General features: G+C 48.7%; 86 protein-coding genes (2 of these 86 cut by a window edge). 51 read left to right on the forward strand and 35 right to left on the reverse strand.

The window, feature by feature from the left end:
• Positions 1 to 164: the 5' portion of a hypothetical protein gene (locus AB8599_RS17445; protein WP_407334171.1), read on the reverse strand. It extends 616 nt beyond the left edge of the window; the window shows 164 of its 780 coding nt (coding positions 1-164); it begins with the start codon at positions 162 to 164; the stop codon falls past the left edge of the window.
• A 403-nt stretch (positions 165 to 567) separates the two neighbouring features.
• Between AB8599_RS17445 and AB8599_RS17450 the strand changes: the two genes are divergently transcribed.
• Entirely contained in the window at positions 568 to 1,488 is a 921-nt protein-coding gene (locus AB8599_RS17450) for a LysR family transcriptional regulator (RefSeq protein ID WP_407334172.1), read from the forward strand.
• Positions 1,489 to 1,590: 102 nt separating this feature from the next.
• Here the strand turns inward: AB8599_RS17450 and AB8599_RS17455 are convergent, their stop codons facing one another.
• The 4 genes from AB8599_RS17455 to AB8599_RS17470 all read right to left on the reverse strand — a co-directional run bounded on the left by AB8599_RS17455 (position 1,591) and on the right by AB8599_RS17470 (position 15,426).
• Positions 1,591 to 2,154, reverse strand: coding sequence for a hypothetical protein (locus AB8599_RS17455; RefSeq protein ID WP_407334173.1), 564 nt, complete (start codon positions 2,152 to 2,154; stop codon positions 1,591 to 1,593).
• A complete protein-coding gene (locus tag AB8599_RS17460; protein WP_407334174.1) occupies positions 2,145 to 2,420 on the reverse strand; it encodes a hypothetical protein in 276 nt (91 codons plus the stop codon). The genes AB8599_RS17455 and AB8599_RS17460 overlap by 10 nt, the downstream gene beginning before the upstream one ends.
• A gap of 536 nt (positions 2,421 to 2,956) precedes the next feature.
• Positions 2,957 to 3,322, reverse strand: coding sequence for a hypothetical protein (locus AB8599_RS17465; protein ID WP_407334175.1), 366 nt, complete (start codon positions 3,320 to 3,322; stop codon positions 2,957 to 2,959).
• 11 nt (positions 3,323 to 3,333) lie between these two features.
• Positions 3,334 to 15,426: a SpvB/TcaC N-terminal domain-containing protein gene (locus AB8599_RS17470; RefSeq protein WP_407334176.1), complete on the reverse strand. Its 12,093-nt coding sequence runs from the start codon at positions 15,424 to 15,426 to the stop codon at positions 3,334 to 3,336.
• 788 nt (positions 15,427 to 16,214) lie between these two features.
• On the opposite strand from AB8599_RS17470, the gene AB8599_RS17475 reads away from it, so the two are divergent.
• The 3 genes from AB8599_RS17475 to AB8599_RS17485 all read left to right on the forward strand — a co-directional run bounded on the left by AB8599_RS17475 (position 16,215) and on the right by AB8599_RS17485 (position 19,526).
• A complete protein-coding gene (locus tag AB8599_RS17475) occupies positions 16,215 to 17,447 on the forward strand; it encodes a DEAD/DEAH box helicase (protein WP_407334177.1) in 1,233 nt (410 codons plus the stop codon).
• Between the two features lie 124 nt (positions 17,448 to 17,571).
• Positions 17,572 to 18,447, forward strand: coding sequence for an AraC family transcriptional regulator (locus AB8599_RS17480; RefSeq protein WP_407334178.1), 876 nt, complete (start codon positions 17,572 to 17,574; stop codon positions 18,445 to 18,447).
• A gap of 263 nt (positions 18,448 to 18,710) precedes the next feature.
• On the forward strand, positions 18,711 to 19,526 hold the full coding sequence (locus AB8599_RS17485) for a hypothetical protein (RefSeq protein WP_407334422.1): 816 nt from the start codon (positions 18,711 to 18,713) through the stop codon (positions 19,524 to 19,526).
• A 145-nt stretch (positions 19,527 to 19,671) separates the two neighbouring features.
• On the opposite strand, the gene AB8599_RS17490 is transcribed toward AB8599_RS17485, so the two are convergent.
• The 5 genes from AB8599_RS17490 to AB8599_RS17510 form a co-directional block, all read right to left on the reverse strand.
• Entirely contained in the window at positions 19,672 to 21,657 is a 1,986-nt protein-coding gene (locus AB8599_RS17490; RefSeq protein ID WP_407334423.1) for an LTA synthase family protein, read from the reverse strand.
• Between the two features lie 125 nt (positions 21,658 to 21,782).
• Positions 21,783 to 23,426, reverse strand: a complete 1,644-nt coding sequence (locus AB8599_RS17495) for a phosphoethanolamine transferase (RefSeq protein WP_407334179.1) — start codon at positions 23,424 to 23,426, stop codon at positions 21,783 to 21,785.
• Entirely contained in the window at positions 23,427 to 23,783 is a 357-nt protein-coding gene (locus tag AB8599_RS17500) for a diacylglycerol kinase (RefSeq protein ID WP_407334180.1), read from the reverse strand.
• Between the two features lie 385 nt (positions 23,784 to 24,168).
• Complete coding sequence (locus tag AB8599_RS17505) at positions 24,169 to 24,762, reverse strand: mechanosensitive ion channel domain-containing protein (protein ID WP_407334181.1); 594 nt, start codon at positions 24,760 to 24,762, stop codon at positions 24,169 to 24,171.
• A complete protein-coding gene (locus tag AB8599_RS17510) occupies positions 24,762 to 25,697 on the reverse strand; it encodes a CorA family divalent cation transporter (protein WP_407334182.1) in 936 nt (311 codons plus the stop codon). Before AB8599_RS17510 ends, AB8599_RS17505 begins: the two co-directional genes overlap by 1 nt.
• Positions 25,698 to 25,830: 133 nt before the next feature.
• Here AB8599_RS17510 and AB8599_RS17515 point away from each other — a divergent pair, with 133 nt between their 5' ends.
• A complete protein-coding gene (locus tag AB8599_RS17515; RefSeq protein ID WP_407334183.1) occupies positions 25,831 to 27,180 on the forward strand; it encodes a magnesium transporter in 1,350 nt (449 codons plus the stop codon).
• A gap of 176 nt (positions 27,181 to 27,356) precedes the next feature.
• On the opposite strand, the gene AB8599_RS17520 is transcribed toward AB8599_RS17515, so the two are convergent.
• The 8 genes from AB8599_RS17520 to AB8599_RS17555 form a co-directional block, all read right to left on the reverse strand.
• Entirely contained in the window at positions 27,357 to 27,701 is a 345-nt protein-coding gene (locus AB8599_RS17520) for a metalloregulator ArsR/SmtB family transcription factor (RefSeq protein ID WP_407334424.1), read from the reverse strand.
• Positions 27,702 to 27,864: 163 nt separating this feature from the next.
• Positions 27,865 to 28,089, reverse strand: coding sequence for a glutaredoxin family protein (locus AB8599_RS17525; RefSeq protein ID WP_407334184.1), 225 nt, complete (start codon positions 28,087 to 28,089; stop codon positions 27,865 to 27,867).
• 129 nt (positions 28,090 to 28,218) lie between these two features.
• Complete coding sequence (locus tag AB8599_RS17530; RefSeq protein WP_407334185.1) at positions 28,219 to 29,013, reverse strand: electron transfer flavoprotein subunit beta; 795 nt, start codon at positions 29,011 to 29,013, stop codon at positions 28,219 to 28,221.
• On the reverse strand, positions 29,003 to 30,265 hold the full coding sequence (locus AB8599_RS17535; RefSeq protein WP_407334186.1) for an electron transfer flavoprotein subunit alpha/FixB family protein: 1,263 nt from the start codon (positions 30,263 to 30,265) through the stop codon (positions 29,003 to 29,005). Before AB8599_RS17535 ends, AB8599_RS17530 begins: the two co-directional genes overlap by 11 nt.
• On the reverse strand, positions 30,258 to 32,186 hold the full coding sequence (locus AB8599_RS17540) for a DUF3483 domain-containing protein (RefSeq protein WP_407334187.1): 1,929 nt from the start codon (positions 32,184 to 32,186) through the stop codon (positions 30,258 to 30,260). Before AB8599_RS17540 ends, AB8599_RS17535 begins: the two co-directional genes overlap by 8 nt.
• Positions 32,187 to 32,206: 20 nt before the next feature.
• On the reverse strand, positions 32,207 to 34,267 hold the full coding sequence (locus AB8599_RS17545) for an NAD(P)-binding protein (RefSeq protein ID WP_407334188.1): 2,061 nt from the start codon (positions 34,265 to 34,267) through the stop codon (positions 32,207 to 32,209).
• A 159-nt stretch (positions 34,268 to 34,426) separates the two neighbouring features.
• A complete protein-coding gene (locus AB8599_RS17550) occupies positions 34,427 to 34,957 on the reverse strand; it encodes a DUF5943 domain-containing protein (RefSeq protein ID WP_407334189.1) in 531 nt (176 codons plus the stop codon).
• A gap of 73 nt (positions 34,958 to 35,030) precedes the next feature.
• Positions 35,031 to 36,020: a dipeptidase gene (locus AB8599_RS17555; protein WP_407334190.1), complete on the reverse strand. Its 990-nt coding sequence runs from the start codon at positions 36,018 to 36,020 to the stop codon at positions 35,031 to 35,033.
• A gap of 207 nt (positions 36,021 to 36,227) precedes the next feature.
• Here AB8599_RS17555 and AB8599_RS17560 point away from each other — a divergent pair, with 207 nt between their 5' ends.
• Positions 36,228 to 37,352 carry a M14-type cytosolic carboxypeptidase gene (locus tag AB8599_RS17560; RefSeq protein WP_407334191.1) on the forward strand — a complete coding sequence of 375 codons (1,125 nt, stop codon included), beginning with the start codon at positions 36,228 to 36,230 and terminating at the stop codon, positions 37,350 to 37,352.
• A 110-nt stretch (positions 37,353 to 37,462) separates the two neighbouring features.
• On the opposite strand, the gene AB8599_RS17565 is transcribed toward AB8599_RS17560, so the two are convergent.
• Together AB8599_RS17565 and AB8599_RS17570 are read right to left on the reverse strand one after the other, a co-directional pair.
• Positions 37,463 to 38,614 (reverse strand): sterol desaturase family protein, encoded by a 1,152-nt coding sequence (locus tag AB8599_RS17565; protein ID WP_407334192.1) that lies wholly within the window; start codon positions 38,612 to 38,614, stop codon positions 37,463 to 37,465.
• A 183-nt stretch (positions 38,615 to 38,797) separates the two neighbouring features.
• Positions 38,798 to 40,528: a formate--tetrahydrofolate ligase gene (locus AB8599_RS17570; protein ID WP_407334193.1), complete on the reverse strand. Its 1,731-nt coding sequence runs from the start codon at positions 40,526 to 40,528 to the stop codon at positions 38,798 to 38,800.
• 363 nt (positions 40,529 to 40,891) lie between these two features.
• Between AB8599_RS17570 and AB8599_RS17575 the strand changes: the two genes are divergently transcribed.
• From AB8599_RS17575 to AB8599_RS17585, 3 genes are all read left to right on the forward strand, one after another.
• Entirely contained in the window at positions 40,892 to 41,533 is a 642-nt protein-coding gene (locus AB8599_RS17575; RefSeq protein WP_407334194.1) for an SGNH/GDSL hydrolase family protein, read from the forward strand.
• A gap of 67 nt (positions 41,534 to 41,600) precedes the next feature.
• Positions 41,601 to 42,119 carry a lipocalin family protein gene (locus tag AB8599_RS17580; RefSeq protein ID WP_407334195.1) on the forward strand — a complete coding sequence of 173 codons (519 nt, stop codon included), beginning with the start codon at positions 41,601 to 41,603 and terminating at the stop codon, positions 42,117 to 42,119.
• A gap of 158 nt (positions 42,120 to 42,277) precedes the next feature.
• Positions 42,278 to 42,481, forward strand: coding sequence for a hypothetical protein (locus AB8599_RS17585; RefSeq protein WP_017003819.1), 204 nt, complete (start codon positions 42,278 to 42,280; stop codon positions 42,479 to 42,481).
• Positions 42,482 to 42,590: 109 nt separating this feature from the next.
• On the opposite strand, the gene AB8599_RS17590 is transcribed toward AB8599_RS17585, so the two are convergent.
• Together AB8599_RS17590 and AB8599_RS17595 are read right to left on the reverse strand one after the other, a co-directional pair.
• Positions 42,591 to 42,842 (reverse strand): TIGR03643 family protein, encoded by a 252-nt coding sequence (locus AB8599_RS17590; protein ID WP_407334196.1) that lies wholly within the window; start codon positions 42,840 to 42,842, stop codon positions 42,591 to 42,593.
• 71 nt (positions 42,843 to 42,913) lie between these two features.
• On the reverse strand, positions 42,914 to 43,408 hold the full coding sequence (locus AB8599_RS17595; RefSeq protein WP_407334197.1) for a DUF1097 domain-containing protein: 495 nt from the start codon (positions 43,406 to 43,408) through the stop codon (positions 42,914 to 42,916).
• Between the two features lie 496 nt (positions 43,409 to 43,904).
• On the opposite strand from AB8599_RS17595, the gene AB8599_RS17600 reads away from it, so the two are divergent.
• From AB8599_RS17600 to AB8599_RS17645, 10 genes are all read left to right on the forward strand, one after another.
• A complete protein-coding gene (locus AB8599_RS17600) occupies positions 43,905 to 44,780 on the forward strand; it encodes a DMT family transporter (RefSeq protein ID WP_407334198.1) in 876 nt (291 codons plus the stop codon).
• Positions 44,781 to 44,874: 94 nt separating this feature from the next.
• Entirely contained in the window at positions 44,875 to 45,873 is a 999-nt protein-coding gene (locus tag AB8599_RS17605; protein WP_407334199.1) for a succinylglutamate desuccinylase/aspartoacylase family protein, read from the forward strand.
• 205 nt (positions 45,874 to 46,078) lie between these two features.
• Positions 46,079 to 47,563, forward strand: coding sequence for an O-antigen ligase family protein (locus AB8599_RS17610; RefSeq protein ID WP_407334200.1), 1,485 nt, complete (start codon positions 46,079 to 46,081; stop codon positions 47,561 to 47,563).
• Between the two features lie 385 nt (positions 47,564 to 47,948).
• Positions 47,949 to 48,272 (forward strand): STAS domain-containing protein, encoded by a 324-nt coding sequence (locus tag AB8599_RS17615; protein WP_407334201.1) that lies wholly within the window; start codon positions 47,949 to 47,951, stop codon positions 48,270 to 48,272.
• A 28-nt stretch (positions 48,273 to 48,300) separates the two neighbouring features.
• Complete coding sequence (locus tag AB8599_RS17620; RefSeq protein ID WP_407334202.1) at positions 48,301 to 49,110, forward strand: OmpA family protein; 810 nt, start codon at positions 48,301 to 48,303, stop codon at positions 49,108 to 49,110.
• A complete protein-coding gene (locus AB8599_RS17625; protein WP_407334203.1) occupies positions 49,107 to 51,209 on the forward strand; it encodes an SLBB domain-containing protein in 2,103 nt (700 codons plus the stop codon). Before AB8599_RS17620 ends, AB8599_RS17625 begins: the two co-directional genes overlap by 4 nt.
• Entirely contained in the window at positions 51,209 to 51,916 is a 708-nt protein-coding gene (locus AB8599_RS17630; protein ID WP_407334204.1) for a protein SypD, read from the forward strand. Before AB8599_RS17625 ends, AB8599_RS17630 begins: the two co-directional genes overlap by 1 nt.
• 14 nt (positions 51,917 to 51,930) lie before the next feature.
• On the forward strand, positions 51,931 to 53,460 hold the full coding sequence (locus AB8599_RS17635; protein WP_407334205.1) for a SpoIIE family protein phosphatase: 1,530 nt from the start codon (positions 51,931 to 51,933) through the stop codon (positions 53,458 to 53,460).
• Between the two features lie 108 nt (positions 53,461 to 53,568).
• A complete protein-coding gene (locus AB8599_RS17640) occupies positions 53,569 to 56,613 on the forward strand; it encodes a PAS domain S-box protein (protein WP_407334206.1) in 3,045 nt (1,014 codons plus the stop codon).
• Positions 56,614 to 56,717: 104 nt separating this feature from the next.
• Entirely contained in the window at positions 56,718 to 58,151 is a 1,434-nt protein-coding gene (locus AB8599_RS17645; protein ID WP_407334207.1) for a sigma-54-dependent transcriptional regulator, read from the forward strand.
• Positions 58,152 to 58,320: 169 nt separating this feature from the next.
• Here AB8599_RS17645 and AB8599_RS17650 read toward each other — a convergent pair whose 3' ends face one another.
• Complete coding sequence (locus AB8599_RS17650) at positions 58,321 to 59,265, reverse strand: NAD-dependent epimerase/dehydratase family protein (RefSeq protein WP_407334208.1); 945 nt, start codon at positions 59,263 to 59,265, stop codon at positions 58,321 to 58,323.
• Positions 59,266 to 59,691: 426 nt separating this feature from the next.
• Here AB8599_RS17650 and AB8599_RS17655 point away from each other — a divergent pair, with 426 nt between their 5' ends.
• The 11 genes from AB8599_RS17655 to AB8599_RS17705 all read left to right on the forward strand — a co-directional run bounded on the left by AB8599_RS17655 (position 59,692) and on the right by AB8599_RS17705 (position 73,814).
• Positions 59,692 to 60,708, forward strand: coding sequence for a glycosyltransferase family 4 protein (locus AB8599_RS17655; RefSeq protein ID WP_407334209.1), 1,017 nt, complete (start codon positions 59,692 to 59,694; stop codon positions 60,706 to 60,708).
• Between the two features lie 184 nt (positions 60,709 to 60,892).
• Entirely contained in the window at positions 60,893 to 62,149 is a 1,257-nt protein-coding gene (locus AB8599_RS17660; protein ID WP_407334210.1) for a glycosyltransferase family 4 protein, read from the forward strand.
• The gene (locus AB8599_RS17665; protein ID WP_407334211.1) at positions 62,146 to 63,288 is read left to right on the forward strand and encodes a glycosyltransferase family 4 protein; all 1,143 of its coding nucleotides are present in this window, start codon (positions 62,146 to 62,148) and stop codon (positions 63,286 to 63,288) included. Before AB8599_RS17660 ends, AB8599_RS17665 begins: the two co-directional genes overlap by 4 nt.
• Complete coding sequence (locus AB8599_RS17670) at positions 63,285 to 64,709, forward strand: lipopolysaccharide biosynthesis protein (protein ID WP_407334212.1); 1,425 nt, start codon at positions 63,285 to 63,287, stop codon at positions 64,707 to 64,709. The genes AB8599_RS17665 and AB8599_RS17670 overlap by 4 nt, the downstream gene beginning before the upstream one ends.
• 244 nt (positions 64,710 to 64,953) lie before the next feature.
• A complete protein-coding gene (locus AB8599_RS17675; protein ID WP_407334213.1) occupies positions 64,954 to 65,676 on the forward strand; it encodes an acyltransferase in 723 nt (240 codons plus the stop codon).
• Positions 65,673 to 66,800 carry a glycosyltransferase gene (locus tag AB8599_RS17680; RefSeq protein WP_407334214.1) on the forward strand — a complete coding sequence of 376 codons (1,128 nt, stop codon included), beginning with the start codon at positions 65,673 to 65,675 and terminating at the stop codon, positions 66,798 to 66,800. The genes AB8599_RS17675 and AB8599_RS17680 overlap by 4 nt, the downstream gene beginning before the upstream one ends.
• On the forward strand, positions 66,797 to 68,293 hold the full coding sequence (locus AB8599_RS17685) for a GumC family protein (protein ID WP_407334215.1): 1,497 nt from the start codon (positions 66,797 to 66,799) through the stop codon (positions 68,291 to 68,293). The genes AB8599_RS17680 and AB8599_RS17685 overlap by 4 nt, the downstream gene beginning before the upstream one ends.
• 49 nt (positions 68,294 to 68,342) lie before the next feature.
• Positions 68,343 to 70,703, forward strand: a complete 2,361-nt coding sequence (locus AB8599_RS17690) for a hypothetical protein (protein ID WP_407334216.1) — start codon at positions 68,343 to 68,345, stop codon at positions 70,701 to 70,703.
• Positions 70,704 to 70,853: 150 nt separating this feature from the next.
• Positions 70,854 to 71,924, forward strand: a complete 1,071-nt coding sequence (locus AB8599_RS17695; RefSeq protein WP_407334217.1) for a glycosyltransferase — start codon at positions 70,854 to 70,856, stop codon at positions 71,922 to 71,924.
• Between the two features lies 1 nt (position 71,925).
• Positions 71,926 to 73,158, forward strand: coding sequence for a glycosyltransferase family 2 protein (locus AB8599_RS17700; protein ID WP_407334218.1), 1,233 nt, complete (start codon positions 71,926 to 71,928; stop codon positions 73,156 to 73,158).
• Complete coding sequence (locus tag AB8599_RS17705) at positions 73,155 to 73,814, forward strand: sugar transferase (protein WP_407334219.1); 660 nt, start codon at positions 73,155 to 73,157, stop codon at positions 73,812 to 73,814. The genes AB8599_RS17700 and AB8599_RS17705 overlap by 4 nt, the downstream gene beginning before the upstream one ends.
• A gap of 135 nt (positions 73,815 to 73,949) precedes the next feature.
• Here the strand turns inward: AB8599_RS17705 and AB8599_RS17710 are convergent, their stop codons facing one another.
• Together AB8599_RS17710 and AB8599_RS17715 are read right to left on the reverse strand one after the other, a co-directional pair.
• A complete protein-coding gene (locus tag AB8599_RS17710; RefSeq protein ID WP_407334220.1) occupies positions 73,950 to 74,375 on the reverse strand; it encodes a DUF4399 domain-containing protein in 426 nt (141 codons plus the stop codon).
• A gap of 192 nt (positions 74,376 to 74,567) precedes the next feature.
• The gene (locus tag AB8599_RS17715) at positions 74,568 to 76,235 is read right to left on the reverse strand and encodes an FAD-dependent oxidoreductase (protein ID WP_407334221.1); all 1,668 of its coding nucleotides are present in this window, start codon (positions 76,233 to 76,235) and stop codon (positions 74,568 to 74,570) included.
• Between the two features lie 243 nt (positions 76,236 to 76,478).
• Between AB8599_RS17715 and AB8599_RS17720 the strand changes: the two genes are divergently transcribed.
• The 18 genes from AB8599_RS17720 to AB8599_RS17805 all read left to right on the forward strand — a co-directional run bounded on the left by AB8599_RS17720 (position 76,479) and on the right by AB8599_RS17805 (position 91,816).
• The gene (locus tag AB8599_RS17720) at positions 76,479 to 76,919 is read left to right on the forward strand and encodes a YeeE/YedE family protein (RefSeq protein WP_407334222.1); all 441 of its coding nucleotides are present in this window, start codon (positions 76,479 to 76,481) and stop codon (positions 76,917 to 76,919) included.
• Between the two features lie 9 nt (positions 76,920 to 76,928).
• Entirely contained in the window at positions 76,929 to 77,375 is a 447-nt protein-coding gene (locus tag AB8599_RS17725; RefSeq protein WP_407334223.1) for a DUF6691 family protein, read from the forward strand.
• 706 nt (positions 77,376 to 78,081) lie between these two features.
• On the forward strand, positions 78,082 to 78,279 hold the full coding sequence (locus AB8599_RS17730; RefSeq protein ID WP_407334224.1) for a Flp family type IVb pilin: 198 nt from the start codon (positions 78,082 to 78,084) through the stop codon (positions 78,277 to 78,279).
• A gap of 22 nt (positions 78,280 to 78,301) precedes the next feature.
• On the forward strand, positions 78,302 to 78,733 hold the full coding sequence (locus AB8599_RS17735) for a prepilin peptidase (RefSeq protein ID WP_407334225.1): 432 nt from the start codon (positions 78,302 to 78,304) through the stop codon (positions 78,731 to 78,733).
• A gap of 3 nt (positions 78,734 to 78,736) precedes the next feature.
• Positions 78,737 to 79,510: a Flp pilus assembly protein CpaB gene (cpaB, locus tag AB8599_RS17740; protein ID WP_407334226.1), complete on the forward strand. Its 774-nt coding sequence runs from the start codon at positions 78,737 to 78,739 to the stop codon at positions 79,508 to 79,510.
• An 11-nt stretch (positions 79,511 to 79,521) separates the two neighbouring features.
• Positions 79,522 to 80,874, forward strand: a complete 1,353-nt coding sequence (locus tag AB8599_RS17745) for a type II and III secretion system protein family protein (protein ID WP_407334227.1) — start codon at positions 79,522 to 79,524, stop codon at positions 80,872 to 80,874.
• A 2-nt stretch (positions 80,875 to 80,876) separates the two neighbouring features.
• Positions 80,877 to 81,425: a hypothetical protein gene (locus AB8599_RS17750; protein WP_407334228.1), complete on the forward strand. Its 549-nt coding sequence runs from the start codon at positions 80,877 to 80,879 to the stop codon at positions 81,423 to 81,425.
• Positions 81,426 to 81,437: 12 nt separating this feature from the next.
• Positions 81,438 to 82,697: a CpaE family protein gene (locus AB8599_RS17755; protein WP_407334229.1), complete on the forward strand. Its 1,260-nt coding sequence runs from the start codon at positions 81,438 to 81,440 to the stop codon at positions 82,695 to 82,697.
• 6 nt (positions 82,698 to 82,703) lie between these two features.
• The gene (locus tag AB8599_RS17760; RefSeq protein ID WP_407334230.1) at positions 82,704 to 83,981 is read left to right on the forward strand and encodes a CpaF family protein; all 1,278 of its coding nucleotides are present in this window, start codon (positions 82,704 to 82,706) and stop codon (positions 83,979 to 83,981) included.
• Positions 83,978 to 84,904 (forward strand): type II secretion system F family protein, encoded by a 927-nt coding sequence (locus tag AB8599_RS17765; protein ID WP_407334231.1) that lies wholly within the window; start codon positions 83,978 to 83,980, stop codon positions 84,902 to 84,904. Before AB8599_RS17760 ends, AB8599_RS17765 begins: the two co-directional genes overlap by 4 nt.
• Positions 84,904 to 85,770: a type II secretion system F family protein gene (locus AB8599_RS17770; protein ID WP_407334232.1), complete on the forward strand. Its 867-nt coding sequence runs from the start codon at positions 84,904 to 84,906 to the stop codon at positions 85,768 to 85,770. The genes AB8599_RS17765 and AB8599_RS17770 overlap by 1 nt, the downstream gene beginning before the upstream one ends.
• The gene (locus AB8599_RS17775; RefSeq protein ID WP_407334233.1) at positions 85,770 to 87,392 is read left to right on the forward strand and encodes a hypothetical protein; all 1,623 of its coding nucleotides are present in this window, start codon (positions 85,770 to 85,772) and stop codon (positions 87,390 to 87,392) included. The genes AB8599_RS17770 and AB8599_RS17775 overlap by 1 nt, the downstream gene beginning before the upstream one ends.
• A gap of 128 nt (positions 87,393 to 87,520) precedes the next feature.
• The gene (locus AB8599_RS17780; protein WP_407334234.1) at positions 87,521 to 87,928 is read left to right on the forward strand and encodes a pilus assembly protein; all 408 of its coding nucleotides are present in this window, start codon (positions 87,521 to 87,523) and stop codon (positions 87,926 to 87,928) included.
• Positions 87,912 to 88,463, forward strand: coding sequence for a tight adherence pilus pseudopilin TadF (tadF, locus tag AB8599_RS17785; protein WP_407334425.1), 552 nt, complete (start codon positions 87,912 to 87,914; stop codon positions 88,461 to 88,463). Before AB8599_RS17780 ends, tadF begins: the two co-directional genes overlap by 17 nt.
• A gap of 9 nt (positions 88,464 to 88,472) precedes the next feature.
• Positions 88,473 to 89,798, forward strand: coding sequence for a pilus assembly protein TadG (locus AB8599_RS17790; protein ID WP_407334235.1), 1,326 nt, complete (start codon positions 88,473 to 88,475; stop codon positions 89,796 to 89,798).
• Between the two features lie 45 nt (positions 89,799 to 89,843).
• Positions 89,844 to 90,530, forward strand: coding sequence for an OmpA family protein (locus tag AB8599_RS17795; protein ID WP_407334236.1), 687 nt, complete (start codon positions 89,844 to 89,846; stop codon positions 90,528 to 90,530).
• 49 nt (positions 90,531 to 90,579) lie between these two features.
• Entirely contained in the window at positions 90,580 to 90,828 is a 249-nt protein-coding gene (locus tag AB8599_RS17800) for a Rho-binding antiterminator (RefSeq protein ID WP_407334426.1), read from the forward strand.
• A 157-nt stretch (positions 90,829 to 90,985) separates the two neighbouring features.
• Positions 90,986 to 91,816 carry a MurR/RpiR family transcriptional regulator gene (locus AB8599_RS17805; protein WP_407334237.1) on the forward strand — a complete coding sequence of 277 codons (831 nt, stop codon included), beginning with the start codon at positions 90,986 to 90,988 and terminating at the stop codon, positions 91,814 to 91,816.
• Between the two features lie 9 nt (positions 91,817 to 91,825).
• Here the strand turns inward: AB8599_RS17805 and AB8599_RS17810 are convergent, their stop codons facing one another.
• The 4 genes from AB8599_RS17810 to AB8599_RS17825 all read right to left on the reverse strand — a co-directional run bounded on the left by AB8599_RS17810 (position 91,826) and on the right by AB8599_RS17825 (position 97,956).
• Entirely contained in the window at positions 91,826 to 92,593 is a 768-nt protein-coding gene (locus AB8599_RS17810) for a sulfite exporter TauE/SafE family protein (protein WP_407334238.1), read from the reverse strand.
• A 163-nt stretch (positions 92,594 to 92,756) separates the two neighbouring features.
• Positions 92,757 to 96,383, reverse strand: a complete 3,627-nt coding sequence (locus AB8599_RS17815; protein WP_407334239.1) for a sarcosine oxidase subunit alpha family protein — start codon at positions 96,381 to 96,383, stop codon at positions 92,757 to 92,759.
• A complete protein-coding gene (locus AB8599_RS17820; protein ID WP_407334240.1) occupies positions 96,380 to 96,676 on the reverse strand; it encodes a sarcosine oxidase subunit delta in 297 nt (98 codons plus the stop codon). Before AB8599_RS17820 ends, AB8599_RS17815 begins: the two co-directional genes overlap by 4 nt.
• A gap of 29 nt (positions 96,677 to 96,705) precedes the next feature.
• On the reverse strand, positions 96,706 to 97,956 hold the full coding sequence (locus AB8599_RS17825; RefSeq protein ID WP_407334241.1) for a sarcosine oxidase subunit beta family protein: 1,251 nt from the start codon (positions 97,954 to 97,956) through the stop codon (positions 96,706 to 96,708).
• A 330-nt stretch (positions 97,957 to 98,286) separates the two neighbouring features.
• Between AB8599_RS17825 and fdhD the strand changes: the two genes are divergently transcribed.
• Both fdhD and AB8599_RS17835 read left to right on the forward strand, forming a co-directional pair.
• A complete protein-coding gene (gene fdhD / locus AB8599_RS17830) occupies positions 98,287 to 99,123 on the forward strand; it encodes a formate dehydrogenase accessory sulfurtransferase FdhD (RefSeq protein WP_407334242.1) in 837 nt (278 codons plus the stop codon).
• Positions 99,124 to 99,766: 643 nt separating this feature from the next.
• A complete protein-coding gene (locus tag AB8599_RS17835) occupies positions 99,767 to 100,249 on the forward strand; it encodes a GNAT family N-acetyltransferase (RefSeq protein WP_407334243.1) in 483 nt (160 codons plus the stop codon).
• Positions 100,250 to 100,312: 63 nt separating this feature from the next.
• Here AB8599_RS17835 and AB8599_RS17840 read toward each other — a convergent pair whose 3' ends face one another.
• The 6 genes from AB8599_RS17840 to AB8599_RS17865 form a co-directional block, all read right to left on the reverse strand.
• Entirely contained in the window at positions 100,313 to 101,107 is a 795-nt protein-coding gene (locus AB8599_RS17840) for an ion transporter (RefSeq protein ID WP_407334244.1), read from the reverse strand.
• A 6-nt stretch (positions 101,108 to 101,113) separates the two neighbouring features.
• Positions 101,114 to 102,322, reverse strand: a complete 1,209-nt coding sequence (locus AB8599_RS17845; RefSeq protein WP_407334245.1) for a low temperature requirement protein A — start codon at positions 102,320 to 102,322, stop codon at positions 101,114 to 101,116.
• Positions 102,323 to 102,389: 67 nt separating this feature from the next.
• A complete protein-coding gene (locus AB8599_RS17850) occupies positions 102,390 to 103,034 on the reverse strand; it encodes a DsbA family oxidoreductase (RefSeq protein WP_407334246.1) in 645 nt (214 codons plus the stop codon).
• Positions 103,035 to 103,153: 119 nt separating this feature from the next.
• Positions 103,154 to 103,342 carry a hypothetical protein gene (locus AB8599_RS17855; protein WP_407334247.1) on the reverse strand — a complete coding sequence of 63 codons (189 nt, stop codon included), beginning with the start codon at positions 103,340 to 103,342 and terminating at the stop codon, positions 103,154 to 103,156.
• Between the two features lie 105 nt (positions 103,343 to 103,447).
• Positions 103,448 to 105,205, reverse strand: coding sequence for an EAL domain-containing protein (locus AB8599_RS17860; protein WP_407334248.1), 1,758 nt, complete (start codon positions 105,203 to 105,205; stop codon positions 103,448 to 103,450).
• Positions 105,195 to 107,885: a response regulator gene (locus AB8599_RS17865; RefSeq protein ID WP_407334249.1), complete on the reverse strand. Its 2,691-nt coding sequence runs from the start codon at positions 107,883 to 107,885 to the stop codon at positions 105,195 to 105,197. The genes AB8599_RS17860 and AB8599_RS17865 overlap by 11 nt, the downstream gene beginning before the upstream one ends.
• Positions 107,886 to 108,349: 464 nt before the next feature.
• On the opposite strand from AB8599_RS17865, the gene AB8599_RS17870 reads away from it, so the two are divergent.
• Positions 108,350 to 115,343, forward strand: partial view of a VCBS domain-containing protein gene (locus AB8599_RS17870; RefSeq protein ID WP_407334250.1) — the 5' portion only. Its footprint extends 3,275 nt past the window's final position; 6,994 of the gene's 10,269 nt are visible here — the first part of the coding sequence; the start codon lies at positions 108,350 to 108,352; its stop codon lies off the right edge, out of view.

Here is a 115,343-nt window from a genome sequence, read left to right on the forward strand (position 1 = left end):
GGGTAGTACATTTTCAATCCCAACGGCATCATCAGTTGCACGGTCGCGGGGATAAATATCTGGCCCAGTTGTTCTAAAAAACCATCCGTATCATCGTTGTACTTTTGGCTACGATAACCTTGCCACACGCGAATGCCTTTGGGCGTTAACAGTTTAGTTTGCATTCGACCCCCGGACAATCCGCAGTGCATGATGCTAATGATTGCCTCCATGTTGATAAGACACAGGAGGTAGTTAGCTGTCAGTATTACGCATCAAGTATTGTTAGCGCTTCTAAAAGAACGCAAATCCATTTTGTTATACCCCTTATAACATATGTATTAGGGCATGGCCGCAAAGCGGTCGCCAGCCCATCAAACCGTGCGGAAGATCCTCTCATCACTGCCCTCATGGTTGGGCTGGACAGAAATGTTGATTTTGTATCCAGTTAGCGACTACGAGTGTATCAATATCACACTACACTCTAGTGATACTTAATTGCGACACCACACGCGCTGCCTACTCGCGGTCAAGTAATCGAAATACGCAATGACAATCTCATCTTTGGCGAGCAAAAAGGAAGAGAATATGATGCATTTAGATCCCAAATTATTTCGGGCATTCAAAGCCGTTGCAGAATCTCGTAGTTTCAATGATGCCGCTGAAATTGCAGCAATGACTCAGGCTAATATCAGCAAACATATTCGAAGCCTTGAAGAGCAGGTAGGTTACGAGCTTTTTATTCGAACCCCGAAATGTCCCGTGATGACAGATGCAGGCAAAAAGCTTCTGCAACACATCAAAAACATTGAAGATCTCAACAGCGATTTTTCTTTAGAAGTGCAAAGTGATTTTCATCAAATCGAGGGCGTGGTGGCCTATGCCATGCCGCCGTCGTGCCTTTTGTCACCGCATTTTCCCATGTTGCTAGAACGGCGTTTGAACTACCCAAAGCTCGAAATTGATTTGACGCTTATCCACAACAGTCAGGTTTTCGACAAAGTGCTATCAAGTCAGGTTGATTTTGGTTTTGTCACCGAAAAAGTCGAGCACCCACGGCTAACCTATTTCAGTTTTTGTCAGGAAGAATATGCCATGGTGGCAGCGCCAAGTTGTAACGTGACAGAATTCAATAGCGAAAATCTTCTAGATTACAATTACATTGAATATCCTGGCATGGATGTGTATTTCAATTTCTGGCGACGACATTACTTTCCCAACCTTCATTCGGTCAGTGATTTATCCTTGCACTTTGCCGGGCGGATCAACAGCATTGAAGGCGCAATTTTGATGGTATTGGGTGGTCTGGGCGTTTCGGTATTTCCCCGCCATTGTGTACAAGAATATATTGATGCTCACCAACTGGTAGAGTGCCAACTTGATTCCACAGTTTCGACGCCGCTTTTTAACGATATTTACATCATCAAACTCAACACCTGTGTTCAGCCTAAACGCGTCGATGAAATCATTTCTTGGTTCATGGAGATTTCCAACGGGAAACATCATTGAATGAGAGTAGGGATTGCCCTTCAGTCACGATTATCTGCTTTTTTCAATTCATACAAAAAAGCCCGTCTAGGGGCGGGCTAGGATTCTTTTGAGTCACAACAACTACGTCTCTTTATCTGCTTTAATATCTTGGCACATATCCCACAGTTCTAGTTGGTGCACTTCAGAGTCAGGAAGTTCCACCAAGTCTTTCCCTTTCTTTTGGTAAACTACCATGTACTTATACGAGCGATTGTTTTTCTGCTCATAGGCAACTTTGTATGATTTTCCTTTCTCCGCATTAAACAGCAAGGTGCCGTAATAAGTCGGATTATTAAAACTTTCCATGTTGTATCTTACGAGCGTTGCGCCTTCTGGAATAACAACCGATTGTGACTCATCATCACCACTCGTACTGAATTCAACGATCGTTGCTTTTTCTATATCGACAACATCAGTCCATTGAGAGAATGAATAGTATTCATCACAACCTTCTTCAACTAGCTTTTCAAAGTCATATACCGTTACCTCCATGTCTTTGAAGCTATGGTCTTGAACGGAATACTGTGCCGAAAGGTAAGCGCCTTCTTCGATAGACTTGTGATCTTTCGAATAATTAACGGATGCGCAACCGGAAAGCGCAATACTACCCAATACAACAATTGATTTTAATTGATTTATTCGCATCGATACGCCCCCGCATACATTACCAAATGAACCCATTTCCCTGTGCTGTCATAAGAAGTAATAACCTCCTGATGTTCAACGACAATAGCATTAGCATTCAGATCCCTTGCCGCTATATGGCGCATGTAGTTGGTTAGGTACTGCTCGCTAACATCTGCATAGGTAAGAGATTCCCTTAGCTCACCAAGGTCTTTGCACCCTTTATAGGGCTCAACCAGCAAGGTCACTGTTTCGCCCAGAGGAGTCAGTGCTTCTCCATACTCCATAATATCCATATGTCTAGATATTGTGCACCCGGATACCAATGTCGCAGAGACTAGGACACATGATATATTTTTCGTTATTGAACCAAGTTTTATTTTGTTTAGTTTAATCACGTAATACTTCCTTTTACGACTAGAAAAACTTCAATTACCAAAAGCACTTAAGATGTAACCTGCTTACCGCTCAAACGCCTTGGCGTTGAACCACTCCTTTGGTTGAAAACCACATCCAACATCGAGGCCGATAAGGTTGTCGGTGCTGAAACCTCGATTAAGGCAGCCTTGCCTTTTCTTAAGCGTAGAAGAGCATCAGGCGTCCGTTTACCCGATAGCTAATCTACTCATTTCTTTATATTTTCTTGTTATCAGGCCATTGCCTGATGCTCGTGCTGCTTGAAACTCAAATAACGCTTCGGTTTCTTCGGATAATTCAAAACTCACCGATAAACACCAAACATTTAATTCGATCAGAAATTTAGCTAAGCGGTATAGACACTCTCCTATTTAGACTGTCCGTCCCTGTTATTTTTTGCATTCATCTACAAAGTAGGCAGAACACCTAGCATCAAGTTAGAATCAGAAACAAAAATAAAAAATCCTATCCCTTCTTTATCTTTAACCTGTAAAACATTCACTTCTTTAACTGTGCCCTTTACTGCCAATGCTTGTTCAAGAATTGTTCGAAATGCATCTAAGTATGTAATATCACTGTTTTTCATCACATCTCTTTGAATATGAAGCCGAGTCGAATAAATAGATTCAAACTTATCTATGGGTAATGCCGCTACACTTTTTAGTTCACTATCATCCTGATTCAACAGGGTGATGAGCCTACGGGCGTACTCCCGGTGAACCAACACGGCATCAGAAATTTCATCAATCAATGCACTTTTATCTACTGTCATTTTGATACTCATCAGTATGCACTGGGAGAACCAGGTCCCAGAGGCTCTTCCACTCTCGCTCCGGTAACTACTCCGGGAACAAGCACTTCTAGCTCCGCGAAACTATCGGGGGATGGCACCGTCTCGCCGGGAGCAAACTCTCTGGATAAGACTACACCTCCAGAGCCATCTTTACTCGCATGATAGTCCGCAACGGCTCGTGACATCGTCCAACTCGTAAAAACACTATCGTTGTCACCCGCATTGTGACGATCAGGATCATCATGTCCACCTTCAAGTCCAGAGGGAACCGCCATGCCATTTACCGCATTTGGGTAATCAGGGTGGCCGGCTGAAACGCCTCGATAAAGCGTCATTCCATTCGTCGACTCCGTGGTTGTAGCTGTTGCCGTTGCACGATCTTGAGTCGTTGACTGCCCAGTAGTATCACTCCGCATCCAGATTGCAACGCCAGCAATGGAGCCAGCGACCGCATATGCAGCCCATTTAGGCCAAGCGACATCACTTGGGTCTGGTATGGCAGTATCCGTAGCGATCCATGCCAGTGTCGCTTCAGCGACAGCCTCTCCGTTCGGGTCGATAAATACAGTTGGACGATTATGCGTATAGGTATAGAGCGCTAGGTTTTGCGGTGTATACACACCTCCCATTCCTGGTAGCATTTCCGGATCAACACCCAGATATGCACCTAATATCGGATCCGGGCTCTGCCACACACTCGTCCGCGGGTCATAGTAACGTGCACCGAAGTAGTAAAGCCCTGTGGCCTCATCGAGCTCTTTACCCGTGAAGTAGTAAGGCGTCAGCTGGGTATTGCTCTTCTCGTGAACCCAGGTTTCACCGAATGGGAAGTACTCAAGGTGCTCGTATACTTCACCGTCGATATCCGTGATGTAGCTCGAGCTGCCAAGGTGATCGCCATGGTAATAGAACTGTTTGGCTTCAAAGTTGATGGAGCCATTACCGCCACCGCCGGAGCCGCCACCTGAACCACCTCCGCCATTGCCATTACCACCCGGATCAAGGCCAGCGTCTACCATCGCTTGATAAAGCGCAGCTTCTGCAGCTTCCAGATTGCTTTGGGCGACTTTCAGTGCATTGTGTGCTGCTTTCTTCGCGTTACCTTTCGCTGCCTTGAACGCTTCAAGCGATTGGTCATAAGCCGCTTGCGCCGCTTCTACCGCCGCCTGTGCATCCAACACTTCTTGTGGCAGTTCTTCCGTTGTGGTGTCGGTTGTTGTGCCATCTGTTGAGGTATCTGTAGTGGTCTCCGTGGTGCTCGTTTCTGTCGAGGTAGTGGACGTACTGTCAGTACCCGTCACCAAGGTGGAGCTTTCATTTTCCATCACTCGGGTGTGAATGCGCTGGCTACCGGCATAGTAGTGCTTGGTGGCCACTTTGCCAGCACGTACCACCAAATACGCATTGATGTAGCGCGTTTCACCCTGACTGGTGGATTTGATCACCCGTTCTCCACCAGCATCATAGATGTAGGTACTGGTGTGTCCGTTATCGGTCACGGTGCGGATACGGTTTTCTTCATCCCACACGATGTCGCGGCGCGTACCATTGTCATCGTTTGTCCAGCCTGTCTGGTTACCGTTGGCGTCATAGCTGAAGGTGCGGTTACCAATATTGCTGGCGGCATGAGGTTGCGCAGAACCCGTGTATTCGTACTGCCAGTCGTAGCTGGTTCCTTGAAGGTCATTCCAGCCTGAGCCATCGAGCGGCAAGCGCTCATGCAACTGGTTCTTCGCCGTGATGTTATGGATGCTGTCATAGCTCATCGAGAGGCTGTAACGTTCCTGATGACCCTGACGGGATGTCCAGTCACCACTTGCACTGACGAGTTGATAGAGGTTGTCATAACCAAAGGTTTGGCTTGTTTCACCGCCAAACAAATTGCTGTCTACAGGCACTGATGCCACATTCGTCATGCTCAGAACATTGCTCATCGCTCCGTAGACGTAGCTGTTGTCCTGGAAGGTGCGGTTGCTGTTGGTCGCAGTCAACGCATCCAGTCGGCGACGTTCCGCTTCATAGCTGTACGTCATGACGGTGTCATTGCCGAACTGCATGTAGACACGTTGACCAAACTTGTCATACGTCAGCGCTTTGAGCGGCGCATAGGTGTATTCACCCTTAGTGCTGCTCATGGCTTTCATGCTGCCGCCACTGTCGTATTCGTGTACCAGTAACTCTCCATCTGGATACGTCAATTCACGCAGGCGGTTCCAGCTGTCGTAGCGGTAGCTGGTCTGATACGTCTTGGGTGCACTGCCCGTCAGCGTGGTGACGGTACGCTTGGTATTGATGATTTCACCCAATGCGCCGTACTGGTAGTACTCGGTGCCGGAAGCGTCACTCACACGCGCCAGACGGCCTGCAGTGTTGTCCGCCGCCCCTGACCCACCGTAGTAGTAGTTAACATTGTTGACGGCATTGATCGGGTAAGTGATGCCCGCTAAACGCTCGTAGTCATACGTATAGCTAACGGCTATTCCCTGCGCACGCAGGTTGGCTGTGATCTTCTGCACCACGTTACTGGCGTTGTCGTAAACGCTTTCGGTTAGGCCCATGTCAGGGCTGTCGATGTGAGTACGGCGGCCTGCCAAGTCATAAATCACACGGGTGATGTTGTTGAGATCATCAGCCACGTTCAACAGTTCATTCACCGCGCTGTATTGGTAGCTGGTGAGAATGTTGGCGTGTCCACCCATCGGGTTGTGCTGTGCCACAGTGGTGATGCGGCCGCGTACGTCTTTGTATGTTTCAGACTCGTTACCGTTGGCATCAATGCTTTGGTGCTCAAACTGCATCGCGCCGCTGCGGTCACTGCCAAAGCCGTAGGCGTTGGTCAGGGTGTTGCCATCCGGGAGGGTCGTCACCAACACACGGCTCAACACATCATAGGACTTACGGGTTGGGTTAACCGAGTCGTACAGGCTATTGAAGGTGCCAGATGTACCAACTGCTTCTTCAACGGGATACCACTGTGCAATGTCTCGGCCAAAGGCATCGAAATGCACGCGGCCGGACGCCACCATCATCGGCGTACCCTGTCCGGTCTGGCCGTTGTCGACTTCTATGTCTTTTTTGGTCTGGATAACGCGCATCAGACCATCGACGAAGGTCACGGTGTCGATGGTGTCAAACTTGCCTTCATCGAAGTGCGCAGTGGTCGCATACGGCACCGTGGCATCCGGGAAGTAGGCAAAATCAATGGTCGTTACACCGTTTTCAATCTCATACGGAGCAGCAACCGTCTCGATACGGCCTTTGGCATCAAGGGTGAAATTGATCTTCTGTGCGTTGGTGTCGGTGTTGCTCAGTACCGTACCAAAGCGATAGTCATAGGTGCTGGATGAGGCATAACCGAAGCTGTCAGTCACGCTTGCCACATAGGTTTGCACCGCATCGTCCATCACATAGCTCAGGACATAGCGCTCACCTTTGTAGTTTTCAGGGCGAGTGATGGTTTCAAGGTTACCGTAGATGTCGTAAGTGATATCGGTCGTCAGCGCAGTGGTTGCATCGGCGTAAACCCGCACCCTCTCCACACTGCCTTGCGCGTTGATGTCTGCTTCACGCTGGCGAAGCACATTACCCGCTGCATCACGCAGCACAATCGATCTCGGCGCAGACACAATCCAGTCACTGACGATCTCGTGGTAAACCACGGTGGCTGTCCAATCGTCAGATGTCCCGACATCACCATGATCGGTTTGCACCACCACGTTGCCGTAATCATCGTATTGGTAGTCGGTGCGGGTTTGCTTCTCTGCGGTGTCTGTCCCTTCATAGAAGAAGGTTTCTGTCGTCACCAGTTGCGGGAAGGCAGAAGTAAAGTCGTTTTCTTTGCCTGCCACATCCAGAATCGCACCACTGAATACGTCTTCGGTCTGGAAGCTGTTCACGGTCTCGGTATAGGTATTACCGCTGCCGTCTTTCATCACGCTGTAGCGTGCCAGCCCTTTTTCGTAGTAGTTGTCGTTGATGTAATCCGTCGACACATAACGGTAGAGCGCATCACCGTTGGTGGTATCCAGCTCCATGGTGGTGACATTGGCGAAGCCATAGAAATCACGCTCACGACGATCGTGATAACCGTTCGAATACACGAAACGCTGTTTCATGGTGTCCGCACCGTCGCCCGCAAAGCCATCATTGGTGATTACATTGCTCAACACCCAGCGGTTTTGCGGCATATCGAAGGTATTACCTTCGCGGTGGTAATCAACAGTGAAACTCGCACCCAACGGACGCTGAACAGATTTCAGCATGTTGGTGCGGCCAATGGTGCTCTTCTTCACACGAAGATCGGTTTCAGCACCCGATTGCAGTACGTCAGGGTAGCCATCGCCGTTGACGTCGTTAATCGAATAATTTTCCTGCGATTCCCCATCCGATGAATACGCACCGGCATTCATACATATTTTCATGACGAAGAGTGGTGGCACTAAAGGAATACAGACAGTGAATGAACCATTGATAGAGGTAGACTCACTGCTACTGACCTGAAGCTCATTCGCGCCAGTCCAGTTCGTCCAGCCTGCAAAACTGCCGCCTTTGTTGATACGGACCTGGATGTCTGAGCCAGTGAACTTGGCTTCATCCAGCAAACCATCGCCATTGACGTCATAGAGCGTATGCAGCTGATGAGTTTCACTGGCGTTTTTGCTGATACCCACTTTGATACTGGCGGCACCAATATTGATGCCCAAGCCACCACCGGCAGCCTCACTTTCACCTTCTTTTATCTGAGCAAATCCCCAGTTTTCAGGTGCAGCAAATGCGTAACCGAGATTGATTTGCGCCGTACCGTTTTCGTAAACACGGTCAGGCAAACCATCGGCATTGATGTCGCGCCAACTGACATTGGCATGGTCCTTGGTTTTACCACTGGTGCCGGAAATACCTGCTCCCGGCATGGAGGTGTTAGCTTCAACAAAGGCTTCTTTGAACGTTTTGGTGGTTTGGTTATTGGCCGCACCACTGCTGCCCATGCTGAAGTTTCCGCCAAGGGTGACACCCTGATTTTCAGACTGCGACGTACTTGGATGACCAAGGCCATTGTTCTTCGCACCAGATTCCAAAGCCCCAAGCATGTCGGTGTACTGCACTTGTGATTGACCGATGATGTCCGGATAACGGTCGCCGTTCATGTCACTGAAATCTGTCAGAATGCGGATATCCTGATCAGTTTCGCTGTAGCTGCCACTGGCACCAAAACCGCCCAGCGGTACACCGCCACCAATGGAGTAGCCACTGAAGGACACTTCCGTCAGCTTGTTAATTGCGCGGATAGCCTGGCTGCCATCAGAGCCTGCTGGAATAGCGCTCGATGGGGCATATTCATCCTCACCAAAGCGTGAGCTCGACATATTGGCGGCGTTAAGCAACGAAAGTTCGTCGTAGCCACGCCAGGCATCAACCTGCGCGATAGGCAGCATCATGATGAAAATGCTGTTGGTTGGGTCGTAGGCGTTGGCTGCCAGATTGTTCTGGTCGATATTGGTCAAATCTGGCGGTGAGTTGAGCGCGTCTGTCAGCGCATCATCCAGCTTAAGCTCAGATTCAATAATTGGCTGCTCAGCGCGAGCGCCATTACCGTTGTAGACGAACTGCCCCCAGCCTCGGTATTCAGGCCCGAAAATAAAGGTGTACGAGTAGGTGTAAATGCCGGCATTCCACGCCGTGACAACGCCTTGGTCATCAATTTCCACGCCCGCATCCAGCGCAAGCAAATCGGCAACCGCCGGCGTGTCAGTGTGGTATTCGATAAACAGCACATCACCCGTCAGCACATCGAGTGAGATATCTGCGGGTGCAGCGCTTAAGTTGCCGTTTGTCACCTCAAAGGTCTGTTTCGCCAGAAGCACATTTTCTTTTTTCACCGTAAAGGTGACAGTGCCTGATTCCGTGCCCAAAGGCGCAGTGATCATCGGCGTGATCAGCACGGTGCCGTCTGCATCGGCAATCCAGCGCTGTGTCACCCGGCTTGTTTCATTGAAGATGTTGAGTGACGCCACCGTTTTGAATGCAAGAACAGCAGACCCATCCTGAATTTGATCGTTAGTGGTTGGATCATCGGCAGCAATGTAGGTCGCTACTGGCTCCCAATCAAAGCCAGCCCAATCCACATTGGTATCCGCGTCTATTTCAAAGCGGTAAGTATCACCCGCAGAAACATCTAACGTTAGGCTGATATTCTGTTGCGCCGCAGCAAGACCGTAGTTGGTTTCCCACACCGTCGTGTTTGTGGTGTTGGTTCCATCAAAGGTCACTTTGGTGATTTTTGCAGTCACGTTATCGCTGGTAACAGGTTTGGTTAGCGTGCCGCTGATTTGCACGGTGCCATCAATGGGCACACCCAAATCACCTCCTGCAAGCACATAGTCATCGGTTGCTGAAACACTGTATACAGGTAGGCCGTTGGCATCGGTTTCTGCCACTTTGTCGGTATAGGTAATGACAGGCGCCCACGAAACCTCATCGTAGTTACCGTCGAAAATCGACTGAACACGGAAGTAGAGGCGGTCACCTTTATTGACACTCACTGCGTTCACACCGCTTGGTGTTTTTACGCTGTAGTCATCAGCATCGATGGTGGTTGCCCAAAGCTCCGAAGCCGCGAGCTGAATGGCAACGCGCACACCGTCTGCCTGAGTATAAGCCTGACGGTCTGCACTGGTATCCTCCACCAGACTGACCGGTGCGTTGATGCTAACCACACCGTCATAAGGTGCTTTCCACGTGCGCACCGTATCGTGCAACGGGTTCTCAGCAATAAAGTTCGCCAGTTCATTCGGGTCGGTTTCAAACCAACCGTCAGTGACCAGAGTGCCAGATTCATTGATGGGGTTTGGTGTGTTCGCGCTCGACAACACAAAGTGCGGTACCGTGGCATTGGTGCGTTGGTTATAAAGCACACGGCCATTCGCCACGATATCGGTCAGGCCATCGCCGTTAACATCACTGAAGTAGATGTCGTTGACGGTTGTGCCCCCGCCACTGGTAATCCCTAAATCGCCACTGAAGCTACATGCACCAAGAACAGCTTGGAAACCAAAATTCTTGTTCTTTCCTTTGTCGTGGTAGAAAGCGTCTGCTGAACCTGTAAAGGCCTGGAATGCGGCAAAGCTTTCGCCTTCACTCGGCCCTGACAGGTTTTTCTGGTAGCCCATCACACCGCCGCTGATCAGCACTTTGTCTGCGAGGCCATCGCCATCGATATCTGACATAGCCAGAATACCGTCGCTCTCTGATTTGCTGGAGCCACGCTGGAAGCCGATGGTCATGGATTTACAGGCAAGGTTTCCGTCAAAGATACCGAAGCTGACACCAAAGTGGGCTCCACTACTGTCAGACACAGTGCCACTCAAAGAACTTGCACCATTGCCTGCAAAAGAATCTGCCGCTGCGGTCGCAGCCAGACGTTCAACCGTGGCTTCTGGAGAAAGATCTTGATTCGCAAGCTGAGTATCGCTGCTCTGCGCAGACATAGCGGCATTCGCCAGTTTCGCATTCAGCGCGTCGATATCGCCTGATGAGGTTTGGGTTGAACCGTCCGCTGAGGCAATCGGCAGAGACGAATCCACATCTGCCACTGGCGTAAAGCCTGAATTTGCCAGCGTGTTGTTTGCCGCAGGTTTCAGGGCGGAGGCATCAATCAGGTCGCCCGGCAAGGATTGAGAGCTGTCGTAGAGGAAGTTACCCCACTGACGGTAAAGTTGTTTGTTGGCATCGTCACTATCGACATGCAGACCCGCTGTGGCATCTACGCCCAGTTCCACCACAGACACACTCGGCGTCCAGGTACTTAACACAGTTTGGTCAACATCCTGCGGGAGGTGGTATTCGAAATAGACGGGTTCGCCAGCGGTTACATCCAGCGCCACCGCATTGAAACTGTTGCCAGTGGAAAGATCCAAGGTTTCTTTTGCCAGCGTCTGGTTGTTGGCTTTTGCTGTAAAAGTCACGGTGCCGGAAGCTGACAGACCTGCTGGCAAGTTAGGCTGGAGCGTCACACTGCCGCTTTCGCTCGCCACCACACTGCTTTCTACTGCGTAGCCATACAGCCCCATGTCAGGGTTTAAGGCGTAATCAAAGCGCGGCGTACCATCGCTCAAGTAGAGCATGTCAGCGGTAATATCGCTGTCGTTGGCTGACACGTAATGGATATTCAGCTCACCCGACAGTCCCGCCCAATCCACGTTAGTGTCACTGCTAATCACCAAACGTAAATTATCGTTCGCTGTCACGGCAACGTTGCTAACGGCAAGGGTGCTGGCTGTCAGGCTATCGCCCGCCGCATAGCTTTGTTGCCACACCACAGACTCACTGCCGTCAGCCGCAGTTTTAACCACAGTTGCGGTGAGATTGTCGGACGTTGCTGGCTTGGTCAGCGTGCCGCTCACCGCGATTGTCCCGCTAAATGGCGCGACTAATTGGGTGCTGTTGGAAGAAACAAAATCTGCAGACGATTGGTAAACATTGAGCCTCAATGCGTTGGCATCTAGCTTGTCAGAAGCGCGATCGGTGTAGCGAATGTTTGGATCCCACACCACCTGATCGTTTGCGCCATCTTCCAGCGAGTTCACGCGGAACATCACCAGATCGCCTTCGTTAACCGCGATGGAATCTAGCGCTGTTGGCGATTTGGCGGTGTAATCATTCGCGGCGATTTGTGTTGCCCACAGCTCGCTGTTTTGATGCTGAACCGAAACGCGAACACCGTCGCTGCCGCTGTAATCACCTGATCCAGCCACCAGTGAAACCGGCGCATCAACCTTCACCGTGCCTGTGAATGGTGCTTTCCAAACGCGCACGCTGTCGAGATTGGCAAAGGCATCAGCCGCATTGCTGCTGTCGGTGAACACAAAGCCGTTTTGCGCATCACCCGAGCCGAGGAAAATCTTGTCGAGGTAAACCAGATCAGCAATGCCATCACCGTTGACGTCGGTGACTGACAGGCGCGCATTCTGACCTGCAATCATGTCAGGTGACGCTTTACACTCGCCGCTCGCGCTGTAAAACGCTTCCTGCGCAGAGACCATCAGTTGCGCTGCGCCATAACTCACTGATCCGTCAGCGCCGACAGAAGCCGCGCGATAGCTGATGCCATCTGAGTCGACACTTAGCTTATCAACCAAGCCGTCGCCGTTAATGTCAGCCATCGCCAAAAGGGTTGGCGCCGTGTTCACATAACACGCTTGGGTGCCATCGGCATTCAGAGTGGCTAATGACGGAGTAGTTTCCGTTGCGCCAGCATCAGCTTGTTGCAGGCTGGTTGATTCGACGGTGCGGGTGTTCAGACCATCTGCCATGTCATAGGCATCACTCATGGTCCACGCTTGCGTCGCAGTGAATGGCTGATAGTTGCCATTGGCGTCGCGCACATCGTCGTAGTAACTCAGTGAATGGGTATTGAACAGTTGTCCGTTGGCATCAAATTGTTGAATAGAAGCCAGCAAGGTTTTGTGGAATGCACCCTCGGTGTAGTTAAACGCGTAGGAACGAACAGACTGCCCTTGGAAGCTGACATCAATCTTTCGCAAAAGGTCGGCAGTGACGCGCTTGAAGCCGGTGCGCGCATCGATCATTACGTCCTGACGACGGCTTTCAGACAGATCGCGGTCGCGGGTAAAGTTGACAGAATAAGCCCCTGCCGCGCTGTTAAATCCGGTGTAGTTGATGGACTTGATATAGAGCTGTTGGCCCTGAACGCCACCTGTGCCGTTACCAATACCGGCATCGAACACTTTTTCGTAGTTGTAGGTGACAGTGTTGCCATAGGTGTCGATGGTTTTCACCAGCGCCCAATCAGAAATATTGCCGTCGGCTGTTGCCAGTGTGGCGGCCGTTAGCATGCTGGTACCGTCGCCACCGAAGAAATGGCGAGTACCGTTCTTGTTGGTCACTTCCCACCAGTAATTGGTCGGGCTGGTGCCGTGGCGAACAATGCGGTTGAAGCTACCTTCCACGCGTGGGTAAAAACGTTTTTCGCTGGTACGGACAACGGGCGTTGCACGGTGTGAAACAGGGGCTAACTGCTGCCCAGCAAACAAATACGTTTCGCTTTCGGTTGCGCTATCGTAGCGCGGTACACCCCAACGGGTATCAAGAGAAACCGTTGGCAGGCTGAGATTCCAACCCATGCCCATCCAGCCATTACCCGCGGCAGAGCTGTAACTCACCTGCAGTTGTGGCGCCATTCCCTGACGGCCGCCCGGCAATTCAATCGGGTAGCTGGTGCGGGCATCACCCATGGCATTGGCCTTGGGTGCCTGAATCAGATTGATCGACGCGCCCGGATTGGCCGCTTTCATGTCTTTGAGCTGGGTGGTACCGAACGCCTGTGTTTCCGGTGAATCTGGCGTTTGGATAACGGCGTTAATCATGTCAGTGAAGTGATCGGTTTTTGAGATGATCACACCATCTTTGGTGACCACTTCATTACGCGCCAACTGCACCCAACGGTTGGTTTCATCGTCATAGAAAAAGGTGTGAACATCGCTTTCGGAATAGCCTTCCGGGATCTTGCTCTTGTCGTAGCCGAGGGTGAGTTCGTTTTCCTGATTGAACTTGATGCCGTGAGGCAGGAATCGGTAAGCCGCTGCATCGCCACGAGTAACATTGACCATGCCTTGGTCAAGCGCCGGAATATCACGCGCTTCCAGCGTAAAGACTTCGATATCACGCGCCGCTGACAGCGAGGTTTTCAGTACATTGAGTGATGCATCTTCGAACCCGACAAGGGTGTCAGTTTCTGTGCTCGCAAGGTGTCGGGCATAACCACGTTCTGGCAAGGCATTGTTTCCTTGCATCGCTTTCACACCTGCCGCAGTGATCAACACACCCTCGTCACTCACACTTTCTTTTGGCGCAAAAGCCAGTGTTTGGCTCAGCGTTTCTCCGCTTTCGAGCACAGCGTCAACCTGTACGGTATCCCCTTCAACCGGCACCAGGGTTTCAAAGCTGCCATTGACGGTTTGCACCACCTTGTCGCCAATCTGGAAGGTCACCGAGTCGTTACCCTCGCCTTGCACAAATCCGCGCAGATAAGCGTGCCCTTGATAGCGGAGATCCGCTTGTGGCTCAAACACATGCAGTGAAGGCTCAGTGCTGGCTGCTTGATTGAGTTCAAACGAAATGCTCAGGTTTTCAACCTGATATTTGAGATGAGAATCAGAGTCAGCAAACGGGGTAAAACGAATCAGGTTTTTGCCCGCTTTCAGCGCGTCGACATCAATCGGTTCGCTAACAGACGCCACGCCAGCTTGATCCGCTTGGATGACTAAGCCGCCCTGAGAAAATTCGTCGTTGACCATCCGAATGGTACTGGCTGCGCCCGACAAGCCCTTCACGTCATAGCTCAGGGTGGCAGATTTCAATTGTTCCGGCTGGTAAGGCAAATACACGTCGAACTGGTTGTCATGTTTTGCATCGCGATATTTACCCGGTGCTGCGCCAAGTAATGCTTTCTGGTTGTCTGAATTTGCCACTTGCTCAGCAAAAGCGAGTTCGACAGGAGGCGTCAGCAAATGGGAAGTCAGGGGGGTATTTGGGTCGCTAAGAAAACGAATTTCACTTGCGGCTTTCGGGTTGGCATTTAATGCAACAAGTTGAATTCTGACAACCCCTGTTATCATTCCATCATCTAAATGTAATGTATTCCATTTCCCTTCAGGTAAATCTTTCAAATTCACGTCTAATAATGAAGGAACCTTTAACCACAGATTATTTATTTTTTGCTCAACAGAGAGCATATACTCTGCATTACCATAAACCTGCACAGCCTCAATAGCTGAAACCGTTTCAAAATAGCGCTCAACAAGCAGTGACGAAGGGGTATTAAAACCAGAGGAGACTGAGCCATCGAATAGTTTTTCTTGCTGAGGGTAGGCATGCTTAATGTCGCTGTCTATTTTCCTGTTTTTCAGAGAAGAAACATCAAAATAGTTTGGTGATACTTCATTGCTATTTCCAGACGAGGACAGCATAGCGATATTGTGTATTGCCAACGCACTGTTAGAAAACAACATCGAACCAATAACAACGGATGCAACAACCTTTGAGACTCGACAAAAAGAACGATCCATAGCCAACTTATCCCTTTGTTTTAATTCATCACTTAGCAAGCGACATCACACAGAATCTAGGTTCCGATTTCACTGCACTGAACACGTTTGAGACTAAAAAACCAGAATCAACCAAACGTTTTAATCGAATGCAGAAACACGATATCTAGAACGAATACACTTACTTTTGCAGATGTAAATTCAAAAAAAAGACCAATCAGCGATTAGAAATTAACTAAGTTGTCATGCATCTCACTTTAGGAGCGAAATGTTCGATGATTAAAATAATCGTGTTAATAAATTAAAAATGAACACAAAATTCGAGATTTATTATTCCATCAAAAAATCAATCATCATAAAAACAAGTCATCACTCTAAAAATTAAGAATGCAACCAAAGCCTGAAAATGAAAATCAATATACTAATAACTAATTTATTACTACTTATCTAAGCCGAAAGTTAAAAAGTACCAATCCATCAATTGTGTATTGGCAGGTTCTCAATGTTTCGGCGTATTGATGGCAGTTAGTGATATCAATCGAATAACGTAAGCGCCCTTACTCATCATCACTCATATCGAAGTTCCTATCATCTGATCGTGGTTTGTGGAGAGTTAGATGATTTAGAAAAAAATGTCATCTTCATTTCGATAAAGCGATAGCGCCAGTCCTGATATCAGTGCAATGCATCAATATAGATTTGTGCCCGAGCAACCTCGATACGCTAGAGGTGGGTTATGCAAAGGGCGCTGTATAAAACAAGGCAATCTGGTACACTCTCGCTCCATTTTCCATGTCGAAACTTTCATCATGTCTGACAACGCCTTTTCCCAACTTCACCCAACCTTGCAGCAAACACTCGCTGACCTTGGCTACACGCAGCCTACTGAGATCCAGCAGCAAGCCATTCCTCAGGTTTTAGCAGGGAATGACGTGATGGGCGCAGCGCAAACCGGCACAGGGAAAACCGCGGCTTTTACGCTGCCACTGATCCACCAGTTGCTCGAAAGCGGCGCAAAAGGCGCAACCCGAGTATTGGTGGTCACACCAACGCGCGAATTAGCACAGCAGGTGTATGACAAAGTTATCGAGTACAGCCAAAACACATCACTTAAATGTGTCGCCCTATATGGCGGTGCCAACATCAATCCGCAGAAAAGTCAGCTCCAAAAAGGTCCAGAAATCGTGGTGGGCACGCCTGGTCGTCTTTTAGACCATCTGCACATTGGCACGCTGAATCTTTCGAGCCTCGATACTTTGGTATTGGACGAAGCGGATCGCATGTTAGACATGGGCTTTATTTCAGACATCAAACGATTAATGAAGAAAATGCCAAAAGAGCGCCAAACGCTTTTCTTCTCTGCCACTTATCCGAAACAAGTATTGGATTTGGCGTACCGCCTGCTTAACCAACCTGTTCGAATAGAAGTCGCGACAGCAAACAGCACTGCTGACACCGTCAATCAGCTTGTTCATCCTGTCGATAAGAAGCGTAAGCGAGAGTTGCTGTCGTTTTTGATTGGTAGCCGTAACCTACAACAAGTGTTGGTGTTTGCTAAAACCCGCCAAACGACAGAAGCCTTGGCGAACGAGCTTAAACTCGATGGCTTAGCGGCCGAAGCCATTCATGGTGAGAAAACCCAAGGTGCACGAAACCGAGCACTGGAAGGCTTTAAAGAAGGGAAAATACGCGTATTAGTTGCTACCGATGTGGCAGCACGAGGCTTGGACATTCCTTCGCTTGATACAGTATTTAACTATGAGCTGCCACACGCAGCGGAAGATTACATTCACCGGATCGGACGCACCGGACGGGCAGGCAAAAGCGGAAATGCAATTTCGTTAGTGAGCCGAGAAGAGGAAGGCATGCTTGCCGCCATTGAAACCTTGATTGACCAACGTTTGCCACAAGAATGGCTGGCTGGATTTGAGCCCGATTTGAATGCGGAAATTGAGCACCGCGAGAAGCGTGGTGGCAGAGGGGGCGATAAGCGTCGACTCAAACATCAATTGCTAAAAAAATCAGGTGCGAAAAAGCGCTAATTAAAAATACACTTGGGCGCATTTGCGCCCTATGCCCTCTCGGGCTGTGCACACCGATGAATTACTCTCGTCTCAGATAATCCGCTACACTCTCAAGGAAAATTCAACAAGACGAACACGCCTTATGCACATCCCAAATATCCATTTTGACCATAATAAGACCAACCAAGCAGAACTTGAAATCATCGATCTTTCTGAGGTTAACCGCAGAAATTACACCACACACACTCCAAGCCAGCCACATCGCGTCAATTTCTTTATGCTGATATTCATTGAACAAGGCAGCGGCAATCATTGGGTCGATTTCAAGAAGTATTCGTTTCAAGCGGGTTCAATTATTTTCGTGCAGCGAGAACAAGTACACGCCTTTGACTTTTCCAATAACCCGCAAGGCAAAATACTGATGTTCACCCAAGCGTTCTTGGACAAAGTGCATCACAATATGCGATTACCAAGTTATACACCCACGCACCTCAACAATCTCTATTCACCGCTGTTGGCGCTTGATGGCAGCAACCAATCTAGAACCCGGTCCTTACTCAATGAAATGCAAACAGAGCTTCAATGCCACGACGCTGATCCTTTGATTGTCATGTATTTATTCTCTGCGCTTAGTTTGCTGCACCGTCGATTAAAGCTTGTTGCCGAAGTCGACAATCTTTCTCCTTCCCAAAGCCGCATGTTGTCGAAATTCATGGCACTGCTTCAAGTGAACTGTGAACACGTGCGTGATGCAAATTGGTACGCTAACCAACTCGCCACGACATACAAGACCCTCAATCGCGTGACCAAAATTGCCACATCTCTGACAGCCAAACAAATGATTGATAGTTACACCATCATCGAGATCAAGCGCCAACTGGTCGTCAATAAAGTCACTACCCAACAAATCGCTCTCGATTTTGGCTTTGATGACTCAAGTAACTTTGTTAAATACTTTAAGAAAGAAACCAACATGACCCCAAGCTTATTCAGAAATCACCATAGTCAAATAAGCTAGTCGCTCTGGCTCACAACGCCCATATACACATTAAGTCCTCATTTAATTCAACTAATCCCTGTTACCGCTTTCGCAGACGGCAATGAACAATCCGCATCCTCTCGTACATCGGGTTCGATATTCACCATTTTTCTGCCTAGATTCACTCTGCCCGCACTTGCGTTAACCCCCTATTCTTGCCTCAACGCCACGATTCATTAAAGGACGAGACAATGAACAACCAAAACAACAATATAATTCGCATGGCTGCTGCAGCGGGGGTCATGAGCATGGCGGCATGCAGCGCGACGACATCAGAAGTGACGCTTTCAAACAAAGATAAAGCTGTTGCACTCATCAGTAGCATCGAAACGGGTGACCATGGCCCAATCGCATATATCAATCCAGACAAATACGTCCAGCACAATTTAGCGGCTGCCGATGGTCTTCAAGGGTTTGGTGAGTTAATGGCGATGTTACCGGAGGGTAGCGCTAAAGCTGACGTTAAGCGCGCATTTCAAGATGGCGACTTTACCGTCACACACACAGAATATGATTTCTTTGGCCCAAAAGTTGGCTTTGATGTGTTCCGCTTCGAAAACGGTCAAATCGTCGAACATTGGGATAACCTTCAAGCCATTGCTCCTGCCAATCCAAGCGGACGCACGCAATTAGATGGCCCCACGCAAGTCACGGACCTCGACAAAACAGATGCGAACAAAGCGATTGTCGCAGACTTTGTGAAAACCATTTTGATGGAAGGCAATATGGCCCGAATCAATGATTTTATTGACAACGAAGACTCTGCGTACTTGCAACACAATCCGATGGTGGCAGACGGTCTTAGCGGCCTAGGCGAAGCATTAAAGCAATTGGCCGAACAAGGCATGCCGATGGTGTACAGCACCAATCATAAAATCTTAGGCGAAGGCAACTTCGTGCTGGCGATTAGCGAAGGGATTTTCCTGAAACAAGAAGTCGCTTTTTATGATCTTTTTCGTTTAGACAACGGCAAAATCGTGGAACATTGGGATGTAATTGAAAACATTCCACCCCGTAGTGAATGGAAAAACGACAACGGTAAGTTTGGTTTTCAGTAAGTCTGACTTTTACTGGTGAAAAGCACGCTAATCGACACAACAAAAAGCCGCAAAACTGAAGTGACCCCGTAAAGCTGGACATTTCTGTTATGCGGCTTTTTGCTATCCTTTTCTGATATTAATAGATGTGTGCGTAAGCATTATTCTATTGCTTACCGACACGATTTTTCTGGCTGGCGGTGTCGCTATTACTGGCAGAATAGTAGTTTTCTCGAAACGCTAAGCTCCCCCACAACGCATTTGCGTGAGCACGATTCACAATCGCTTGCCCAATATCTTGCTCCTGCAAAGTATCGGCATCAGGATCATATTGATAGGTTGAGATCCCCAATCCCGGCTGGATCACGACCACTTTATTGTCTTCCGTCATCCATGCAAAATTCTTATCTCGCTGCATCAATGCACGTTGCTTCTCTGCGGGCACGTCTTTGGTGAGATCGTGACCGATCATCGGGTTATCGCCACTGATCCCCGCCAGTGAAAGCAGTGTCGGCGCAAGATCGATTTGGCTAACCAAACGGTTATCTAGGCGTGGTTCAATGCCACCCCCGAAAATCACCGCTGGAATTTTGAAATGTCCAATGGGAACGGGCAAGTTACCGTAAGTACGCGCATCATGATCTGCCACTACCACAAACACGGTGTCATCCCAGTAGTTCGATTTTTTTGCCTTATCAATAAATTCTCCCAAGGCAAAATCTGCATATTTCACCGCATTTTCAACGGTTTTTGGGGGCTCGTTATAGGGCTCAATGACATTGTCAGGGTATTCAAAAGGACTGTGGTTAGAAGAACTAAATACCAAACTAAAGAAAGGTTTTCCTTCATTTTCTAACTGGCTGAACTGCTGATCAGCTTTATTATACAAATCCTGATCAGATGCCCCCCACGAACCCACAAACGTCGGTGAAGCAAAGGTTGGGAAATCTTGCATATCCACAAAACCGTTGCCCAAAAAGAAGCTTTTCATGTTGTCGAAGTGGCTCTCACCGCCATAGATAAACTGGGTGTGGTATTGATTTTCTTTCAGCAGATCTGCAATCGAAAAAAAGTTGGTCTGGCTTTTACCCAACTTCACTACCGAACGAGCAGGTGTCGGTGAAAAGCCTGTAGTGACTGCTTCAATACCTCGCACTGAGCGCGTACCGGTTGCGTACATGCGTGTAAATGCCCACCCTTCATCTATCAAGGCATCTAAATTGGGGGAAGCATTTATCCCACCAAGGCTTTTCACATAGCGAGCGCCGTGACTTTCCAGCAAAAGAATCACAATGTTTTTTGGCTTACCTTGATAGGCAGCTTCATGATTGGCAAGCGATGGCGCTTTGTCGGACAAGAATGCTGACGCAGGTACATTCATTGACGCTCTGACTTCAGAGATAACCTCTGCACTGTCCATCTTGGGATAGAAATCAAACGCACTCGCTTCCGACCCCATTTGTTTGGCAGCAAACAGCACTGAGTAAGAAGAATTCAGCGTGATGTCGTTAACTAGAGGATCACTGGAAAAGAACACCATTGCGGGGTTGAGTGGACGGTGGCCCAACGATGAACGCGCCCCCGTCACACCAATGACCACCACTAACACCGCAATCAACGGACGCCAATACCATTTTGGATAGCGCAGGTCGGAAACCAGAGATTGACTCCATTTCCATCCCAGCACTAAGGTCAGCAGCGAAACCACTAGGCCGATAAACAATTCCAGTTTGTAGCCGCTCCAGAGCATGCCAAATACCTCTTTCGGATAAACGAGATATTCCACAAACAGGCGATTTGGTCTCAGGTCGTATTCCATGATGAAAGGCGGTGTCGCCACTTCCATATAAACAACAAACCATAAACCTAGGGTTATCCATACCCGTAAAATCCAATGCCAAATTCGTCCAACAATATGATCACCAGATAGCAGTGAAGACAGTAAGGCGGGCAAAATTAACAAGTAACTGACTGAGGCGATATCAACACGCAACCCACTTAGAAATATCGCACTCCAACCTTGCGCGTCATTCACGCGATCAATCTGCCAAAGGGCAAGCCCTAGTCGTGACACCGTAAAAATAACAATCAAAGCGACACACGTACAAAAGATCGGATATAGCGGACCAAGAATGAGTTTTAAATTTCGCAACACTGTCACTCCATGTGATGACGATGAAAAACAAGGGTCTTCAAAAGCATTGGTTCTCAAAAGCAATGGCTCTCAAAAACAAATGGTTCTCAAAAAAATGGTTACCAAAATATTGGGTCGCAGTTTTAGTGCCCCGCACCGTATCGACAGCCCGCAAAAATATCGAGTGGCTGACTATAGGCTTCTGTTGATACGTCCATAATGCCAAGAAGAGTATGAGACACGTTGTCATGCGAGAAAGGTTGACTGGCCTTGTTTCTCAAACATGCCTCATCTATCTGTTTTTGATTCATGAAGTCATCTGATCCCCAGAACAACAGCGGAATTTTCTTTTGTGTTTCCGGCGCAAAGCTGTAAGGCAAGCCATGCAGAAAAACCCCACCCTCACCCAAAGATTCACCATGATCAGAGAGATACACCATCGCGGTGGCAAATTCATCCGAGCGCAATTTCAACTTTTCAATCAACTCAGAAAGAACAAAGTCGGTGTAGCGAATGGTATTGTCGTAAGTATTTACAATTTGCTCACTGGTGCAATTTTCAATATCCGACCGCTGACAATCAGGCTGAAAATAAGCCATTGATGCCGGATAGCGTTGATAGTAAGTCGGGCCATGGCTACCAATAAGATGCAAGAATACAATCCTGTTTCCGGTAAGCGCATCGATGTGAACATTAAGGCCATCCAACAATGCAGCATCAAAGCAGGTCGAACCATTACACGCATCTTTTGCGTCAGTGCCGTGCAATTCTGTTTTTGGAATATGTTTAGCGACGCCTTTGTCTCCGCCATCGTTGTCCTCCCAATTCATGCTAATGCCAGCTCGCTGCAGAACGTCTATCACATTGTCCTGATTTTCACCTGCGGCTGAGTTATAGCTGCCTCTATCTAACATTGAGAACATACAAGGCACAGACAGCGCGGTAGCTGTACCACATGAGGTCACGTCCGAAAAATAAATAGGCGAATATTTCTCAGTAAAAGCGTTCGTCGGCTTGTCATATCCTTGATATTGAAAATTTGCGGAACGTGCCGTTTCACCCACAACGAACACCATGAGAACAGGCTTCTTCCCGTCGCTTTCTGAATCAGGCACTTGCCGTGCATCGAGCCCAATGGATTTGTACTCACGAGGCTCACTGAAGTATTCCTCTTTGACGACTTTATAGCCGCTATAGACAACATGAGTCGGTATAATAACTTTTTTCAAGTACGAATTATTTCGTCCAACCGAGGAGTAATCTTTGTAATACAAAGACGCAATAAGCAGTATGCCGACCACAGAGAAAAGCATACTGGCTAATTTACCCAAAAGAATTCTTACCGCGCCGTCGTTGCTATCAAGCGGAAATAAGGCAATAAAAATGGCGGGGACAACCCCAAACAAAACCACCCAAGCTACGGAATGAGCACTCAAATATGAGGTAGACTCGCTTGTGTTAGTTTGAAGAATATTTATCAGCATATCTCTATCGAAAATGATCCCATAGTTAAAAGAGCCGTAGCTCACCATGCTAGATACAATGACAAGAGCGATAAATATCGGTTTGAAAAAGTAAGGCCAAGAAAAAATATTGAAAATGAAGTTCAGCGCGAGCGTAAAGAAAATCGGAATAGAAATGATAAACCCAATTTTCACATGTTCTAGATCGTGAAATATTTGATAGAGATTCTGATAAATAGGTAAATTTAAAACTAGTGAAAAATAGAGTGCGACCACAAAAGTCGCCATCCAGTAAGTTTTGATTGGCAATGAAATAAAGCGCATTTAGATAAGTATCCATGCCCAAGTAAATGTCGCAAATGCCAAAGAAACAAACACCGCCGCCGAGCCAATGTCTTTCGCTCTTCCGCTTAGTTCATTCCACTCTGACCCAACCCTATCCACAACCGCCTCAACCGCTGAATTCAGTAATTCGGTGATGATCACCAGCACCAATGATCCAATCATTAATAGCTGTTGAATTTTATCGACCGGTAACCAAAACGTTAAAATAATCAGGGGCACAGCCATAGACACTTCTTGTCGAAAAGCCGCTTCATGTTTCCACGCAGACAAAAATCCCCGCATGGAGAATTTAGTGGCATAGATAATCCGTAAAATACCGGTTTGGGAAGATTTCATTTACAACCGCTCTCAGAAAGTTCACTCAATATGTAGCCCAGTATTGCATACAGGTTGCATCGTCAATTCATGCTTGTTGTACCCATGCCGTTCGGCGCTTTTAGCACAAATATCGTGACGCACTATGAAGCTACTCTGCTAAGCAAAGCTTATTGGCGAAAACTTAAGAAACACTTAAGAAAAACGTAATAAATGATATGTCCAGACAAGCTCTAGATACGTATTCAACAAGACGTTGCTTGGGCATAAAGCTAAGAAACAGAAAGGAATGGAAAAACGGAGACGGAGAAAGAAAAAAAAGAAAAGAGAAGAGAAGAAGAGAGACGACAATGGCAGTGCATGCTGCATCATTGCCGTCTTGTTGCACCAACCTGCTGATAAACGCTTAAGGTGCTCGCGTTGGCGCGTTAGGCACCTGCGGTTCTTCCACCGCGGGTTCTTTTTCTTCTTTAATCTCTTCTTTGGGTTCAGCGATAATTTTCGTCACCCCTTTTTGCAGGATGAGGTTATTGGGGTACGTGATAATGTTTCCGCTCGCATGACGAAGAATGACGTGAAACATGGTGATATCAATAAGCACCCCACTCACGTCATCATCTTTGTCAGACACTTTAATTCTGTCACCAATGCGATAAGGAAAGACAAAGAAGATCAATACACTGGCAGTCAAATTACTCAGTATCGACCATTGGGCAAACAAAGCAACACCGAGTACCGCGAAGATCGACGAAAAGAATAATGAGATATCGCCAAATCCAAGACCAAGCAAAATGGTAAACAAGGCAATGAATAGCAAGAATGAGGCGGCATTGAACGACTTAATCACAAACTTGGTACGTTTCAGATCAACGCGCTTATTTTTTGCCAGTTTTTCTAACCACTTTCGGCCAAGACGTCTAATCGTCAAATAAACGATAATCAGCAATAAACCGAGGCCAATCTGCTTGAACAACATGTTGGATTGTAAAAACTCAATCATTAAATAAACCTTAACCTCTTCAAAATAATCACTTCAATGGCCACCACAGCAACCAACCCGATACAGAACAAGGTAAACGCCATCGGATTTTCCGTGCCTGGAATCCCGCCTATATTGACGCCAAGTAAGCCCGTAAAAAAGCCTGCAGGTAGAAATATTCCAGCAATAATCGAAAACATATAGGTATTTCGATTCATTTTCTCCGCTTGTTGTTGGCTTTGGTTCGCAAGAAACACATTAATCTGGTCAATATAGAATTCGATAGACTCATTAATTCGCAGCGTAGTGTCGAGGCTGTTTTTGAGATGGTTTTGCGCATCCAGTAGTGCTTTAGGCTGAATCTCGATGAGGTCTTCGAACACATATTTTTGCGGTTTTAGATAGCGTCTTAACCTCAACAAACGAGAGTGCAAAGCACTGAGCGCCTGAGTATCAGCATTATTGTTCCACTCTAATCCATCTAGTAAGGTTTCGACTGGCACCAAAAAATGAGAGATATGCTTATTGATACCCGCAACCATACCGATGATTACGTCAGACAACGATGTTGGCCCTTCGCCCTTTTCTAGCTGCGCAATCAAGCCTGAGACCGAGCGCGAAGGAACTTTACGCGTTGAAATGAGTGCGCCTTTGTACCAAAGAATACGCAGGCTCAGCATGTCGTCTGGCTGCGATCCCTCGTTGAGGTTAATACCGCGCAAGATCATCAAAAAACAATCGTCGTCAAAATGCTCAAAACGCGGACGCGTGTCATCCGCTAGCAGCGAATCAACAATCGCTTCAGGAATCGCATTGTCTTCCAGCCACCCTCGTAATCCGTCTGCATCACGCTGACAGTGATACCATACAGAAGGTTGCAATTTTCCCGATAACGCTGTGTTTTCATGTGCAATGCCAGACGAAAACTGCCAACTTGAAATGATAAAACCGTCCATATAGTTCTTCCTTAACCTACTAAGGTTCTTATTTAACATATAAAATTTCCTCTGTAGCAATCTTTTTGATTGCTACATTGAGTTTCTTTCCTTTACTCTCGCCAGATTGCTTATCTGCCGCTGAAGGGCACACATGGAAAATAATACGATTCAGGACGTAGTGAGTGAACTACTCACGGATGGTGGTGACGCCGACTCTCAGCATGCTTTCATCGAACAGTGGGAACAATTCAACTCTCCTGTTGATGTCGCGCTGCTACTTGAGTCACTTCCACTTACCGAGCGTTTAAGCACATGGGATCAACTTTCAGATACGATGAAAGTCCCTGTGCTGGTTGAAATGCGCGCAGACGCCAGCACATCGATCCTCAATAATCAGGAAGACGATAAATTACTGTCTCTGTTTACGGGGATAGATGCAGACACGCTGCTTGAGTTGCAAGACAGTATTCCTGACCATTTGCTTGAAAACGTGCTTGGGCGAATGGATGAAGAGCAGCAAAATCGCTACTCTGCTGCACAACAATTTGAAGATGACGAAGTTGGTCACTGGTGTGATCACCAACCTTTAGTTGTTCCTGCAAAAACCAAAATCAAAGTGGTGATGCGACTGTTGCGTCGCCATCTCCCACCACACAGCCACGTTATTTTCTTGGTAGACAGCCGAGGAAACTGGGATGGCACAGTGCGAATTAATCGCCTATTTGGCGTGGACCCTACTCTGCGCATTTCGGAATTTTCGGAAGAAGACTTTCCATCACTCAATGCCAAAGAAGACATTTATGCCGCCGCCAACAAAGTGGCTGCCAGTGGGGAATCATCGCTTCCTGTCGTCACAGAAAGCGGCTTACTGATCGGGCGTTTGGACATGGGCACGGCTTACGAACTTCAAAACGAAAAGGCCGAATCTCAGTTGATGGCAAAAGCCGGTCTGGATGAAGACGAGGATCTTTTTGCTTCCGTTCGCAAAAGCGCGCAGAACCGTGCCATTTGGTTGGGTATCAACCTAATGACGGCCTTTCTCGCATCTTGGTTTATTGGCTTGTTTGAAGCCACACTGCAACAAGTGGTTGCACTGGCGGTCTTGATGCCTGTTGTTGCTTCGATGGGTGGTATTGCAGGCAGTCAGACACTCACCTTGATTGTACGTGGCTTGGCGTTAGGGCAAATATCCAAAGCTAACCTTAAGCCCTTGCTTGCCAAAGAGGTGAAAGTTGGCGCTTTCAACGGCGTACTTTGGGCCATTGTGATTGGCTTTGTTGCAGGTTTCTGGTTTGACAGCCTTATGCTTGGCGTTGTCATTGGCATTGCGATTGTTGCCAATATCATTTGTGCTGCGATATCAGGCATTTTCATTCCTGTCATCCTCGACAAATTCAAAATCGACCCTGCGTTGTCTGGCTCAGTGATCTTAACCACGGTCACCGATATTGTCGGCTTTGTGGCGTTCTTGGGATTGGGCAGCGTCTTTTTGCTGAGCTAAACGAACTCTCCTTCTCGCACCGAGAGCGAAAGCATTTCAATTCGACAGCAAAGTCTCATTGCAGTAAAAAGGCCTCAGCTTGCGCTGGGGCCTTTTCTTTGGTGTTCACTTGTGAGCAGGTACTGGGCAGTGAATAACACGACAATTTTTTTGCACCAGTTTTTCAAACCGTCGATCTAGCAGCAGTTAGAAGCACGTTCAGGGCGATCGCCCATTCGACATAGCTTTTCCATGCTGTCTTGCAAGAAAACTTGGTTTGATTCAATAGTAAGCGTCAACACATCTTTCGCCCATGCAGGCAACGCATGATGAATGCGATAAAACACCCACTGCCCTTGTCGGCGATCACTGAGTAAACCCGATTTACGTAGATGCGCCAAATGGCGAGAGACTTTGGGCTGGCTTTCCTCTAACGCCGCCATCAACTCACACACACATAGCTCCCCTTCATGCTGCACAAGCATTAGCGTTTTCAAGCGTGTTTCATCTGCTAGGCATTTGTAGAAGGTAACGGGGAACATCGCATCGAAGAGCTTATTTTCTGGGGGCATGGATTCAGAGGGCTTCGGCGCTAGTGAAACAGGTTCAGTCGACATGGCTTTTTCGCGTTCTCGATAAATGATGCTTTGATAACGACCACTGTATATATGATTTTTCATATGTAAAGTGACGATTTTCTTTCAATCACTTTAACGCCTGCTCTACGGCTTTAACCGAAAAGCCGTGCAAGACGCGATCGCCAATCTTAATCACAGGCACACCGCGCGCCCCCAATGCTGCATGTTCTTTTCGGCCTCGAGGCGTGCCGATATCACACAGACGATAAGCAATTTTCTTAGTATCGAAGAACTGTTTTGCGGCTTGGCAGTGTGCACAGCTTTTGCTGGTGTATAGCGTGACTTTCTTCAATGTTGCCTCGTGCGATGTTGAAATTATTCGGGCTTGAACGCAGTCTAACGCATCTCGCCATCAGAGAGAAAATCTTGCCAAATACTTCACCCCGCTTTTTCGAAACACCATCTCAACCAAAAGGTGGTGTTACATCACTCCCTCTTTTTTCAGCAACACCAATATAGCCTCAGCCGCGTCTTGTGGGCTGGGGTTATTCATGACCTGACCGCCAGAAGACGCAGGTGCTGCCGTCGCGGCCAAAAAGCGATCGCGCCCTGACGCTGATGCGGCCACGGTTTTCACTCGCTTCGGTTTCTTCTTCGCTACCTGCCATTGCCAAGTCTGTGCGAATTCATCTTTATGCGCTGCCACTTCCAATACCTTTACGATACCATCACGTGCCTTGGTAAACGCACTCTGACGCGGCTCAGGCGCAGCGCGACTTGCCAATAGCACCGCAGGCAATGTGATGCGTAAACGACGACGCTGCCCGCCTGACAAGGCTTGCAGTACCTCGGCGTGTGTTTCTGTTTGAGTGAGCACATCCACCACGTCGGGCACAACCGTCGCGCTGAGGGATTGAGCAACCAGATAAGGCACCATTCCCGACGATTCGCCCCATTCGGCTCTTGCACCGCACAGTACCAGTTTAGGTTTTCGCGCCAAAACATGATCTGCCAAGGCGAGGCTTGCATCGGCGTCATGCGGCAGTTTGAGCACATCCAACTGCTTAATGCCCATGCCGAGATATTCTCTGATGGCAAGTGACTCAGGGTCGCCCGCGTAAACCACTGAAGGGGCTTGCCCAGAGCGCTCCGATTCGTCTTCTATACGCAGCGCCATTTCCAAGGCTTTGGCGTCACTTTCGGCCCGACGTTGACGACCAGACAACGGATGCTGACCGCAAGAAACCAACACCATTACATTGCTGCTAGCTTGCATTTTTTCTGTCTCCTAACTCGCCTTGTGTGGCATCAATCAAGGCCTGCATCACGGCTGCGCTGTTGGCGATGATGCTGAGGTCGGCGCGCTTCACCATGTCACAAGAGGCATCGGTATTAATGGCAATTACGGTGTCACAATGCGTCATCCCTTGAAGGTGCTGAATCGCGCCTGAGATGCCGACCGCAATATACACTTTGGCATTCACATACGTGCCCGATGCGCCTACTTGTGTCGGACGCGGCATGTGTCCGTTGTCGACGGCAACACGGCTTGCCCCTTCGGTGGCGCCCAGTGCGTCGGCACATTGATGAAACAAGGCCCAGTTACGCACGCCATTACCGCCCGACAAAATGAACTGGGTTTCGGGTAACGGGATATCTTTAGGATCAACCGCGACACGACCAAGATCGACAATCTTAGCCTGACCGTTTTCCACATCTGGACAAGCACAAGCCGATGCTTCACTGGCGAACCCTGAAATGGGGTCGGACACTTGCTCTTCCACCAGCAAGAAGCGCGACAGCTCTCGGGTCACAGACTGTTTCGCATCGCCGCTACCGCATTCAATCGAACCATTATTCGCAGCTTTCACACGGGTTGCAGGACGCTCGCCCAAAGACGCACTCAGCTTTCTTGCGAGATCGCCGCCGATTAATGTTTCATCGGCGAAAATCCAATGTTGAGGTGCTAGTTGGGTATGCAATACATGCAGCACCGCCAACCAATGATCCGGCGTGTAGGTCGCACTGTCACCCAGTGAAAGCACCCGATCCGCGCCGAACGCCGCCATGTCATCATCGCGGTGAAACAGAGTGAGAAACACAATTGCGGTGTTTGGAGCGACGGTCTGATCATCGAGGGTTGTCGCCAGCTGGTGCGCAAGGCCAAGCATGTCTTTATCAAGAGTGGTGAGCTTTTTGCTGTCAGCGTCAGACACCACCACGATGTAGCGTGTTGGCTCGGTGATCTGTCGACGCGGCAAAGATTGAGACTGTGATTTTTTCGCAACGCCTGAAAACGATGATGACATGCCACCAGAGCGATCAATGCGCTTCATGCCATCCGCAGAGGTAAAGCCAACTCCATGCGGATTCTTTCGGCGAATGCCATTCACCATCATGTTAGCCGTACCGCTCTCAACACCCCCATCAGAGCGACCATCAAACGTGGTGAGTTCCTCGTGCTTGGGGTGCAGACGATCACGCAGGATTCTCTCTTTTCTCGGATCACGCCGTTTTATCTCATCCATTGCGCCCCCCTGCGCTTTGCCCCGTATCAATCACCCGTTCAAGCAGCATGACAGCCACATCTTGAACGGCAGGGCGTGGCATCACCACGCCTTCTAGCATTACCGCACATTGCGGGCAAGCAACGGCTACCATGCTGGCCCCCGTTTCGCGGGCATCGTCCATTCGCATATCCGCGATACGTTGCTCGCCTTGAATATCCGTGATGGGCGCGCCCCCTCCACCGCCACAACAGCGAGAGCGAAAACCTGAGCGCTCCATTTCGTTGATCGTCATCCCCATGCGTTCCAACAAGAATCGCGGGGCATCATAACCACCGTTGTAACGCCCTAAATAACAGGGGTCGTGATAAGTGACGCTTTGCGCTTTGGCCGTATTCAAGGTCAGTGACTCGCGTTCGACACATTGGGCGAGAAATTCGGTGTGGTGCATGACTGAATAGTGACCGCCAAAGTCGGCGTATTCATTTTTCAAGACATGAAACGCGTGGGGATCGGGCGTCACAATGGTGTTGAAGATGTACTTATTCAGGGTTTTCACGTTGGCCTTGGCTAAGCGCTGAAAAGTGGCTTCATCGCCCAATCGACGCGCTAAATCGCCGCTGTCGAGTTCTTCATTGCCCAAAATGGCAAAGCTAACGTTTGCGTGTCGAAGCAGTGCCACTAGCGCTCTCAATGTGCGCTGATACGCCAAATCAAACGCGCCATCGCCTGCCCATAGCAACACATCCGTCTTGCCTACGTTTGCCATGGTATCGAGCTTAAGATCAACTGCCCAAATGGCGCGGTTTTGCGGTGACAAGCCATTCGGGTTATCCGTCGCAATCAAATTATTCAGGGTTTCTGCGCCTTTTCCTGCGGTTTCCCCTTTCGCCAGTGTCAGATGTCTGCGCATATCAACAATGGCATCAACATGCTCAATCATCATCGGACACTCTTCCACACATGCGCGACACGTGGTGCATGACCACACGGTATCGGCATCGAGCAAGCCTTCAAACAATGGCTTGTCCGGCGCACCGCATCTAGCGGCATCAGATTTACCTGCTTCTTTTCCAGGATAAGCGCTGCCTGCATATTGGCGGGTGTCTCCACCCACCATGCCGACCACCATATCCTGAATCAGTTTTTTGGGGTTAAGCGGCTGGCCCGCGGCAAATGCTGGGCATACTTTTTCGCAGCGCCCGCATTGCACACAGGCATCAAAACCGAGCAATTGATTCCAATGAAAATCCGTCGGCTTTTCCACGCCTAGCGTGTTTTCATTGAGATTTATGGGTTTTAAGCCCGTCGAACGCCCACCACCGAATCTGCCTTGCCGGCGATGAAACCCCAAGTGGAGTGCGCCAGCAAACGCATGTTTCATTGGGCCGCCCCACGTCATGCCAAAGATCAGTTCTGCTAAACCGAGCAGCACGCCACCAAGCAACAAAGCGGTGAGCACAATCGGCACATTACCGATACCAAGAAGCTGAATCAGTGAGATGCAAAGGCCTGACAATGAAAATGCTAACAAGCTATAGGGAAGACGATGCCAAACGCCTTTAGATAAATTTGCAGGCGGGTTATCTCGGCGTTTTTTCACCTGATAAGCGCCAATACTCATGACCGAGAATGTCACCGCCAACAAGCCATAGGTAAATGAAGAATCGCCGCCAAAAACATACACCACCAACATGGCAAGCACAGAGGCAACAAAGCCACCCGCGGTGGCGACATGGGTATTGGCAAATTTTTTGTCTCGCGCCACCACATCATGCAAATCGTGCAGGTAGCGAGGAAGAATAGCTGCAATGCCTTTAAAGAATGGAACAGCGTTAGGGTCAGGCTTACCCTGACGCCACATTTTGACTCTTCTCGCTGCACCTATGGCTGCAAGCAAGATCGCAAGGAGAAGAAGAGGACCAATTAGCGCTGTGGACATATCGCTTCCCTCGCTAATGGCTATAGGTCTTTACACAGACGAAGCGCATCATAAATGGCTGCATGAATATTGCGTGGAGCGTTGCAATCCCCGAGTCGATAGAGCAAATACCCCTCCCCTTGTTCGGCGAATATAGGTTGAGGTTTGGCAGCATAAAGCGCTTCAAGATCGACTTGACCGTGATTGCGCGATCCCTCTTTGAACGCGTAATACAGGGCTTCATCGGGTCTCACGCCGTTTTCAATGACGACCTGATCCACCACGCGCTCTTCGCGCACACCCGTGTATTCATTTTCAAATCGGGCAATCAGCTTCTCGCCTTCTCTGTAGACCTGCTCCAACACAAGATCCGACGACATCACTACGTCGCGCGCATACAGGCTGCGGTAATAAGTCGGGAAGCTGGTTCCCCCAACCGCGACACCCGGTTTAATGTCGTCCGTGACCATTTCAACTTGTGCGCCTTTGGCTGCCAGAAAATCTGCCACCGACATGCCACTGAATTCGCAAATGGTGTCATACACGACGACGTTTTTGCCCGGTGCAACCGCGCCACTGAGAATGTCCCAACTGCTTACCACCAAGCCATCTTCCGCCCCCCATTCTGGGCTTTGGTTGATAAAGGGCTGACCACCGACTGCGAGCAATACCACATCCGGATTTTCGGCCATGATCACGGCTTCATCGGCTGTCACGTCAAACACCAGATTGACGCCAAGGCGGCGAAGTTCGAGATCAAACCAACGGGTAATGCCCGCGATTTGTTCCCGCTGTGGTGCTTGAGATGCGAGTGAAATCTGCCCACCCAGCTCGCGGCTTTTCTCAAACAATGTGACCTGATGACCGCGCTCGGCGCATACCCGCGCCGCTTCCATCCCCGCAGGGCCGCCACCAACGACGACGACTTTACGAATTTGGCCATCGGTTTTAGTGATGATGTGCGGCATGGTTTGCTCGCGAGAGGTCGCAGCGTTTTGAATGCACAACACATCAATGCCTTGATACTGTCTGTCGATACAGTAATTAGCGCCAACACACTGACGAATTTGGTCTGTCTGTCCTAGCTTCACTTTGGTGATGAGATGCGGGTCGGCAATGTGTGCGCGAGTCATGCCGACAAAATCAATCAATCCGCTTTCCAATGCGCGCGCCGCTTGCACGGGATCTTTGATGTTTTGCGCATGCATCACTGGCACATTGACCACGCTGCGAATGCCTGCCGCCAAATGGATAAACGGCTCTGGCGGATAGGTCATGTTGGGGATCACGTTCGCCAAGGTATTGTGCGTGTCACAACCAGACCCAACGATACTGAAAAAATCGATAAGACCAAGGCTGTCGTAATAGGCCGCGATCTCTTTCATGTCATCTTGATCAAGGCCGTCTGGGTGGAACTCATCCCCTGTCATGCGAATGCCGACCGCGAAATCCGGCCCCACCTCTTCACGCACCGCTTTGAGCACTTCTACCCCGAAACGCATTCGGTTTTCAAAGCTGCCGCCCCATTCATCGGTGCGTCGGTTAACACGCGGGCTCCAAAATTGATCAACCAGATGCTGGTGCGCAAAAGAGAGTTCAACGCCATCCAAACCGCCGTCTTGGGCGCGTTTGGTCGCTTCGGCGAAATCACCAATGATGCGCCAGATTTCTTCTGGCTCGATGGTTTTGCAGGTAGCGCGGTGAACAGGTTCACGAATACCACTTGGGCTCATCAACGACGGCCAATTGCCGCCATCCCAACGAGAACGACGCCCCATGTGGGTAATTTGAATCATGATATGCGCGCCATGTTTGTGCATGGCATCGGCAAGATTTTGTAGATGCGGGATCACTTCGTCGGAGGCCATATTGACTGACTTCCACCAGCCTTGCGGGCTGTCAATTGAAACCGGGCTCGATCCACCACAAACACACAGCCCTATGCCGCCCTTGGCTTTTTCTTCGTAATACTGAATGTAGCGCTCAGTCGGCATGCCATTTTCGGTCGCATATACCTCGGCATGCGCCGTGCTGATCACGCGGTTTCTGATCATTAGCTTGTTAATCGCAAGCGGCTGAAAAATGGCATCGAACTGAGACATGATATTTCCTTATGTTCGTTTTAGATCCTGGGTCCTGCAAAAATTCAAAGCCCATGTTTGCTACGTCAAGCTCTTGCTTCCCTAGGATCTAGGGCCTTCTCTTCCTGCTCTTAACTCTTAACTCTTAACTCTTAACTCTTAACTCTCATCGCTTGACGCTTAAACAGGCTTCACGTCAAACAACCCAAAATCACAGCCCTCTTCCGAGCCACTTTGCAATTGGACTGCTTGCGTTTTCAATGGGAAGCCCACGCTTTCGGTGACTTGATCCATCGCGCCTGCAAACCACCCCGTGAACATGTAATCCACTTTGCGGTTTACCTTGCCGTAGTAATACACAAACGCGGAATTTTCGAGGCGCACTCGCGCTGTGCCTTGGGACACATCAAGGTGCTCGATAAAAAACTGCCCCCAACCACGTTGAGAAAGGCGTTTCATGTAATGATCAAACACTTCAGCGCCGGAAATGCCGTGGGTTTCACCTTCTTGCTCACACCAAAAGTAGGCCGATTTGTAGCCTGCTTTGTAGAGCAAATCAGCATAAACATCCGCACCTAACGCTTCTTCGACCGCTGCATGGTTATTGATGAAAAAATGGCGCGGCACGTACAACATGGGTAACCCATCTGTACGCCAAACGCCGGTTTCGTCGTCAACCTGAATCGGTAGTTCTGGTGGATGGTGGCTCATGAATGCTTCCTCAGCTTTCGCTATCAATCTCGATCAAATCACTTAGCAACTATCGAGCGCTTACACGCAGGTGCTATTCGCCCCACACGTCTTTCAATACATTGACCCAATTTCCGCCCATGATTTTCTGCACCTTGCTCGCAGGCCAGCCGTTATCAAGCAGCGCTTGGGTCAAGTTCGGGAAATCCCCGATGGTGCGCATACCTTTGGGGTTAATGATCTCGCCAAAGCGTGTCAGCCTTCGCGCATAGCCTTTGTCATGGGTGATCCATTCAAAAAATGCCTGATCGTGACCCTGCGTAAAATCCGTACCAATACCGACACTGTCTTCCCCCACAATGTTGACGATGTAATCAATCGCCTCGACATAATCTTCGATGGTGGAGTTGATGCCGTTTTTAAGGAAAGGCGCAAACATGGTGACGCCAACAAAGCCGCCGTGATCAGCAATGAATTTAAGCTCAGCGTCAGATTTATTGCGCGGGTGATCTTTTAGCCCTAAAGGCAAACAGTGGGAATAACAGACAGGTTTCTTAGATTCCAAAATCACTTCTTCAGAGGTTTTGGGGCCAACATGGGAAAGGTCACACATCACGCCGACGCGATTCATTTCCGCTACCACTTCGCGCCCATAACCCGACAAGCCGCCATCACGCTCATAGCAACCTGTACCAACGAGGTTTTGGGTGTTGTAGGCCATTTGCGCGATGCCAACGCCCAGCTTTTTGAAAATCTCGATGTAACCCAGTTGATCTTCAAACGCCTGCACATTTTGAAAGCCCAGCATGATGCCGGTTTTGCCTTCTTCTTTGGCACGTAAGATATCTTGTGTGGTGTGAACAGGCCGGATTAAATCATTGTTGTCGCGCAGCAGTTGATTGAATTCGACGATATTGTCGATGGTGGCTTGAAAATCTTCCCACACCGACACGGTGCAGTTTGCGGCGGTTAGCCCACCTTTTGCCATGTCCTCGAACAATGCCCTGTCCCACTTGGCAATAATCAGCCCGTCGATGATGATGGAATCGCGATGCAATGCGACAGCAGGGTGGTTATCAGACATGAAGGCTTCCTTGTGAGTATTCCCTTTTCTATGCCTTTCACGTTAACCAACAAGCCTCAAATTCGGCGATGCGAATGCGACAGCAAGTAGCGGGTTTGCGTCAGAGGAGAATTGCACTCACCGATACTCTGAATTGATTGCAGGTTTAGCACACCGGAAACTGTGATAATCTTGAAGCCTGTTTTCTCAAAAACGTCACATTCAAAAATGAAAATATTCAGCAACTTCGAAAGCGGAAATATTCACGTCGTTAGCGCCGATTCACCTAACGATATTCAGCTCACCATTCCTGCGGATAACCAAACCGAGATATCCCAGTGGTTCCACTTTCGACTAGAAAGTACGTCGCAAGAACAGCATGATTTCCAAATTCTGAACTTAGCAAAATCGGCTTACCCAGAAGGGTGGAAAGACTACGATGTTGTCGCGTCTTATGACCGCAATGAGTGGTTCCGTATTCCTGCCGAGTTTGATGGCGACACTCTGCGCTTTTCTGTTATCCCAGAAAGTGGCTCCATGTACTTTGCCTACTTCGCGCCATACTCTTACGACCGTCATCAAGACTTACTGCACAGTGCGCAATCTCACTATGCGTGCGAACTTGAAACCCTTGGCACAACGCTTGATGGCAACGACATCAGCCTGTTGACTATTGGTGAACCCGCAGAAGGTAAGAAGAACATTTGGGTGATTGGTCGTCAGCATCCGGGCGAAACCATGGCGGAATGGTTCATCGAAGGGCTACTGTTGCGCCTGCTTGATGAAACCGACACCGTGGGGAAAACCCTGATCGACAATGCCGTGATCCGCGTAGTACCCAACATGAACCCAGATGGCAGCATTCGCGGTCACCTGCGTCACAACGCGATTGGTGTAAACCTCAACCGCGAGTGGCAGACACCGTCAGTCGAGCGCAGTCCAGAAGTGTTTTACGTGCGCGAGCGCATGCTAGAAACGGGTGTTGATATGTTCTTGGACATTCACGGTGATGAAGCCATTCCGTATAACTTTGTCGCCGGCAGTGAAGGCATTCCTTCTTACAACGATGAATTGGCGGCGCTCGAAGATCACTTCAAGCAAGCCCTGCTGACCATCACCCCTGAGTTCCAAGACGAATTTGGTTACCCGAAAAGTGCACCTGGTACGGCCAACCTGACTGTGGGTTCAAACTGGGTAGCAGAACAATTCAAATGTTTGGCTTACACCGTTGAAATGCCATTTAAAGATCACATCAGCCACGCTGATGCGCTGTATGGCTGGTCTCCTGCCCGCAGTGCGGCATTCGGAAACGACATGCTGGCAGCGATTTTGGCAACACACAGCAAACTGTAATGTCAGTTGCTTTGGTGACTGACGGGTAGACTCGCACAGACTTCAAATCAAAAAGCCCAAACGCAGAGTTTGGGCTTTTTTTGACGCTTTGTGAATCAACGTGAATCTTGCTATTTGTTCTTTTTCCACGCTGAAATGGGATACAAGATCTGCCCCAGAATACTTTTCGGCAATGGCTTGGTCGTGCCGTAATTCGCCGGCCAGTGTTTACGCGGCATGTGCATGGTGCCGAACAGCCAATCAAACACCACCAAGTGCGCACCATAATTGGTATCAATCGCCGGCTTTTCTGAACTGTGGTGCCAATGGTGAAACTGTGGCGTGACGAAGATGTATTTCAATACACCAAAGTGCAGACGCGTATTGCAGTGGATCAACACTGCTTGCAGCGCAGCGAATGCAACGTAAGCATTCAAGGCGGTTTCCGATGGGCCAAGCAAATACAGCGGCACCATCACCATGGCGCGCTCTGAAAACACCTGCAGAAAATGACCACGTGAACCTGCCAACCAATCGAGATTTTCCACCGAGTGATGCACCGCATGCACAGGCCAAAGCACTTTCACTTCGTGAAACAGACGATGCTCCCAGTACAACACAAAATCAGCGGCAACCAGAATCAACACAAACTGAACAAACACAGGTAACGATTGGATGGTTTCTTGAAACGACGCACTCACCGCCCAGCTAAAGTGGCTCACATGGTAGTTGGCATAAATCAAAATGGCGGAAATCGCGAGATGGTTGAAGCAGAAATAGAGAAAATCCGTCTCCCACTCTTTGCGTAAAATCACCTGATTCTTGTATTTCGGATACAGCTTTTCCAGCGTGACAAACACCACCGCAGAGCCCAAAAACGCAAGGATTAACCAATCGACACCGAGCGATAACGCTTTCGGTTCAACGGGGCCAACCGGCACGGTGTAACCGCCCAATGCGAAAGCGATCAAGGTCAATGTGATCCCTAAACACCCTAGTCTGCGGCATTTTTTCAGTAGGTGCGTCATTGCCCCAAAGAACAACGAAAAGTACATGCCGTATTTCAGTATGTGTTGCAGGCTTTCGGCGTCATAGGTTTTGCGAAGTTCGGTGGTAGTGAGATAAGAAGGAAACAGATAAGCCAGCACCGCAAGCAATGACAATGCACCGAGCATGACTGACAAATAGCCGCTGATTTTGCCATCGCCAATACGTAACTGGCGATGTGCATCAAGCTCAACCTGTCGTTGCTGATAGTGATATGAAGGGTCCTGCTTGGCCATGTCTCTGTCCTTTTTTGTGTCTGTGCTCCGTGTGTGGAACCAAGACTACGACAGATCCCACCCGCCGTTAATACCGCTGTTCAAAGTAACAAAAAGCGCCACGAAAGGTGGCGCTATCTGTGACTTTTTTAGCGTGAGCTACTCAAATCGCAGCTTACAGGCTAAGTATTGGCGTTGGGCGCGCTAGAACAAACCCACAATTTCACCGTTATCATCCAAGGAAATACTCAGCGCAGCAGGTTGTTTGGGCAAGCCAGGCATGGTCATTACATCACCACAAATCGCGACCACAAAACCAGCCCCTGCCATCAAATGCAATTCACGCACAGGCAGAACATGATCCGTCGGTGCGCCCAGCATGTGAGGATCTGCGGTAAAGCTGTAAGGCGTTTTCGCGATACACACAGGCAGATAACCAAAGCCTTGTTGATGAATTTCATCCAACTGTTTTTGCGCGGCAATGTTGAATTGCACATCCGATGCGCCATATAAGCGCGTGGCAATGGTACGGATTTTCTCGTCAATCGGCATCGCATCTTCGTAGAGAAACTTAACCTCTGGCGAGCCGCTGTCCAAAATCGCTTTAACGCCTTGTGCGACGGCTTTGGCACCCGCACTGCCTTCCGCCCAGTGATGGGCTTCTTCCACTTTCGCACCTAATCCTAAACAAACTTCTTTAATCACCGTCAGTTCTTCGTCGGTGTCTGTTGGGAATCGGTTGATCGCCACCAGCGGGTTTAAGCCAAACTGCTGCATGTTTTCGATATGACGAACGAGGTTTCCCGCCCCCTTGGTAACAGCCTCAACATTTGGCGCATCAAGATCGCCTTTGCCGATTCCACCCTGCATTTTCAAAGCACGTACAGTACACACCAATACCGCAGCGTCGGGTTTTAGGCCTGACAATCGACACTTAATATCGATGAATTTTTCAGCCCCCAGATCCGCACCAAAGCCGGCTTCTGTGACCACGACATCGGTTAAACCGAGCGCGGTGCGTGTCGCCATCACCGAGTTGCAACCATGAGCAATATTGGCGAATGGACCGCCGTGAATAAGCGCTGGGTTATGCTCAAGGGTTTGGATTAAATTCGGTTGAATGGCTTCTTTAAGCAGCACCGTCATCGCACCATCAGCACCTAGTTCGCGTGCAGTCACTGTTTTGTTGTCACGGTTGCGCCCGATGATGATATTTCCAAGTCGGCGCTGGAGATCTTTTCTATCATCAGCAAGACAAAGGATCGCCATGATTTCTGACGCGACAGTAATATCAAAACCAGATTCACGGGGCTGACCATGAGCAGGCCCACCCAAACCAACCAAGGTATGGCGAAGTGCGCGATCATTCATGTCCATGACACGACGCCAAGAAATACGACGTGAATCCAGATTCAGCTCGTTGCCCCAGTGAATGTGGTTATCAATCAGCGCAGCCAGCAAGTTATGGGCAGATGTAATGGCGTGAAAATCCCCCGTGAAGTGCAAGTTCAAATCTTCCATTGGGATAGCTTGTGCACGCCCACCACCTGCCGCACCGCCTTTCACGCCAAAACATGGCCCAAGTGACGGTTCACGCAAACACACACTGGCGCTCACGCCGATGGCGTTTAATGCGTCGGTTAACCCAATACTGGTGGTTGTTTTCCCTTCACCAGCAGGGGTAGGCGTAATCGCGGTCACCAATACCAACTTGCCTTGCTTCTTTTTGGGATTGAGCTGCGCCAAATCCAGTTTGGCTTTGTAATGTCCATACGGAATGAGTGCATGTGCCGCGACGCCAAGTTTACGCTGAGCCACTTCAAAGATGGGCCAAGGTTTTACTGCTCGCGCGATTTCGATATCCGGTGCGCCCGGAGGAGGTAACACTGTCATAGTTAATTCTGCCAGTACTGCATTATTTTGATTATTGGTCATTTGTACTCGAACTGCTTGTGAGTATGGGCTGTTTGCCCGTACCCAATATTCTTCATTTGCGACACTTTCTAATCTTTTTGCTCACGGATATTGAACATTTCACGAGATCTATGGATTCAATCACGATAAATGTAGGTTTTTCTCTGGTGTTAATCACTGGGGGTCAAGTAGACAGTAAGCGACAAGTAATTGGCTTGATACGGGTCAAACCAATAGATAGAGAAGCGTGATTATTTAAACAAAAACCGTAGGTTGAGTATTGTCAGGCGGGGGTAATTGCACGTGAGATAGCGACGCTGCAATGATTCCGACATACAATGGTCACGGACATTAAGCGCGTATTTTTGATGGAGAAGACAGATTATGCAACGGATTCTATGCTTCGGTGATTCAAACACTTGGGGTTATAACCCTTCCAACGGCGAGCGATGGCCTGATGGCGTTCGCTGGACATCACGACTTCAACAACACCTCAATGAAGAATCGCAAAAGCCAACCGCTTGGTCTGTGATTGAAGAAGGCTTGAACGGACGCACCACCATGTGGAACGATGTGCTCAAACCGTACCGTGACGGCAGCGCGGCTTTGCCAATGGTTTTACTGACGCATCGCCCGCTGGATTGGGTTGTCATCATGCTTGGCACGAATGATCTCAAATCTCAATACCCTTCAGAGCCCGCATGGATTGCAGAAGGCGTTCGAAAGTTAGTAGGTCAGGTTCGCGAAACCGACAACGCAGGGCAAACCACACCACAGATCCTTATTGTCTCTCCTGCTCCCATTCATGACGCCAACAACTGGGCGTCTGGTTTTATCAATGGGAGAGAGAAATCGCTACAATTGGCGTCATTTTTCAGCGCTGTTGCCAAAGAAGAAGGCTGCCATTTCCTAGACGCAGGGCAAGTATGCGAAGCCTCACCGATAGACGGTTTACACATAGATGCGCAAGGCCACGCCGAATTAGCCGCACTTCTTTCGAAAACGCTGCTCGACATAACAGCATGATCTTAATAGATTTCGCCCACGTATGAAAAACAATCCTAAAGCATTCACAGCAATGAGAAGAAGAAAAATGATGATTCGGACCCTTTTCGCCGCACTGTCACTACTGGTACTTACTGCTTGCCAGTCCATTCCCGACGGCATCACGCCTGTGAAGGGGTTCGACGAACAACGCTATCTTGGCAAATGGTATGAAATTGCTCGTCTCGATCACAGCTTCGAGCGTGGTCTAAGCAATGTTACCGCCGAATACTCAGTGCGAGAAGATGGGGGGATTCGTGTGTTAAACCGTGGTTTTAACACAGAAGATCAAGAATGGTCTGATGCAGAAGGTCGAGCGTATTTCGTGGATGAGCGCGATACCGCGCATTTGGAAGTCTCTTTCTTTGGTCCTTTCTTTTCATCCTACGTGGTGTTTGAGCTGGGAGATGGCTACGACTATGCATTCGTATCTGGTTACAACAAAGAGTACCTTTGGCTTTTGGCGCGCACCCCCGTCGTTTCTGATGCTCTGTTGGCAGATTTTTTATCCATTGCAGAGGAAAAAGGCTTTAACATCAACGAGATTATCTTCCCCGTTCAAGAGTAATTTAAACCGAGCCTAATCTCCTTGTAATAAGAGATTGGGCTCAACTTCCCGCTTTTTGACTAAATATTCTGCAAACTCGGTTGCCTTGAAAACAAAGGACTAAACTTCATCCTTCCTTTCTGATTAAATAGCCAAATACTAACAAGATAATCAATAATATGCCGATAACGACTGATACCCCAGCAATGCGAGATACACTTGCTCGCCTAAACCAAGATGCCATTGCCTCCATTGACACCAACGGAGAATGCAAGATCAAGGTCAATGATCTGTCTACCCTGCTTTCTGCTTATAAAATTGAGCTAAACAAAAACCGAGGGTTAAAAAAAGCAATGGGAAACGCAGCCAAGGCTGACGCTTAATTATCGATTTCTGCCCGATTTCAATTTCAAATCACCACACTTCCCTTCACTTGGGCGCACAATAGTAGCGGTAAGTGGAGGAGCTGCTCACACAGCCAATTGAATGTTTTCACCTGTGCTTATATTGGGAAGGGCAATAGCCTCGACTGACCTCAGCGCCTCGTAACTTTAGGTGCTTGGTTTTGCGCCCTGAGACTCTCGAACGCCAAAGCCTAAAACTACTGAGTTTTAATTGCTGTCGCATAAAACGAATCACGTCCGATTCGTTCATCCCAAATTGCTGTTCAATCGCCTCAAAGGGTGTCCGATCTTCCCATGCCATCTCAATGATTCTGGACTGATTTTCGTGGCTTAATGTCATCGTGGAGCATCCCGTTAGAAATACATTTTCTACGTTGACACACCAATTTTGGTTCAGTAACTACAGCGAGATTACGCCTTCACTTGCTTAGAATGCTTATCAGCCACTTCCGAAGATTGGTTTGATTTGTCGTGAAGCCATCGTCCTGTTGCTTTCATCAAGTAGCCGAACACACCACCAAGCAACAAAGACGGCACGACAAGTTGCCAGTCACCACCCGCTGCGAATGTCGCGCAACAACCAATGAAGGTGCCCGGAATGTACCCCAGCCACGCTTTTTTCGCTTGGATACACATAAGGAAGGCCACAATAGCAGTAATCACATAGCCGACAATTTCTAACCCCACAAAAGTAGAGCTTTCGATAATGACCATCGCCCAAAATACGCCTGTCATGTTAGTCAACAAGCTACCTGCAAGTCCTTTCACGCCACCAGTTGGTGATGCAAAGTAACTGGTGCAACCCAAGAAACCCGCCCATGACAATAGGCCGAATGACATAGCAATCCAGCCCCATAGACCGGACAAAATGCCGGTTGTTAGTGAAATTGCGACTAATGTACTCATACTATTTCTAACACCTAACTGCGGAAGCTCCGCGATTGGTTTTAGCCTCACTTAAAATCAAGTAAGCATACTATGGGAGAACAGCCTTCCTCTTAATGACCTCCATCACATTAATGATGTATGAGAGCAAGCAGGAATCATTAAAAATTAATTTAAATCACAAAAGCAACAATAAAGGTTATTAATGAAAAGACACTTTAAAGCCCAAAATTTCCCATCATCATTATTTTTACCTCTCACTTAACATACTCAACTTGCTCGCCAATGAACCAACAACAAACCTAGCGTCGAACACCAAGCAAGATCACCAACACCAGTTATTGGTGCAAAGCCACTACGAGACAAAGCGATGCACACTCATCACCAAATCACACCCATCAGTTCAAGTTGTTGAATCTTTCTTGGGTTGTGGCACATCAAGAGATACGTTCTAATCAAGCTCTGTATCTTGCGTGTAGCATTCACGCTATTTGCCTTCGCCAAGGATTGCTAACTGATGTTGAAAAGCACTATCCCGTTTATTTTCGTGTTGCTGTGGAGTACGGGCTTTGTTGGCGCAAAATTTGGCCTGCTGGACTCGAACGCAGCTACATTCCTTTTGATTCGCATGGTGCTTAACGTGCTGGTGTTCTTGGTTATTCTGGCCGTAATGAAACCTGTCATGCCCAAGGGCAAGATGCTTGTTCATGCGCTGGTGTCCGGGTTCTTGATTCACGGATTTTACTTAGGCGGCGTATTTGGTGCGATTCAGTTGGGCATGCCTGCGGGCTTGTCATCTTTGCTGGTAGGGTTTCAGCCTATTCTCACCGCGGTGATTGTCGTGAATACCTCAGCGGAAAGGCTCAGCTTCTCGCAATGGCTAGGGCTTGTTGCGGGCATCATTGGAATTGCTTTTGTCGTACAAGGGAAAATGAGCTGGGGTATGGATGCGCAACCGCTTTATGCCTACATATTCATTGGCTCTGCACTGCTTGGTATTACTTTCGGCACCTTGTACCAGAAACGCTTTTGTCAGGGCATGAACTTGGTGGCCTCGGCCATGTGGCAATATGTCGCGGCAGCTATCGTATTCTTGCCTGTCGTTTGGTTCGTCCAAGGTTTTCATGTGACTTGGACACTCACTTTTACGCTGACGATGCTTTGGTCCGTGCTCGTGCTTTCCGTTGTGGCTGTCTTGTTGTATCTCTATATGGTCGGTCAAGGTGCGGCATCCAAAGTCACGTCATACATCTATCTTGTTCCACCGCTGGCAGCCATTCAAGGTTGGCTATTTTTCGATGAAGCCTTTTCAGCCGCAACATTGATCGGCTTTGCCTGTTGTGCGCTGGCGGTGTATTTGGTGATGAAAGCGCCAAAGCTTTCATTGGGCTAATGGCTTTCATTGCGTGAATTGCTTTTATTGGGTGAAATGATGGATGCTGTATCCATGACCTCTCACGCTTAACCGACTATAAAGACACGTATTTATGAAATTTATTGAAGGTAATCAAATCGACGGCCTGGCCGTGATCAGCTCGCTAGATGTGACTCAGCTAAATGCCGGACAACACAAATTCTGGTTCCGAGCCGCCACCGATGCACTAGGCCAATCCCAGCACCTGCCTGTGTGGGTGTTCAAAGGCGAAACAGCGGGCAAGAAGATGGTCATTACTGCGGGCGTTCATGGTGATGAATACAACGGCGTACTCGCTGCACAAGCCATTGCCCGTTTTTTGAAAGGCAAAGAGATCGCGGGTTGCATTACCATCGTTCCCACCGTGAATCTGTCTGGACTCATTAACCACAACCGCAATTTCTTCTCCTCAGATCCCGATCTTTCTGGTGGCAATCTCAATCGCCATTTCCCGGGCAATGCTAACGGCAATGAGCCGCAACGCTACGTCCACAATATTTGGCACAAGGTGTTAAAACCCAATGCCGATTTGGCCATTGACCTCCACACCCAAACCACAGGCTTAGCCTATCCGCTGTATGTGTTTGCAGATTTTCGCCTCAAGGACGCCCTTCAAATGGCGCGGCTGATGAATCCGGATGCGCTGTTGAACGACCCCGGTGACCCGGGCATTTTAGAAACCGTATGGAATGAAAATCATATTCCTAGCATCACGGTGGAGATTGGGGTGGGACGCTATACCGACTCGGCGATGATCACGCGTGCAGTCGATGGTGCCATCAACATCTTTAGATATTACCAATTACTTGATGACGCTCCTAAAACGATAAAACCGACCCTTGAGAGCACTCGTGTCACCAGTATTTCTGCGGTTCAAGGTGGGTTTATTTTGCCCCACGTTTCGCTCATGCAGCCTGTTGAAAAAGACCAACTCCTTGCCTTGCATTACGACAGCTTCGGCGAAGAGGTGCATGAGTACCGCGCACCTGAAGCCGGCGTGGTGCTCAGCCACAATGTCGAATCTCTTCGCGCAGCGGGCTCGTTAGTTATTCGTCTGATTCATCCAGAATAAGTGGCACTGACTGCGCCCATACGAAATCAAAGTGAGTGTGTCAGATTGAGAGTCAAAATCGGAAAGCCGCGCCTTTCGTGCGCGGTTTTCTCTTGTCACGTTCACTAAAAAAATTAATTGCATGATTTTTATGGTTTTTATTTCTCAGCAGTATTTGGCACATCCTTTGCTCTAACCATTGCATCAATCAACAAGAGCATGGGTGATGCAAATACTTGACTGGATAGGCACACAGCGAGAACTATTACTCACGCGAATGAAAACCCATTTTGTTCATGTCACTGCGATATTTGTCGCCTTAACGTGCGTGATCTGGTTACTCATTCCCCATCCTGTCATTCCATTGGTAGTTGGTCTTTTACCTCTCGCGCTTCTCATCACGTTATCTCAACCTGTGATGCTGGGGCTATTGTTCATCGCCTTTTCCTTCTTTCGTCTCCATGAAGCGTTCCCACAGTTGTATTCATTGAAAATCCCGCTGATGTTGTCGCTAGGCACGCTGACTACACTGGCGTGGCACATTGGGCTAAGTGGCAAAATTAAGATGTTCCATAGCAAGGAACTCAACGCCTTTTATGTGTTTCTCGCCCTCGTCACCATCGGAATCCCGCTTTCTGGCAATGCGGGGGAAGCGTTCGCGTACTACAAAGATACCTATGTCAAAATCGGTATCATGACGCCCGCACTGGCATGGTTGCTCTGTCATGCGAAACACTATCGCAACGCCTTGATTATGATTGTCGCCTCTGGCCTGTCGGTCGCAATGGTGACTCTTTTTAACAAGATGAACGGTATCGGCATGGTCGAAGAAACACGGGTGACGGTCGGTCGAGACATAGGCTCTGTGCTTGGCGATCCTAACGATTTGGCGCTGGTACTTTTATTCCCTTTCTCTTTCGCGGTGAGTATTGCTATCACCGACGGGTTATCCAAAAAAGCACGTTTGATAGGTTTACTGACTGCAATTGCCCTTTTTTCCGCCATTATCGCGACACAAAGCCGCGGAGGAATATTGGGTATTCTTTCCGCACTCGGCACCATTGCTTGGCGACGAGTGAAGTCCAAAGCCTTGCTGTTCTCTGTGGGTGGCCTATTGTGCTTGATCTTGTTTATGGTGGCGGGGATCAACGACCGTCAATCTGGTGGGGCAGCAGAAGATGGGTTAGATGAGTCAGCTAAAGGGCGTCTGTACGCGTGGGAAGCCGCCTTTTTTATGGCCGTGGACAACCCATTGTCAGGTGTTGGCCTGAATAACTTCTATTTCAATTATTTCTTCTACTCACCACATTGGGATGGACTGAATCATGCGGTTCACAGTACATGGTTCGGGGTGCTTGGCGAGACCGGATTTTTAGGCTTAGCAGCCTTCCTAACCATGACATTTATCGTGTTTAGATCAGCGCAAAAAACCGTCTACCTCGTGGTTCAAAAACCCGATGTTTACCCACCTGTCGTGCGTAGCATTTCCGAAGGGCTGTTTTCCGGCATGATCGCGTTCTGTGTGTCAGGCACATTCCTAACACAAGGTTTTACTTGGCCTATCTACATTCTGGTTGCGCTAACCGCCTCGGTTGCGCACTACGTGAAGAAAACGGAAGCGTCTTTGGCGGACGTACCGTTAGCAAAAACAACGCAACAAGAGAGTGAACTCAACACCGAATCAAACCAGCCAACGAAAAAACACTCATGACAGAGTGTTGATATACCCAAACAGCCTCAAGATGCTTGGGTATTCACGCTCTGTATACAGTGTGGCGAGGCGTGAAAACGTTTCAGTTTCAAGATCTAACATCCCCTTCTCGCGCCACGCAGTGTCACTTTCCGCAGTTTGAAACTATCTTTAAATATGGACAGGTGATCAATTTTGAAGACAGATTTTGAAATGACGAGTTTGTTAAGAAATGAACGAGAAACAAAGTGATGCCCAACAGGTATTTCCCAAATTCATTGTCAGAATGAGAAACCTCTTGTCCAACCATGACATAATCAGCCTATCTTATTGTTTAAAAACAATATAATTAATTGGCATGCATTTCGCTTAGTCAACAGTATTCATAACGGAGAGGCAACACATCATGCAAATCGAACGTATCCAACAACCAGACGATACCCTTTTGATCCTGATACAAGGGGACATGGATGCTCAAGGCTGTAGCGAGCTTCAACCTGAGCTTGATGCACTGGTTGGCAGCGATGATTTACCGGACATTACCTTGAACCTTGGTCAAGTAGACTTCTTGGACAGCTCCGGTATTGGCGCCATCGTCTTCCTGTTCAAGCGATTGAAAGCGTCCGGCAAAACCTTGGTACTGACCCATGTTCACGGGCAGCCCATGGAAATCATCCAGCTGTTGCGTATTAACAGCGCTATTTCCGTCGAAGCTGCTCCTGTCAGCTAATTGCTCGCAGACCGACAAAGGAAACGTCATGAGAAAATTTTTCGCTCTCGTCGTCTTCATCAGTTTGACATCGGGTTGCACCATGTTCCCCGATGACGGCCAAGGTGGCATGGCTGAGCGTCACTACTCTTCGCTCTCTCCCGTTTTAGCCGACCAACCATTGGGCCCTGAACATGGACTACGTTTTGAGTGGGAATTATCTGCTCGTCACTTAGATGTATTGGTATTAGAAGGTGCAGAATTGTGTTTCCCAGCAACTGTGCTGCAAGCTCGCCGCATGCAAGATCGCATTGTCCGAGAGCTCCATGGCGGCCTAGAATTCGATGCTGCTAACGATCTCATTATTCAACGCACGTCCCTTGAGCGCCTTGAAAAACAATTGGATGCAGTGAAACAAAGCGGTGCTTGCGTCCCCCAAGCTACCAATAACTATGCTTCTTCATCGCAACTCGCTGCCGACGTTGATGCCTTACTCAATGTCGATAATCAATTTGCTGTTAACTCTCCTGAAGTCAATCCAAAATACATGGGACAATTGGCCGAAGCCGCTCATCTTCTCCGAGATGCCCCTCAATACGCACTACACATTACGGGACATACCGACTCCGTCGGTAATGAAGCAGCAAACCAAGCGCTGTCGCTTGCCAGAGCCAATCAAGTCAGACGCTATCTTCAAATTTTCGGTATTGCGCCATCGCGCATCACCGTAGCAGCGGTTGGCGCTAACGATCCGCTGTTTAAGGGTAACGCCCCACAAGAGCGCCTCGTGAATCGTCGTGTTTCGATAGAACTCATTGAACGTACGCAGGCTGAAATCCATTCAGGAGCAACACAATGAAACGCTTCCTGACTTTTGTCCTGTTAACACTGCTGAGCAGCATGGTCGCCCATGCAGAAGAGTATAAAGTGCAGATTGGCGATTTGGTCGCCATCATGTTGCCGGGGGAAGTCACGCTAAATCAAGAGTTTCAAATTGACCGTCAAGGTCGCCTGACCTTGCCTGAGGTGGGCATGATTCAAGCCGAAGGGATGACAGAAGAAGTTCTGTCTGCCGCCGTACAAGAGACATTAGGCACAGTGATCCGTGATCTGTCTTCTCTGCAAGTGTTCGTGAGCAAACGACAGCTTCTCATCACTATTCAAGGCTATGTGGTCGAACCCGGTGAATTCACTCTGCAAGACAATGCATCAATTCAAATGGCGCTGTATGCGGCGGGTGGGCTTCGCCCCGGCGCACAACTCGACCGTTTTCAGCTTCGTCGCGGCGAAGACATCATGATCTTTGACTACAAACAATTCCTCGATTCGGGCGACGAAGAATTACTGCCAGAACTTAAATCACTGGATACCTTATTCATTCCAGCCTCTCCAATGACAGGTAACGTTGAGCAAAGCTTCGACCCTTCAAAACTGGCGGACTCTGGCGATGCTGCAGATGACAGAAAAGCGATCAAAGTATTTGGTGAAGTGATCCGCCCCGGCAGTTTTTCCGCCAAAGATGAAAACAATTTAGTGGATCTATTAATGCGTGCGGGCGGTGTAACACGCTTTGCAGCGGTTGAGCAGATTCGTGTCATATCCCAAAGCGAGCCGCGTATTTTCAACCTCAAACAATATCTAGACAGCGGTAACGAAGCCCTACTGCCCAACATTGTGGAAGGCTCCACCATCTTTGTGCCCAAACAAGAAGAAGAGATCAAAACCGGCTCAAACACCGTGTATGTGATGGGTGAAGTCGCCAAACCCGGCGCCTATGAAGGCAAAGAAGGGGCGACCTTTATCGATATTCTCGCCAATGCCGGTGGCCCGACTCGTTTTGCTGAAAGCCGCCAAATACGCATTATTAAAGCCAACGGCGACACAGTTCCCTTCGACCTCACCCTGTTTTCAGAAGGTAAACTAACAGGCCCGCTTCCTCTTGTTTCGCCCGGTGACGCAATATTCGTCCCCGAAAAACTCGACATGAATGAGAAATCTTGGCTCAAAGTCTCACCAGACCGAGCGGTGCGCGTGCTGGGTGAAGTGGTGCGACCTAGCCGTGTGGAATGGTCAAGCGAGATGTCATTGCTGGACTTACTCGCCCACGTGGGCGGCCCAACTTCACGCGCTGACACCAGTAAAATCGAAGTGGTAACGCCCTTATCAGCCACACAATCCAAACTTTACGTATTCAATCTTGACACCTTCATTCGAGACGGCCAATCAGACTCAGAGTTGCCCCCCATCAATGCCGGGTCGACCATACGCGTACATGATTTGCCTGATGATCCGACAGAAAACAAAGCCAAGTGGATTCGCCAAAGCTCAGACACGTCGATTTATGTATTTGGCCAAGTGGGTGCACCGGGGCGCTATAAGTTCACTGAAGAAATGCATTTTCTGGATATTCTGTCTGCTGCGGATGGCCCGACCGCCACGGCAGATATTCACAATATTCGCATCACGCATCTTGATGGCAAAATAGCCCGCGTCAGCAAACTGAACCTTGCCCTATTTTTCGAAACGGGCGATGCGTCACTGCTGCCCGAAGTGAACATTGGCGACACCATTTACATTCCAGAAAAAAATCGTCATTGGCTTGATCGCCCGAAAGAGCAAACCATCCGAGTGCTTGGCGCGGTGAGTCGCCCAGGGCGCTATGACTTTGATGATCATATGACCATTTTGGACTTGCTGGCAGAAGCAGGTGGCCCAAGCTCAAATGCTTATATTGAAAAAATCACGGTAGTGAATATGTCCTGCTGCCGTGATCAAGCACGAACTTTTGACCTGTCTGAATTTAGCCGTACTGCACGTTTCCAAGATTTGCCTGTTTTACGCGTTGGTGACACGGTTTATGTGCCAACTCAAGAAGAAAGTACCGCTGAAAAAATCCGTCAGGGTATTACGGACATCTTCCAACTTGTCGGCATCGCTGCACTAATAGGAGTTTTGTAATGATAATCCCTCCATGGAACGTTGAAGTTGAGCGGATCTATTTTCAGATTGTCCGCAATGATTACAAAACGCTGGCACTCACCGCGACAGAGTCAGGCGAAGGTGTGACCTCTTTGGCGAGTGCCATTGCACACCGATCACTACTGGCAGGAAAATCCACACTGGTGGTAGATTTGAATCTTTATCATCCGAGCCTTGAAAGCCAAGGGATGACTGTCACGACTTATGACAATCATCGCTTACCCAGCCCTGAATTGGTTGGCGTGTCAGGCGAAAACACCTTCTTCACAGGGATCATCGCCCCCTCTAAGCGTGAGACCATTATGGAATTGCGCCGTCCCGGTTCACTGGAAGACTATGTGAAGCAATGGCACAAAGATTTCGATTTGGTCATCTTCGATACCTCCCCTATTTCCCGAATGAATGCGAACAACATTCCTCCCGAGCGTGTTGCGGCAGCAGCAGATGGCACCATCATGGTGGTGATGACTGGGCAAACCACAGAAGCGCAAGCTGCGGAATCGGTGAAAAAGCTTAATGATGCTGGCGCGCATTTATTGGGTTGTGTACTCAACGACAAAAACAATCCGTCCCTTAAGGTTGAAATACTGCGCGAAATTGGGCGCATTACTAAACGCATGCCCAAACTGGCAGCGCGCTTAAGAAAAGCCATTTTAAGCAGCCATTTGTTGTCACTGGAGATTTAGTCATGGTGTCTATTGTGAGCATCCAATGTCGACCAGCAAGCCTTAAAACCGTCAGTAATGCCAGAAAGGTAATTGGCGAAACACTGAAAAAGCGCGGCGTGGGTGATCATCTGTCTAACAAAATCCAGTTGTGCTTTTCCGAAGCCGCAGCCAACTTGGTGAACCACGCCTCTCCATCACCCACATTTATTGGTGTTGAACTAGAATGCCAAAATGAATCATGGTTGCTGCATCTTTCCGATGATGGGCAAAGCTGGAACCCCACACTTCCAGACAGAGTACAAACCTTAGATACCTTCGAAGAAAAAGAAGGCGGTCGCGGATTGGCATTGCTCCAAAGCCTGACCGATGACCTTGAGTACACCAAGCGCAGCACCTTTGGTGCAAACCGCTTTACATTGAAATGGATGATCCAACAGATCACCACCAAGCCCAGCGTGCTAATTGTGGAAGATGATGACAGTCAGCGACGCCTCTACAGTGCTTATCTGTCAGAACATTACAGGATCTTTGAAGCGAATGACGGCGAGAAAGCCCTCGAATTCTTGAAGCACAATTCTGTCGATTTAGTCATCTCAGACATTCGCATGCCAGGCATGGATGGGTTGAGCCTCAAAAAGGCACTTCATGAACATACCAACACCCTGCTCACACCCTTTATCTTTTTGACCTTTTCCGACAACCCCGAAACACGAAACGATGCACTGGGATTAGGTATTGATGACTATATGCTCAAGCCAGTGTCCAAGACCTCGCTGATGCAAAGCGTACAACGCGTATTGAATCGATCAGACCAAATCTACCGCCAACTCACCGACAAGATAAATCAGCGCATTACCAACGCGCTCACCCCTTCTTTACCACGCTCCTCACACGGATGGGAAATGACGGTGGCGAGCAGAAATACCGGGATAGGTGGCGGGGATCTGGTGCTATACCGCGACACGAAAGATTTTCTCATGCTCAACGTGGCAGACGTCATGGGCCATGATGTAGCGGCCAAGTTTTTCTCCTACGCCTATGGTGGTTATCTGCGCGGCCTGATGTATCAGGTGGAAGCGGAAGAAGCACCTTGCGCAACCCTATTGAATCGTCTTTCGGACTGTGCCCTTGACGATAACTTGCTCTCTCAAGTTATCCTCACCTGCTGCTCTGTCGCATTGTTTGATGACGGCAAGATTCAGATGGCCAGCGCGGGGCATCCTGCTCCCTTTAAAGTCTGCACCAACTCAGTACAAACCTTAGACATAGGCGGTATTCTGCCCGGTGTTTTGTATGGCGCGGAGTACGACTTGCTGACACTCAACCTAAAGGAAGGTGAACGAATTGCGATTTATACTGATGGTCTTTTTGAATCAGCAGAAGATAACGCGGCACGACAAATACTCACTGACAAAGTGATGGAAACATTGCAGCAAACACTGAAACAGCCTCTTCAAGAAGCCACAGATTCGGTGATGCAGTCCTTTGAGCGCTATGGCGAAAGACACAAAGATGACGCAACGCTTATATTGATTCAACGCACCCCGTCGGAAAACCTATAAGCCCGCAAACTGTACTAAACTCTAAGGCGCAACCATTCATTATTGAGGCTGATGTTTCAATAACTAAACTTACTACAAGGGGGCGCTCTGAATATTAATCTTAAAACAGTGTTTATTACTGTTGTCACTAGCACCCTCATATTGATCACGTTCATTGTGATGTCTTTTATGCATCACCTTGAGACAGACGCCGACACCCCTGACAACCATATTCAGCAAATTGCCAATATTTCTGCGTTCGCGGCACATGATTATATTAATAACAAAGACCTCGAAGGACTGAAATCATTCACCGATCGTGTCGTCAAAGAGGAAAACTTTACCTTCCTAAGCGTCGAGCAAGAAGGCAACGTGATCGCTTACAGCCAACTTGAAAAAAGTGCTTCGGGCGAATTGAAAACAAAGAATGCGCCCATTGGAGACAAAAACGCCCCAATGGGATGGATAGTGATTGGTTTTTACAATACCGCGCCCTCCCCCGTCGCTGTGATTTCTGACCATTTACTTATTTGGGGAACCTTGTGTGTTGGGCTGCTTTCTATTGTATTGATTCACATAATGATGGTTGTCGTGACTCGCCCACTTCGCCAATTACATGACATCAATGAGACTTCTGACTCTCCCTCTCGTTTTCAGTTTTTCTATCAAAATGATGTCAGCGAAACCGTAAAGATGGTTAACGCCATGCGCGAAAAGCTGGATAGCAGCTATAACGAATTACACGCATCATTGAAGCATCAAAAATATTCTTACAGTGAAGCTCGCCAAATTGAGGAGAAAAACGAAGCCATTTATAACGCTTCTCACGATGCCATTATTGTGGCAAATGACAATGACATCATTATTGAATTTAGCCCCGTCGCGGAGCAAATATTTGGGTGGGAGCGCCACGAAATCGTGGGTAAATCGATGGCCGATACCATTGTCCCAAAAGTCATGCGTGAGGCGCATATTAAAGGGATGCGACATTTCCTTTCTACCGGTGAAGGGCCCGTATTAAATCAACGCATTGAGCTTTCGGCAATAAGACGCAGCGGGCGTGAATTTCCCATCGAAATTTCCATTTCCCCAGCGAAAACAGAGCAAGGACATATTTTTGTCTCTTACATTCGCGATATTACCCAGCAACTGAACGACCAAACTGAACTTAAAATTGCCGCCCATGCATTTGAATCATCCGAAGCCATGTTCATCTCAGACAGCAAAGGGCACATCATTCGTACCAACCCCGCCTTTACCAAAATAACGGGTTTTTCCGGGGCAGAGGTGAAGGGCGAAAAACCGCGTTCATTAACGTCCACTCCTCATGATGCCGCATTTCACAAAAGTATATGGCGCACTTTATTAGCAAATGGAAGTTGGCAAGGTGAGATAACGTTTTTGCACAAAGAAGGTCGCACCATACCCGTTCGTATGAGCATCACAGCGGTAAAAGATGAAAATGAGCAACTGACGCACTATGTGGCGCAATTTTTCGATTTAACAGAGCAAAAACACACAGAAACCATCCTATTAGAAGCGCAACAGGCGGCAGAAAACGCCAATCGCGCAAAGAGCCAATTTCTTGCCGCGATGAGCCATGAAATACGTACCCCTATGAACGGTGTGCTAGGCGTACTTGGTTTGTTAAAAGAAACCCCTCTAACAGATCAACAGCAAAAACTGGTTCAAACCGCGCGTGAATCTGGTGAGCTTCTTCTCGCCATTATTAACGACATTCTCGATTTTTCAAAAATGGAAGCGGGCAAGCTGTCTCTTGAGAACAACCCATTTGATATGTTCGATCTGTTCCATCAAACCATTGATATCATGCGCCCTCAAGCAGAGAAAAAGAACCTGCGGCTCACGGCGAGGATCTCTGACTCCGCGCCACAATGTTTGGTTGGCGACGGCGACAGAATCCGCCAAGTGTTACTTAACCTGCTATCCAATGCGATCAAGTACACCAAACACGGTTCCGTCACGGTATCGTTAACATCAAACCACCACGGCGCCACTTATAGCCAAATACAAATTGATGTTGTCGATACAGGTATCGGTATTGATAGCAGCCATATTCCCACCCTTTTCAATGAGTTCACCATGGCCGAAGGTAACTATGATCGCGGGCACGAAGGGAGCGGTTTGGGGTTAGCCATTTGCAAACAAATCGTCAACTTAATGGGGGGGGAGCTATCCGTTGTTTCAAGTGTTGGTAAAGGGTCAGTGTTCAGTTTTACGCTGGATTTAGATCTGGCTCAGCAAGGAGATTGCGCGGTTCGCTCGCCAGAGCCCATCAAAGCCGATGTGCCTATTGCAAAAGATATTCGTATTTTGATGGCGGAAGACAACCCCGCCAACCAGATCGTGCTGCGGACTATGCTGGAATTTTCGGGGCTTTCGGTCGATATCGTCAGCAATGGTCAAGAAGCCATCGAAGCGGTCTCCAGCATTCCCTACGATATCGTGTTAATGGATATTTCTATGCCCGAAATGGATGGAATGGAAGCCACAAGACGTATTCGAGCGCTCGATTCAGACGCCAAGAATGTCGTGATTATTGCGCTCACTGCCCACGCCATTCGTGGTGACAAAGAGCACTTTATCGATGTAGGTATGGACGATTTCGTTTCAAAGCCCTTTACTCGACAAGCCATTCTGGATTGCCTCGCTCGCTGGCAGCCCAAAGCCATCATTCCAAGTGATGCTGAAGTCGTGAACTTCGATGCGTCAGAGTTAGCGCCCCCAAAAACACAAGAACACGCCAGTTTTCCCCGTGAAGTCACTACCAGCCAAGAAGAAGTCAATGAAGAAACCTTGATGCAATTAGTGAAAGACACTTCCGCTGACGTGGTTCCCAGCTTGATTGCCTTCTATATCAACGACGCGCAAAAACGCATTGATAACATCAGGGAGGCGGCGGCGAAAAACGACTACTACATCCTCGAATTCGAAGCGCACACGTTAGGCAGTAGCGCTGCGTCTCATGGCAACAGCTTACTGTGCTGTCTTTGCCGGGAAATAGAAAAACACTGCATAAATCAAGACTATGACCAAGCATTGGATACAGCCTCTAAGTTAGACAATAAAGCCCAGGCGTCACTCAATGCATTGGAACAGAGAATGCTTCGCGGTTTCACGGAGCACACTGATTCGAAAAATAGTCGCGGGTAGAATGTTTTTATCCACACTGAATATACCGATTAACAATACGTTACGTCTCCTTTACCCAGACGTGGTAAGACGCAGGAAGACAGCGAAAAGGGGATTTTTTCAACATGAAGTCAACGTATCGCGTGCTCATCATTGAAGATTCGGAACCACTTGCGAACCTTTACATGCAGTACCTTGCCAATGAGCCCATTGAGCTCACTTGTCTCGGAACAGGTCAAGCTGCCCTTGACCATCTTCAGAATGCAACACCGCATTTGGTTCTGCTGGATCTCAAACTGCCCGACATGTCAGGCGAGAAAATCCTTCAATGGATCAACGAACAATCACTTCCTTGCGCGGTTATCGTGGTGACCAGTCATGGCTCGGTGAATACGGCGGTTGATCTCATGCGTCAGGGCGCGGTGGATTTTCTCGAAAAACCCGTCAGTGCAGAACGTCTGAAAACGACGATAAAGAACCAACTTGAACGCACACGACTTCAAGGGTTGGTAGAAGACATTCAAAGCAGTTTTGAACGCAATGCCTACCAAGGGTTCATTGGTTCAAGCTTACCGATGCAAAATGTATATCGCATTATTGATGCCGCTGCACCCAGCAAAGCCACGGTTTTCATCACAGGTGAAAGCGGCACAGGCAAAGAAGTCTGCGCAGAAGCCATACATCACCAGAGCCCTAGATCTAGCGCCCCTTTCATTGCACTGAATTGCGGCGCCATTCCTCATGACTTAATGGAAAGCGAAATATTCGGTCACGTAAAAGGGGCTTTTACAGGTGCGAGTAACGAACGAAAGGGCGCGGCAACACAGGCACAAGGCGGCACGCTTTTTCTCGATGAAATCTGCGAAATGGATTTAGAGCTGCAAAAGAAATTACTGCGGTTTATTCAAACCGGACGTTTCCAAAAAGTGGGCGGTAGTAAAGAAGAAAGCGTGGATATTCGCTTTTTGTGTGCGACCAATAGAGACCCGCTTCAAGAGGTGTCGGCCGGACGTTTTCGTGAGGATTTGTACTATCGACTTCATGTTGTGCCGCTAGCCATGCCGCCCTTGCGTGAGCGCGGCGATGATATTTTGTCTATCGCCACAAATTTTTTGATGACTTATGCCAAAGAAGAAGGAAAGAACTTCTCGCGCTTTACGCCCGAAGCCGAAGTGGTATTGCGCCACTATCCGTGGCCGGGCAATGTGCGTCAGCTACAAAACGTGATTCGCAATGTGGTGGTACTGCATGATGGCGAGGCGGTCAGCATTAAACAGCTTCCACCGCCTTTGAATGAAACCCTGACCGACCAAGAGATCAGAACGCTAGCGCATGTGGTGATCCCTGATCCCATCAGCCATGCCAATGCAGAGGATACTCCGAGTGCCTCATCCGATGCAGAGGGAGGCATTCGTCCACTCTGTGATTTGGAACGCGAAGCCATTCAAAAAGCCATCGCTCATTGTGATGGCAACGTACTCAAAGCGGCTGTTTTACTTCAAATCAGCCCATCAACGCTGTATCGAAAGAAACAAGCATGGGAAACCGACGAAGCCTGAGTCGCGCGGTTTGAAGCGTCACTTTGATTGTTGTTATCAAGGACGCTATTGATACCCAATCATATACTCAGCACATTGAAGTTGTTGGGGCATAAACACAAAAACGCCGCATCGATGCGGCGTTTTTTTTTGATGAAGATGATGAGCGCTTTGCCGATAAGGGAGGTGATTAGCTCGCAGAGCGCTGAGAATGACTGCCATTGGCTACGTAAGCCAACAATTCGCGAAGCCCTTGAGTCACTGATGTTTTAGCAAACACGCCTAGTTCTTTCGCCCCTCGCGCAGGGCTGCCAATTGAGGTTCGAATGTCACCACGGCGCGCGGGCAAATATTCCACATCTACCCTTGTTCCGGTTATCGACATCAATATTGTGGCCAATTGATTCACCGACAATGCATCCCCTCGGCACACATTGAACACTTCAGGGGTCACTGACACTTCTTTCATCGCGGCGCGTAAGAAACGCACCACGTCAGCGACGTAGATAAAATCACGGGTTTGCTCTCCATCACCAAAAATGGTGACAGGTTGACCATCGATGACTTTGTCAGCAAATATCGAGATCACGCCCGAGTATGGCGAGGAGGGATCTTGACGAGGGCCAAACACATTAAAGAAGCGCAGGCCTGTCGTTGGCACACCATGCACCATAGACGCAACACGCGCATGTAATTCAGACCCTAACTTGTCCGCACCATACGCGGTTAATGGGCGCAGCACTGCTCGTTCAGCTAAAGGCATGTCAGCGTTGTCGCCATATACCGCCGCCGAAGATGCATAGACCACGGGTGTTTTGGCCGCTCTCGCCGCCTCAAACACGCGAATGCTGCCCGTTAGGTTCACTTCGTGTGTTTCTATCCACTGTTGGTTTGAGCGTTCAACGGACGCAATAGCGGCAAGATGAAAGCACCCGTCCACTTCCTTCATTGCATCTTCAAGCACACCCGGCTGGCAGATGTCAGCAACGCGAAGCTCACAATGACGCGGGACATTGTCACGAGAGCCCGTAGAGAGATCGTCAATCACTCGGACGTGATGACCGTCAGCCAATAGCGACTCGACCAAATGTGAACCAATGAAGCCACAGCCTCCAGTAACTAAGTAACTTGCCATGCTCGCCTCTGTAAATAGTTAGGGAATCTACTTCGTGCATTGCAAAGGGTTTGCCAAGTTTCAGGTTTGTTATTGCGCCTGTCGCCAAAGCCACCTTGGGAAAAAGAGCACTAAATCCAAGCAATACCTCGCTTTCAGCGGTTTAAACCTTGTGCAGTTCCATCGAAAAATACAGGCTATTTTTCTAGAATTGTCCCTGTCATGTTTCTTTTACTTCTTTGTTTGAATCGAAATGGTTCTCTCTTTCGTCAATTTGACATGCGCTTTGACTGCTGCCTGTTTATCAATTGTCATTTTGATTGTTTAACCTGCGCCATTTCATCACTCATCGCCTTCTATATTAATCAATTCAATGAATTAGCATTCTGGCACTATCTTTGCTGAGTCTCTGTCGATGACTATTTCCCTAAGGTATAAGGTGGCGACATGGCAATAAGCAAAAAGAAAATCTGGTTAGTTTTAGATAGCCGAGGATTTGGAGGAATTGAATCGCATGTCGAGCAATTAGCATTGGGACTGAACAATGCCCGAACAGATGTCACCGTTGTCTTTCTCAATAATTATGGCGAGCATCCTGTTCACAAACGCCTCCTTTATTGTGGTTTGAAGTGCAACGTGCTTGATGGTCGCCTTGTGTCGTTATGGCAAGCCATCCGCAAAGGTAAACCTAATGTCATCCACACTCACGGCTACAAAGCGGGCATTCTGGTTCGCCCTATAGCCAAGATGATGGGGATCACCTGTGCAAGCACGTTTCACAGCGGCGAGGTAAAAGAAGGGAAACTCAAACTGTATGATTGGTTCGATCGTCACACCGCTTTTCTCGCCAACCAAGTTTACGCAGTCAGTACACCTGTGCTCGAAACCCTGCCTTGCGCTGCAAAGTTAGCAAATAACTTTGTTAACACACATAACACCCCGCCATCCGATGGCAACCAGATAGCGTTTGTGGGGCGTTTATGTAAGGAAAAAGCACCTGAACGTTTTGTTCATCTCGCAAAACGCTTTCCTCATCTTGATTTCCATGTCTATGGTGACGGGCCATTGCGCAAGCCGCTGGAACGAATTGCGCCACAAAACGTCACTTTCCACGGTGCACAAAGTGACATGCGAAAAGTCTGGACCCACATTGGCCTGCTTATCATTCCTTCTCGCGCAGAAGGGTTGCCAATGTCTTCTTTGGAGGCCATGGCACGAGGGATCCCTGTCGCGGCCTTTAATGTGGGTGCGCTAGATAAGCTCATTCAGCATAACCTAAACGGTTGGATATTAGAGCAAGGGGATGTTGATGGCTTGGTCAACGTGATCCATGTGTGGCGTAACAGTGATGCAGTTCAACGTGCGCAGTGGAAAATGCGAGCCATTCAAACCATCCAAAAAAGGTATTCTGCCGAAGCCATAGTTCCACAGTTACTTCAGGCCTACACCGCCGTCGCAAAGTGACCTTAGGGGTGATTCTCAAAATGACGAAAACCAGAAAAACCGCGATGCCAAGCATCGCGGTTTTCTTTTATATCAATAAAAATCAAACAGATAAAAACATGGATCGGTCTTTGCAATGGTAACGCTAACCCGCTTACGAAATACGTAAGCCACGAATTTACGTTAACGACCTGGAGGAAGGACAATGACATTAACACCTCAGGTTCTACCCAATCCTCAAAAAGTGCTGTTTGTTCACTACGGCGACAATTGGATCCGTGGCAGCGAACGTTGCTTAATTGACCTTATTACCCACCTCGACAGAACCTTGTTCGAGCCTGTGCTTTGGTGTAACAGCGAACTGCTAGCCCAAGAGGTCCTCAAGCTTGATGTGCCCGTGTATGTCAGCAACTTTACGCTGCTACTCGGCGAACGCACCCCTAAGTGGGATGTGCTGGGTTTCAGCAAATTGGTCAATCAAGGTTTACGCATTGTTGATGATCATCAGGTCGCCTTGATTCATTCCAACAGCGGCGCGCCATCCCAGTGGTTAAATTGGGTTTCCCGTGCTCGTAAGCTGCCTTTAGTGCTGCATCTGCATTCTCGCTATCCGCTGAGAGATCGCATCACCCTTGGTTTGCATCATGCCAGCATGGCAGTCGGCGTGAGCCAACCTGTGGTTGACCAGCTGTTAACCGACGGTGCGGTACCAAGCCGCTGTCAGGTCATTCCCAACGGCATAGACACCGAGACCTTGCTGAAGCAACCTGTTGAAGACATCCGTCGAACGCTAAACCTTCCGAGTGATGCTTTCGTTGCTATCAGTGTTTGCTCCCTGATCCACCGCAAAGGTGTCGATCTGCTGATTGAAGCATGTAAAAAACTGCGTGAGATGTGCCTCCCCATTCATTTAGTGGTGATCGGTGAAGGCCCAGAGAGAGAAACACTTGAAGCGCAAATCATCGCGGCTGGCCTCAGTAACTTCGTGCATCTTGTGGGTGAAAAACACAACGTGGTAGGCATGATGCGAGGCGGCGCAGACCTTTGTATTTCAGGCGCTCGTGAAGAGGTATTTGGCCTAACACTGGCAGAAGCGGGTTTAGCCGGGCTGCCTGTTATTGCACCGCGCGTCGGCGGTATTCCCAGTGTCATCAATCATCAAAAAACAGGTCTACTGGTTGAACCAGAAAACGCTCATGCACTGGCACAAGCCATTTACCATTTGTTCGTGAATCAAGACCAACGTTTAGAGATGGGCGTGAAAGGGCAACAACACGTTGCTGAACATTTCACCATCAGCACACATACGCGTGCATTCGAGCAACTTTACCAAGGCTTGATCACCAACCCTGCGATGACCACCAAATGGATGAGCCACTGGCAATTCATTCCGCCAGTGAAAGCGTCGTTGCGCTTTGTGAAAAACTACCGCAAACCACAGCCATTGGAGGCCGCAGTATGAGCAAGTTAAAACACATACTGATCCTTGATCCCATCGCTTTCGCTGGCGGTTCAAAGGTCTCCACCAAGCATGTACTGGCACAACTTGAAGACAAAGACGTTCGCGTATCCGTCCTCACGGCAGATGCTAAAAGCTGGCGTCAAACCCAAGCCTACGTGAGACATTTGGTGATGCCAGAGAAGCTCGAACGTGCTGAGCAAGGGTTAGCCTATTTTGCGCGCCACTTACTGATCGCCATGCAACTACTCTGGTTCAGACTGTTCATAGGCCGAATCGACACCGCCCTTGCCGCTTCAGGCCCTGGTGTTGATTTGGGGTTATACCTTGCTAAACCTTTGTTGGGTTATCGACTGGTGCAAATGGTTCATGGCCCTGTCGCTACATCACGTACCATTGGGCGATGCCTGCTGCATGCAAACCATGTTTTCTACCTCGAATCGACCCGTGATTCACTGTGCGCCGCATTAGAGGCCACAGGCAACACAGGCGAAGTATCGGCTTATCCACATTTTCAAACCTTCACTAACGGCTTACCAAAAAGTACGTGGCCAAGCGCGTGTCAGCACGATTATGCCGTCGTTTTCTGGGCAGCCTCGTTGCTGAAATGGAAAGGTTTAGACACCTTGATGCAAGCATTGAGCATGCTTCACCCTTCTCAACGTTCTGAAACACATGTTTGTTTTATTCGTCCTGAACAAACCACGCTTGCTGTGAGTCAGGCTCCGCAGCCCGTTAGCAAAGTGTTCTGGCATGAAGCGCCCGATGATCTGGATGCCATTCGGTCACGTGCCAACATTTTTGTGTCCACCAGCACCAAAGAACCTTTTGGGCTTTCTATTCTCGAAGCCATGGCGGCGGGCATGTGCGTCATCATTCCTCAAGATGGTGCCTATTGGGACACCCAGCTTACCCATGGTGTGAACTGCTTAAAGTATCCACCGAACGACATCGATGCGCTGGCTCATTCCCTGCTTGAAGCACAAGACGACATGCGATCACTCACACGTATTGGCAAAGCGGCGGGCGTGATCTCGCAGCAATATCGCGCTGAATTTTGCTTCGCCAATATTTGTGAGGCATTAGCTCCCCAAGTGGGTTCGCGCATTTCAGCGATGACCCGCAATGAGGTGCAAGGATGAAGGCATTATCCCCCGTGATGAAACAAACTCTGCTTTACGGCAGCAGTATGGCTTTGATGAAAGGGATTTCACTGCTCATGCTGCCCTTTATCACCCACCAACTGCCCCAAGCTGAATTTGGGATGCTAGAAATTATCAGCAGTATCGCAGCGCTTGGTAGCATTCTCGTGGGTTTAGGGCTTGAAGATGCGTTGTATCGTTTTGTGGGAGGCAGTAAAACCGAGCGCGAACGCCTCACCATGGCGGCGAGAATATTCACGCTTACCTTGATGATTTGCGCCGTGATGATCCCGCTAGGTTGGTTCGGGGCAGCGTTACTCGACAGTTATGTACCAGGCGGCCTAACCACTTATCAACTGCGTTTGGTGTTACTGATGCTGGCGTTGGAAGGCTGTATCGCGGTGCCATTAGGTTGGCTGAGAATGCAAAATCGCGCTGTCGCATTTTTCTCGGCAGCGGTGGGGCGCGCCTTTTTGCATGCCGGGTTAACCGTGGTCATGCTGCTTAGCGGCAGAGGCATTGATGGTGTGCTGGAAGCGGGCGTGATCGCCGCAATCACGCAAGCGGTGATCCTCACCATGGTGCAATTGAAAGACACCGGCTTTTCGTTTTCTCGCAAGGTGACGGGGCAATCGCTGGTTTACAGTCTGCCCATCATGGCAAGCGGTATGATGGCATTTACACTCAACGGCCTTGACCGCTGGGTACTCGCAGACGTGAGTTCGCTGGAGGAACTGGCACAATTTGGTGTGGCAGCCAAATTTGGCTTAGCCGTGGTGTTATTGCTGCAACCCTTTGGAATGTGGTGGATGCCAAAACGCTTTGATGTGCTTTACGGCATCAATGGCCGAGAGAAAGCCACGCAGTTTACCTGTTATGGTTTGGTGGCAGTGATGCTGATTGCCGTTGGCGTTGCCTTTGTTGCGCCTCTCGCCATTGTTTGGTTGCTGCCGGACAGCTACCTGCTCGCAGCACAATTTATCGCCTTTTTGGTTGCTGCTGCTTTATTTAAAGAAATGGCAGAACTGGTTAACTTAGGCAGTTTTGCGGGGGACACTACCTATGCCCAAATGGGGATCAATGCCGCAGCCGCAGTGGTCGCTGTGACCACACTGTGGTGGTGGGGGCATGAATACGGTGTGTTTGGCGTATTAATGGCACTGGCCTTCACGCAATGCCTGCGCTTTGTGCTGTTTTTTGTGGTCAGCCAATCTCTGTATCACCTGCCCTATCCCGTGTATTCGCTGCTTGTGCTTGGCTGTGTGTGTTTAGGTTGGCTGGCGGTGTCACAGTATGACTGGTCAGTCGCAGCACGCATTGTCTTGCTGGTTTTAGCCCCACTGAGCCTCATCCTAGTAGGCCAAAAGCTGCGATTACTACCCAAAGGGTCGTTCAAACGCTTTGCCGGGCAAACCGCTTGAACGCGTCACCGAGATCCGCTGACGGCGCTTCTGCCGTCAGCGGTTCTTTTCATTCCTCCACTTGCTTTGTCTGTTTGTCTGTTTGTCTGTTTGTCTATTTGACTGTCAAAATGACAAACGGGCTTTGAAACCTCTGCGAAATACACCTATCTAACTGATAATTAAGCAATCAATAAGTTGGCTCGCTTCGTGCTTTACCTTGACTACGACGGTGACAAATACCGCAATGGCAAGGAGAAAGGCGATGAACATGCAAGAGACACGACATTGGTTAAAACACAGCCCAAGCCCTGTGGCTCGTGGTGTGTTCCGCACGTTAAAAGCTATTCTTCACCTAAGCATTCCAGCGCCAAAACTCATCGTGTCTCCGCTTTACCATCTGACGCGAGTAATCCAAGCGCTGTGGGAAAACATGACACGCACCCTATGGTGGACCCCTCTATTTAAAGGCCGCTTACATCGCGTTGGGCAACGCCTCTATCTTTACGGCGGTATGCCATTTGTGAGCGGTCCGCTGTCCATTTCTATGGGTGATGATTGTCGTGTCTCAGGCCACACCACGTTTTCTGGACGCGCTTATGGTCATGAACAACCTCAGCTTTTGATCGGCAGCAACACAGACATCGGCTGGCAAACCACCATCGCCGTCGGACGAAAAGTCGTGATTGGCGACAACGTTCGCATTGCTGGACGTGCGTTTCTCGCTGGCTACCCCGGTCACCCTATCAATGCACACGATCGCGCCTCCGGCATGCCAGAGCTGGACAGCCAAGTTGGCGATATCATTTTAGAGCCCGATGTGTGGCTCGCCACCGGCGTGTCTGTCATGGCTGGCGTCACCATTGGCCATGGCACCATAGTGGCGGCGGGTAGTGTCGTGACGTCAGACCTACCCCCTAACGTGGTTGCTGGCGGCGTGCCCGCTAAAGTGCTGCGCACCCTGACCGATGAGGAGATGGCCAAATGAAACGCGACCTGATTGTATTTGGCGAAGACTGGGGCGGTTTACCTTCTAGCACACAGCATTTAATCCGCCGTCTTTCGCAAGACCGCAAAGTGATTTGGGTGAATTCGATTGGCTTACGTCGTCCAACGTTGACCATCAATGATTGCAAACGCGCTTGGCAGAAAATCACTACGCGCACCGTCGCTGATAAACATTCATCGAATAACGCGATCACCCCTGACAGCTTGACCGTGGTGAATCCTTCAACGTTACCTGCACCGCGCACCGCACTTGGACGCAAACTAGCCGCCGGAATGTTGCGTAATCAGCTTGCTCCTATCATTGCGCGAGCCAAGCTACACAACCCCATTATGTGGACATCGCTTCCTACCGCCGTTGATGTGTCAGACCAACTTGGCGCATCGTCATTAGTCTATTACTGTGGTGATGATTTTTCATCGCTGGCGGGTGTCGACCACCACACCGTGGCGAAACGCGAACAGGAGCTAGCGCAAAAAGCGGACTTGATACTGACTGCGAGCGAAACCTTGTATTCACGTTTTTCAGACAAATGCACCCGTTTGCTGCCACACGGCGTCGACTACGACTTATTTTCTACCCCAAGCCCTCGTGCCAAGGATTTACCTGACAATGGCCGCCCAACCGCCGGCTTTTATGGCTCATTGTCAGAATGGCTCGACTACAAGATGCTCGCCAAAACCATCACGCAGCTTCCCGATTGGAACTTCGTGTTCATCGGTAAACCTTGCGAAGCCGCGTTGTCACTCAAGCAATATAACAATGTCACACTGCTCGGCCCCAAACCGCATCATGAACTGCCTAGCTACAGCCAGCATTGGTCAGCCAGTTTGTTGCCGTTCGTGAATAACGCGCAGATCAAAGCGTGTAACCCGCTCAAACTTCGCGAATATCTTGCCACAGGACGCCCCGTGATCAGTACGCCTTTTCCTGCTGTTAATGAATACCGCAGCTATGTCTGTGTGGTGCAAACCGCAAATGAAATGGCGATTGCATTGAAAAACACTGCACGCCAAGCGTCCAATGTTCACCAGCAAACCGCTGTGAAAGCCCACACTTGGGATGCACGCGCAGAAAAACTTGCCAATTGGTTGGATGCCCTATGAATTCGTTAACCTACAAGCTTCTGATTTTGCTCGATGGCGCATGGCGTCGTCGCTATGTGATTGTGATGCCAATCATCATCTTTCCGTTAATGGGCACTGCGATTGGTATGCTAACGCCCAAAAAATACAACTCGCACACCACCATGCTGATACAAGAAACATCCAAGATGAACCCCTTCCTTGAAGACTTGTCCGTCTCTTCCCAGATGAAAGAGCGTTTCAGCGGTCTGCAAACCCTGCTGCACAGTCGTCATATTTTGGGCAAAGTGGCACTGGAACGCGGTTTAATTCAGGAAGATTCTGCGCCAGAAAAAGTGGATGAAACCATCGCTCTACTTTCCAACGGACTGACCATGTCTACCATCGGCAAAGACGTGATCCGCATTGAATTTCGCTCTTCAACGCCAAAAGGCATGAAAGATACGTTGCAGATCGTCAGTGACCATGTGATTGAAGAGCTGCTCGCCCCTGAGCGCTCTTCCATGAAAGACTCCAGCGACTTTCTTTCTGAGCACATTGATTTTCGCCGTGAAGAATTAGACAAAGCCGAGGCGGCATTGTCAGATTTTCGCAGCAAACATGCAGATGGCCTGCCTGAACTGCAACTCGCCAACTATGCGCGGATTGAAACGCTCAAACAGCGCCTGTCAGAGAAAGAAGCGGAGATGGCGGGCGCGAAACGCAGTCTTGGTGGGCTGGATCACCAACTTTCCAGCACCAACCCAGTTGTAGGTCGTATTGAAGATCAAATCGTTAAGCATCGCAGTGAACTTGCCATGCTTAAATCCCGCTATACCGATCAACACAGTTTGGTGCAGGGCGCGCTAAGAAACTTACGTCGCCTAGAAGAGCAGCGAACGGCACTGCTTTCTTCTACTCAACAACCGGTTGATACCGGCAAACTTTGGGACATGGCCAGCAGCGCGACCATTGATTCCTCTACCGAATCTCAACCTTTGTTGATTTCGCAATTGGAAAACCTGCAACTGGCCCGAAGCAAAGTCGAAACCCTCGATGAAGAAACCGTTAGCCTGCGCAAAATGATCCTGACATTGGAAAACAAAACGAGTCAATCTGGCGAAAAAGAACAGAAGATCCGCAAACTTGAACGCGATCTAGAAGTGAAACGTCAGTTGTTCCAAGAGTTGCTTGAGCGCCATGAAATGGCAAGGCTTACTAGCTCTCTTGGTGTGTTTGAACAAGACAAGCGCATCAAAATCATTGACCGCCCATACTCCCCCGGCGTACCGAGCAATCTGCCATTGATCGTCTTTACCATTGCAGGATTGATCGGCGGCTTTTTACTTGGCTGTGGCATGGCGATATTGCTCGAACTCACCGACACCACCATTCGTCGCATTTCGACCTTAGAAGCCATCACAGGGACGCCTGTTCTGACGCGAGTTCCCAAAGTGATTGCTGAGTTTCCATCGCCTTCAGTCGCATCAGACACACCGCCTCATGGCGGCAGGAAGATCATTGACGTGAACTAAAGCAGATTGGGTTACGCCTAGCTTGGGTGAGATTAAGGAGCACAACATCATGAAACATTGGCTAATTGCACTCGCAATGATCGTTGGCACACCGGCACTCGCCGATTTACGGCTCGATAACGCTGACTTAACCGACATTTCACCAACCAGCATGCTCTTGATTGTCGGCAATAACTTAAGCGCTTCTGATGTGATTGTCGTGGTACGCGCCGATGACACGTCGAATCCCAGTTATTCCGATCGCGCAAACATCGAACGGGTTATTCCCAAAGGCAAGTTTGAATTGCAAATCCCCTTTGCCAGCTTGCGTACGCCCGGCGGGCGCCAATTGGATCTCACGGCATTGCAACAAATCATGGCGTTTTCTGCCAACAATGAACGCGGATTTGCGCTGTCCACAATGCGCGTTGAAACCCCAAAACCGCTCGGGAAAAATGTCTATGCATGGGATCTCGGCCCTGAAGGCAGTGCGATTTGGCCGGGTTTTCAGCCACTCACCGTCACGTCGGGGTTGCTCGCGGGTGCGGGGCTCAACGCGATTGATCGCGGGGCACGTGCTCAAGCGGCTGATGCGCTGACCATTGATGGTATACGAGGCATTGATTCAGCAGCATTGCCCCTGCCCGCGGGGGATTGGCAAATAACACTCTGGCTTCGTGATGCGGGCGAGTGGGAATATCTTCCTCATCCTCTTCAGCGCACAATCACCGCAAACGGAAAGCGCGTTTTCTCGCAAAACCTGTCAGCAACAGAATGGATTGAATCCGTCTATCTCGGCCGACGCAATGAGGAGATTTCGCCTAAAAGTAGCAGTTGGACACATTACGGCGAACGAAAAAGTGACCGCGTCACTTTCAATGTCTCCAGCGACGGCAACCCTGTGATCTTGCGTTTGAGTGGTGATTCGACCGATGCCCAATTTGTCAGTGGTATTCTTGCTGTGCCGCAAAGCAATCAGCTCATTTTGGAGATGCTTACACGTCAACGCAAAGCGTGGTGGGAGAAAAACTGGCCCATCGCCAACTGGAAAAAATGGCCTACGGGACAACCTAGCCTGCGGGTAACCAACCACGAAACCTCCGCCGCTCCAGGCACCTCTGCCGTGGTCGAATTTGCGTTTGAGCAAGGCAACCTGCCCGGCGCACCCATGGTGATGTTGCGACAACCCCGTTTAAGTGGGGTGGAGATCCCTACCCGTTGGCATTGGAGCCAATGGCAGCTAACGCGAACACACCTCTCTTCCACTTTATTAGCAGCCAATGACGATTTTCTCCGACATGGCTTATTGCCCGAAAACCATGGCGTTGCAATGCCGCGTCGCATGGTCGTGCGTGTTGATGTACCCAAAGCAACACCGCCTGGCACCTACCTCGGCGAACTAGTTGTGATGATGCAAGGAAAAAGCCTGAAAGCCCCCTTTTCCATCCACGTGGTCAATGCCTTTTTGCCTGACATGGTCAAGCCTGTCGGCATCTATTTGGAAAAGCCTGTGCACTTCGGATGGTTTACTGAGCTGGCGGGCGCAGGGCATCAAGCCATGATCTGTGATTTGACCTTCTTGAGAAAACTCGGTCTCACGGGTATTTCGCCGCCATACCCCACGCCTCAAAACGATGAAGAGCGTCAAGCGTTTGAAGAAATGTCTCTCATGCTCAATAAAATGGGGTTTGGTACGCCCATGGCTTACACCCCCGCCAAACGACTGGTGCAATCACTTGGGGCAGGCAATGCCGCCAACGTGATTGCTGACATTGAACGACAGCACCAAACGCGGCTGCAAAGCTCCCCTTATTGGTCGATCGCTGATGAGCCAAGTAATCCCGGCAATTTAGATTTGTTCAAAGACATGCATCGCCAGTTTTCAATGTTTGCCCCGTCCGCAAAATTGGCAGGACATCTCAATCACGACGAAGACAGAAAATACCTCCCTCTGTTCGATTTAGTGCTAATTAACGACGGCTTTGGCATAGACAGAGACGATATCAAGCAGGCGCAGCACGATGATCGCAAAGTGTGGTTGTACAACTTACCTAACCCTCGTGCTGCGGCTGGCTTTTATCTTTGGCAATCTGATGCAGACGGTTTTCTCAAATGGCATGGGCGCATGCCAACCGCCGACCCTTTCGACCCCACAGATGGCCGCGAATACGATGTGCAGTTTCTCTATCCATCAGACAAACCTTGTCCTGAAGAACCAGATATCGATATCGCGCTCTACGACATCATGCAAGGGATCACGGATTATCGCTGGGTGTTATGGCTGCAAGATAAAGCCCAAACCAATCCCGACGCCAAACGGCTTTTAGCGCAATTAAAACGTGATGTACCACACACATGGGACGCCATGTTGACGGTGACACCCCAACAAATGGAAACATGGCGACAGCAAATCATTCAACTCGCGCTGTGACTGTCAAGGCGACTCTCATAATGAGAAACATGTCATGCCAATGAAAAGACCTAAAATTTACGCTTTTAAATCAACGCATTAAAAATAGTGTGAAGTGGCACGCCTTCTGCATTGTTAATCTCAGTGATTAGATTCTTACTCGAGGTTGTCATGAAAACCATTGTTCAAGTCGTGCAACATCTCAGACCCGGCGGATTAGAAGTGATGGCGCTGGAACTAATGAAGTTCTCCCATCACGGTCACGCAATGAAGATTGTCAGCCTAGAAGGTGATGCCAAATCCGCCATTGCGGCTTGGCCCCGCCTTCGTGAGTTTGAAGACCAATTAGTGTTTTTAAACAAAACACCGGGGTTATCACCTTCTACGCTCATCGACCTTAAGCGCTTACTCACATCGTTGAATGCAGACCTTATTCACACTCACCACATAGGCCCTTATTTTTACGGCGGTCTCGCAGCCTTTCTCAGTCGCACCCCTCATATCCACACTGAACACGATGCATGGCATTACAGCAACAAGCGCCACCAACTGCTGCATCGAATCGTTTCCATGTTTGGCAACCCTGTTCGCGTTGCCGATGCCGATGTGGTCGCCCATGCCCTTTCTTCTATTTCAGGAATGAATGACATTCGCGTGATTAAAAATGGCGTCGACACCGCCAAGTACGTCCCAGGCGATAAATTAGCCGCACGCGATGCCATGCAACTGCCAAGCAATGTAAAAATAGTAGGCGCCAGCGGGCGTCTTGAAGAAGTTAAAGGCCACGGTGTGCTGATTTCCGCCATGACCGAATTACCCAGCCATGTACACCTTGCCATTGCGGGTTCAGGTTCAATGGAAATACAACTGAAAGACAAAGCCAAGTCCTTGAACCTTTCTGATCGCATCCACTTTCTCGGTCATGTCGAAAACATGACGCAGTTCTACCAATCACTCGATGTGTTCTGTCTACCGTCTTTCAATGAAGGGTTTCCCCTTGCGCCATTAGAAGCGCAAGCATGTGGCATTCCCACTGCCGTGACCAACGTTGGCGGAGCGGTAGAAACCCTTTGTCCAGAAACAGGGCTGATACTGAGAGCGGGTGACGCGAAAGACATGGCGGAGAAAATTATCGCTTGTATTCATGATCATACGGCTTCAGACCCGCGCGCATTTATTGCCAAACATGCCGACATACGTGCGATGGCCAGCGCTTACGATTCTTTGGCTGAGGGTCTGTAACATGGCAAATGAACTGATTTTCTGGCTCACCGCCACCAGCATATTTTTGGTGATATACCATCACCTCGGCTATCCCCTTTTGCTTAAGTTGCTGGTGCGCCACCCTTCTTCTCGCGAAGAAAACACACACAAAGTAACACCTGCTCGTGGCTACCACGACAGTGTTGCAGATTGCGACTTGCCAACCATTAGCGTGCTGATGCCCGCATACAACGAGGCAAATTGGATCGCGGATAAAATCCGCAACCTCGCCACACTGGATTACCCCAGCGACAAATTACACGTTGTGCTGGCTTGCGATGGATGCAGTGACAACACCGCTTCTATCGCCCGCCACACTGCCGTTGAACCACTGTGTGCGCATCTGAATGTCACTGTGATTGAATACGCCGATAACGCAGGCAAAGTCTCGGTGATCAACAAAACAATGCCGCTTATCACTTCTGACATTGTGGCGATGAGTGATATCTCCGCGCTGATTTCTATCGACGCGTTCTACATCGCAGCTCGTCACTTTCAAGAGCCAACAGTCGGCGTGTTGAACAGCCGTTACTGCCTGCTTAACCCCGCCGAAGGTGAACAAAAGTATTGGGATTATCAAAGCAGAATTCAGAGCAATGAAGCCCAGTTGGGTTCGTCGCTAGGTGCCCATGGCGCGTTGTATTTCATTCGTCGCCCTCTGTTTACGCCACTCGCACCCGACACCATCAATGATGATTTCGTGTTGCCAATGCAAATCGTGGAAAAAGGCTTTCGCGCAGATGTTCATGACGCGATCCAAGCGGTCGAGCTTGAGCCCACCAATGCCCATCAAGACTTTCGCCGTCGCCTGCGTATTGGCGCGGGTAACTGCCAACAACTTTTGCGCTTGTTTCGCTTACTCAATCCAACTCGTGGTGGTATTGCTTTCACGTTCGCATCAGGGAAAGGGTTACGCGTACTGATGCCATTTTTCATGCTAACCGCGTTGCTGGGCAGCGTAATGCTTGCACCCGCATATGGGTTCTTTGCCTTTGCAGCGATGGGGCAGCTGTCTCTCTATCTCGCGGTGGGCATTTGGCGCATGGCGGGCTATCAACCACGTGGTGGCATCGCAAAATCGCTGGTGTATTTAGTAACAGGACACACCGCCAATTTTATCGGTACTTTACGTTATATCTCAGGTTTAGAGACAGGGAAATGGACCCGCGTTTCTGACGTGTCGAACAAGACTAACAAGGAAGCATCAAAATGAATCTCACCATGAATCTAAACATGAAAAGCGACATCAACCCAATCACGGCGAAAGCAAAACGTGGCTTTGATATTTTCTTTGCTTTGGTTGGACTTGGGCTAACCCTTCCTCTGTTCCCTTTGATTGCGCTGGCCATCAAACTCGACAGTCGCGGGCCCGTTTTTTTTAGCCAAATGCGTATCGGTCGTGCATTACCAGACAGAAGCTTGATTTTTGAAATGCTGAAATTTCGCACCATGCGTACCGATGCTGAAAGCCTTTCTGGTGCAACATGGGCGACCAAAACTGATCCCCGCGTCACACGCGTTGGTCGTTTTCTGAGAAAAACCCGCTTGGATGAATTGCCACAATTTATCAATGTATTGGTCGGCGATATGTCGCTCATCGGCCCTAGACCTGAACGCCCAGGGTTTTATCAAAAGCTAGAAAACGCGATTCCATACTTTGCAGAACGCACTTACGGCGTCACACCAGGCATCACGGGTTTGGCGCAAGTGAACCAAGGCTACGACACCTGTATTGACGATGTGCGTTCAAAAGTAGGGTACGACCACTCATACGCGCTTGCATTGTCATCACCTGTGACGTGGCTAAAAATGGATTGCTATATCATGGTTCGCACTGTCGTGGTCATGGTGTGTGGTCGAGGTCAGTAAAAACTATCGATACCCCCTAATTCCTAAGTGAAAACGAAAACGCCGCTTCCCTTCTCGACAACACGAGCTGGAAACGGCGTTTTTTATTTGTGCTAGCCACGGACTCGTGGTTCATGACAAACAACATGGTGCAGTTTACTGAACGTTAATCGTGATTTTCTGTGAAATCACGGGCGTATCATGGGGAATGTGCAAGTAATCTGCTAGCAACAGCTGAAGTGTGTGCTTACCTTTTGGCAGCGTCAGCATGGTTTCAGTTTGCCCGCCGCCAAAGTGCTTAACATTGTCATTCGCAGGCAAAGGCAATGAAAAATCCACCAAGGAGTCCACATCAATCAGCAAGTGGTGGTGACCCGAATTAGGTTGATTATCCCCTGCGGGCGCAATATCCATTCCTTTTAAACCAAACACCACTTTGAAGGTTTCTGGAACGGTTTCACCGTCTTTCGGTTGGATGAAAAACACTTCAGCATCTGCCGCTGACGGGGTGGCAGCAAGTAACGATGAAGGCAAAAACAAGGCGGTCACAAGCCATAGTGAAGAGATCAGTGCGTGTTTCATAGTGTTCCCTTAACAATCTGTTTTACTGTTATCAGCATGACTGATGTTCGAGCGGCAGAAGTGTCAGGAAATGGGACTTTGATAAAAAAATGCCGCCCTATCATAGGGCGGCATGGTGAATCATTATTCATCTGTCAGTTGACGCGATGTCTTCGGCATGAAGACGCAACATTCCATCGTTCGCGTAAAACGTTAGCATTGAGACGTTTTCCATGTGCGATAACCGCCAAGTAGGTTTTTCACTTTAAACCCGTTATTCGCCAATTGGCGATACGCCACGTTACCGCGCAAGCCCACCTGACAAGCCACAATGATTTCTTTGTCTTTCGGCAGTTCATTCATACGCCCGCGAAGTTGATCAACGGGGATATTCATAGCGCCGGGGAATGTACCCACTGATTCCAGCTCCCCTGGATTGCGCACATCCAGCAATATTTGGTCGTCAGTTAAGTTCGCCAACTGATCATAATGAATGCCATTAACATCGCCTTTCATCACATTGGTTGCCACAAACGCCGCCTGATTAATCACATCTTTCGCGCTGCCATAAGGGGGCGCATACGTCAGCTCTACATGTTGTAGCTGTTCAATGGTCATACCCGCGCGCTGTGCAACCGCCAAGATATCAATGCGTTTATCAACACCGTCTTTACCGATCGCTTGCGCACCAAGAATTTTGCCCGATTCTGGCGAGAACAAAAGCTTCAGTGAGACCACTTCCGCACCAGGGTAATAGCTAGCATGACTGGCCGTGTGCACGTAGACCTTCTCATACGCGATTTCATCGCGCTTGAGTTGCTTCTCGTTTTTCCCCGTCGACGCCACCGCCAAATCGAACACTTTACAAATCGCCGTGCCCTGCGTGCCTTGATAGGTTTCTTGTGCACCTAACATGTTATCTGCCGCCATACGACCTTGACGGTTGGCTGGCCCAGCTAATGGCACCACGGTTTGCTGGCCCGTAACGAAATCTTTTTCTTCAATGGCATCACCAACCGCGTAGATTGAGGGATCACTGGTTTGCATCTGCTCATTGACCCAAATACCACCCAATTCGCCGATGGTCAGGCCTGCGGCGCGTGCCAGTGTGATTTCTGGGCGAACGCCAATCGCCATGATCAATAACTCGGTATTCAAGCGCTCACCGTTACTCAATTGCAGTGTGAGTGCGCCACGTTCTGCGTCATCGGCTGCTGCCTGAAACTCTGCCGATTGCAACGCAACCCCCAAACGTAAATCAATACCTTTGGCGCGAATTTCTTGATGAACAAATCCAGCCATTTCTTTGTCTACTGGCGTCATGACCTGATCAGCCATTTCAACCAATGCAGTTTCAATGCCTAATTGATGAAACGCTTCCATCATCTCCAAACCAATAAAGCCACCACCAATCACTGTCGCATGCTTAGGCTGGTTATGTTTGATAGAAGCAAGGATTTTGTCCATATCTGGAATATTGCGAAGGGAGAAGGTCAGCGGGTTGTCAATGCCTGGAATAGGCGGGACAACAGGGCTCGCGCCAGGGCTAAGAAGCAAAAAGTCATAGTTTTCGCTGTACTCTGTGCCGTCTAGTACGTTTCTGACCGTCACGGTTTTCGCGTCGCGTTGAATACTGACGACTTCGCTCATGACGCGAACATCAACATTGAATCGAGAGAGAAAGCTTTCAGGCGTTTGTAGCAGCAATTTCGCACGATCTTTAATGTCACCACCAATGTGATAAGGCAAGCCACAGTTGGCAAACGACACAAAGGGGCCACGCTCAAACATGATGATCTCGGCCGTTTCACTCAATCGACGGGCGCGTGCTGCTGCAGATGCTCCCCCTGCAACACCACCAATGATAAGGATCTTAGGCATAACTCACTCCTGTGTTTCTCTGCGTTCAAGTGCACCTTCATAGCAAAAATGATGCACAAAAAAATTGCTCACTCGTTGGCGTGATGCCCTTTAGATGAGCCAATGACGAACACTTTATATTAGATTTAACTCATACACAATAAGCTACATTAGCATTGACTTAAATAAAGATACCCGTATTATTCATGTCATTGTTGTTGCACATGCGTTTAATGATTGAAAGAAAACGTAAGAGGAGTCGGTATGTTGTTTCAAATCCCTTGGGATGCGTCGATGTTGAAAGCATTGCTTGGTGGAATGCTGTTGGGTGTTTCAGGATTGGTCTTATTAGCCTTCAATGGTCGCATAGCAGGCATTAGCGGTATTTTAGGCGGGCTTCTCAAGCCACGTAAATCTGAGTTTTCATGGCGCTTATTGTTTATCAGCGGCATGGTTATCGCTGGCTTAATCGCGCCCAAAATGGGTTTTGCGTACCCGGATTTTGCAACTCTTTCACCCGCTATTTCGCCAATTATGGCGATTATTGCAGGTTTATTGGTCGGCATCGGGACTCGCCTTGCGAATGGTTGCACCAGTGGTCATGGCATTTGCGGCATGGGCCGCTTGTCTAAACGGTCTATCGTCGCCACGCTGATCTTTATGGGCGCGGCATTTGTGACTGTGTTTATCCGTCTTCACGCTTAGGAGGTTTCCATGTTGTTTCGCGCTATCGCATTACTGGCGGGTGTATTGTTTGGCTTAGGCATGATGATTTCTGGCATGGTTAACCCCGCCAATGTGATCGGTTTTCTCGACATTTTCGGCCAATGGAACCCAAGCTTGGCATTTGTCATGGGCGGTGCACTGCTTGTGTTTACGCCGGGCTACTTCTTTCTTATTCGCAAGCAAGCGAAGCCAATGTTGAGTGAGACATTTTGCGTCAGTGAAAACCCATCCATCGATCAGCGACTGATCACAGGTTCTGCGCTGTTTGGCATTGGCTGGGGCTTGGCGGGGATCTGCCCAGGGCCAGCAGTGACTGCGTTGGGTTCAGGTTCTGGCACCGTGGCGCTGTTTTTCCTCAGCATGATTGTCGGGATGTACCTCGTTAATACGATCACTGAGAAGAGAGCATCATTCACCACAAGCCCACAGGGCTAAATGACATTCCCGTAAAGTAAAGAAAAGCGGATTAGCCGCTTTTCTTTTTCTTCTTTCCACTTCTCTTCCTTTCTTTTCCTTCCACTTCCCTTCCCTTCCCTTATAAAGGTAAACACAAAAAAACGTTAGAACACGCTAAAAAGCAATATGCATACTGCTGTAGTAAAATTATCTTTAAATAATATAAACCAGCCCAGATCTGTCTAATTATCATTAAAATTAATATAAGCACAATTTCAGCCTGTCTATATATATTTCAATACTGCATACCTATAAAGACAATCAACATCAATAACTCAAAAACATAACAACTTGAAAGCTAAACATCGGTTTCAATTGATTAATTTTATGTGACAAAAATCAAAATATTAAAATATTAAATTCTGTCTCATTGAGTCTCAGAAATTAAAAGCAAACTTTTATGCATATAGTAAAACGGGACAAGCATCACACGAAACAAACAAGAATATTCAACAAAACATCTATCAAAACAAGCGAGCGAAAATTTGCCTGTCTTAAAAAAAATTCAAATGATCACCTGTGAGATAGAAACGAACAAGGTAGGCAGTAGATAAAAATGGATTTCAGATATATCTTATTCGCCAGCATGAACTTACATATTCTTTAAGGGATACACCGCAAAGAGTTGTTATGCAAGATCATGCTTTCTCTCAGTGAAATCACCTTTTAAAATGGAGTTTATCCCATGTCATTTTCTCAAATCGCGAAGCGCTTTATTAACGACGAACGCGGCGTAACTGCTGTTGAATATGCAATTCTTGGTGTTGCCATTTCAGCAATTATCTTGGCCGCTGTAGCAAATGATTCAACGCTTGGCACGGCTATCAGTGACGCAATGACCCAGATTGCTGCCAACATTGGTACTGCCAACACTGGTGGTTAATTCTCTCTAACGGGCTAACTCGTTGAGTGTTTTAGAACTGCTTTTAATCTCTGGCTCAATAGCAGGGATGGCGACTGATATCTATCATAGAAAGATAAGTAACAGACTATGTTTAAGCATTTTTCTGCTCTGTCTCCTGTTGGCATTTTTCGATGAAAAAATACAACTGCATGTATATCAATCACTATCTGTTGTCGTTATTGGGCTAGTGTTATTTTCCGTTGGGATTCTAGGTGCAGGTGATACCAAGTTACTCGCCGCATATGCACTTATTATTGACCAGGGCTATTTCTCGTTAACATTGCTCATGATTGGCCTTCTCGGCGGTTTTACTGCGATCATTATTTTTCTTATGCAATTAATATCAAAAAACACAACCAAGAAAGGCGTGCCTTATGGTGTCCCTATCGTAATTTCGAGTTTGTTTAGTCTTTATTTAAGTAAGTTGAATTAAACCATGAGCCAACGTGTATTCTTTATCATTGCTTTGCTGTCCATAAGTGTGGGCATTTTAGGCCTAAGCGGATTTTTCCAAAGCAAACACACCACTGCCTCCGGAATTTCGAATATTTCCTATCAAGTTGCTCAACTAAAATCACCCATAAAACGTGGTGATACTCTCTCTCGCGACAACATAAGATATTTTAAGTTGAAGGAAGATGACGCCCTAAAAAATGGGATTGTTGGCGATATTATAATTACTCATGTTCCTGGCATGGTTGCCAAGCGTGATATCGCGGAAACTGCGTATGTTTCTGCCAGCGATTTCATCTTACCCAACGATCCTAATTATCTGGATGCAGTCATCAAAGAGGGCATGTCTCCTTATGCGCTGACCATCAATCGAAAAGACTTTATCGGCTCGGGTATTTCAGTGGGTGACATCGTCGATGTACTCATTTTGACCTCAGATGAACAGAATATCAGTGAAACCTCTCGGTCAGATTACATTAAATCTTTTCGTTCTCTTTCTGTGTCTCCCCTTCTTCGTAACATACGTGTATTAGCCATTGAAGAAGAAGACGTAGAAATCTTGTCGCTCACCATTGAGCTCAATCGCGAACACATCGCCAAAATGGTGATCGCTCGTCGAATTGGCATTGTTGAAATTATCAAGTCGTCCAGCAATGCGTTTTATAGCAATGGCTCTATGAACGCTGATACCCATGATGTACTTCCAAATTTCAAATCCGTTACTGAAATTCGTGGCCAAAACAAGGCCTTTAACTAGAGAGCAAGAACATGCTGCGCCATTACTTATCTGTCATTTTTTCTGTTGGCTTGCTCCTCGGTGGCACCTCTTCAGCTTTTGCTGCTGGAATTTTAAACCTAGGCACGGGAGACGCGCGATCTTTGTCCTTTGACTCAGTGATCGGAACCGTCTTTATTTCCGACCCAGAAGTCGCCGACTACCAAGTCATCGACAACAACCGTCTTGTGGTTTTTGGCCGTAAAATAGGCACAACCTCACTGATTGTATTTGGCGAAAACAGTCAAACACTTTCCAAAAAGAAAATTGTCGTCAATCAAAGTCTCACTAAAATTGAGCAGATCTTGGCAATTCAATATCCCAACGTAGAGGTTTCCGTACTCAACCTCGGTGAGCAGGTCGTACTCTCTGGGTTTGTGCCCACACAAAAGGAAAAAAACGAGATCTATTCAATTGTCGGGGAGTTACTAAAAAAGAAATACGCCGAGAGACGCACTGAATGGAAAACGTCGCTACAAGAAAAATTTGATATCGATTTTATGGCTCGACGCACCTACGAAGGCTTGGTGAACAATTTAGAAGTCGCGGTGACAAAGCAGGTCAATGTCAAGCTCACGATTGCCGAGGTGAACAGCTCCTTGATCAATGAGCTCGGCATTAAGTGGGGCACGATTTTAACCGACGGTTTTGGCGGCAATGGCCAATTCTTCCGCGGCATTTCTGGCTTTAATGGCAGCGCCACTAACATTGCCGCTTATATCTCAGCCATTAATGACGACAACGTCGGACAAGTGCTTTCAGAGCCAAATATTTCGGTGATTTCTGGCGAGACAGCCAGTTTCCTTGTGGGTGGTGAAATCCCAATCACTTATCGTATCGATGATGGCTATCGCGTTGAATATAAAGAGTTCGGCATCGGGCTTGATCTCGCTGCTGAAGTATTGCGCGATGACAAAATCAAGCTCGCGATAATGCCGCAAGTGAGCTCTGTCGATGGGCAATTTGGTGACACGCTTTTGGATATTCCGTCATTCAAAGTCCGTCGCGCTCGCACCACATTAGAATTAGGTGATGGCGACAGTTTTGTGCTGGCTGGCTTGCTCAGCAGTGAAGACGAAGAAGCCTTATCGAAGATCCCTTTTATTGGTGATGTGCCGATCCTTGGAGCACTGTTTCGCCATACCTCAACCAAACGCCGCAAAACAGAATTGGTGATTGTCGCTACTGTGTCATTGGTGGAGCCAATTTCATCAGCCAACGTCAAAATACCCAGTATGCAGCGAACTTCTGCGCTCTCTCGTTTCTTTGGCGTAGGCATCAAAAGCTCACCTGAAGTGGCCCAATGGCAAGAAGAAATCCTCTCAACTGGAGGCTTTAAGAAATGAGAATGAACAAGCATAAAATCCTACTCGCTGTTGCACTGTCACTTTCCGTCACCTTATCCGGGTGCTCCAAAGGCCCAACGATCATGGGCAGTGACCTTTTAGTCACCCCTGTGACCTACGAATATTCAGTGACGATAAAGAAAGATGCCTTGAAAACCGCTCAGAGCGAAGTGTCTGCGTACTTGGATCAAAACGAATATGCGCTACTGGTGCATGGCGCCACGATTTCGTGGAGTGGCATCCACGGAAAAAAAATGGCGAATAACGCTTATCAGTGGCTGATCAAGCGCGGCATCTCACCAAACAAACTGTTGCTTTCTCAAGCCAAAGGCACGGGTAAAAATACATCAACAAAACAAAACGCCATTACCCTGTCCACCACCATTCATCAGGTACAAACGCCTGACTGCAGTTACAACATCATTAGTCAATATCACCGTAATAACGATGGCTGTTCCTCAGAGGCAATGCGCTGGGAATCCATGGTATATCCAGAAAACAAACTTGCTGGGCAAGGGCGTCTATCTATCTTCACACCAGACACCCTGTAGAGGAGGTTATCTATGTTAGATTTTGGCGATCTCCTAAAAAAGGAATCGAAAGACAGCGAACCTGCGATCGGTAGTCAGCGGGGCGTGAAATCGCTTCAGTTTTTTCGCACTGAAGACGTGAGATCTTTGGTAGAAGAAACCTTCCGCTTCGACGGTCACCTTGTCCCTGTTTCTTATCCTTACAAGTTCAAAGACATTCCCACGTTAGTTGAAGAAAATAATAGCCAACTGGTGGTGATTGATTTGGTTGGCTGCCCGGATACGCTCAAAGAGTGTAAGCAGTTGTCAGCACGATTACCCGCTTATCTTTCCGTGATCATACTGGGCGACGTGGATGCTATTTCAGTGATCAGGGAATTGAAATCACTGGGGTTTTACTACCTGTATTGGCCTGTCGATAAAATTGAACTGGCCGAGTTCGTGGATGCGGTAGTCACCCGACATATTGAAGCCAACTCGCTCCACGGACGTCGCCGTGCCAAGCGTATCGGTGTGATTGGTCTGCGGGGCGGTGTGGGCGCGACACTGCTCACCGCTGAACTGAGCTGGATTTTATCTAACGACAAACAAACATCTTGTCTGGTGGTTGATCACAACTATCTTTCCAGCAATCTCGATATTTTTCTTGGCATCAAAAACCGCGAAAAAAGGCGGCTGAATGATACAGAAACCGGCGGTGAAATAGACCCAACATCAGCCAAGAACCTTGTCACGCGTGTGAGTAATCGACTTGATTATCTTGCCCTTGGGCTTAGTGATGAGCGATCGGCTGATCTGGATGAGATGACCGAATTGGTGATCGATTATCTTGCCCCTGACACTAACTTTATCCTCGATGATTATTCCGCCTCTGTGGGGTTTGATATCCAACCGAAAGTCCTGCTCAAAACGTTAGATGTCGCCGTGCTTGTCATGGAACCCACCATTTCTTGCCTGCGAGAAACCGCCGCGATGCTCAGCAAAATGAAGAAGCTATTTGAAGAGCCCGACTACAAGCGCACGGTACGTATCATTTTGGTATTGAATAACCACCGTGCCTCCCGCTTTAACAGCGTGACGCAAGCCGAGGTCGAGAAATATCTCGATGTGCCCGTCGACATCGTGCTTCCTTATGAGATCACCGTAGAAGAAGCTCTCTTAAATGGCACGTATCTCAGCAGTGGAAAATCGAAAATTGGCACCCAGATAAAGAACCTGTGTTCGCGGATTATCGGTGAAGAAATCGCCCCTAAACGCAAGCTTTTCTCCTTTGCCCGTTCCAGTAGCGAGTAATCATTTATGCTAAGTCCCAAGGAGCTTTATCGCTCGTTTCGCGAACGTATTTTTGATGCTATTGACGCGGAAGCGATTACAACGCTGTCGAAAGAAGAACTGCAAAGTCAGCTGATACAAGCGATCAATCTGCTGACTGAGCAAGACAACGTGCCGATGCCGACATCACTTCGCAATGACTATGTGAAGATGATGTATGACGAACTTCGTGGGCTCGGGCCCATTCAATCTCTGATCGAAGATGACTCTATTTCTGACATCATGATCAATGGCCCTCAAGCGGTGTTCATTGAACGCAACGGCTTGGTTGAAAAGTCGTCTATTACCTTTATTGATAACGACCAACTTCTTACCATCGCTAAGCGCATTGCTGCCAAGGTGGGGCGTCGTGTTGATGAATCTGTCCCACTGTGTGATGCGCGTCTTTTGGACGGAAGCCGTGTCAATATCGTCTTGCCACCTATTGCCATTGATGGCGCGTCGATTTCCATTCGTAAATTCAAAAAACAAAGCATCGGCTTTGGCGACCTGATTGAATTTGGTGCCATGAGCCCGGAGGTCGCCAAGCTCATGGTGATCGCCTCGCGCTGTCGGCTTAACATTGTGATTTCTGGTGGTACAGGTTCAGGTAAAACCACCATGATGAACGCCCTCTCTCAGTACATATCTGAAAGGGAGCGCATTGTCACCATTGAGGATGCGGCAGAACTGCGATTGCAACAGCCTCACATTGTGCGCCTAGAAACGCGCACAGCAGGCATCGAAGGCACGGGCGAGGTCAATCAACGTAATTTGGTGATAAATGCACTGCGTATGCGCCCTGACCGCATCATTATTGGTGAGTGTCGTGGTTCTGAGGCTTTTGAAATGCTTCAGGCCATGAACACCGGCCACGATGGCTCTATGACGACTTTGCACGCCAACAACCCGCGAGATGCCATTTCTCGTATTGAAAGCATGGTCATGATGGCGACAGCATCGCTGCCTCTCGAAGCCATACGCCGCACCGTAGTGAGTGCTGTCGATCTCATCATTCAAATCAGCCGATTGCATGACGGCAGCCGGAAAGTGATGAGCATCAGTGAGGTGATTGGCATGGAAGGCCAAAACGTGGTGATGGAGGAAATCTTCCGCTTCGAACAAAAAGGGCTATCGGACAAAGGCAAAGTACTCGGTGATTTCGTGACTTCCGGGTTGATGGAGCGATCTGCACTGTATGAAAAAGCGCGCTATTTTGGGCTTGAGAAAGAATTAAACGGCATTTTCAGTGGGGTAACCGCATGATTGCTAATTTGATTTATTGCCTGTTCGTTGCTGTAGGTTTGTATATTTTTCACAAGCAAACCCGCCTAAAGGCACGCAGGGAAAGCATGTTACGCGATAATAACCCGCTTCCTGTCACCAAGTTTTTAGAAAACCGCGCTGTAGACATGGAAGCGCTAACGCAAACCACCTTGCCTCAAAGAATGCGCAGATATGCTGAGAATACCATTGCTGGCATTGGTGATTTTGCCGCACTAAAGATCGTGGCGTTTTACATCATCACGGTGTTTTCTGGGCTTTATATGCTGTCGACATTGTTCAAAGTCAGCACGCTTACTGGTCTTATCATCATCTTGCCACTCTCAACCTTTTTGGGGATCCGCTATTTAGATACGCGCGCTCAAAAGGCGTTTGAAAATCATTTCCCTGATGCGCTCAACATGATTGCCAGCTCGGTTTCTGCTGGTGAGAGCTTGCTTCATGCCATTCAATTTGTCGGGCAGTCGCTCGACAACATTGTCGGCAAAGAATTTAAGATCATGGGTGAACGACTGAACATGGGTGAGTCCACCGATACCGTTTTTCGCAAAGCGTGTTCGCGTTTTCCCACCCCTGCGTTTCAGTTTTTTGTTATTGCTATGCGCGTCAACGTTAATCGTGGTGGGCAAATGCGCCACGTGATCACGCGATTAAATCGAGTGCTGTTTGATGCAAGAAGCATTGACATGAAAAAACGCGCGATGACAGCAGAGGCGAGGATGTCTGCTTATATCGTGTGTGCCATTCCTTTCTTTTTTCTATTTGGCATCATGCGATTTCTCAGCCCCGAAAACTACGACTTTGTTATGAACAACCCTGACGGCCGACCTTTGCTTTATTACACATTGATTAGTCAAGCAATCGGCATGTCAATTATCACCGCGCTAATGCGGAGCGTTAAGTAATGAGCGGTTTGTCTTTAGTCTTATTTGCCCTATTTGTGGCTTTTGGCAGCGCGTCGCTCCTGACGATTGGATATATCTACTTTCGCCGCCATCGCTCCATCAAAGGCGCTTTGTCAGCCTCATCCAACAAACCTTCGGCGATGGCAGAGATCTCACGGATCGCGTCCGGCTTTTTCTCGGCCACAAACACCGAAATATCTGAAAAATTTATCGGTGCGGGTTTCTACAATACGCGCTTTGCCCCGTATTACTTTTTGGTGAAATACACCATTGGCGCAGTGGGTGTGTTCATCATTTTGTTTTCGGGTGATAAACCGCTGTTAGAAGACTACCAGAGCAAGATCATGTGGCTGAGTCTCCTCATTGTATTGGTGATCATTGCGCCAGACATGTATCTAGAGATGCGCCGCCGAGCGTTAGCCGGGAAGATCACCCGTCAACTTCCCTATCTGCTCGATATCATGGGTGTGTGCGTGCAAACCGGTATGACCGTTGAAACCACGTTGTTTTACCTCACCTCTGAAATGGCGGCTTTTGACCGCGATCTTGCGTATGTACTCAAACGCCTGCGAGACAGAGCGCAAACCGTGGGTTTGGACAAAGCCTTACTAGAACTTCACGACCGCGTTCCTGCCCCTGAAATGCATAGCTTCGTGATGACACTCACGCAAAGCATGAAACACGGCACATCCATCTATGAGGTGCTTTCTACATTGGCGAGAGATATTCGTGAAATTCAGCTGCTTTCCCTTGAGGAAAAAGCAGGAAAGCTTTCATCGAAGATGTCTGTCCCACTCATTTTGTTCATCGTGATGCCTATCGTGATTCTTATCACGGCACCAGGAATTATGAGGATGCTCGGATAATGAAAACACTCCTTTTGCTTGCCACAACCTTACTGGTTGTCGGCTGCACCACTCACTCACAGAGCGATTACGCGCGCCAAAATGGCGAGAAGCTTCTCATGGACTCTGGAAGCTATTCCGCGCTGGTGACACGCTATCAAGCCGAGTTACAAACGGACGCAGATCCCGAAACACGTCAGAAACTCGCCAATGTGCATTATTTGATGGGTGACTCAGAAGCCGCTATGTTTCAGCTGTCACAAATTCCACCACACGAACAAAACACGCCCGAACTGGCCTTGCTTCGCGCCAATGTATTTTTCGACCAGGGCAAAATGTCAACGGCGGAGCAATTCGCTAATGCCGCACTTCGTATGGATGACGAATTGGGCGAGGCATACAACCTAAAAGGACTGATTTTGGCCGACAAAGGTCAAATTGCTGAAGCTAAATCGGTTTTTGAAGCGGCGAGACGATTTAATTTTGATGATGCGACAGTCAAGAACAATCTGGCGATGATTGCCTTACTTCAAGGGGATTTTGATGAAGCTATTGATATCTTGATGCCCTTAGTACAAAGCGGACGTGCCGACGATACCGCAAAGGCCAATTTGGTGATGGCGTTTGCCAAAGCGGGACGCACGCGAGCATTTAGCCAAATGCTAACGGGTAGCGAAAACGATATGTACCTGGCGGAGAAGTTCCAGAGCTTGCATGGCGCTCAGATCCATCATTCTCAGGTATCGCCGACGGTCACATTACCAAAGGTGCCCAAATCAACGGCTGAACTCACGGCTGATACGGCAACACGATCGTCTAAAATCCAGTCATCTTCTCAAATCAAGCCGTCTTCTCAAATCAAGCCGTCTTCTGATACCAAGCTAGCGTCGAAAGCTAAACAATCGTCATCAAAAGAGCGCTCAGCTTTAGCAAACAAAGCGCAATCTACGACAGGAAAAATGGCGTCGCTTTCTTCTTCAGCCAAGCCGGTTCTGGTCGCGCAACCAGACGCGATGTTGGCAAAAACGGCTGTCACTGACGAAAACATCACGGAGACAGCATCACAGGTTGCCCCCCCAACGACTCACAATACCCTCTCAGGTGACCACATAGCCAAAACGACGAACAGCACCTCTGCTAAAGCGCATGTTAGTGATCCGATCGCCTTAGCGCGCGAACGCGTTAAAGCCGCAAAGGAAAAAGCCGCAGCAAAGCATGCCGCCCAAGCAGCGGAAAAGGTGGCCGCAGCGGAAAAAGCCAAAGAAATTAAGCTGGCCAACGCTAAAAAGAAAAAAACAGCCCGTCAGAAGCGCTCTCGAAAACTCATCACTGCCGTGCAATACCAACCTGTCACGACCAACGGCAGTGCTAATGCACAATATGTCGCCACTGCGGATTTTGAATTGGGCAAAGTGCGCACCATGTTTCTTGAGGATCGCAACAAATGGGTGTTCGACGTGCGTGGCGCGAAGGATTTCACCACCAAGAGAAAACAATACTTAGAACAAGGCCCCGCCAAAATAATCGAACTAGGCGAGCACAAAAATTACGTACGCATCGTGCTCACATTGCGTGATAACGCCAAAGGAAAGCCCATTGTGCTTATTGACGGCAAAACACTAACTATTCGCTGGGAGGCATAACGAAAGCTATGCGTTTATTCTCCTCGACACCAAACAAGGCGCAGTGCAATAGAAGACTGTCGCGACGAAAATCCCGTTCAAATAAGCAAAAAGGTATTGTCAGTATTGAGTTTTCGATCTGCGCTACCATGCTTTTTTACGTCATGCTTGCTTGGGCAGAAATGTGTGTCATGGGCTTTATTTCTTCGGTCGTTGATTACTCAATATCAGAGTCGTCACGTGCAGCCAGAACCTCGGCCAACACGGATTATGAAAAACTATTTCGCGAAGCATTGCTCAATAGCGATCAACTGTGGGTGAAGATAGTTGACCCCAACAAATTTGATGTGTCAGTACGTTATTTCACCTCGTTTAATCAAGCCAGTAATCCCGCATTTAATGGTGGAAACAGCAGAGAAAATAATCCGATCGCGCTGTATCGCATCAGTTATGAATACAAACCCATTTTTGCATTATTTTTTGATGATGAGTCCGTGACACTGTCGCGGGAAGTGTTCGGTCTACAAGAGTTTGAGCGTGATGCATTCAGTCAGTAAACAACGTGGTGTTTTTGTCATCGAACTTACGATGATCTTACTCGCATTTAGTCTAATCATTGTGTTCACCATGGACGTTGTCGTGAAACAAACCGTGAAAGGTAAGCTCGATCGTCTTTCCTATTCCTTGGTGAGCCTATTACGCGAACGTTCACAGCTGTTTGATGGCAAGGAAACCATGACTTATGACGAGGCGGCTCAATCATTTTCACTGATACAACGCTCGCTCAGCAACACAATGGGTAACTTTGACATTTCACGGCTGGGTATGGTGATCGAGCAGCAACGGTTTGATGCAAATAAAAATCCCATTGCTGCCGTTGTGAACCAACACATTTTCAATCTGGGCGCTTATGAATGTGAGCCTGAAGAAGCGCTCAGTCGAAAAATCGATCTTTCCCCTGTCACTCAGTTTGATAACAAGCTGGCGCTTTACCAGGTCACGCTCTGTTATCGCACTGACAATTGGTACGGCAATTTGGCTGGCGAAACATTTGAACGTGTTCGCTCTATCTCTCTTTCTTTCGGTCGATAGGACATCACCATGCAGGTTTCTTTGCCCTCTCAACAACGTGGTATCGCCGCCATTATCTTCGTCCTTATCTACCCACTTCTTTTTGGTGTTTTCGTGCTGGCGGTCGAATCGACACGTTACCTACAAACACACGCCAGAATCGGAGATGGTGTGGAAGTGGCGTCACTCGCCGTCGCCGCAAATGCAACCTTCAACACCACGACTAATCAGACATTAGCGAAAGGCATCGTCGACACTTATGCCCCAGATGGCGAAATTACCCTATCAGACATTAATATCGTCCGGAAAAGTTGCGATGAGATTTACGGCAATAACTGCGGAAAGCCTGGGGTATATGACAAAGAGGGATTGGTATTCACCGAGTACAAAGTCACACTCAACTCAGAATTTGAATCCTGGTATCCAGAAGATGACTATGCCCTAGGGTATGAAGAAACCTTGATTTTAGACGGCTCAGCTGTCGCACGAAAATACCAGGGGTTTACTATTGATGTCGCCTTTGTCGCGGATTTTTCTGGTTCCATGTTGAACAGCTGGAACAATGACATCAAATACTTAGGCGTGATTCAGGTGATCTCAGACATCACTAAAAAACTTGAAGCGTTTAATGAGTCAACAGAACTTGAGCTCAATGGCCAACGCATCCTCAACCGCGTTTCCTTTATTGGTTACAATGTTTATCCCCATGATGGAAGCCGCTATTACAGCAATGTGGACTATTACGGGAACTATTCGAGCCTAAGTTGGGAGTGGTGGAAAAACATTCCCAACATCAATTTCAATGCGACAGTATCCGACCCACTCAATAACAATCGTACCAGTATCACCGGCCGAGACGCCCGGGATTATTCCGAGTTCAGAACACTCGATCTCACTGAAGACTTCCCGAGTTTTCGTTCAACCATTTCGCGTTTCTATCCTTCTCACGGCACGGCGTCTTATGAAGGAATCATTGAAGCAGGGAAGATTGTTACCCGCGGTAAGAACGTGAGAAAACTCATCATTGTGCTGTCTGACGGTGAGGATTCTATTGACGAGAATAATCCAGCAGATAACCGCTACCCCGGTTACGCTGCCCTTCAACTCTACAACCGTGGCCTTTGCGACAATATTATTAGCTCATTGGAGAGCAAGAGTATTGGCGGTCGACAAGTAGAAGCAAAGATTTTTGTCATCGGATTTGGCTATGACATTGATAAGAACCCAGGGCTAAAAATCTGTGCCGGCGAAGAGAATATCCAGTCTGCAAGCTCTTACCAAGACATTTATGACACGGTACTAGAGCTTATCAGTGAAGAAGTCGGGCACCTCTATTTCCGTCACTACGATCAATAACGCTCATTTCGGCTAATTTAGAAAAAGAACATTACGAGAATAATTATGAAACCAGCGCTTTCTCTGACAGCTTTGCTTTTTACCGCGAGTCTTTTGCCCATGCAAAGTGTAGCGGCAACGCTTCCTGCCACGGTTTTTGAAGACATTTGCGTCGACAAAAATACCGAGGTCGCCTTTCGTGTCAAGCTTGAACCCTCCACAGAAGTTTTGTTTCATCGCGCACAATATCTGCAGTTAGAACGATCTGTGGATAGCCACCCTGCAACCCCTTTGTTCATTGAAGCAATGGTCAACGCTGGCTTAAACAAACAATGTGCGGAGTTTTTAGTGCGTGAAACCCCAAGTGTTGCAGTGAAGCACAACCAGTTAATTGCCATGGTGCATTTTGGTTTTGATAAGTCTTCCCTCACGCCAACGGGTAAGAAAATTCTGGCGGGCATCGTGGACACCATCAAGCGCGCTGACACGCCACTGTCTATTGAAGGTCACACTGACAGTGTTGGCAGCCATGCTTACAACTTGAAGCTCGGCTTACAACGTGCAGAGTCGGTCAAAGGTCAGTTGGTTAACGCGTTAGGTGCAAACACAGCAGGAAAAAACACGCCAATTAAGACCCTGACGCGAGGCGAAACCGCACCTGTGACGAGTAATAAAACTGCCGCAGGCAAAGCCCAAAACCGCCGTGTGGAAGTACGTACTTTGGTGTTACCTGAAGACACGACGAGCAATTAACATAATCCTAGACGACACTAATACAAGGGTCACACAGGAGGCGATGGCGATGATCAAATGCGAAGAATATGACTATGTAGAAATCGTCTGTCTGTTTCATTACCCGATCAAGCTTGGATTGAAATCCGGCGAGGTGATAGAAGGTATCGCACAAGACACAGCACGTAACGGCGACAAACAAGAATGTATCGCCATCAACATGAATGGCCACTCGGTGCTTGTCGAGTTAGATCGAGTGCTGACCTTGGATGTCCTTGTCGACAATCCACATTTTAAGCACATCACTTTTTCGCAATAGGTTTTCGCAATAGGTCTACGCCAATCGTATTTCACTGATCGCGGTTTGCCCAACAGCAGGTTGGGCGATACCTTTTCTTCGGCGAAATAGAAATTTCATTTCCAATTTGATTTCGAAACATTACACTTGCCATAGATGGAATCTAACTGGGTAGACTATGGCAACGGCAACGCACCTCGCTGAATTACAACAGCAAATCCGACAGCGCTATCACGACTTGAGCAAGCGATTACAACAAGTCGCCCACTATGTGCTCGACAACCCAAACAGCATCGCTTTTGATACCGTCGCCGTCATTGCGACTCACGCCAATGTACCGCCTTCTACGCTTATCCGCTTTGCTAATGCGTTTGATTTCAGTGGCTTTAATGAAATGAAACAGCTTTTTCGCAAGAACTTGGTGGAAGAAACCAGCAGTTACACCGAACGCGCCAAGTTGCTGAAAGACAGCCAACCGAATGGGTCTTTAGATACCCCAATCGACATTCTTCAACAGTTCACTCACGCCAATACGGTCGCCTTGCAAGAACTGACCAATACGGTGAGCGCAGAGCAACTGAATGCCGCGGTGGATTTACTGGAAAACGCAGATACCATTTACGTGGTCGCCATGCGGCGCGCATTCAGCATTGCCTCTTACCTGACCTATGCTTTGCGCCATTTGGAACGTCGCGTTGTATTGGTGGATGGATTTGGCTGCATGGCGTCTGAGCAGTTAGCACTGGTGAATGAAAAAGATGTCGTCATTGGGGCGAGCTTCTCACCCTACTCGCCAGAAACCGTCGAACTTTGCGCACGTGGCGCTGCAGCAAAGGCGAAACAGATCGTGTTTACTGACAGCCAAGTCAGCCCATTGGCGGCAAACAGTGATGTGTGTTTTGTGATTAAAGAAGCGGAGGTGGAGTCCTTTCGATCACAAACAGCGACTTTGTGTTTGGCGCAATCGCTCGCCGTTTCACTCGCGTTTCGATTGAGTAGGCAGTTGTAAACGTACAACTCAGATAAGGCTTAAAATGCCATCAACAGAAAGCTTGATACCTGATAGAAACAGAAAGAGATAACACAATTGATAGATTCGCTTTTGGCTGACGCGATGAAGCAACCACACGCCCATCGCCACACCCAATGGAGCAAGAGGGATTAAGACCAGCGCTGTCAGCAAGTTGGTTTGGTCAAACTCGCCAATGGCGGCATAAGGAATAATTTTCACCACGTTCAACATGGCAAAGAACACCGCCATGGTCGCTACTAGCGTCACTTTTTCGAGTTTCAGCGGTAACAGGTAAATACTCGCGGGCCCGCCGCCTGCATGTACCGTGGTGCTCGAAAATCCACTAATACCGCCCCAAATTGATCCCGACAGTCTCCCTCTTCGTTTTTTCGCGACTTTCATGACGCCCAGTTCAGACAGCACATAGTGCCCGCAGAACCACAGGGACAAGACGCCGATGGTGAGTTTCAAGCCCGCCTGTGGCACGGAATTGATGTAGAAACCAGCGAGCGCAATGCCAACCAATGCGCCCGGTAACATGCGTTTTATGACACTGTAATCCGCATTTTTGTAGTGGTATCGCACCGCAAAAAAATCCATGACCAATAAGATCGGCAGCAAGATAGCGGCTGCCTGCGTCGGAGCAACCGCAAAGGCCATCAAAGGCACAGCAATGATCCCCAATGCACCGCCCAGCCCACCTTTGCCAATGCCATAGATCAGCACCGCTGGCGCGGCTAACAGATAGAAGTAAGGGTCGGTGATCACAGGCAACAGTGCATTCTCTTGTATTGGCTTTGTTTGATCATAGCCAGTTCACTACGTTCGTTGGCAGGAATGTCGTTCCTCATTTGATATAGCCAGCCATAAAAAGCCCGCGCTGATGGCGGGCTGATTTTGATTGAGAAATGACAACGAAGAAAGTTTGTTCATTAACTTAGCAATCGAGCGCGATGCCATATTCTTCGCCTGCATCTTGAAGCCACAATGCCACGTAATCCGCAAAGCTTCGCCTTACGATAAGGTTATAGCTGTTCTCATTTCGGTGTCTTATGAACACCTGCGCTTTGGCGAACGTCGTTCCCACACACTTCCCAATCGGGAAATGACGCGGGTCAACGTCATAGGGCATGGATTTTTTCAGCACATCGATAGCATGCGATCCCGTCAGCGTAAGCAAGGTTTGTCCGCCAGATACATCGACGACCTGAAAATGCCCGCTCAATACAGCACGTAACGACGATTCGGTTTGTTGTGCGGTTTGTTTGAAACTCAACAACAACCATTCATCGGGCGATAGCCACCACACTTCATGGTTATCTGATACGGATGATGTACACGCCGATGTCGGCAGCGAGAGCCCAAGTACTTGTTCAACATTCGCCGCGAATTCTGCTGTGGGTTCACCACGAAGGATCAACTGACTCACCCCGTCGTATTCATGAAGATGAACACCCGGTGCGGTGGGATGGGTTTTGCCCAAATGATTCAGCGGCAAAGCATTTTTCACCACAAAGCTCTCTGACAATGGCGACACATCTGCGTCTTTGACTGTTAGCGGCTTTTCATTTTTGATGTCGTAAAACACCGAGCTACAAATCTGCGCTTCCAACACCGTGCCATCCGCTAAGGGGAAATGCACATGATCCCCCATACGATTTAGGCCATTTTTGATCAGCGCCAGCGCGATAGAGCCGCCCAAAACCTCACTGTAATAGGAAGACGTTACATGCCCAACCATGGTCATCGGAATGGGCTGATTTGGGTTATCAACCGCTTGCGCCCCTTCTGGGATAACTTTGCTAGGTTCGGTACACTTCAACCCCACCAGCTGTTTTCTGTCGGTTCGCGATGTGTCTTCTCGCGCCCATGAACGACGACCAATAAAGCTGTAGGTTTTCTGCTTTCCGGTAATCCAGCCCATATTAAGATCTTGCGGTGTGACGGAACCATCGCTGTCTTGCCCGACGATAATAAAGCCTTTTTCAGCGCGCAGAATGTGCATGGTTTCCGTGCCATAAGGGGTAATGTCATACGGCTCACCCGCTTTCATTACTTGCTCCCAGACGTACATACCCGCATTGGCATTCACATTGATTTCAAACGACAGTTCACCCGTGAAACTGATTCGGAATACACGCGCTTCCACCCCAGCGACCTTCATCGGTTTCCAGCTCATAAAGGGCATGGTTTCTTCGGAGATATCTTCATCGCCCACTAACTGCTTAAGCACATTGCGGCAGTTCGGGCCTGAGATGGTCATGGTGGCCCAATGATCGGTCACGCTAGTGAAATACACCTCCAACTCAGGCCATTCGGTTTGGTGCCACATTTCCAACCAGCGCAATACGCCTGCTGCGCCGCCCGAGGTGGTTGTCATTAAGAAGTGATCGTCGCTAATACAAGAAGTGACACCATCATCAAACACCATGCCATCTTCATGGCACATCAGGCCATAGCGGCAACGTCCTGGGGCCAGCTTGTCCCAGCCGTTGGTGTAAATGCGATTGAGAAACTCGCGAACGTCTTTGCCTTGAATATCAATTTTACCCAAGGTGGACGCGTCTAAAATCCCGACACTTTCACGAGTCGCACGGCACTCTCTTCCCAGTGCCTGCGCCATGGTTTCATCCCCTTTCGGGTAATACCAAGGGCGCTTCCACTGTCCGACATTTTCAAATTTCGCGCCCTTCTCAACATGCCATGCATGCATGGCGGTGTAACGCACAGGATCAAACATGGCTCCGACATCACGTCCCGCCAAGGCACCGAAGGTGACAGGGGTATACATAGGGCGGAAAATTGTCGTGCCCGTTTCAGGTATGGTTTTACCCATGGCATTGGCGGCGATAGCCATGCCATTGATGTTGCCTGTTTTACCTTGATCCGTCCCAAAGCCCATCGCAGTGTAACGTTTGATGTGTTCAATCGACTCATAGCCTTCACGCACAGCAAGCTCAATGCCTGCCGCGGTCACGTCATTTTGAAAATCTACAAACTGTTTTGGCGCGCGGCTGACCGGCAAACGGTGCGGCGCCAGATAAAGTGCCATGCCCAAATCTGTTGCCACTACGCCCACCAATGGCATGATTGGCGTTTCGAGTGAAACATTCAGTGCTTCAGCCACTCGTAGCGCGGCCTCGGCACCATCTTTCATCACGTCTGCCAGTGCACTTTGGCCGACCACAGCGCCGGCATAGTCCATGCCCTTGACACTGTTTGAAGGCACAAAGGCGGCAATATCTTCATTCCACACAGGGCGTCCACCCGTGTGACAGCTCAAGTGTAACGCCGGACTCCAGCCTCCACTGCTTGCCACCACATCACAGGCAATCACTTGCGTGGTTCCCGTAACACTGCTGCCTGTTTTATCGATAGGCACAACTTCAGCGCCCGTCACTTCATGTCCGCCTTTCAGGTTCATCACGGCATGGCCTTGGAGCACAGTGATCCCCAATGCTTTGGCTTGTTGAACACGTTCACCGTCAGAAAATGGTCGCGTATCGACAATGGCGGCGACGGTTCGACCGCTTTCATGCCAATCTATCGCCGTGTCATAGGCTTCATCATTGGTGGTCATCAAAACCAGGGTGTCGCCCGGTGCCACGCCATAACGGCGCAGGTAAATTGACACCGCGGACGCCAACATGCTGCCGGGTAAATCGTTATTGCCGAAGACCAACGGGCGTTCAATCGCACCCGTCGCCAATAACACACGTTCAGCGCGAATATGATGAAGGCGTTGTCGAACGCCATGCACTACCTCGCCAAGGTGATCCGTTCTCCGCTCGACCACCCCAACGAAGTTATGGTCGTAGTAACCAAATGCGGTGCTGCGATGCAGTAAGGTGCAATCAGGATCTTTTGTCAGTTTGGCAAGGGTATCAGCAACCCACTGGTCCGCAGGTTTGCCATCGATTTGCTCACGGCAATGCAACAGACTGCCGCCCATTTCGGCTTGCTCATCGACCAATATGACGCGAAGCCCTTGCCCGATCAGTGCGCTCGCCGCCATTAAGCCCGCTGCGCCCGCGCCGACAATCAACACCTCACAGTGATGATGCATTTTGTCGTATTTGTCAGGGTCGCAAGCACCGGGAACTTCGCCTAGCCCTGCCGCATTCCGAATATGTTTTTCATACGTCGGCCACAGCGACTCGGGATACATGAAGGTTTTATAGTAAAAGCCTGCGGGCATCATGGCGCCACCAATTTTACCCACCATCCCCATCACGTCTTTTTCAAGGCTTGGCCAAGCGTTTACCACACGGGCATTCAAGCCGTCATACAATTCTGTCTGTGTTGCCCTTTGGTTAGGCAAAGCAGTCGATGGCAACGAACCCAACTGTAAGATCGCGTTCGGCTCTTCCGCCCCAGCACCAACAATGCCGCGAGGGCGGTGATATTTGAAACTGCGCCCCACCACTTTGACGCCATTGGCGATCAACGCCGACGCCAAGGTGTCACCTTTGTGCCCTTGATAGACGGTTCCATTAAAGGTGAACGTCAGCGACGAATTACGGTCAACCCTTCCGCCTTCAGGCAAGCGATTAATCTGACTCATGCCCCCGCCTCCCCGTTTGCACTCGGTGCAGATTCGCCCGCTTTGTACACCGCCTCAATGTCATAGGTGACGGTGTTGCGCTGCACGTTGAAAAATTTGCGACAGCCTGCCGCGTGAAACCACATTTCACGGTGACTGCCTTTGATGTTCTTGCGGTGAAACAGATAATGCCCCCATTCTTTATCGCTCAGGGCATCGGGGTCTTGCGGGCGAACGATGTGCGCCTCACCGCCGTAGGTAAATTCGTCTTCTTCTCTGTGTTCTTCACAGTAAGGGCAGTAAATACGTAGCATGTCAGTTCCTTTTCCATCACTGCGTGTAGTTAGTGCGCAACACCCGCTGCACCGTGCTCATCAATCAAATAACCCGACACAAAACGGTCAATATTGAACGGGGCTGCTAGGGGGTGAGGGTTGTCATTAACAAGGGTATGGGCGAACACATGACCGGAACCAGGTGTGGCTTTGAAGCCGCCCGTTCCCCAACCGCAGTTAAAATACAGCCCTTGGATGTCTGTTTTGCTGATGATCGGGCATGCGTCGGGACAGGTGTCGACAATGCCGCCCCAATGGCGGTTCATTCTCACACGACTCAAGAAAGGGAACATTTCGATAATGGCGGCAATGGTGTGCTCAATCACAGGGAACGAGCCGCGCTGACCAAAGCCATTGTAAGCGTCAATACCTGCACCAATCACCAAATCGCCTTTGTCAGATTGGCTGATATAACCATGCACTTGATTGGACATAATCACGGTATCAATACACGGTTTAAGTGGCTCAGATACCATGGCCTGCAAAGGATGCGATTCAATCGGCAAGGTCATCCCGGCCATGCGTGCCAGTTCGCCGGAGTTCCCCGCCACGACACAGCCCACTTTTTCAGCGCCGATAAACCCTTTTGAGGTTTCTACGCCTTTGATTTTACCGTCTTCAATACGCAAACCCGTCACCTCGGTTTGCTGAATCAAATCCACCCCTAATTGATCTGCTGCACGCGCAAAACCCCAAGCCACCGCATCATGCCTTGCCACGCCGCCTCGCGGTTGCCAACTTGCACCCATGATGGGATAACGGGTATTTTCGGAGCAATCGAGCAACGGCACTAAGTCTTGAACCGCTTGCGTATTCAGCACTTCGCAATCAATCCCATTTAAGCGATTGGCACTCACACGACGCTCAATATCTCGCATGTCTTGCAAAGTATGGCCAAGGTTAAGCACGCCGCGTTGGCTGAACATCAAATTGAAATTCAATTCTTGCGACAACCCTTCCCAAAGTTTGAGGGAATGCTCATAAAGCTGCGCCGCTTCATCCCACAAATAATTCGAGCGAACAATGGTGGTGTTTCGCGCAGTATTGCCGCCACCTAGCCAGCCTTTTTCGATCACGGCCACGTTCTTCACGCCACACTCTTTCGCAAGGTAATACGCGGTTGCTAAGCCATGTCCACCACCACCAACGATAATGACATCGTAATAAGGTTTAGGTGTGGGGTTGCGCCAAACACGCTGCCAGTTTTCATGGAAGGTAAGTGCATGTTTAAACAATCCGAATCCTGAGTAGTCTGTCATTCCCTTGTCCTGAGTCGCGGATGAATCCAATCCCCCTGATGAAAACGGAGGCGGGTTGCACCAAAAGTGTAGTCATTTCATCGCTGTCGGGCGGGAAACCGCCACGCTATCTCATTCATGGTAAAGACGCTCAGCAAGGGCAGAGTGCGAAATTGCGCCTGCAGGCAATGCGTTTGCGACAAGGCGTAAATCACTTTTTCGCAAACTACGTGAGTACACTTCTCGGGTTAGCACTATGCTATGTTGTAAAGGCCATCTAGTTGGTCGCTCCAATCCCGCTGTCGCGGACCGATATTGAATCAAGTACGCGCACACAACCATGAGTCAACAATGACAAAACCCAAAACCAGCCCTGCTGCTTCAATGGTGCAAGGCGATCAGACACTCCCCCCTCATTCTCTTCATCACTACATGGATGATGAGAACGACGTAACATGCTTTTCTACCTTGCCAACAGAAACGCCTGTCGCGATCAGCTATAACGGTGTGAGCCACGCTGTGATGATGGTGACCCCGCAAGACATCGAAGATTTTATTTATGGGTTTTCCTACAGTGAACGCATTATTCGTGACAGTAGCGAGATCCACGAGATCACGGTGGAAACAGAAAAAGATGCCTTGCTCGCGCAGGTCACCTTAGCGAATCGGGCCCACGCGCGAATGTCGCTCACTAAGCGTCACCTAGCGGGAAGAACAGGGTGTGGCATCTGTGGTGCGGAATCGTTGGAACATGCCATACCCAACTTGGATGCGCTGAGTCATGCAGAGCCTTTGCACAATGACAAGATCCTTAAGCTGCGCGACACATTGCGCCAATGGCAGTCGCTCGGCCATATCAGCGGGGCGATACATGCTGCTTTGCTGGTTAGTGCGGAGGGGGATATTTTGCTTTGTCGCGAAGACATAGGACGTCATAACGCACTTGATAAAGTGCTAGGGGCGGCATTACGCGGCAAAGTACTAAACGCGTCTCATACACTTCTCGTCACAAGTCGATGCAGCGTCGAGTTGGTGCAAAAAGCCGTATTGGCGGGCGTTGGTACATTGATTACGCTAGGCACACCTACCTCACTGGCTGTGAATACTGCCATCCAAACCAACCTCAACTTAATACACCTTCCCCGAAAAGACGCCCCTCGCTTCTACAATCGTGCAGGTAACCGATAGGCATTGATGGACGTCAATTGTAACAAAGTGCAAATTAATATTAATCAGATCGCATAATAGTGAGCTGTCACCCAATTGTGTCCAATAAAAAATTATCCTCTGAAGCTAACGTTTAACGAAGGCTTTGCTTCACCATGGATCAGGATCATCAATTCCTCAACTGGAAACAAACACGTCGTAATGGCATGTTGAATTACGTTTCAAAAAGGCTTCTCATTTGTAGCATTGCATTAATAAGCGGACGATTTATCGCTCTATATTTATTCGAAGATCCCGCTGTCATCGAAGATTTTTTTCAACACTTTCCACTTTATTTGCTGATGGTTGTTACCGCCTGTTTCATCGTGTGCATTTTGGAATGGCATATCAAAGAAATGATGTTTAGGCGAAAATTAGCAAGACACAATTTAGAGCAGTCATAAATACATTTCGCCAGATCAAATCTGCTGACCCATTTGTGATAATCCCACGCACCTGCTTGTATAAAACGCCAAAAATGTGGGCAATGCGTGATGTTGATGCCATTGTTTTTTTCGATACTCTGGCAACCTAGCAAGGCTGTAAGGCTGTGATTCAGACCAATCAACCCATTAGAAAAACAGGAACTGGATATTAAACATGAATCCATCAAGTGGTGTGTAACATGCTAAGTACCCTTAAAAGCCCATTAGCCAGCAGAGTAACATTCGCGGAAGTGGCGCCAAGTGTCGTCCCCCCATCATTGCTTTTGGAAGCCGATCCATCAGCAGCAAGCATTGCGTCTTATTTATTAGATTCTTGGTGTTTTGCTGGGTTTCAAAATAAGCAAGTCGTTGCTGCTTGCGTAGTCAAAAAAACTGATACTTATCTTGCTGAATTATTCAATATTGCCGTCTCACCAGAATGTCGCGGCAATGGGTGTGGGACAGATCTTCTGAAGCACGTTATTCAGTTCGCACGAAACAAGAAAATGAAACGATTAGAATTAGGAACAGGGACATTTGGTTATCAACTTGCCTTTTATCAACGGATGGGATTTCGTGTATCAGGCGTGATAAAAGATCATTTTTTAAATAATTATGACGAGCCAATTTGGGAAAAAGGGGTACAACATAAAGACATGTTAAGGCTGCATTTGGATTTATGACGAATATATCCGTGCATCATATATACCCAAGCAACCTAAAGATGCTTGGGTATGTATGCAAGATCACTGGCGCGTCTGTTTTATCAACATTTTGAGATCCCGAATCTCCTCTCGAAGCAACTGCACTTCAGCTTGAAGCTCCGCTCTTTCCTGTGACTCTTTGTCTAACGACCTCTGCTCGCGCTCATCAGATTCCGCATTCTTAGGCTCCACGATCAACCAAGAAGCAAACACAGCAGTGAAACTACCAAACATGCCTACCCCCATGGTTATCAGTAGAATGGCCACAATACGACCTTCCAACGTGACGGGATAAAAGTCGCCATAGCCCACCGTGGTGATCGTGATGAAAGTCCACCAAAATGCATCGGCAGCAGTCTGGATATTGGCACCAGGAATACCACGCTCAAGATAAAGTACGTAGATGGAACCGAACACCATCATGATAAGTGAAGAAGCGATCAGAAAGTGTAGCGAGGAAGAGGCCTTGTTTTCGCTAATGGCATGGGTGAGCATCGAAATGGATTTTATGGCACGTATTAACCGCACGACACGCAGAATACGTGCAAACTGATTCACGTCCATTAAGGGAATGCACGAAATCAAATCTAACCATCCCCATTTCATGTATTCCAGCTTAGATTTGGCGGCGCGAAACTGCTGTACAAAATCGATAAAGAATACGCCGCAGATCAGCGTATCCACATAAAGCAGGATCTCTCTCGTTTCATCCGATAACGGAAACAGCACTTCCACCATCAAGGAGAGCACCACAAAGACAGAGAGTACCAACACGGCTATTTGAAATGGGCTGACCGTTTCTGGTAACGCCTTATCCAACTTGTCCAACGTTCGCATTGACTATCAGCCTGTTTTGTGCGCTTCTTCGGCAGAAAATATCCGATAGGCATTCGTGGCAGGGATGATGATCTGCGAGAACAGCGCCATGCCCCAAATAAAATTCCCCACCAATGCGGGTACAAAGGACACCAACGCCAAGGTTAAAAATGAAAGTACTATGCCAACCCAGCGTATTTTGGCTGTCGCAAAACGGTGTGCTTCACGCTCTTCAATCACGTTTTGAATGAGCAGTAAACTATAAAGATATGCCGCAAGGCCAAAACAGCCCAGAATCGCGTATTTTAATGGGTAGTGATCCCAAAAGCCTATTTTCACTTCAGCGGACAACGCCACACCGACACATACTGCAGAAAGCATGAGTAGAAGGTGAGACAACGTCCATTGAATCAAAGTGCGCTTATCGGTATTGCGTGGCTTCCCGTTGCCAGCAAAGTCAAAATAAATCCAGGCCATCGCAAAGACTGAAAATCCACCTATCATGTAGTTAACAAATACATCAGACCTCACCTTGTCAACGCCCACTTCAGACAAGGTAATCACTAGTTTGAAAAAACCTTCACCGACAACAATCAGCAACAACAATGCAAAACGTTCTGCCATGTGACCAAGTCTGGGAATAATGCGCTCAAAGCGGATCGTGCCAATTTTGGGCAACGCAAAGCCCGCCCAAATCACCAACATGCCAAAGGTGAAAACAACATAGCCATAAGGCTGAGGAACAAACGCACTCACTGCAAATATACTGGCTGCTATCGTGTAATTTCTCGCCATTTCACTGGGGAGTGAGGCTTCTGAATTCCCCATACGGCGTGCACGATAATAAAGCACCCCGATCATGAAACGGTTTAACGCATAACCAACTGCAAAGAAACTCCACCCACCTGCGTCAATCGTATTGATGGACGCCGTCATTAGCATCACAGTGACAATCAGTGCAGCCATGAGCAGTCGATGATAAATGTCTGTGCTGACATACAATGAGTTAAACAGGCTAAGATCGAACCAAGCAAACCAGACGACAATAAACAACAAGGCAAAGATAGCAAACCCTGCAACACTGAGGTGATGACTCAAGAAGTTTCCAAGCACAAAGATGGAAACGACATGCACCAAATCATAAAAAAGCTCCATCCAATGTACATGGTCACTGGATGCTTCAGTATCTAGGTGGTGTTTTGGTTTTCGCCACAGGGGGTGTGCCGACAAATTCATCTGTACTTCCTTGTCACCGATTTATTTGAGGGCATTCTAATGAACGCTCAAAGCATCAATGGTCTTATTATTGAGATTGCACTTCTTTCAAAATCTGCTTAAGCACATCAACCGGCTGTGCCCCAGTGACAGCGCTCTCTCGATTGAACACAATGGTTGGTACAGAAGAGACACCTAGTTCACGCCAATAAGTTTGGCTTTTGCCTAACGCTTTCTCTGCTTCTGCATCGTCTAACACCGCCATCGCTTCATCGGCATTCAAACCAACATCTGCCACTAATTTAGCCAGTGTCTCTCGACTAGAAATATCCTGCTGCTCCGAGAAGTAGGCGTCAAAAAGACGCTGCTGCAATACCATTTGCTTTCCTTGTGACTTGGCATAGTCGAGCAGTAAATGTGCATCACGCGTGTTGTAGGTTTTCATCTCATCAAAGAAGTTGAACGTAAAGCCAAGCTCTGCCCCCAAGCTGCTCAGTTGTTGGCGTGAACGCACACTGTCTTCTTGGCTAGTGCCATATTTTTTCATCAAATGCTCACGTAAGTTTTCACCTTCCGGGCCAACATGGGGGTTAAGCTGAAAGGGTTGCCACTCAATGACCACATGCTCTTGCAGACCCAATTCTTCTATGGCTTTGTCTAAACGTTTGTAGCCAATAATGCACCACGGGCAAACGACGTCTGAGACGATATCAATATTGATTTTTTTACTCATGGCAACCTCAATGAAAATAGACAAAAAGGTAACTTATAGTAACCTTCACCCGACCGTCAACCAGTTAACTTTTAGTAACCAACATTGACTCAGCTTTAGCTCAGATGAAAAAAAAGCGCTTAGCAGCGCCCTTTTTTGGCTTGCCCCGGTGGGCAAAATTTCCCGTCAGAGCGATTATCATCGTCGTTATCACCATGGTCTTTTGAATTGACTTTAATCTCAACGTCTTCAGTCTCGCCTTCAATGCTAGTCAAACGACACCCTGTTGATACAAACAAAACCATCAAAAAAAGTACAATCAATTTCATCTTGTCTCCCTCCTTTTTCTCACATTAATCTTGAGCATAGCCAAAAAGACTCACTCACTGCGGAAAAAGGCACAACGACGGACATCATGACGATGCGTTGCAAGCTTAGAGTTCGCTTTTCTCGGTCTCAGACGCGCTGTCATCAGATTGCGCTTCCATTGCATCTTCAACACCCAAAAACGAACGGAACGCGTCAATGGCAAGAGGACGGCTGAGGTAGTAGCCCTGCGCTAAATCACACCCTTTTGATTTGAGCATTTCAAGCTGTTCTTGTGTTTCAACACCCTCTGCGACGGTTTTCATTTTGAGCCCTTGTGCCATGGAGATCACGGCCGTCGCAAGTGCTTCGTTGAGTTCAATGTCTGTGATTCCATCAACAAATTCTCGGTCAATTTTTAATGCATCAAAAGGAAACTGCAGCAAGTAGCTCAACGAGGAGTAGCCTGTGCCAAAATCATCCATCGACAGCGCCGATCCCATATCATGCAATTTGGATATCACCTCTTTGACATGTAATTGATTACTCAGCAGCAGACCTTCTGTTACTTCCAGTTCAAGCCTTTCTGGCGTGAACCCTTCGTTTTCCATGATCTCTTTAAGATCCTCGATAAAGCTCGGCAGTCGAATTTGTTGCGGCGAGATATTCACGGCAACATTGAGTAAATTGCCTGAAGCACTTTTGAGATGGGCAAAATCATGAATGGCGTTGATGAGAACAAACTTCCCAATTTCGTTGATAATATTGGTCTGCTCGGCAATCGGAATAAATTCGACAGGTGACACTGCCCCAAGCTCACTGTTGTTCCAACGCAATAGGGCTTCTGCTCCCACGACCTCATCGGTTTTAAGATCAACCAATGGTTGGTAAACGACGGAAAATTCATTTCGCGCCAGCGCCCAGACAAGGTGGTATTCAATCCGCAAGCGGCGGTGTAGATTGTCATTCATTTCAGACGTGAACATACGATATGAATCTTTCCCGCCATTTTTCGCTTGATGCTTAGCAATGTCTGCATTCGCGAATAATCGTTTGAAATCATCTGTATCTAGCGGGGAAATTGATACACCGATACTGGCAGTAACATGTACTTCGCCACCGCCATTGATAGGAATGGGTTGGTTCAGGGCTTTTCTCAGTTTGCTGGCAACCTGACTAGCATTTTCAGTTTGATGTAGCCCGGGGAGTACAATCAAAAATTCGTCCCCACTCACACGCCCGACGGTGTCGACTTCTCGTACAGCCTTAGAAATGCGCCGTGACAATTCAATCAGTACCTGATCACCAACATCGTGACTTAATGTGTCATTGATGATTTTGAAGTTATCAATATCAAGCAGCATGACCCCGGTTAATAGCCCACGTCGTAAATCATGCGCAATGGCATGGCGCAAGCGATCCAACGCTAAATTGCGATTTGCTAGCCCTGTTAGCGAATCGTATAAGGCTCGCTGCATAATCAACTCTTCATTTCGACGAATACGCAGTTGATTGTAAATTCTCAATTTCACTTCTGCCGGTGAAACGGGTTTGGAAATGTAGTCCGCACAACCAATTCGTAAACCCATCTCTCTCTCTTCATCTTCTTGATGTTCGGTGAACAAAATGATGGGGATGTCTTTTGTAGCAAGGTCATTCTTAAATGACTGACAAAGCGAAAAACCGTCCATGTCAGGCAAATCGACATCCATTAAGATGAGTTTTGGCTGTTCTGACTTCATCAACACCCGCGCGGTGGCACCTGTGGTAGAAAAAATAACCCGATACTCTTCACCGAGTATGGCGTTGAGAATGCGAATGCTATTCGGGGACGCATCAATGATTAACACCGTATCTTTGTCTACAGCACCATGATTAACCTGCATTCGGTCTGCCTCCCACTTCCACCGTTTCCTCACTGAGCCCTTGTTCGCGCTTAAACGCTTTCAACACGACTAATGCTTGGGGATAATCGAGTTCAATCAGTTTGTCTCCGATCGGCTTGAGCTTGGTCGCCATTTCGCAAAAATCAACCAGCATCTTGTAGTAGTTATCGATGGCCATCATGTCTTGCGCCATGACTTGCGATTCAAGATCGAGCAACCTTTCCTGGAACCTTTCCTTTTTTGAAGAGCTGTCTGGTTTGTCTTGTACTGATGTCTCTTTATTCAAAGAAGCAACCGCAGATAACGCCACTTTGCTCCGTTTCAGCAAAATGTCGCCAATCTCTTTAATGGCATTATCAATGTCACGTCGAAATTGACTCAAAGGCGCTTGGTGATCTTCCAGGGCTAGCAGGGTGTTTTGTAGTTGCTTGGCAGAATTTCTCAACGCAATAACGGACAAATTCCCTGCACTACCCGCAATGGTATGCGCATTCTCGGCCGCTTCTGTCAACTTACCGGATTCGATAAGCGTACAAACTTGGTTTTCCTGCGATCTGGCTTGGTGTACAAAATCACTCAGCAATTTGAAATAGAGCGTTTCATTGCCCATCACCCGCTTGATCCCATCACTGACATCCACGTATTCATACTCGTCATTCGAGACCAAAACGTTTGTTGCTGCTGTGTCTGTGGACGTCACCGCTAACTCAAGATAAACCGCCAATTTCTGAAGTAAATCGGCAGCATCAAGGGGCTTGGATATGTGTTCGTTCATACCAGCATCAAAGCAACGCTGGCGGTCGCGCTCCATGGTATGGGCGGTTAACGCAAAAATTGGCAGCGATGCTTTATCTGCCGTTTCTCGAATAATCCGAGTTGCTTCGAGCCCGTTCATTTCAGGCATTTCCAGATCCATCAAAATGGCATCGTAGAGTTCTGGCGCGGGACACACTTTCGATAAGGCTTGTCGACCAGAATCGGCAATATCGACTTGGAAGTCATTGCTGATCAATATTTCTCGGGCGATTTGCTGGTTAATGGGCAAATCGTCAACCACAAGAATACGCTTTCCGCCTCCACTCACGGTGACACCGTTTGACTGGCCTTGCGCTGACAACACACGACGGTGGGTTTTAGGCAAGTTTCTACCCAACACTTCCATCATGGTGTCAAACATCACGGAAGCCGAAATGGGTTTATGCAAATAGCCATCAATTTTCCCGTTTCCACGGTCTTTCTCGATGATAGCGCGGTCAAAGGCGCTAATCACAATCACCAAAGGAATTTGTTCGGGCGTCATGTCGCTTTGCAGTTTCTCAAGCAAATGAAACCCTTTTTTGCCGGGCATATGCCAATCGAGTAACACGAGATCAAACGGTTCTCCGTCGAGATCTAAGTACCCTTCTTCTATGGCATGAAACGCACTGTCGACATCGATGGCAGATTCACAATGAAAGCCGAGCGAAGAGATAATTGCCGAATGCACAGCGATAGATGAGGGATTGTCATCAACAACCAACACTCTCAGTCCACGCAAATCAACGGGTACGGCAAAGCTTTTGTCAGTGCTGACTTTGGCGACTTGAAGTTCAAGGTTGAAATAGATGCCGGAATCTTCCCCCATCCCTTCTTGATGGATCTCGCCACCCATTTTTTCGATGAGATAACACGCAATAAGTAGGTTTAGTGATTCATCCAACTCAGACATTGCCATGGACGCACGTTCGGCAAGTTCATCCAAATCATTACATGGCGACGCGTCTTCAGTGATGTTTTGATGCACCGCAAATTCAAGCGTCACGCTCGATTCAGAAAGTGTTCCCGCATTAATGCTTAAAATGATCGGACATCCGCCACCGATGACAATGGCTTCGGTGATTAAATTCAGCAGAATTCTTCGCAATCTGTCCGGATCGCCAACCAGCGAACGAGGTACATCCAATGGCACGCTAAACAGCAACTCCACAGAACGGCTTTCCGCCTCACCGACAAGGTAGTCGCGCAGGCTCTCCAATAGCTGCCCAAGATCAAAGGGCGTATTTTCGAGCGCAATAGAGCCAACCGACAATTCTTCAAAATCACGCAAGTTGTCGCCGATAACTGACGCGCGCTTCATGGCCCCACTAATGCTTTCAACATAGACAGATTGCTTATTGCTCAGTGATGTCTGTTTCAGCATTTGCGTGCAACTCACCGCCGTTGCGACAAGCGGATAAAGCGCCATATTCATTTCAGACAACAAATTAAAGCTGCGGCTCAACGCACCTGAAATACCTTTACGGGCACCCGCAACAAGGTGCGTTTCCATTTTTAGGTAAAGTTCATCCGGCGCGATGGGATAGGTCAAGAAATCACTCGCGCCGGATCGATAAGCGGCTTGTTTTTTTTCTGGGGAATATTCATTTGATGTCAAAACAATGCGAGTGTCTTTACAAGTCGAAAGTAGCCGGATTCTTTTTACGGCTGCGTTTAACGACTCACCGCCTTCAAAATTGAAGTCCATATTAAGGACAAGAATATTGACCGGATGCTGTTCCAAAATCGTAGTTAATTTCGCAGGTGTTGCCACTGAACGGAGCCAATAGCCACTTTCGCTCAATACCTGCTGGTGAAAATCAATGTGAGAGAGATCTTCATCAACAAGCACGATTAGCGGCTCGTTCTTCACCAAACCTTTCATTGGGTCTTCCTTTAGACTTGTTTCATACAAGCGCTGTGCGCCTTACATCGCTCGCCAAATAAACATTGACGTTTCGGGCAGCCCAATGCGCTGTCAGCATAAGGAAATCCCCATTGTCGTCTTATTGATGAGCCAATGAATTTCTATTTAAAACTAGTGTCTTTTTATCTTCACTGCCAACTTGGTGCAGCGACATCGATAAAATTGCCATTCAAACAGCCTCTGAGAAAATAATTCAACGCCCTGATCCTTCCCCTGCAACGCCATCAAAAATGCTGGTAAGCCATTTCGAAAAAGTGCTTTGCATTCATACGTCTCACATATGAAACACAAACTATCAAAAACCTCGATTTCATCCCCCAACTCGGTTATCAGCAGTGAAATTTGTGTACTAGGTTTAATCAATGAGTCACATATGAATCTTTAGCTTCACTTTTGAAGCAAAAAACTAACGGGAGTTCTTTATGGCTATCACCTTGGTTCTCAGTCAAGTTGTTGGACAGGCATTTGTGGTTAAACCGGATGGTCAAATCAGTCCAGCTCAAGCAAACATGCAGTTGCAAACTGGCGATCTAGTTTCAGTGCCAAACGGCAAAAATGCATGGCTAGTGACTGAGGATGGCGAACAAGTCGACGTGCTGGATGAAGCACTGCTGCTTAACGATGAAGGGTTCGATAGCCTAGATTTACCTTCTGATGTGCAAAGTATTATCGCCGCATTGGAAGAAGGAGATGATCCAACGCAACTTGAAGACACTGAAACCGCAGCAGGCGAAGAACTCAATAGTTCTTCCGCTGGTGAACAAGTCATCATTGAATCGAATGGGTACCGAGGCGGAGTCAGCGGCATCGAAATGTTCGACACCAGCGGATTATTTGCCGCCGGTTTAACCGGCGCCCAAGTCGAATCGCTCAGCTCTGCGAGATATGCCAACTTGTTCAATCGCGCATCAAATGCTCAAGAAGAGAACATTGAAGCAAAAATTTCGGGGGATCTTTCGGCCACCATTACAGATGGCGATGTATTGACTGCTTCAGGCAATCTCACTTCCAGTGATGCTGACGGGGCAGATAACCGTTTTATTGCAGAAACCATTCAAACACTGCGTGGCGAAATGACCATCAATGAAGATGGTAGCTGGACCTATACATCGACCGACCCAACGGGAGCAATCGAAAGGCTTGGTGAAGGGGATACCCTTAACGAATATGTCACCGTACGAGCTGCCGATGGCACCGAACAACGTATTACCCTGACGTTTGAAGGCAGCAATGACGTGCCCGTTTTCTCTGCCATAAGTTCCGGCGAAATAACGGAAAGTGACGGCATCATGAAGGCAGCTGGTTCGATCAATATTGTTGACCCCGACGCAGGCGAGTCCTTTATGCAACCTGGGTCGTTTAAGGGGGAATGGGGAACGGTGATTATTGACCGTGCTGGGAACTGGTCATACACAGTAGATAACAGCAATAAAGCGGCCATCAACTCGATGACGGACGGGGAAAAGGTAACAGATACCATCACCGTCTACTCCGTCGACGGTACAGAAACCACCATCACGCTCACTATCAATGGCGCCAATGACGATGCCATTATCGGCGGTGACATTACCGCCACCGTCTCTGACAACAGCGGGACACTGTCGACTTCTGGCACCCTTACCTCTGCTGACATTGATGGTAACGACAACGCCTTCATCGCGGAAACACTCACCACACCTCGTGGCGAAGTCACCATCGATGAGAACGGCAACTGGACATATACAAGCACCGACCCAACGGGCGCTATTGAACGCTTAGCCGAAGGAGAAACCCTCACAGAGGTCGTCACGGTACGCGCGGAAGATGGCACTGAACAGCAAATCGTCCTTACTATTGAGGGTGTGAATGATGCGCCTGTATTCTCCGCGATTACCAGCCGCGATGTGTATGAAACCAATGACGTGCTCAGCGTTAATGGCTCATTAAATATCGTCGACCCTGATGCAGGTGAATCCTTCATGCTAGCAGGTACCTATCTGGGCGATTTTGGCTCTGTCACCATTGATCGTGCGGGAAATTGGACCTACACCACGGACCCCTCTCAAAGCACGTCGCTCGATACACTTAAAGAAGGCGAACAACGCGTTGATGCCATCACAGTGCGCTCAGTTGATGGCACAGAAACTGACATTCTTGTCACCATCATAGGGACAAACGATCCGGCGCAGATTGCCGGCGATATTGTTGGTACGATCGTCGAAGCCGACGGCACCCTGTCCACCAGCGGCCAATTGACCTCGACGGATGTTGATGGCAATGACAATGTGTTCACCCCGCAAACCATTGCAGGACGTTGGGGTGAAATCACCATTGATGCCGACGGAGGCTGGACATACGTCACCTCAGACGACAAAGGTGCGATCAATCGCTTAGGCGATGGTGAGCAACTGACAGACACGCTCAGTGTTCGCGCGGAAGATGGCACCATTCAAACCATCACGATCACGATTGACGGCACCAATGACGTGGCAGTGTTTGGTGGAATGACCAAGGTGTCTGTCGCCGAAGCCGATGGCCAATTATCAACATCAGGTAGTGTCAATGTATCGGATGCAGACACAGGTCAGAGCACCTTCCAAGCAGGCACATTCACTGGCGAGTTTGGCGACATTACCATTGATACCGCGGGCAACTGGACCTACACGACAGATCCCGCCCATAGCAACACCTTTGATGCCTTGGATGCAGGAGATCCGCTTCCTGACACCATCACTGTCTACGCCCAAGATGGCACGCCATTAGACATTACCGTTACCATTACTGGCACCGACGATCTCCCTGTCGTCAGTGGTCAGTTTGGTCAATCCCTCGTGGATACAACCACGGGTAACACCCTGTCTGTATCAGGAACCATTAACATTTCAGATGTCGATGCCGACGACGCCCCCACGTTCGAAAACACCCGCATTGAAAGCGAATACGGCGTGCTAGAACTGGTTGATGGCGAATGGACGTATACCTTGAGCAAAGAAGCCGCCAGCACACTCAATGCGGGCGAAGTAGATACTGACGTTATAACTCTGACCGCTAGTGACGGCACACAACAGAACATTGTGATCAGTATTACTGGCACCGATGACGATCCTTTCCTTCAAGGGAATACCATTGGCACCTTGACCGACGGCGATGATCTCACCGCGACAGGTTTCATTCAGATCATTGACCCAGATACGGGTGAATCACCCACTTTGCCGAACGCCACTGTCGAAGGAAACTATGGCTCACTCGAGTTGGTAGATGGCGAATGGACGTACACATTGAACCCTGACAGTGTGGCCTCTTTGCCTGAAGGAGAAACGACAACAGATGTTATCACGATCACGGCATCTGATGGTTCGACTCACGACATCACCATCACCATCACTGGCACGGATCAAGAGCCTGTGCTCACCGGTAACACGACTGGCGCAATCGTGGAAGGTAGTGGAACCCTCACGGTGACAGGCACAGTTGATTTAATCGATGTGGACACGGGTGAAAATCCCACACTGCCAAATGGCACAACTGACGGACAATACGGTTCGCTAACCCTCGTCGATGGTAACTGGACATACACCCTAGACCCCGATCTCGCGCAGTACTTAGATGAAGGCCAAACCACCAGCGACACCATCAGCATTACTGCCTCTGACGGCACAGTGCATGACATCGTTATTACCATTACAGGCAGCGAAGATGCCGCCGTATTGAGCGGTGAGACCAGTGGCAGCGTTAGCGATGAAACGGGCGCGTACACAACGGGCGGCAGCCTCTCTATCAGCGATCCAGACACCAATGACAATCCAACCCTGCCTGATACCAATCAGCAAGGGCAATACGGTTCATTCACCATGGTGGATGGCAACTGGACCTACACCTTAGATCCAGAGCTTGCCGAAGCATTGGGTGAAGGCGTAGAAGTCACCGACACCATTACCATCACAGATTCCATGGGCGGCACCCATGAACTGGTGATTTCAGTTACAGGCACAGATGATGCCGCCGTTGTGAGTGGCGATTTCACAGGCAATGTCACCGCGCAGATTGTGCCAGAAATCACAATAAACAATGTTTTTGTATTGGGGGATGATATCGATGTGGATGGCGAACAGTTCAACGCCAATTCACAGCCTAACTCCATGCATTTCGATTCAGCGGGATTCAGCGCGACCATTACAGACAGTGATGGTCAGCTAAACAACTCAGCAAACCAAACCATCGAATTCGACGGTCAGTCTTACCCTGTTACTGTCACTGCAACCGTCGAATACACAGACGTCTACGACAATGTGTTCACCATGGGCGTCTTATCAATCGACAATGGTGACGGAACTAGCACGACACTGTTGGTTCAAATTGGTGGCCCAGACATTTTGCCTGGTACCAATCTCAATGTTGTTGAAGGCTCATATACCGACGTGAATTCTATCAACTATGTAGATGTCACCGACGCCAATTCAGTCTCTGGTAGCCTTTCCATCTCAGATGCAGACGCAGATGACACTCCAACATTTACCAACACCACCCTTGAAGGCAACTACGGCACCTTTACGCTAACGGACGGCGCATGGACTTACACCCTTGATCCAAGCAAAGCCAACGCGCTTAACGATAACCAAACCGAACAAGAAGTGTTCACCCTCACCGCCTCGGACGGCACGGTGCAGCAGATCACCATTGATGTCACGGGCGCTGATGATGCTGCCGTGATTTCCGGTGATACCACCGCGGCGATCACTGAAGACGTGGGCGCACAAACTGCGTCAGGCACCATCACCATCACGGATGCGGATACCGGCGACACGCCAACCATTCCGAATGGTACGTTGGCGGGTGAATATGGCTCGCTCACGCTCGTGGATGGCGCATGGACGTACACGGCGGACAGCGCGTCTATTCAATCATTGGCTGATGGCGACACCGTAACCGATACCATCACGGTCACGGCCTCCGATGGCACGACGCAAGACATCGTTATCACCATTGCAGGCATGAACGATGCGGCTGTTGTGACTGGCGATACCACAGGGGATGTGACCGACCAAAATGCCTCAACCTCAGGCTCGATAAATGTTAGTGATGTCGATAACGGCGAAACCGCGACCATCGACAACACCACGATTGCAGGTGAATACGGTTCACTTGTTTTGGTGGATGGAAATTGGACGTACAACGTCGATTCAGAGAAAGCGCAGACGTTACCGGCTGGCCAATCTGCGAACGATGTCTTCACCTTAACCGCTTCTGATGGTTCGACCCATCAAATCACCGTGACTGTTGAAGGCACGGATGATGCCGCTGCGGTCACCGGGGATCTCACGGCAAGCGTGGCTGAAGGTGGCGAGGCTTCGGTATCGGGTTCTATCAACATCAACGACCCTGATGCTACGGTGCAACCCACCCTTGAAAACGGCACGGTGGCAGGTGAATACGGTAGCCTCACTCTGACCGACGGTGAATGGACGTACACGGTCGACCCAAGCAAAGCCCAGTCGTTAGGTGAAGGTGATTCTGCGACCGACACTATCACGGTCACTGCGTCGGATGGTTCTGAGCACCAAATCACCATCACAGTAACAGGCAGTGACGATGCCTCTGTGGTCACCGGTGTCACCACTGGCGGGATTGACTTAGGTGCAGACTCACCAGAAACCAGCGTATCAGGCACCTTGTCAATTTCTGACGTGGACGACGGTGACTCGCCAAGCTTTACCAACACCACGATCGACGGTGACTACGGCACCTTTACGCTAACGGACGGCGCATGGACTTACACCATCGATCCAGCTAAAGCCAACGCACTTAACGATAACCAAACCGAGCAAGAGGTGTTCACCCTGACCGCCTCGGACGGCACGGTGCAGCAGATCACCGTTGATGTCACAGGCGCTGATGATGCTGCCGTGATCTCCGGTGATACCACCGCGGCGATCACTGAAGACGTGGGCGCACAAACCGCGTCAGGCACCATCACGATCACGGATGCGGATACCGGCGACACGCCAACCATTCCGAATGGCACCTTGGCGGGTGAATATGGATCGCTGACCTTGGTTGATGGAGCATGGACCTACACACTCAATCAAGAAGCCGCGCAATCGCTCAATCAAGACCAAGAAGTCACAGACACCATTACCGTCACCGCCTCTGATGGCACAACGCAAGACATTGTGATCACGGTAATGGGTACAGATGATGCTGCTGAAGTAAGTGGCACTTTCACCGCGAGTGTTGATGCAAGTGGCTTTAGCCTCAATGCGTCTGAGGGTGGGAACATCCAATCAGGAGAGGTAACGACAGGCGATAGCAATAGTGCTTGGAATACAACCAGCACCACCATTAATGGTGTGCCTTTCGTGATTTCAACCTCGTTTGGATACAGCGGAACGACCATCATTTCGCGCGTAGAAAATGATGGTTCTTTAACCGAAACCGACCGCATTACTTACGATAATACCGCGGGTACAGTAATTTCAACCTCCAGTGGCGACATCACGGCAGCCTTGCAAGAGGCAGGTATCAATATTGGTGCGCTGGGTAACGGTCTGACGCAGTCCAATGTCTCTAACATTGATGGTCAGCCCACGCTCTTTTTGACCTCTCAGAACAGTGGGTCGATCACCGCATGGGAAATTTCAGCCGACGGACAATTTTCCAACAATGGAGGGATCACTTTTGGCAATTCACAAACTGGGATTGTGCGCGAGAATGTGACCTTTGAAGCGGAGGATGGCACAGAATATCTGTTTGTCACCCGACCACAAGGCGACACGATCGATACCTTCACTTACAACCCTGAAACGGGCGAATTCGCCGAAACAGGCAATTCGATCGCAGCAGGTGATGTCGTGTCAGGGGTCGACATTGTGACTGTTGATGGCCAGTCCTTCCTCGCGTCCAGCAGCACTGATGGCATCAATATCTATTCCGTAAACAGTGCCACTGGAGGGCTGACGCTCGTCGACAGCCAACAACTTGATCTAAGTGACGGGAATTCCGTTAACTTCTATCAAACAGGTGATGGTACCACTTATGCGATTGTATCAAGTGGCGGCAGTGATAACGCGTCCATATTTGAAGTTGGTGCAAATGGTTCAATGACATTGACCGACACCGTGTCCGGTGACGGTGCGTATATGTCATCTGCCGGGTACGTCGATGGCGAGCCCGTATTTGTTATGCCTAATGCCACCGAGGGTGTTGACCTTTACACCATCAATCAAGAAGGTGATTTCGTGCTTCAAACCACGATCACTGACATTGAAAATGACATGACACCACCGGTTATTGTTCAAACATCCGATGGAAGTTACTACCTTGTCGATGGCGATGGTCAGTCAACAACGGTTAAGCTCGACTTTGGCAACCACTCAGACATTACGGTGTCTGGCACACTCAGCATTTCTGATGTCGACAGTGAGGATTCACCTTCCTTTG

This window comes from Enterovibrio litoreus (assembly GCF_045679545.1).
Classification (GTDB): domain Bacteria; phylum Pseudomonadota; class Gammaproteobacteria; order Enterobacterales; family Vibrionaceae; genus Enterovibrio.

Coding starts and splice junctions, on each gene's coding strand:
- AB8599_RS17450 (WP_407334172.1), top strand. CDS start 568: ATGATGCATTTAGATCCCAAATTATTTCGGGCATTCAAAGCCGTTGCA.
- AB8599_RS17455 (WP_407334173.1), bottom strand. CDS start 2,154: ATGCGAATAAATCAATTAAAATCAATTGTTGTATTGGGTAGTATTGCG.
- AB8599_RS17460 (WP_407334174.1), bottom strand. CDS start 2,420: ATGGAGTATGGAGAAGCACTGACTCCTCTGGGCGAAACAGTGACCTTG.
- AB8599_RS17465 (WP_407334175.1), bottom strand. CDS start 3,322: ATGACAGTAGATAAAAGTGCATTGATTGATGAAATTTCTGATGCCGTG.
- AB8599_RS17470 (WP_407334176.1), bottom strand. CDS start 15,426: ATGGATCGTTCTTTTTGTCGAGTCTCAAAGGTTGTTGCATCCGTTGTT.
- AB8599_RS17475 (WP_407334177.1), top strand. CDS start 16,215: ATGTCTGACAACGCCTTTTCCCAACTTCACCCAACCTTGCAGCAAACA.
- AB8599_RS17480 (WP_407334178.1), top strand. CDS start 17,572: ATGCACATCCCAAATATCCATTTTGACCATAATAAGACCAACCAAGCA.
- AB8599_RS17485 (WP_407334422.1), top strand. CDS start 18,711: ATGAGCATGGCGGCATGCAGCGCGACGACATCAGAAGTGACGCTTTCA.
- AB8599_RS17495 (WP_407334179.1), bottom strand. CDS start 23,426: ATGCGCTTTATTTCATTGCCAATCAAAACTTACTGGATGGCGACTTTT.
- AB8599_RS17500 (WP_407334180.1), bottom strand. CDS start 23,783: ATGAAATCTTCCCAAACCGGTATTTTACGGATTATCTATGCCACTAAA.
- AB8599_RS17505 (WP_407334181.1), bottom strand. CDS start 24,762: ATGATTGAGTTTTTACAATCCAACATGTTGTTCAAGCAGATTGGCCTC.
- AB8599_RS17510 (WP_407334182.1), bottom strand. CDS start 25,697: ATGGACGGTTTTATCATTTCAAGTTGGCAGTTTTCGTCTGGCATTGCA.
- AB8599_RS17515 (WP_407334183.1), top strand. CDS start 25,831: ATGGAAAATAATACGATTCAGGACGTAGTGAGTGAACTACTCACGGAT.
- AB8599_RS17520 (WP_407334424.1), bottom strand. CDS start 27,701: ATGTTCCCCGTTACCTTCTACAAATGCCTAGCAGATGAAACACGCTTG.
- AB8599_RS17530 (WP_407334185.1), bottom strand. CDS start 29,013: ATGCAAGCTAGCAGCAATGTAATGGTGTTGGTTTCTTGCGGTCAGCAT.
- AB8599_RS17535 (WP_407334186.1), bottom strand. CDS start 30,265: ATGGATGAGATAAAACGGCGTGATCCGAGAAAAGAGAGAATCCTGCGT.
- AB8599_RS17540 (WP_407334187.1), bottom strand. CDS start 32,186: ATGTCCACAGCGCTAATTGGTCCTCTTCTTCTCCTTGCGATCTTGCTT.
- AB8599_RS17545 (WP_407334188.1), bottom strand. CDS start 34,267: ATGTCTCAGTTCGATGCCATTTTTCAGCCGCTTGCGATTAACAAGCTA.
- AB8599_RS17550 (WP_407334189.1), bottom strand. CDS start 34,957: ATGAGCCACCATCCACCAGAACTACCGATTCAGGTTGACGACGAAACC.
- AB8599_RS17555 (WP_407334190.1), bottom strand. CDS start 36,020: ATGTCTGATAACCACCCTGCTGTCGCATTGCATCGCGATTCCATCATC.
- AB8599_RS17560 (WP_407334191.1), top strand. CDS start 36,228: ATGAAAATATTCAGCAACTTCGAAAGCGGAAATATTCACGTCGTTAGC.
- AB8599_RS17565 (WP_407334192.1), bottom strand. CDS start 38,614: ATGGCCAAGCAGGACCCTTCATATCACTATCAGCAACGACAGGTTGAG.
- AB8599_RS17570 (WP_407334193.1), bottom strand. CDS start 40,528: ATGACCAATAATCAAAATAATGCAGTACTGGCAGAATTAACTATGACA.
- AB8599_RS17575 (WP_407334194.1), top strand. CDS start 40,892: ATGCAACGGATTCTATGCTTCGGTGATTCAAACACTTGGGGTTATAAC.
- AB8599_RS17580 (WP_407334195.1), top strand. CDS start 41,601: ATGATGATTCGGACCCTTTTCGCCGCACTGTCACTACTGGTACTTACT.
- AB8599_RS17585 (WP_017003819.1), top strand. CDS start 42,278: ATGCCGATAACGACTGATACCCCAGCAATGCGAGATACACTTGCTCGC.
- AB8599_RS17590 (WP_407334196.1), bottom strand. CDS start 42,842: ATGACATTAAGCCACGAAAATCAGTCCAGAATCATTGAGATGGCATGG.
- AB8599_RS17595 (WP_407334197.1), bottom strand. CDS start 43,408: ATGAGTACATTAGTCGCAATTTCACTAACAACCGGCATTTTGTCCGGT.
- AB8599_RS17600 (WP_407334198.1), top strand. CDS start 43,905: ATGTTGAAAAGCACTATCCCGTTTATTTTCGTGTTGCTGTGGAGTACG.
- AB8599_RS17605 (WP_407334199.1), top strand. CDS start 44,875: ATGAAATTTATTGAAGGTAATCAAATCGACGGCCTGGCCGTGATCAGC.
- AB8599_RS17610 (WP_407334200.1), top strand. CDS start 46,079: ATGCAAATACTTGACTGGATAGGCACACAGCGAGAACTATTACTCACG.
- AB8599_RS17615 (WP_407334201.1), top strand. CDS start 47,949: ATGCAAATCGAACGTATCCAACAACCAGACGATACCCTTTTGATCCTG.
- AB8599_RS17620 (WP_407334202.1), top strand. CDS start 48,301: ATGAGAAAATTTTTCGCTCTCGTCGTCTTCATCAGTTTGACATCGGGT.
- AB8599_RS17625 (WP_407334203.1), top strand. CDS start 49,107: ATGAAACGCTTCCTGACTTTTGTCCTGTTAACACTGCTGAGCAGCATG.
- AB8599_RS17630 (WP_407334204.1), top strand. CDS start 51,209: ATGATAATCCCTCCATGGAACGTTGAAGTTGAGCGGATCTATTTTCAG.
- AB8599_RS17645 (WP_407334207.1), top strand. CDS start 56,718: ATGAAGTCAACGTATCGCGTGCTCATCATTGAAGATTCGGAACCACTT.
- AB8599_RS17650 (WP_407334208.1), bottom strand. CDS start 59,265: ATGGCAAGTTACTTAGTTACTGGAGGCTGTGGCTTCATTGGTTCACAT.
- AB8599_RS17655 (WP_407334209.1), top strand. CDS start 59,692: ATGGCAATAAGCAAAAAGAAAATCTGGTTAGTTTTAGATAGCCGAGGA.
- AB8599_RS17660 (WP_407334210.1), top strand. CDS start 60,893: ATGACATTAACACCTCAGGTTCTACCCAATCCTCAAAAAGTGCTGTTT.
- AB8599_RS17665 (WP_407334211.1), top strand. CDS start 62,146: ATGAGCAAGTTAAAACACATACTGATCCTTGATCCCATCGCTTTCGCT.
- AB8599_RS17670 (WP_407334212.1), top strand. CDS start 63,285: ATGAAGGCATTATCCCCCGTGATGAAACAAACTCTGCTTTACGGCAGC.
- AB8599_RS17675 (WP_407334213.1), top strand. CDS start 64,954: ATGAACATGCAAGAGACACGACATTGGTTAAAACACAGCCCAAGCCCT.
- AB8599_RS17680 (WP_407334214.1), top strand. CDS start 65,673: ATGAAACGCGACCTGATTGTATTTGGCGAAGACTGGGGCGGTTTACCT.
- AB8599_RS17685 (WP_407334215.1), top strand. CDS start 66,797: ATGAATTCGTTAACCTACAAGCTTCTGATTTTGCTCGATGGCGCATGG.
- AB8599_RS17690 (WP_407334216.1), top strand. CDS start 68,343: ATGAAACATTGGCTAATTGCACTCGCAATGATCGTTGGCACACCGGCA.
- AB8599_RS17695 (WP_407334217.1), top strand. CDS start 70,854: ATGAAAACCATTGTTCAAGTCGTGCAACATCTCAGACCCGGCGGATTA.
- AB8599_RS17700 (WP_407334218.1), top strand. CDS start 71,926: ATGGCAAATGAACTGATTTTCTGGCTCACCGCCACCAGCATATTTTTG.
- AB8599_RS17705 (WP_407334219.1), top strand. CDS start 73,155: ATGAATCTCACCATGAATCTAAACATGAAAAGCGACATCAACCCAATC.
- AB8599_RS17710 (WP_407334220.1), bottom strand. CDS start 74,375: ATGAAACACGCACTGATCTCTTCACTATGGCTTGTGACCGCCTTGTTT.
- AB8599_RS17715 (WP_407334221.1), bottom strand. CDS start 76,235: ATGCCTAAGATCCTTATCATTGGTGGTGTTGCAGGGGGAGCATCTGCA.
- AB8599_RS17720 (WP_407334222.1), top strand. CDS start 76,479: ATGTTGTTTCAAATCCCTTGGGATGCGTCGATGTTGAAAGCATTGCTT.
- AB8599_RS17725 (WP_407334223.1), top strand. CDS start 76,929: ATGTTGTTTCGCGCTATCGCATTACTGGCGGGTGTATTGTTTGGCTTA.
- AB8599_RS17730 (WP_407334224.1), top strand. CDS start 78,082: ATGTCATTTTCTCAAATCGCGAAGCGCTTTATTAACGACGAACGCGGC.
- cpaB (WP_407334226.1), top strand. CDS start 78,737: ATGAGCCAACGTGTATTCTTTATCATTGCTTTGCTGTCCATAAGTGTG.
- AB8599_RS17745 (WP_407334227.1), top strand. CDS start 79,522: ATGCTGCGCCATTACTTATCTGTCATTTTTTCTGTTGGCTTGCTCCTC.
- AB8599_RS17750 (WP_407334228.1), top strand. CDS start 80,877: ATGAACAAGCATAAAATCCTACTCGCTGTTGCACTGTCACTTTCCGTC.
- AB8599_RS17755 (WP_407334229.1), top strand. CDS start 81,438: ATGTTAGATTTTGGCGATCTCCTAAAAAAGGAATCGAAAGACAGCGAA.
- AB8599_RS17760 (WP_407334230.1), top strand. CDS start 82,704: ATGCTAAGTCCCAAGGAGCTTTATCGCTCGTTTCGCGAACGTATTTTT.
- AB8599_RS17765 (WP_407334231.1), top strand. CDS start 83,978: ATGATTGCTAATTTGATTTATTGCCTGTTCGTTGCTGTAGGTTTGTAT.
- AB8599_RS17770 (WP_407334232.1), top strand. CDS start 84,904: ATGAGCGGTTTGTCTTTAGTCTTATTTGCCCTATTTGTGGCTTTTGGC.
- AB8599_RS17775 (WP_407334233.1), top strand. CDS start 85,770: ATGAAAACACTCCTTTTGCTTGCCACAACCTTACTGGTTGTCGGCTGC.
- AB8599_RS17780 (WP_407334234.1), top strand. CDS start 87,521: ATGCTTTTTTACGTCATGCTTGCTTGGGCAGAAATGTGTGTCATGGGC.
- tadF (WP_407334425.1), top strand. CDS start 87,912: ATGCATTCAGTCAGTAAACAACGTGGTGTTTTTGTCATCGAACTTACG.
- AB8599_RS17790 (WP_407334235.1), top strand. CDS start 88,473: ATGCAGGTTTCTTTGCCCTCTCAACAACGTGGTATCGCCGCCATTATC.
- AB8599_RS17795 (WP_407334236.1), top strand. CDS start 89,844: ATGAAACCAGCGCTTTCTCTGACAGCTTTGCTTTTTACCGCGAGTCTT.
- AB8599_RS17800 (WP_407334426.1), top strand. CDS start 90,580: ATGATCAAATGCGAAGAATATGACTATGTAGAAATCGTCTGTCTGTTT.
- AB8599_RS17805 (WP_407334237.1), top strand. CDS start 90,986: ATGGCAACGGCAACGCACCTCGCTGAATTACAACAGCAAATCCGACAG.
- AB8599_RS17815 (WP_407334239.1), bottom strand. CDS start 96,383: ATGAGTCAGATTAATCGCTTGCCTGAAGGCGGAAGGGTTGACCGTAAT.
- AB8599_RS17820 (WP_407334240.1), bottom strand. CDS start 96,676: ATGCTACGTATTTACTGCCCTTACTGTGAAGAACACAGAGAAGAAGAC.
- AB8599_RS17825 (WP_407334241.1), bottom strand. CDS start 97,956: ATGACAGACTACTCAGGATTCGGATTGTTTAAACATGCACTTACCTTC.
- fdhD (WP_407334242.1), top strand. CDS start 98,287: ATGACAAAACCCAAAACCAGCCCTGCTGCTTCAATGGTGCAAGGCGAT.
- AB8599_RS17835 (WP_407334243.1), top strand. CDS start 99,767: ATGCTAAGTACCCTTAAAAGCCCATTAGCCAGCAGAGTAACATTCGCG.
- AB8599_RS17840 (WP_407334244.1), bottom strand. CDS start 101,107: ATGCGAACGTTGGACAAGTTGGATAAGGCGTTACCAGAAACGGTCAGC.
- AB8599_RS17845 (WP_407334245.1), bottom strand. CDS start 102,322: ATGAATTTGTCGGCACACCCCCTGTGGCGAAAACCAAAACACCACCTA.
- AB8599_RS17850 (WP_407334246.1), bottom strand. CDS start 103,034: ATGAGTAAAAAAATCAATATTGATATCGTCTCAGACGTCGTTTGCCCG.
- AB8599_RS17855 (WP_407334247.1), bottom strand. CDS start 103,342: ATGAAATTGATTGTACTTTTTTTGATGGTTTTGTTTGTATCAACAGGG.
- AB8599_RS17860 (WP_407334248.1), bottom strand. CDS start 105,205: ATGCAGGTTAATCATGGTGCTGTAGACAAAGATACGGTGTTAATCATT.
- AB8599_RS17865 (WP_407334249.1), bottom strand. CDS start 107,885: ATGAAAGGTTTGGTGAAGAACGAGCCGCTAATCGTGCTTGTTGATGAA.